We start from the raw sequence: 94,545 nt of genomic DNA, 5'->3' as shown, positions 1-94,545 counted from the left end.
CGCAAAACGCTCGACTGGGATACCCCAGCCGAGCGTCTGCGTGATCTACTCACCGTCTAACACCAGCGGTGTTGCGACGACCCCTAGAAATCGCCAAACGGTACGGGCGGTTCAGTGTTGAAAGGGGCGATCAGCCCAGGCGCTCCTTGAGGGCCTCGAACTCGTCGCGCACGCCCGAGGGGAGCTTGTCGCCGACGAACTCGAACCATTCCTCGATCGACGGGATCTCCTTGCGCCACTCGTCGGCGTTCACCGACAGCGCCTCGTCGACGTCGGCGGCGTTCACGTCGAGGCCGTCCAGGTCGAGGTCGGCGGCCGACGGCACGTGGCCGACGGCGGTGGCGGAGGCGTTCGAGGTGCCTTCGATGCGGCCGACGATCCACTCCAGCACGCGGGAGTTCTCACCGAATCCGGGCCACAGGAAGCGGCCGTCGTCGCCACGACGGAACCAGTTGACGTAGAAGATCTTCGGCAGCTTGTTCGCGTCGGCGTTCTTGCCGAGGTCGATCCAGTGGTTGAGGTAGTCGCCCACGTGGTAGCCGAGGAACGGCAGCATGGCCATCGGGTCGCGGCGGATGGTGCCGACGGTGCCCTCGGCGGCGGCGGTCTGCTCCGAGCCCATGGTGGCGCCCATGAACACGCCGTGCTCCCAGCCGAACGACTCGGTCACCAGCGGGACGGTGGTCTTGCGGCGACCGCCGAACAGGATGGCCGAGATCGGCACGCCCTGCGGGTCGTCCCACTCGGGAGCCAGGGTCGGGCACTGCGACATCGGGGTGCAGTAGCGCGAGTTCGGGTGCGCGGCGGGCGTGCCGGACTCGGGGGTCCAGTCGTTGCCCTTCCAGTCGATGAGGTGCTGGGGGTCGCCTTCGAGACCCTCCCACCACACATCGTTGTCGTCGGTGTTGGCCACGTTGGTGTAGACGGTGTTGCCCGCGTCGATGGTGGCCATCGCGTTGGGGTTGGAGCTGTGGTTGGTGCCCGGTGCGACGCCGAAGAAGCCGAACTCCGGGTTCACGGCGTAGAGCTGACCGTCCTTGCCGAAACGCATCCAGGCGATGTCGTCGCCCAGGGTCTCCGCGCGCCAGCCCGGGATGGTCGGCTGGATCATCGCGAGGTTGGTCTTGCCGCAGGCCGACGGGAACGCGGCGGCAATGTAGTAGTTCTTGTTCTCCGGCGAGATCAGCTTGAGGATGAGCATGTGCTCGGCCAGCCAGCCCTCGTCGTGGGCCATCGCCGAGGCGATCCGCAGCGAGTAGCACTTCTTGCCAAGCAGCGCGTTGCCGCCGTAACCCGAACCGAAGGACCAGATCTCGCGGTCCTCGGGGAAGTGGGTGATGTACTTGGTGTCGCTGCACGGCCACGGCACGTCGGCCTGGCCCTCGGCCAGCGGCGCGCCCACGGAGTGCAGCGCCTTCACGAACGGGCGGTCGGTGCCCAGCTTCTCCAGTGCGGCGGCGCCCATGCGGGTCATCACGCGCATCGAGACGACGACGTACTCGGAGTCGGTGATCTCCACGCCCAGCTTGGGGTCCTCGGCGCCGAGCGGGCCCATGCAGAACGGCACCACATACATGGTGCGGCCCTTCATCGAGCCGCGGTACAGCTCGGTCATGGTGGCGCGCATCTCGGTGGGGTCGACCCAGTTGTTGGTCGGACCGGCGTCGGCCTCGGTCTTGGAACAGATGTAGGTGCGCGATTCGACGCGCGCCACATCGGAGGGATCGGACAGCGCTAGGAAGGAGTTCGGCTTCTTCTCCTCGTTCAGCTGCTTGAACGTGCCCGCCTCGACCAGTTGAGTGGTCAGGCGATCCCATTCCGCGTCGGAGCCGTCGGCCCAGACAACGCGATCGGGCTGAGTGAGCTCTGCGACTTCCTGTACCCAGGCGAGCAGTTCACTGTGCTCGGTCGGCGCCTTGCCGTCGGATCCACGAAGACCAGGAATGGTCGCTGAGGTCATGAAAACTCTCCTGAGATGGGCGGTTGTTCGATCCATCGATCGCCACCATGGGCGGGTTTAGGCGTCCGCAGTGACCAGCCGGCGCACAACCCCGATTTCACGGCTGAGGAAGGCCGCACACGGACATCAGGCCGCGCATCGACTGGCAAGAGCGGACGCCCAGGTTCCTACCCCAAGGTTAACGCGATATGACCACCGATACGGCATCGGGCTCCCTAATGGGTACCCACGAGTCAGTTGGCCAATCCCGCGCTCATCTCTGATCCAGCGTGGCGAGGTCGCGCTCGCACGCGGACAGCTGCGCCGGACGCTGGGCCACCAGGTTGCGAGTGAGCATGTCGAGCTCGGTGACGCGCTGGTCCACAGCCACCGCGCGGGCCGTCGATTCGCGCACCACGTGCTCGGCCAACTCGGCCTCCGCGTCCACCAATACCCCCGCGACACGCTGTTCCAGCTGGGCTTTGATGTTGACCAGCGCCTCGGACACCCACTGGGCCATGTGGTTGCGCTCGGCGAGTTGGCCGCGAGCGCGCACGACCCACGCGGCCGCGCCGGCGCCGAGCAGCAGGGTGACGGGGACGCTGGCCACGTCGAGCGTGGGCACCAGCGACAGCGGCGCCACGATCAGTCGACCGAGACCGACACCGGCCGAAGCACCGAGCGCGATCATGAGGTGATCTTCAACACCGCGGTGCCTTTTGTCCGGATCGGGACCGACTCGCGGGGCCGGATCGCGGCGCACGGTGGTCGGCGCGGCGGTGCCGATGCGGCGGGCGGCTTCGATCACCCGCTGGTCGATTACCGCATCGACCGAAACCGACAATTCGCCCGCTGCTTGCTGGAGACGCTGCGGGTAGGCGCGCAGCTCGGCCCGGTCGCAGCGGTCGAGTTCGGCGCGCGAACGGGTGTGCAGCGCGCGGACCATCGAGCCGACCTCGGTGGTCAGGTCAACGCGCGCGAGCTGGACCTGACTGCGCACCGCGGCCAGACCGGTCTGACGGCCGCCGTCGCGTTCGGCGAGCAGGCCGATGCGTTCCTCGCGCAGGCGGGCGGTGTCGGTGCCCGATCGCAGGGCGGTGATCTGTTCGTCGATCCTGGCCCTGGTGTCAGCGAGCACCCGCGCGCGCACGGCCGCTCGACGTTGCGAGCCGTCGACGGGTCCGTGCGCGGTGGCTGCGGCGAGGGTGGCGTGCAGGCCTGCCACGCCGGAGCGGTCGAGTAGGGCGGAGTCGTCGGCGGCGCGGGCGGCGGCGGCCATACGGGCGGAGACGGCGACGATGTCGAGGTCGGTGATGCCGCGTGCGGCGAGGAGTTCGAGGTTGCGTTCGCGAGTTGTGCGCCAGTCTTGGTAGGCGTGAAAACCGTTCATGGCGAGCAGGATTGGTCGATTTGCGGTGCGGAGACGGTCGATCAGGACGAACATGTCGGCGCCGAGGACACTGCCCGCGTCGAACACGATCAGGGCTGCGGCGGGATCGGTGCCACGCATCGGATCGACCCCTCGGATGGGATCGATGCCTAGGGCGGGGTCAGCGCCACGCATGGGATCAGCGCCACGCGTGGGATCAGCACCTCGCGTGGGATCAGACAGATCGATGTGAGGTTCGAAGCGGGCGAGCTCCGTGCGAAGCAGGGTCGTGTTGGCATCGTCGGGTGCATAGAAGTCGACGCTGGTCCCCGAACCCGCCGATGCCATCGCCCGAAGCAACGCCGCACCCTGCGGATTCCACCGATCGATCACGGCAGCTACGGCCGACGGAAGCGCCCCTGCGTCGTCGACTCGATCCGCCGGCGGGGCGCCCGCGATCCCATCACCGGCACGCCCCCGACCTGCCGGACCCTCAGAGTCCCGCACTGCTCATCCGCTCCCAGGCCCGCACATAACCGTTGTGAACCCGCAGCGCCGCCCGCCGAGCAGCAGGCGGCATATCGCTGGACACCACAGCCCGCCACCGCGTCGCCCGCGACAACGCCTCATCGGCGTCAGCAGGCGCGGGCGACGGATACCCCGCGGCCAGATGCGAAACCTGCGGGCACGCCAACCCCGCGCACAACCCGGCCCACAACGCCTCGTCACCGGCCAGATACTGCTGGATCAGTTCGCGAGCGCGCCCACCGTCACCGGGCATCGCGCGAGCCGCCAATCGAACCAACTCGTCGAGCAGTTCACCCCCGCGCACAGCCTCCACCTGCTCATATCGCCGATGAACCAGCTTGTGCAGCGGATCGATCCCACTGGCGGAATGCAGGATCTGGATGATCGCCGAAGCGGGCAGATCCGGATCAGCGCGCAACGCCGACAACGCGCAATCCACGCCGTACAGATCCCAGTGGGCGATCAACCGCCGCCGCGCGTCCTGGTCGGACCCACTGCCGATGAACAGATCAGCCGCCAGCACCGACGGCACATCGGGCCCGACGGCGAGCCTGCGCAGATCGCTGAGATCGGCGGCGTCCACCGCGCCCGCCCTGGTCCGCGCGGCCACCGAGGCCACGATCGGCACGACGGGCATCCGCAATTCCTGCGCGAGCCGCTGCGCCGCGCCCACCGCTTCACTCCACCGCGCACCGACCGCGTCGGCCTTGTTCAACACCACGATCCCGCGCCCGGCGGGCACCGCGGCCAGCAGTCGATGGTCCGCGGCCTGCGGCGAACCGGCCAGCACGTAGATCACCAGGTCACCGTCGAGAACCGGATCAGGCTGCTCGGGCTGGTCGACCGGCTCGGTCTCCTGCGCCGACAGCAGCGCCAGCGCGTCCAACACGGTGGTTCGCCCGCTCAGCGCACGCCCGGTGATCTGGATGTGCAGCTGACGACGGCGTCGCGCGGCCGCCGCGGCCACCTGTGCGGCGATCGCGCGATCACCGCCGCGACCGGTACCGAGGCGCGAGATCAGCTCGTCGAGCTGGTCCGCGGGACGTGTGTGCGCGAATTCGGTGGCTGTCGACATTGTGCCCACCCCCTTGTCGTGAGGGCATTCTGTCAGACGGAAAGGGTCGCCGAACCTTCTGCCGACCTGCCCGATCAGCGGTGCGACCAACTCGCCTGTGGCGTAACTCCACGCATGCTGGACAATGGACGACGTGAACGACGCCCCCGACCACGCCGAGCCGACCAGCCACAAGCTGTCGGAGATGCCGCACGACGCGGGCCGACGCTCGCTCACCGGCTCCCGGCTGTATCCCCGCGTCACGAGCTTCCGCACGCGGCGGGGCGCGCTGACGCCGAATCAGCAGACTTCGTGGGACCGCACCTGGCCGGTGATCGGCCGCAACGTGTCCAACGAGCCCGTCGACGCCGACGCCTGGTTCGGGCGCGAAGCCCCACTGGTGATCGAGATCGGTACCGGAACCGGCACGGCCACCGCCGCGATGGCCAAGGCCGAACCGCACCTGAACCTGATCGGCATCGAGGTCTACGAGCCGGGTCTGGCCCAGCTGGTGCAGCAGATCGAACGTGAAGACATCGACAACATCCGGTTGCTGCGCGGCGACGCCGTGGACGTACTGGAGAATATGGTTGCTCCCGAGTCGCTGATCGGGGTTCGCGTGTTCTTCCCTGATCCGTGGCCCAAGGCACGTCACCACAAGCGCAGGCTGCTGCAAGCGCCGACATTCGCGCTGATCGCCAGCAGACTCAAGCCCGGCGGTGTGTTGCACGTGGCCACCGACCACGCGGATTACGCGGAGCACATTCTCGAAGTAGGCTCCAAGGAACCGCTGTTGACCGGCCTGAACGACACCACCGGTGGCGACAGCGCCGCCAACCGCACCACCGCGCCGATCGGTTTCGAACGGCCCGTCACCAAGTTCGAGGACAAAGGCCTGCGTGCCGGTAGTGCCATCAACGAGTTCATATGGGGGAAGATCGACAGATGAGCGTGAGTGAGATCGCCCCCGAGATGCCGGTGCCCGCCCAGGCAGGCTCCGGATCCGAGGCGCCCGGCGGTGCCGATGTGCGACGTGTCCTGCTGGTCTGGGACGCGCCGAACCTCGACATGGGCCTCGGCGCCATCCTCGGCGGACGTCCCACCGCCGCTTATCGCCCCCGTTTCGACGCGCTCGGCCGCTGGCTGCTGGCCCGCACGGCCGAGATCTCGGTCGGAACCAAGGGCCGCATCGAAGCCGAAGCCACGGTGTTCACCAACATCGCGCCCGGCACCGCCGACGTGGTCCGCCCGTGGGTGGAAGCGCTGCGCAATGTCGGTTTCGCGGTGTTCGCCAAGCCCAAGATCGACGAAGACTCCGATGTCGACGCCGACATGCTCGCCCACATCGCCGCGCGTCAACGCGACGGTGGACTGGCCGGAATCATGGTCGCCTCGGCCGACGGTCAAGCCTTCCGCGAACCGCTAGAGGCCATCGCGGCCAAAGGAATCCCAGCTCAGGTGCTGGGTTTCCGTGAGCACGCGAGTTGGGCGGTCACTTCCGATACCCTCGGGTTCGTCGATCTCGAAGACATCCCGGGCGTATTCCGGGAACCGCTGCCGCGGGTGAGTCTCGAATCGCTGCCCGACGAGGGCGCATGGCTGCAGCCGTTCCGGCCGCTGTCCGCGCTACTCACTTCTCGCCCCGGTCAAGGAGTCGCTTAAGTGTTCACCCGCTGGGGCGATCTGGTCTATCGGTTCCGTTTCGCCGTCATCGTTGTTGTCGGCGCGGCGATGTTGGCGCTGGGTGCGTACGGCATGGGGCTGGGTCCTCGGCTGTCCCAGAGCGGTTGGTTCGATCCGGGCTCGGAGTCCGTGGTGGGCGCACAGCTCGCCGACTCCTCGTACGGACGCGACCATCTGTCCGACGTGATCGTCATGTACAACGCCCCCGAGGGCAAAACAATTGACGACCCCGAGTTCCAACGGAAGGTTGTCGACAGCCTGACCACTGTCATGGCCGAGCATCCTGAGCAGCTCGCCAAGATCAACGGCACGTACTGGAAGGTGGGCGACGCGGCCGCCGCGCCATCGATCTTCGGGTCGAAGGACAAAAAGCACGCGTTCGCGTCGATTGCCATCGCCGGTGACAACGACACCGTCATGATGGCCAACTACCGCGCCATCGCGGACGTCTTTTACATTCCCGGCATCGACGTCGAGGTCTCGGGCTTGCAGGCCATCGCGGTCACCCTGACCGACACCATGGACCACGACGTCAAGCGGATGGAAGTCCTGGCCCTCCCTGCGGTAGCGGTCCTGCTGTTCTTCATCTTCGGTGGCATCGTCGCCGCCTCGTTGCCGCTGATCATCGGCGGTCTGACGGTCCTCGGTGCCACCGGCATCGTCATGGCGTTGACCAACTTCGTCGAAGTCAATTTCTTCGTCACCGCTGTCGTCTCGATGATCGGTCTCGGCCTCGCGATCGACTACGGCCTGTTCATCGTCAGCCGCTTCCGCGAGGAATTAGCCGAGGGCTACTCCACGCGCGCCGCCGTCCGTCGATCGGTCATGACCGCTGGACGAACAGTGGTGTTCTCCGCGACGATGATCATCGCCAGCATCGGCGGCATTCTGATCTTCCCGCAGGGCTTCCTGCGCTCGGTCGCCTACGGCACCATCGCGGCGGTCTCGCTGGCCGCGCTGACCGCAGTCACGATTCTGCCCGCGATGCTGTCCATCCTCGGTCCGCGCGTGGATATGCTCGGCCTCAAGCGATTCCGCAAGAACAAGACCGCCGAGCAGGTCGAGAACGGTTTCTGGGGCAACCTGACCCGCTGGGTCATGCGGCATCCGCTCAAGATCGCCATCCCGATCACCATCGGTCTGCTGCTGCTCATCATCCCGGTCAAGGATCTGACGTTCGGCGGCATCAACGAGAAGTACCTCCCGCCGGACAACCCGACCCGGTCCGCGCTCGAACACTTCTACGAGGTCTTCCCGCAGAAGAAGACCGACCCGATCCAGCTGGTCTTCGTCTCGGGCGACACCAACGCCATCGGCAAGGTCTGGAAGGAAGCCAACCAGGCTCCCGGACTGGTCAGTCCGTTCGAAGTGCCGGGCCGTTCGCCGACCAACCCCGAGGTGTTCCGCACCTCGGCGACCCTGGTCGACCCCACCAACAACGCCCAGCCCACGATCGACTACCTGCGTTCGATCGAAATACCCGACGGCGTCCAGATGTACGTCACCGGTCAGCCCGCGCTCATGGCCGACAGCATCAACACGCTGCTGGATTTGATGCCATGGATGATCCTGATCGTGTTGCTCACCACCACGGTGTTGATGTTCTTGACGTTCGGTTCGCTGGTGCTACCGATCAAGGCCGCGTTGATGAGTGCGCTGGGCCTCGGCTCGACGCTGGGCATCCTGACGTTGATTTTCGTCGACGGCCACGGAGCCACACTCCTGAACTTCACACCACAGCCGATCAGTGCGCCGGTGTTGATGCTGATCATCGCGATCATCTACGGCTTGTCGACCGACTACGAGGTCTTCCTGCTGTCCCGCATGGTGGAAGCGCGCGCCCAAGGTGCGTCGACCACCGAGGCCGTGCGAATCGGTACTGCCCAAACCGGCCGGATCATCACCGCCGCCGCCCTGATCCTGCTCGTGGTGACCGGTGCGTTCGCGTTCTCCGACATGGTGATGATGCAGTACATCGCCTACGGCATGATCGCGGCGCTGTTCATCGACGCCACGATCCTGCGCATGTTGCTGGTCCCCGCGATCATGAAGCTGCTCGGCGACGACTGCTGGTGGGCGCCGAAGTGGATGAAGCGCATCCAGGAGAAGATCGGCCTCGGCGAACCCATCCTCGATGACGAACGCCCCGGCAACAGCAGCGCGGTCGACCTGGTGAAGACCACGCCGATCACCGACCCGCCGACCATGCAGATGACTGCGGTCCCCGACTCCAAACTGGCCCGCACCCCCCGCAGGCCGCGCACAGTCGCCGAGATCGAGGCCGACGCCCCGACCCAGCGCATGGACAAGGTCGTCGACGCCGACAGCGCCGAACCGACCCGCCCCCGCCTGCCGAAATCCCCCGACCCGACGCGCCCCCGCGCCTCGATGCTGTCCTCGGGTGAACCCACCCGCGAACTCCCGGTGGTGAAGCCGGGCACAAAGCCCGACGACGCCCCCGCGAAGGACGCCGGCCTCGACCTGCCGAAGTACGACTCCGGCGAGGCAACCCAGATCCTCCCGATCGTCAAGCCCGATGCGGTGAATCCCGCTGCGGGACAATCCGATTCCCACGGTGGACATCGCGGCGATTCGCCCGCAGATACCTTCGGTGGATCCCATGGCGATTCGTCCGCTGACACATTCGGCGGGCCCGGCCGCGATTCATCCGCAGACACCTTCGGCGGGCCGCGCCGTGATCCTTCCGCTGAGACACTCGGCGGGTCCGGTAGCGATTCGACCTCTGACTCGTCGACGGACAACGACCGCGGCTACTCGGGCCCCAGCTTCGGCACACCCCCCGACCTGGGCGACCCCGAAACCGGCCCCGGCGGAGCCACCCGCCCCACCAACGGCGTCGGCCACTCGAGCGCGGGATTCAGCAACGGATCCCCTCTCGACGACACCCGCTTCGGCTCGTCGCGTGACAGCTCCGACGGTGCGGCCCCGAACTCCCACGGGTACACCGACTTCGGAACCGCGGGCAACGCATCCGGCGTCACCGGACCGAGCTTCGGCACCGACCTCGGGAACTCGGACAACACACCCCGCGTATCCGGTCCGAGCTTCGGCACCGACCTCGGGAACTCGGACAACACACCCCGCGTATCCGGTCCGAGCTTCGGGACCGACGCCGGTTTCGGGAACTCCTCTGCCGTAACCGGGCCGAGCTTCGGAACGTCGGGCGATGCGCCTCGCACCTCGGGGCCGAGCCTCGGGACTCCCGCCGACACCGCGCCGAGTGCAGGCTTCGAAGCCCCTTCGATCTCCCGGCCCGCTCCGGCGGCAGACGGCGGATCCGGGCTCGACCTGTCCACCGGCATCCCCGGTGTCACGCCGCGCGGTTCCGAGCGGGTACAGCCCCCTGCGGGGTACACCCCCGGCGTGATCGGTGAGACGCCGCAGGTCTCGACGCCGCACGAGTCCGGTGATGACGCCGGATTCCGCGCGCCCGCAACGGATTTGCCGCAGCGACCCAGCATCGTGCCGCCCGCGCGACCGAGTACGGCAACTCCGCCGCACGGCACCGTCACCCCGCCCGCGCCGAGCATCGTCAACCAGCAACCGAGCAGGCTGACACCACCGCAGCCGGTTGATCCCCCCGCCGAGGACGACACTCCGCCCAGCGGAACGTTCACCGGATTCAACCCCGTGACCGCGTCGAACTTCCGGCCGATCGCACCTGCCTCCACCCCCGAGCCGACCACCCCCGCCGACTCGCACACCACGTCGCGGGACGTTTTCGGCACCTCGGTCCCCGTGGAACCGCAGCAACCGCCTGCCCCGTGGAACAACGGCATGACGGGCCCCGGCACCCCCCGCGGCTACACCACCCCCGAGCCCGACAGCGGTGCACGGTTCACCTCGGCCACCGACAACGGCCACGCCCGCCCCTCGGACGATCACCCGGTCGACATCGCCAGCGCACCGAATCCGGCTGTTCCCCAGTCGAACTCGCCCCGCGCGGCGGAGGTGGCCCGCCCACAGGTCGCGCCGACAGGATTCACCGCCGTCACCCCGAACGACAGCACGGATTCGGACGACACCGCAGCACAGGCATCCACCCGGATCCCGGCTTCGCGTCACTCGTCCGACCGTGACGAGCCGTTCACCGCGGATCAGGATGCGACCGAAACCCCCGGCCAGTGGCAGGCCCCCTCCGGCTTCACCGCCGTCCCCTCCCGGACCACGTCGCCATCGGAGCCCACCGCTGCACCGTCGCAAGCACCGGAAACTCCTGCGGAATCCGCCGCGTCGACCGAATCCAGTTCCCCCGCACCCGAATCGGGCGAACCCGCAGCGGACACCCGCAACGAGATCGAGAACTGGATGGCCCAACTACGCTCCTCCCGGCGCGGCACCCCCGCCGACGAGGGTCGTCACCACGGTGGCGAGGGCCGCACGGTCAGCGTGAACGAACTCCTCCGCCGCCGCGAGGACAACACCGAATAACCCCAAAGCACCACGAACACAACGAAACCCACGGCCATCGAGTGCCGTGGGTTTCGTCGTTCGAGTGATCCGTCGCGATCAGGCGCCGGGGCGCGGTGGAGCAGCGTCCGCGAAGGCGCGGGCGTAGCGAGTCCCGGTGAGCAGCAACAGGATTCCGACCACCAGGAACGCCGCCACGCGAACCAGCCCCGACAGTGTGGCGAGGTCGAACAGGAACAATTTCGCCAGGGCCGCCGCGGCGACGAGCAACCCGGACACCAGGCACACCTTCGCCACCGCAGGCGATGCGGACAGTCGCCGCAACCCGTAGAACAGCGACGCGGTAGCCACCACCATCCACACAATGGTCGCGATGCTGTGCCCGGCCACGAATCCGTCTGCCCCACCGAGAGTTACACCCAGCGAAACGGCAGCGACCAGCACGTAATAGAGCCCCGCAACACTGACCGCGAACCACACTCCCGTGACCAGCACGGCATCGTCGAACCGCGGCAACCGAGGCACCGTCCACGCCACCATCGCCGCCACACCCAACCCGACCACGGCAGCCACCGCCGTCGAAACATCGAGCTCCCGATCCGCAAGCCTTTGCACCGCGAGCGTTTCCGGCGTAGCGATCGCCAACATCACCAACCCACCGAGCAAAGCGAACGCCACCCCGATCCCAGCCGCCACCCGCGTACGACTGACCGCCCCCACCGCAAGAAACGCGAGCCCGACCGCAAACAAGGCAGTCGGCAACAACCGAGGATTCCCACCGGTAGCAACAGTGCACGTCTGCAACAACGCCACAGCCCCGGTCAACCCCGCGACCAACGCCGTATGCCCCGCAATCCGCAACCGCCCCACGGGGCCTGCGGTCTCGGCAGTCCCCGAACCGGTGACTGCCATGCCTGCCCGACCGGGACCCGCCATGTTCACCGGACCGGGGACTGCCGTGTCTGCCCGACCGGGACCCTCCATGTTCACCGGACCGGGACCCGCGGTACTCGCCGGACCGGAGGCTGCCGTACTCGCAAAGCCGTGAGCTGTGGCGTTCGCACCGACATCCGTAATCGACGACGATGCCCCGCCATTCGTCGGTGAGTCCACGGGCGCCGCAGCACCAGGCCCCGCGGCTGCACCGAAGACCACTGCGACGTCTGTTGAACCGCGCACGCCCATGCCCGCGCGCCGAGATATCAAGGCGGTGGCCGCGAGGCCGAGCAAGATCGCGGCGAGTACGCCGGTAATCGACGCACTCACCGCACGGTCGAACAGCATCGCGGCAGCGAGCACGGGAAGCGCCGTGAGCGCGATCGTGATGCTCGCGGTGATGTCACCGGGCCTGCAGCGCACCGACAGCAGTGCCCCGACCAACCCGACCACCGCGCACGCGATCGCCGCGACCAACAGCCCTCGCTGGTGCTGCGCCTGTTCCCCGGAGATCGCCCCCTCGATGCCGCTCAACGCCACGAACACCAGAATCGCGAGCACCACAGGCAGGGTCCGCGCGATGTGCAGCACCGGCCAGTTCCTGCGCATCTGCACCGGAACCCCCGCGGCCTGCAACACCACCAGGAACGCGACCAACATCAACTCGGTGGTCAACGCCGGCGACAACACCGCCGCCCCCACGACAACCCCCACGGCCAGCGGCTGCGACTGCCACCGCAGAGCGATCCCCACCCCCACCAAGGCAACCACCAGGGCCACCGCAAGCCCCACCCCACCCGGAACCCACCGGTAATACCCCGTCACCGCAACAACATCCAGATACAGCCCAGCGATACCGGTGGCCACCAAGGCAATCCCACCGACCCGACCACCAGGCCGCCCGAACACCCGCCACCCAGCAGCACCAAGCCCCACCGAAAGCGCACCCCCGGCAACAACTCTCGCCACCGGCCCGAAGAATCCAGCCTGAGCGGCCAACACCAAAAGCATCAACACCCCCACCAAGGTCACCCCCACCCCAGCCACCGCCAAAACCCGAGAAATCACGCCTTCCCGCTGCCACCACGGAGTCCGAACCCCCCGCCCCGGCCCGCGCCCAACCCCCACCGGCGGCACCGGCCTCATCGGCGGCACCGCCCCCATCTGCCCCATCGGCGTCACCGGCCGACCACCGGGGCCATACCCCCACCCCGACCCAACCGGCCGCCCTGCCGACCTCCCCGCAGGCACAGGCGCCCCACCCGGCCCGTAACCCGGGGCCTGCCCACCTGGCACAGGCACCCCACCCGGCCCCCAACCCGGGCCTTGCCCACCAGGCGCAGGCACCCCACCCGGCCCGTAGCCCGGGCCCTGCCCACCAGGCGCAGCCCAACCTCCCGGCCCATACCCGGGAGCGAACCCAGGAACAGGCTGCCCCACCTCACCGGCTGCACCAACCGCCCAGCCGCCACGAGCCCCGCTAGGCGCTGGTTGGCCAACCCCGACCTGCCCACCGTGCCCGGGCGCAGGCGGTTCCGCAGGACCAGACACCGGCTGACCCATCGCAGAATCACCCTCTGCAGGCCGGCGCCAACCGGATTCCGAGCCCGGATCAGCACCCTCCCCACTCGCAGACCCCTCCCCCGACGATTCAGCGCGGCCCCGCCCAGCCACCTCCCCCGACGACTCCACATCCCCAGCCCGCGACCCCACCTCCGCCCGCAACTGCGCGGCCAGCAGATCCAAATCGCCGCCCACCTGACTCATGTGCGCGCCGAGCGCGGTGAACTCTCCGGAGAGCCGCGCAACCAGCGCGGGATCGATGGCAGTACTCATAACTCCATAGTCGACCCCCACCCGGCACCGAACATGAGTAGAAACCCCCGGCCCCGCCCAGTTCCTACCCGAATCCCCGGCCTATCCCCCGAGAAACCGCCGCCATTGCACCATCAACGGATACTTCGCCGTCACCGACCCGAACCGAACCCGCCCGTGCACCACCAGATGCAACGGCCCGATCGGCGGCCCCGTTCGCACCTTGTTGTTGACCGAGGACCCCACCAGATCGAGCCCGTTCAGATCAACAGTCGCCGCGGCAGGCACCAGCAGAGTCAGTCCGGTGCAGTAGTCGTCGACCTGGATCTCCACGATCTGCGTCTGCATCACCGCTTCGGTGAAATCCAGCGTCACCCCGGACATCAGGTTGTTCAGGTGCAGCACCGGCGGCACCTGCCACGGCCCACGGCGATGCACCCCCGATAACCGACTCCGAATCGCACCGGGATTACTGCCCCCGGACGGCACCGGAACGGGCCGAGGTCGAGGCATCGCGGCAGGCTGCGGCGCCCCCGCTACCCGCATTCCGGGCAGATCGACCAGCACCGCGTTGAGCTCACCACGGGTTTTAGCGGCGAGCGCGGTATCCATCCGCTCGGTGAACTCCCCGAGCGACAACATCCCGAGCCCGACGGCACGCTGCAGCAACTGCCCCACATGCTCACGCTCGGCGTCGGACACGCGTAACTCCCGGTCGCTGACGGGACCTGCCGCCGCGACACCGGGTTTGAAGAGGGATTCTGAACCGCCCATGCCATCGAGGGTAGCCACGAACGGGCACCCTGCACATCAGGGCAAACCCCTATTCCAGCCCCTGCTCGATCGCATACCGCGTCAACTCCACCCGATTGGCCAGCTGCAACTTCCGCAACGTCGCCTGCACATGGTTCTCCACGGTCCGATGCGACAAACTCAACCGCGTAGCGATCTGCTTGGCCGACAACCCCTTGGCCACCATCCGCAACACCTCCGTCTCCCGCTCGGTCAACGAGGGCCGATGCGGCTGATCAGCGGCAACAGGCGCGGTCGCCATCCGCCGATACTCCCCGAGCACCAACCCGGCCAAACCGGGCGTGAACACCGGCTGACCTGCGGCAGTAGCGGTAACAGCATCGATCAACTCAGCCGCCGAAGCACTCTTGACCAGATACCCGCTGGCCCCGGCCTTGATCGCGTCGAGCACATCGTCCCGCTCGGCCGAAGCCGACAGCACCAGCACCCGACTCCCCGGCGAAACCCGCAACACCTCGGCGGTAGCCGCAGCCCCGTTCCCATCGGTGAGCTGCATATCCATCAACACCACATCCGGCTGCACGGCCGCAGCCCGCCGACCGGCCGTACCGACCCCGTCGGCGGTAGCGAGCACCTCGAACCCCGCCTCGGCGAGATCGCGAGACACCCCCTCACGCCACATCGGATGGTCGTCGACCACCATCACGGTAATCACCGGCATCGCCCAACTCCTCTGCTCAGCGCGCCGGTTGGCGCGGAATCCGGAATTCCCACTCGGTACCGTCCCCGTCGGTCAACAACTCGGCATTCCCCCCGAGCGCCGCGATCCGACCGACGATGGACCGCGAAACCCCCATCCGCCCTTCAGATTCCGCCGCCGCCAACCTTCCGGCCGCAATCCCCACCCCGTCATCGCGCACACTCACCACCAGCATGTCACCGGTATCCTCCAGCAGCACATAGGCTTTCGCGCCAACCCCCGCGTGCAACGCAACATTCGACAGCGCAGTAGTCACCGCCGCGGCGATCTCCTGCGCCACCACCCGCCCGACCAACACCGGATCACCCGGCGTAGCCACCGACACCGTAGGCGTAGCGCGAGCGGTCAACAACGGCCGCAAATCCACTTCCCCCGACGAGGAATCGGAAACCTCCGCCTGCTCGGACAACAACACCCGCAACGCCACCTCCTGCTCCCCCGCCCGATGCACGAGTTCCATTGCGGGCCCGCCTATCTCATCCCCACGCCGCTTGATGAACGCCAACACCTGCAACACCCCGTCGTGCACCTCGCGAGCCAACCGCTCCCGCTCCTGCGCCGCGGCGGTGATCCGCAAGGCATGTTCCAACTGCCCCTGCGCCCGCCGAGCCGTATTGGCGGCAAGCCCCAGCGCCAACCCCACCGAAACCAACACGGGCGCAGTCGCATCGCCCCACACGTCCTGCCCCCACTGACCCCGCACGGTCACCACCACGGCCGCCATCGCCAGTCCCGCAACAACTCCCGCGATAGGCCCGCGCAGAATCGCCATCGAGATCACCGAGTTCGCGATCCACAGGGTCGTGGGCAGTGTCTGATGCCCGTGATACCAATCGTAGTCGGCGACAAGGCGTGTCGAGGCGATCAATGCCACGGTCACCACCTGGTCCCCGAACACCACCCAGCCGCGAATCTTCCCGGTCGCCTCGGGGAAGTACCACTGCGACAACAGCAATGCCGAAGTCCCGGACCAGATCGCCATCACCGCGATCAGCACCCAGCTCAGTCGCGGATGCTCGTAGTACGGCACCGACGCGATCTGCTGCCCGATCGCATACAGCAGCGTGACCAGCCGAAACGCCTGCGCGGCCCGCCACAGCGGCGCGGTCGCGGCGTCGGTGGTGCTCAACTCAGCTGTGTGGGTCCGCATCGCCGGGCTCGGTTTCCTCCTCGCGCAACCGCTTTCGCACGTCGAAGCGGTCCGCGGGTTCGGGTTTGTCGGGCTGCGCGGCGAACAGTTTTCGATCCTCACCCGCGGCTATCTCGCCGTAGACCTCCTCGGGACTGCCCGACAGCAGATAGCGAATCGCGGTGTTGCCCACCGCAATCAACGGAACAGCAAGCAGCGCGCCCGCGATCCCGCCGACAACCAACCCGGCGGTGATGGCCAACACCACGGCCAGCGGATGGATGCTCACCGCCCGACCGAGCAGAAGTGGTTGCAGCACATGCCCTTCCAGCTGCATGACCGCGATGATGATGCCCAACACGATCAGCGCGGTCACCAAACCCTTGGTGACCAAGGCGATGAACACCGCGACGAACCCGGCCACCACCGCACCGATGATCGGAATGAACGCACTGATGAACACCAGCGAGGCCAACGGCAACGCAAGCGGCACATGCAGAATCGCCAGCCCGGCACCTATGCCGATCGCATCCACGGCAGCGACCACCACGGTGGCCCGCACGAACCCGACCAGCGTCCCGAACCCCAATTCACCAGCAGTGCGCACCTTTTCGCGATGCGCGGTAGGAATCACCCGAGTGACGAAGCGCCAGATCTGATCCCCGCCGTAGAGGAAGAAGATCAGGATGAACAGGATCAAGAACGCACCGGTCAGAATGTGGCCGATGACCGTAGCGGTGGTCAGCGCACCGCTGGTCAGACTCTCGCGGTTGTCCTGAATGGTGCGCACGATGGTGTCGCCGGCGTTGCGGATCTGCTGGTCACTCATGTGCGGCGGCCCGTTGATCAACCAGTCCTGCACCTTGTGCACGCTGTTGGTGACCTCGTTGGACAGCCCCGGCACCCCGTCGACGAACTGTTCCACGACAAAGGTCATCACCCCCGCAAGCAGCCCGATCGACCCGACCAGCGCCACGAACACCCCGAGCCACCGCGGGATCCCCACCCGCTGCAACCAATCCACCAGCGGCGCGAGCAGCGCGGCGGCCAACAGTGCGATGGCCAACGGGATCACCACCGTGGCGAATTTCTGCACCAGCATGCCCACCGCGATCAGCGCGGCGAAGATGATCAGCAGCCGCCAACTCCAGGCCGCGGTCTTGCGAACCAGGGGATGTACAGACTCGGCATCCGAACGCCACGGCGAAGACGCGGGCCCCGAAACTACCTTCTGGTCGGTCACCCGAGAGAGCCTATCGGTCGCAACGCTAGATTGGTTGTCGTGTCGGCGCCTCTGGAAGCGGTCAAACAGACCATGCGAACGCGGTGGCCGCTGTATCTGACGTCGGTGCTGCTGGCCAACGTGTTCGGCTTCGTGCTGGTGTGGGCGTTCATCCAATACGGCCTGCCGGTTCCCGAAGGCGAAGCCGATGCGGTGCGCCAGACGGGTCTGCTCGCGCCGCTGTTGGTGTTCGGTGTCGCCGCGGTGCTGAGTATCTTCGCCGCCGCGCTGATGTTGCGGCCGGTGATGCGCTGGCAGATGCGGGGCGGGCCGCCCAGCAGACGTGAGCAGATGGCGGCGTTGCATGTGCCGCTGCGGCAGTCGATCGTGCACCTGATCCTGTGGATCATCGGCGGCGCGATCCTGGCCGTGTTGATCATCGCCGAGTCGCCGGAGCTGGCGGGCGCGGTGATCGTCACCGAATGTATGGCCGCGACCATCGTGTTCGGCTTCACCTACATGCTGGGCGAACGCATCCTGCGCCCGGTCGCCGCCGAGGCACTGACCGAGGGCACCTTCGACCACACGCTGACCCCCGGCGTGGGCACTCGCATGGCGATGACCTGGGGAATGGGCACGTTCGCGCCGACGATCGCGATCGTGCTGCTGTGCGTCACGCAGATCTCCTCGGACGTGAAGTTCTCGGCGAAGTCGCTGGCCATCTCGATCCTGCTGCTGTGTGGCGTGGTGATCCTGCAGGCGCTGGCGTTGTCGATGCTGACCGGATCGTCGATCTCCGACCCGGTGCGGCAGCTGTCGCAAGCCATCAACCGGGTGCAGGCGGGCGCGCGTGACGTGCAGGTGGAGGTCTACGACGGCAGCGAGATCGGGCTGCTGCAGGTGGGCTTCAACCGGATGATGGACGAGGCGGCCAAGCGCCGCAGGCTGCAGGAACTGTTCGGCCAGCACGTGGGCGAGGACGTGGCCCAGCGCGCGCTGGACTACGGCACCGAGCTGGGCGGTGAGACGCGGTTCGTGGCGGTGCTGTTCGTGGACATGGTCGGTTCCACCGCGGCCGCCGCCGAGCGCCCGCCCACCGAGGTGGTCAGCCTGCTCAACGAGTTCTTCCGGGTGGTGGTCGACGTGATCGACAGCCATCACGGCTTCGTCAACAAGTTCGTCGGCGATGCGGCGCTGGCGATCTTCGGTGCACCGCTGGACCGCCCCGACGCGCCCAGTGCCGCGCTGGCCGCCGCCCGTGATCTGCGCGAACGGCTGCGCGAGGTGACCAGTCTCGATATCGGCATCGGCGTGTCGGCGGGCCTGGCGGTCGCCGGAAACATCGGTGCGGCAAACCGTTTCGAATACACCGTGATCGGCGACCCCGTCAACGAGGCGTCGCGACTCACCGAATTGGCCAAAGATCATCCCGGCCGCGTTCTCGCTTCGGGCAGCGCGCTGTACTTCGCCGACGAAAGCGAGCAAGAACATTGGGTAACCGGAGACGAGGTCCAGTTGCGCGGCAGACGCCGAAAAACCCGGCTGGCCTGGCCGAAACCCTCCGCCGACGGGCCGAACGCGGACGAGGAAGAGCAACAACCTTCGTTAAGCTGAGACCGTGACGGCCGACGGCGACCTAGCAGGCGAAGTGGAGCACCCGCGCCGCCGATTCTGGTGGGTCAAGTGGCTGCTCGGCGTGGTGGTACTCGCGCTGCTCATCGGCGAAGGCATCTATCTCTGGCCCCGCCTGCACGAATCGTGGCGCACGCTCACCGAGATCCACTGGGGTTGGCTGGTGCTGTGCATCGTTCTCCAGGCCATTTCGATGAGCGGTTTCGGCCGCGTACAGAAACAACTGCTACACGCCGGTGGCGTCGACGTGAGCCAGGGCAAATCGGTCTCGGTGGTCTACGGCGCGACCGCGATGTCGCTGACGTTGCCCGCGGGCCAGGTGTTCTCCACCGCGTTCACCTACCGGCAGACCCGCCGCTGGGGCGCCAGCCCGATCGTGGCCTCCTGGCAACTGGTCTTCTCCGGCGTGGTCGCCGCCGCGGGCCTTGCGCTGATCGGCATCGGCGGCGCGGCGCTGGTCGGGCAGGGCATCGGGTTCAAATTCATCGGCTCGCTGGTGGTGCTGGGCCTGATCCTGTTCACCGGCAACTACCTCGCCCGACACCCCGGCACCCTCGAGGCGATCCTGCGACGGGTGCTCGCGCTGGTCAACCGGCTGCGGAAGAAGCCGGCCGATCACGGCATCGCCAAGCTGGCCGAATTCCGGGCGCAGCTCGAGTCGGTGGATCTGGGCAAGAAGGACGGGGCCCTGGTCGGGGTGTGGGCGCTGGTGCACCGGTTCGCCGATGTGGCGTGTCTTGGTGCGGCGTGTTTCGCGGTCGGCGCCGATCCGAAGTTGTCCGGGCTGCTCATCGCGTTCGCGGCGGGCAAGGCGGTGGGGTCGATTCCGTTCGCGCCCGGCGGCATCGTCTACGTGGACGCCACGCTGATCTACGGTCTCACCGCGGCTGCGGGCCTGCCGGCCTCGCACGCGGTCGCGGCCGCCTTCGTGTACCGGTTCGTCAGCTTCATCCTGGTGGCGATCGTGGGCTGGATCGTGTTCGCGTTCCTGTTCCGCAACCCCCATGCCGACGACGAGGAGTACGAGGAAGAGTTCAAGCAGCAGCGCCGAATCTGATCACCGCAGGGCGCGAATCGCGGCCCGCCAGCCGAGCAGGAACAGCGCGAGCACCGACGCCGCGACGATCACGAAACTCACCGCCACCCCCTGCCCGCTGACCGCGCGAAAGACCATCCCGCCCACCAGTGTGCAGGCCCAGATCAGAATTCCGCTGGGCCACAACGCCGTTGCGTCGAACCGCGTGCTGCGCGCGACCAACACCGCCAGCGCCCACCCGAGAATCAGCCCTAATCCGAAGGGCCACACCGTTTTCAGCAGTCCGGCCAGCACGGCCTCATCGTGACTACGCCGACCGATCGCGCAGAAAACGACCACCAGCAGGGCATCGATACCGAACGGTGCGAACCTTTTCACGCACGTAGCGTAACCGGTCAAGATCGACTTCGAGACCGGTCAGCAACCACTGACCAGTGATAACTCAGGCCTCGGGCGTGGCCAACGACTTCAGCAGTACCGCGGCCAGACGCGAAGTGGCGTCACCACTGTCGGCATCGGCGATATGCACCGCGAACACCAGATCGCCCATCGTGGCCAGCAACCACCCGTCGGGTCCGCCCTTGGCGGCGAACGCGGTGATGTCGCGGAATCCGCGCAGCGCGGTGGTTTCCGGCTTGTCGATGCCCTCGTGCATCATCGCGCGCAACCGGTCGACCGCGGCCGGTGGCAGCGCGGGTGGCGGCGTATCGGTGGTGCTGGGACTGCCCGCCACGATCATCGGCGGCACCACCGAACCACGCGAGATCGCGGCCGCGGCAATGGCCATGCCGAACGGACTGACCTGCACCGCATCCGCCCCGGCACCTTGACGCACCTGCTCGGTGCTGCGGCCCGGCGCGCTGATCCGCCCGGTCACCTCGTCCAGTCCCGGCACCTTGAAGTCGACGCCGACGCCCAGCGCGGTGGCCGCCTCGGCCGCCTCCTGCACCGTGACATCCTGCGCCGGCTTGTTCTTGGTCGCCGCGGCGACAGCACGGAACAGCTCCATCGTGCCGCCGGCGGGGAACAGTCCGGTGAAGGCGATCGGACCCTTGTCGGTGGCGTAGGAGTTCTGCGCGACCGCGACCACCGCGCCGGTGGAGGGCTGCATGGCCACCACGGTCGCCGCGGTGCCCACACTCACCACCGCGTCCTCGGCGGCGCGTTGCAGGCGCTGGTCCATCGTGGCGGCGATGTCGGGCCCGGCCGGTCCCTGATAGCCGGCCACCTGGTTGACGAACTTGCCGTCGGCCTCGAAGATCTGCACACCCCAGCCCGCGGTGGCTTCCAGGCTGTCCTGCCACACCTTGCGCAACGCGTCCAGCATCGGCGACCGCGTGCGCCGGTCCGCGGAGATCAGCTTGGGCTGCTTCTCCATCACCACGCCGGGGATCTTGGCCATGCGCGGTTCCAGGATCGCGAAATCGCCGTCGCGCAGGTTCACCGCGACGATCGGCTGACCCTGCGACCCGGCCAGCTGCTGCATCAGCGACGGCCCGGTGATCAACGGCGCGACGGGTTCGATGGCGTCGGCCAGCGCGTTGGTGGTGCCCACGAGGTCGCCGGTGCGCGTGGGATCGATCTTGATGACGTTGAGTGTCTGCTCGGTCATGAGCACTTCGCCCGGCAGGTCGACGACCTTGGGCGGCGGCTTGGCCGTGGTGCGCACGAGCTTGACGGTGCGATTGTTGGCCAGCTGCGGCATCACCACCGCGGGCTCCCAGGAGATCCGCCAGCCGATCGCGAGCTTGCGGACGGTGCCCTGCAGTGTGTAGGTCCAGTCCTTCTTCTCGCCGAAGTTCCAGGCGACTTCCATCGCGAAGATCGCCGACTCGGAGTCGAGGTCGATCACCTGCGACGCCTCGTAATCGACGGTGCCCGACTGCAGGCCCTCGAACATTTGCTTCATGGTTGCCGAAGCGGCGGCGGGGTAGGAGGTCAGGTCGGCTGCCTTGCCGTAGTCATGCTCGTCGAGGAGATCGGCGAACTGCGTGACCACCGTCTCCGACTCGCTCGACTTCCCACCCACTCCGCACGAGCACAACGCCATGGCGAGGGTCGCAACCCCTGCGATAGCCATTGCGCCCCGTACGCGAAAGCGGCGGGATCCCCACACATCCATATCGCCCACTCTTCACTCTTGCCACTCCGGTAACAAATCCACCGTACCGGAAGTTGACCCGTCTCCAATGCCCCGGCAAATCGGGCATTGGCCCGACCTCGACACCTCGATTGTGCCGGAAGTCTCGCCCCGATGGGGGTCCGATTTCCAACCTCGCCCAGTAAGCGACAACAACTGCTGTGTCAACCGTACCGACCGCCACGCCGGGTAGTGCGGATCTCGCATTTGTCCGGCGATTCAAGGCGAGGGTACCCAAAGGCACCGACACCCAACCCCGCGGTATCCCCTTCTCACCTGCGGTGTGGGCCCGTTCACGCACAGCGGAATCCCGTGCGCGCATATCGGCGTAATCTTGTAATCACTGCAACATGCACTACACAGATAGCAGGTGATTTCCATGCGGAACGCTCATCGCGAACGCGGATTCGGCCGTCCCGGCGGCTGGCAGCAAGCCGACCTCCCCGACCCCGCCGACGCCGCCGACTGGTTCGCCGGACGATTGCCCACCGACTGGTTCACCGGCGAAGTCGAGATCGAGATCGACCGCGACGAGATCGTCGTGGTCGGCGTACTGCCCGTCCCCGACGACGCGAGCGCCGCCACAAAGGAGGGCGCGCTGGCCCGCTTCCGCGAGTCCACCCGCCCCGCGCGCATGCAGATCGCCGACGAGGCCCAACGCCGTTACGGCCGCAGCGTCGCCTGGGGTGTGCGATCCAACGGCGAACGAATCCTGTTCACCCACCTGGCCGTCCCGGTCATGACCCGCCTGCGCCAACCCGAACGCCAGGTCCTGGACACCCTCATCGACGCAGGCGTTGCCCGCTCCCGCGCCGACGCCCTCGCCTGGACCGTCAAACTCGCGGGCAAACACGCCGAAACCTGGCTGGCCGAACTCCGCGAAGCCATGCGCAAGGTCGACGACCTGCGCTCGGAGGGTCCTACGGGGCTGTGATTCTCGGCCGCCTCGATCTGGACTGACCAGAGGGTGCGACGAAGGAGTGCCCGGCGGGAGGGAAGATCGAGGGAACAGGCCGAGAATCTGCGGCACCAGCCGCTATATATACAGTGGCCTGCATGGAAAGTGTGCAGGCCACTGGTCCGATCCTGGTCATCAATGGACCGAACCTGAACATGCTCGGTACCCGGCAGCCCGAGATCTACGGCGCCGACACCCTCGATGACGTCATCGCCCTGTGCGAAAAAACTGCCGCCCGCTTCGATCGCACGGTCGTCGCCTTCCAGTCCAATCACGAAGGCGCGCTGATCGACCGGATCCAGCAGGCGCGCGGTGAGGTGTCGGCGATCGTGATCAATCCCGGCGGCCTCACCCACACCTCGGTGGCGCTGCGCGACGCACTGGCCATCCCGGAGGTGCCGATCGTGGAAGTGCACATCAGCAATATCCATGCGCGCGAAGAGTTTCGGCACCATTCCTTCGTCTCGCCGATCGCGACCGCGGTGATCGCGGGCTTGGGTATCCAGGGTTACGCGGCCGCGATCGAGTTCTTGGCCCAGTCCTAGCCGAGCCGGAAAACGGGGAATCCCGGTGCGATAGCGGTCAATTCGGCATCGGTGGCGTCTTTGGTGACTCCTTCGAAGAACTTGCCGACCTCCCAGCCGAACTTCTCCAGGTACAACCGCAGCAGCGGCACCTTGTCGACGTCGGGAACCTCTGTGGCACTGAAGGTTTCACTCTTGCGCCCCAGCCGCAGCTCACCCTCGCCCGCCACGCGCAGGTTGCGCACCCACTGCGTGTGCCCGCGCGGCGCGACCAGATAACGCTGCCCGTCGGCGCCGGTCATCACGTTCACCATCGTGGTCCGCCATTCCCCGCTCTTGCGCCCGCGCACCGCGAGCAGTCGCGAACCCATGATGCTGATCCCGAGCTTGGGCAGCAGGTTGGCGATCTTGTTGAAGACCGCGTCGGCGCCGGCGGGGCTGAGGTAGCGGGTGGCGTTGTCCATGTCGTTCACTCCTTGAAACCGTGAGCACTGCTCTCTGTTGAGAACAAGCATGCGCGCGCGACAACCGATAGTCAAGAGCAGTGCTCACACTTCCTGAATTGTCCAATTCAAGCGAAGTATTGCCGCAATGGAATGTAGTACGTATGCTACATTTCATCGAAGGTCGATGACTGGGAGGCACTCATGACTTCGAACGATGGCGTCGTACTAGACGTCAAGCAATTGCGGATGCGGTACGACGACACAGACGTGCTGCACGACGTGACATTCCAGGCCAGGCGCGGGGAAGTGCTCGTGATGCTCGGCCCCAACGGCGCGGGCAAAACCACCACGATCGAGATCCTCGAGGGGTTCCGCAGGAGGTCGGCCGGTCAGGTCGACGTGCTGGGGGCCGATCCCGAACGCGGTGACGAACTCTGGCGCGCCCGCATCGGCGTGGTCCTGCAGTCCTGGCGCGACCACGCCAAATGGCGTGTGGCAGAACTGCTTCGCCACCTGGGCACCTACTACGCCCCGTATTCCACGGCCCGCATCCAACGGCCCTGGGACACCGCCGAACTCATCGACCTGGTCGGGTTGACCGAACAGGCCGATGCCAAGATCTCGTCGCTGTCGGGCGGTCAGCGGCGCAGGTTGGATGTGGCGATCGGCATCGTCGGCAAGCCCGAACTGCTGTTCATGGACGAACCGACCGCCGGTTTCGATCCGGCCGCGCGCCGCGACTTCCACGACCTGGTGCACCGCCTGGCCGACCTGGAAGACACCACCGTGCTGCTGACCACGCACGACCTCGACGAGGCCGAGAAGCTGGCCGACCGGATCCTGATCCTGGCAGGCGGGCGCGTGATCGCCGACGGTTCCCCCGACGAACTGTCCCGTTCGATCGCCGGTGAAGCGCAGGTCAGCTGGACCGTCGACGGTCAGCGCTTCGTGCACACCACCACCGAGTCGACCAAGTACGTGCACGAACTGTTCAAACAGCACGGCGACGCCATCGGCGACCTGGAGGTGCGCCGGGCCTCGCTCGAGGACACCTACATGACCCTGGTTCGCCGCGCGGAATCCGGCGAGGAAGTCGCCGCCGTGCACACCCTCACGGAGGTCACCCGATGATCCGCACCGGCATCAACCGCGGCCTGATCGAGTTGCGTCAGGCCTACAGCTCGCCCGTCGACCTGATCGGGCAGTTCCTCACCCCCGCCATCACGCTGCTGGTGTTGTTCCTGCTGCGGAACACCATGTACGACAACTCCGGCCTGTCGGTCGCCGAGTTGGCCGTGCCCGGCCTGCTGTCCACGATCATCTCGTTCAACGGCATGTACGCCCTGCTCAACGTGCTGGTCCAGGATCGCGAAGACGGCACGCTGTTGCGCGCCAAGGCCGTACCCAAGGGCATGGTCGGCTACTTCGTGGGCAAGATCGTGACCACCACGGGCGCGGTGTTGGCGCAGCTGGCTATCGTGCTCGGCGTGAGCATGGCAATCATCGGCGGCTTCTCGATCAGCAGCCTCGGCGCGCTGGCGACCTTCACGTGGGTGGTCGTGCTCGGGCTGCTCGCGGTGTTGCCACTGGGCGCGATCCTGGGCAGCGTCCTCGACGCCCGCACCGGCTTCCTGCTGACCATGCCGCTGATGGCCGTGATCGCGATCTCGGGCATCTTCTACCCGATCACCGCGATGCCCGGCTGGCTCCAGGGCCTGGCACAGGTGTTTCCGATCTACTGGCTCGGCCTGGGTATGCGCTCGGCCCTGCTACCGGCCGACGCGGTCGCGATCGAACTCGACCAGTCGTGGCGTCACCTGGAAACCGTTGCGGTGCTGGGGATCTGGGCGGTGGTCGGTTTGCTGCTGGCCCCGATGGTGTTGCGCCGCATGGCCGGTCACGAATCCGGTTCCACGATGGCCGCGCGAAGGGACAAGGCGATGCAGCGTGCCTTCTGAAGTCATCTACAACCGCATCGCGATGCTGCGCGCCGAACGCGGCATCTCGCGACGCGAACTGGCCGAGGCGCTGGGTGTGCACTACCAAACCGTCGGCTACCTCGAACGCGGCGAATACAGCCCCAGCCTGCACCTGGCTTTACGGCTGGCCGCCTACTTCGAAGTGGCTGTGGAAGTGGTGTTCTCGACCGAGCCGTTCCCGAGGCTGGGCGCCGAGACCGCCTGAGCACGACCGAACCGTCCGGCAGCACCTGTGCCGGACGGTTTCGGTGTCATCGGCGAAGCAGCTGAAATGTCGAGGCCGACGTGCCGACGGCTCGGTCCCAGAAGGACGAAACCGATTCCGCCAGCACGGTATCCACGCCGACCGCGGTACCGGTCTCCACGACGTGCCGCGCACCGGCCGCCATCATCCGCAGGTAGGCCGCATCAGCGAGGCCGCCTTCCTCCGCCATGCCCGCCCACGCGGCGTACAGGTCGCCGAGACTGCCCAGTGAGCGCTGGGCGTAGGGCAGGAACCGAGCGATCTCGGAGCCGGACCGCTCGATGATCGCCAGCGCCTGTTCGTAGCCGAGCAGCAGCGGCAGGAACAGGGCCAGCATCGCCTGGTAGTAGACCTGGGCCGCGCCGTCGTCGGCACCCAGATATTCCGCTGTCGCCAAGGGCCGCAACAACTCTCGCTGCGCCTCGAAGACTTCCGGGAGTCCGCTGTAGAAGATGTAAGCCGACGAGCCTGCGAGCTCTTCGGGCTGAGCCATCACCCCACCGGCGAGAAACTCACCACCTCGGGCCCGGACGAACGCCGCGCCCTCCCTGGTGCGCTGTGGAGAATCCGAGGACAGGTTGACCACGACCTTGCCGGTCAGATCGACGGAATCGAGGACCGCGTCCATCGCGTCGTAGTGGGTCAGGCTGAGCACGATGAGCTCGGCCGCCGCCACCGCTTCGGCGATCGAGTCGGCGCGCTCGGCGCCGAGCCCGTCGGCCTTCTCGGGGGTGCGGTTCCAGACCGTCACCGTGACTCCGGCCGCGAGATAGGCGCGCACGATCTGCTGCCCCATCGGGCCGAGCCCGACCACGGTGACGGATCGGCCCGGCATCAGGAGGCCTTGCCCAGCATCAGCGCGTAGGTCGAAACCGGTTCGCCCGCAGCCTCACTCGCGGCGAGGGCCTTGCGCCAGTACGACTGGGCGAGGTGGGACAAGCCCGCGTCGACGCCGACTTCCTCGCTGGCGTCGATGATGTGCTGGGCGCCCGCGTCCATCATCTTCAGGCTCGCCAGGTCGGCCCAGCCGCCGTTCTGGTTCGCCTTCGAGAACTCGTCCATGAAGTACGGGAACGCCTCGCTCGCGCGGACCGCGAACGGTACGAACTGGGCGATGTCGTGCCCGGACTTCGCGATCACGGCGGTCGCCTGGTCGAAGGCGAGCAGCCAGGGGTGGAAAATCGTGAGTAGTGCCTGGTAGAAGACCTGGGCGAGGCCGTCGTCGGCGCCGAGGTATTCCTGGGGGCTCAGCGGGCGCAGGAGTTCGGCGTGCGCGTCGAACACCGCCTCGGGGCCGCTGTAGAAGATGTAGGACGCGGGATGGGCGATATTGTCGCCTGCCGACATCACACCGCCGGAGAAGAATTCGGCGCCGTGTTCGCGGACCCATTTCGCGCCTGCCCGCGCTTTCTCCGGTGAATCCGACGACAGGTTGGCGATCACCTTGCCGGGCAGGTGGTCGATCGCCTGGCCGAGCACGTCGTACATGGCGTCGTAGTGGGTCAGGCTGAGCACGGAGACCTTGTTGGCGTCGAGTGCTTCGGCGACGGTGTCGGCGCGCTTGGCACCCAGCGCCACCATCGCGTCGACCTTGGCGGTGCTGCGATTCCACACCGTCACCTCGACGCCGGCCTCGAGGAAGGCCTTGACCATGGACTGGCCCATCGGGCCGAGGCCGAGCACGGAAACGGAAGCGGATTTCTCAGACATGGTGTGGCCCTTCAGTTCTCGGATACTGGGTGGTTCGGCGCCGCTTTCCATGGTGGTCGGCGCGAGTATCGTCGGGAAGACCGCACGTTGTGATGGGGTTGCTTACCTAGAGGTTCGAAATACGGTCAGAAGGGTGTGGCGGCGATGAGCAGTGACGCGGATCACGATGTGTGCGGTATGAGCCTGGCGATCGACGTCGTCGGCGGTAAATGGAAGCTGCACCTGATGTGGGTGCTGGGCGATGGGCCGCAGCGGTTCGGGCAGATCCGGCGGCTGCTCGACGGGGTGAGCGAGAAGGTGCTCGCCGAGAATCTGCGTCATCTGGAGAGCAGCGGAGTGGTGCATCGCGAGATCTTCCCCGAGATCCCACCGCGCGTGGAGTACTCGCTCACCCCGCTCGGTGAAACCCTGCGCGAGGCACTGGCACCGCTCGAGGTCTGGGGCGCCACGCATCGCACGGAGTTGACCACCCCGGCCGGCCTTCGCGTGCCGGAAGTACCCGCCGCCGAAGTCGCGCTGTAACTGTCAGCAGCTCAGAATGTTTCGCGCCCACCAGGCTGCGTCGCCCTCACAGTCGCGGTAACGGCAAGTGGTTCATAGCGATTCGCTCGCCGATGCGTTCCAACAGTTCCGCCGCGGCGATGATCGACCGCGCGGGATCAGGCTCGAGATCGCTGAGCGGATAGCAAGCAGCGAACCCCGCGGCCCGAATCTCCCCCAGCGACAACATCATTCGTCCCACCGCCGCAACCACCGGCACCCCCGCCGCCTTGGCCGCCGCCGCCACCCCCACGGGCGCCTTCCCGTGCATACTCTGATGATCCAGCGACCCCTCCCCGGTCACCACCAGCGTCGCCGCACCCACCAGCGTGGTGAATTCCAGCAGCTCGAGCACCACATCGATCCCGCTGCGCACCTGCGCCCCCAACACCGCAAGCACCCCGAACCCGGTACCGCCCGCGGCCCCCGCCCCACCGATCTCCGCATACCCCGTGCCCAGCACAGCAGCCCAATTGGTCAGCCCCGCTTCGAGTTTCACCATCTGCCGAACACTGGCCCCCTTCTGCGGCGCGTACACCGCCACCGCACCGGCGGGCCCGAGCAGCGGATTGTCCACATCGCAGGCCAACGTGAACCGCGCCGTGGAAACAGCAGGATGCAACCCACTGCGGTCCACCGCGATCACCTGTCCGAGCATCGCGGCCACGTCCCCCGCGACCTCCAACTCCACCCCGTCGCGGTCCAGCAACCGCAACCCCAACGCCCGCAACAATCCGGCCCCACCATCGCTGGAAGCGCTGCCGCCGAGCCCCAACACGATGTCGCGCGCCCCCGCGTCCAGCGCGTGCGCGATCACCACCCCCAACCCGAAAGTGCTGGCCTGCAACGGTGCCAACCGTCCACCCGGCAGTTTCACCAACCCCACCGCAGCCGCCAACTCCACCACCGCGGTCTCTCCCCGCACCGCGTAGACAGCGGTCGAAGGTTCCCCGGTGGGCCCCGGTGCGTCGACCTCGACCCGCGTCCACCCCGCCGCCGCGAACGCGTCGACCATCCCGTCGCCGCCATCGGCCACCGGCACACACCGCACGTCGGCCCCCGGCATCCGCCGAGAAATTCCCCTGGCCAACGCGCGAGCTACCTCAGGCGCACTCAGCGACCCCTTGAACTTGTCGGGAGCAAGCACAACCAGCGGTCGGTGAGTCATCGGTTCCGCCTCTCCCCGCGAATTCGGCCTGTAATCCACGGTAGCGTCAGCATATGTCGACGCAGGTCCGCAAGAACACCGCCATGGAGCGGTTCGAACTCACCAGCGACGGTCGCCCCGTCGGCTACATCGAATACCAGGACACCGGCGACGAACGAGCCATGGTCCACACCGAGATCTTCCCCGAGTTCGAAGGCCGCGGCTTCGCGAGCACGCTGATCGAATCCGCCCTGGACACCAGCCGTGAAGAAGGTTTCGCCATCCTGCCGATGTGTCCGGTGGTTCTGCATTTCATCACCACCCATCCCGAGTACATCGCGTTCGTCCCGCAACGATCCAGGGCGATCTTCGGCCTGCCTCAGTAGCGCGCGACGGCCCCGTCGACGGCCAGTTGCAGTTCGTCTTTGACCAGCTTGGCGATATCGCCGGGCCGTTGCGGCAGCTCGAGAATCGGCGCCCGGAAGTACGCGACGCCGGAAACCACCTCAGCGGCACTGGGCCCGACAGCAGACGGCACATGTTGCCCGTAATTCATCCCGATAGCGACCAACGCGGGCGCGGCATCCAACTTGGCCGCCCGGAACGCGATGTGCCCGATCCCGCTGCCCACCGCCTGCACCTTCGTGTGGTCGACCTCGTTGCACGTGCCCTCGGGAAAGATCGCCAGGTGATCACCGGCGACCAACCGCTGCGCGCACACATCCATCATCCGCTGACCCGCGGCATTGACCGCGCGGATCCCGTGGTCCTTGCCCCGGAACACCGGAATCCCGCCCATCATGTCGACCTTGCGCCGCTGCTCGGGCTCGACGAACAGCTCGTCTTTGGCCAGCACCCGCACCCGCCCGATCTTCGACCGCAACGGTGACCGCCAGGCCGTGGCCGCGACCGTGTACGGGTCGCTGGTGGACAGGTGGTTGATCGCGTAGATCACCGGCCGCCCGCTGCGGATCAACGCTGTCAGCTGCTGTTTCGCACCGTCGGCGAACATCACGCGCGGCCGGAAACGCCGGGCCAGCACCGCGTACGAGGCCAGCGCCTTCCACCTGTTCTGCTGATGACGCAGGTAGTAGTCGTACACGGCGTCGTTGTCATCGAGCAGGACTTCGGGCACAGGCATAGGGCGACCTTACCGGCGCGCTCGAAGGCCCGCGCGCGGAGAAATTCCGGTTTCGATCCGTTGCGTGGGAAGCGCGCGGGGCCGTGGCAATGCGATGATGGCAGCGTGGCAGGCGGAGACGACCCGGACGAGCGCCGGACTCGCGACGGGCACGGCGACGATCGGCGGCGCGGGCAGCCCGCGGTGGGAGTCCGCGCGGGCAACCTGCTGGTGTCGGCGATCGACCTGGTGGAACCGACGTTCCGGCGCACCGTGGTGTACGTGATCGAGCACAACGACGCGGGCAGTCTGGGCGTGGTGTTGAACCGGCCGAGCGAGACCCCGGTGGTCGATGTGCTGCCGGCCTGGGCGGATCTGGCCGCCAGCCCCGACGATCTGTATATCGGCGGCCCGGTCAAACGCGATGCGGCGCTGTGTCTGGCCGTGCTGCGCGAGGGTGTCGACATCAGTGAGGTGCGCGGGCTGCGCCGGGTGGACGGCCGGGTGGTGCTGGTGGATCTGGACGCCGATCCGGCCGAGATCCGCCCGCTCATCGAGCAGATCCGGGTGTTCGCCGGGTACGCGGGATGGTCGATGGGCCAGCTCGACGGTGAGCTCGACAACGAGGACTGGATCGTGGTGTCGGCGCTGCCGTCGGACCCGGTCGCCACCGATCGCCACGACCTGTGGGCCGCGGTGTTGCGCCGTCAACCGTTGCCGCTGGCTCTGCTGGCGACCCACCCGATCGAACTCGAACGCAACTGATCCGGTCTCCGCGTGGGAGACCGGATCGTGTGCGCCGCAGCCTATTTCGCTTGCTTGCGGAAGATCGACTTCGACCAGAGGAAGCCGCCGCCCGCGATCACCACGCACCAGGCCAGCGAGACCCAGCCGTTGATGCCGATCTCGGTACCCATCAGTAGCCCGCGCAGGGTTTCGGTGATGGGCGTGAAGGGCTGGTACTCGGCGAACTGACGCAAGCCCACCGGCATGGTGTCGGTAGCCACCAGGCCGCTGCCGAGGAACGGCATCATCACGATGGGAAACGGTGCGTTGCTGGCACTTTCGACGTTGGGCGAGATCAGGCCCAACGCGATGGCAAGCCAGGAGAAGGCGAAGGTCACCAGCACTAGCAGACCCAGCGCGGCGATCCACTCGACGACGCCGGCCGAGGGCCGGAACCCGATCAGCAGGGCCACGCCGAGCATCATGGCGATGCCGCCGATCGCCTGCAGCAGCGAGCCGAGCACCTGTCCGGTGAGCATCGAGGACTGCGAAATCGACATCACTCGAAAGCGATTCACGATGCCCTTGCTCGCGTCACTGGCGATCGACACCGCCACCGACACCGTCATATACGCGGGCAGCAGCAACAACATGCCCGGTGCCAGATAGTCGATGTAGTTGCCGCCCGACGATTTCTCCAGCGCGCCGCCGAACACGAAGTTGAAGATCAGCATCAACACGGTCGGCATGATGATGATGCTGAAGACCATGCTGGGGTAGCGCTTGGCGTGAATCATGTTGCGCCGCAACATCGTCATCGTGTCGGCGAACGCGTAGGACTTGGTCTGGGTGGTCATCGCACTGACTCCTGCTCGGTGATGGTGGTGCGGCCGGTGAGGGTGAGGAAGACGTCGTCGAGATTGGGGGTGTGCACGGAAATGCCGCCCGCTTCGATGTTTTCGGCATCGAGCAGATCGAGCACCGCGCGCAGCGAGCGCACGCCACCGTCGCCGGGCACCGCGAGGGTGAGCCCGTCGCTGCCTTCCAACACCTGGGCGGTGGAGCCGAAGGCGTAGCGGGCCGCGTCCAGGGCGGTCTGGTCGCCGAAATCGATGCGGATGTGGCCGCCGGGGATCAGCCGTTTCAGTTCTGCCGCAGTGCCTTCGGCGACGATGCGGCCGTTGTCCAGTACCGCGATGCGGTCGGCCAGGTGGTCGGCCTCCTCCAGGTACTGGGTGGTCAGGAACACGGTGACGCCGAGGTCGTCGACCAGCGCGCGGATGATGTCCCAGATGGCGCGGCGGCTGCGCGGGTCCAGACCGGTGGTCGGCTCGTCGAGGAAGATCACCTGCGGGTTGCCCACCAGCGTCATCGCGAGGTCGAGCCTGCGGGTCATGCCGCCGGAGTAGGTGCTCGCCGGTTTGTCGGCGGCCTCGACCAGGTCGAAGCGTTCCAGTAGTTCCGTTGCCAGACTGCGGGTTTCGCGCTTGGGCAGATGGTTCAGGTCGCCCATCATCTGCAGGTTCTCGCGACCGGTCAGCAGTTCGTCGACGGCGGCGAACTGGCCGGTGACACCGATCATGGCGCGCACTCCGGCGGCATCGGTGGTCACGTCGTGGCCGCCGACCGTGATGTCGCCCGCGTCGGCGCCGATCAGTGTGGTGAGGATTTGCACGGTGGTGGTCTTGCCCGCGCCGTTGGGGCCCAGTAGCGAGAAGACGGTGCCCTGCGCGACGGTGAGGTCGATGCCGTCGAGCACTGTCTTGTCGCCGTAGGCCTTGCGCAGGCCGCGTGCGGTGATGGCCGAGTTGACCATGGTCGTCCCTTTCCAGAAAATTGCATTCATTGGTGCGAATAAGTGCATGTTTGATCCACACAGCCCCCAGGGGCTGCGGTGCTCAGGTTGGGTATGTGGTTGTCGCGGAAGGACTTAGATGTCGAGTTCCTCGATCTTGGGATGCGCGGTCATGTCCTCGACCTTGCGGTAGAGCTTGGCGGGAACGCGCCCCTTCAGCTCGCTCAGGTCGTCGAGGATCTCGTACTCGTAGTCGCCCCAATCCCACGGCGCGGCGCCGATGCCGAACATGCGGCGCCAATACTTCCATTCCTTCATGTCACCGGCGGCCTCACCGATCGGGTAGTCCTCCCACTTGGCCGAGTGCGTGTAGAGCACGAGCTTGCCCTTGCGACTGCGGTACACCGCCTGGTGCAGCGCCTGCTTGTCGCCGGCATCGCGCACCTCGCCCAGCAGCGTGCCCTGAAAGCGCACCTGCCGGACTCCGTCGCGACCCACCTGCAGCGTGATCTCCTCGAAGCCGGCCTCGCGGCCTTCCTCCAGCTCGATGAGCCTGCGCAGCGCGGCGACCACCGTGCTGGAGAGGTTGCCGCCCACGAGCTCCTGCGCCCGCTGGAATACGGGGAGGTCGTCGTCGGAAACGTAGATCGTCTTGTTGGGCATGAACTCACTATACGTATAAGTGTACGTACACACAAGAGTGAGTTTTCAGCCCTCGATCCCCGACCGTTTCAGCAGCTCCCGCCGCCCCCACCGCAACCGCCCCCGCCACCGCAACTCCCGCCGCCGTCACCACACCCACCATCCGCGGTACCAGCGAACCCCGCACTGGCACTACCCGCCGCGACCCTCCCCGCCTTGCCGCCCCCGCGCGGTTTCGGCGACAGCATGATCCGACTGATACCGAGGACGAACAACACCAGCGCCGCGAACAGAATCGCCGCGGCATACATCGACCCGAACGCCGCGAACCCCACCCCGACCACGACCAACCCCACGGCCCCCACCAGAGACAACCTGCTCCCCCGCAGGTCGAAGCGCGTTGTTGCCATCGGAAACCTCCTGCGACTGTCGAGCAGACGGGACGTCATTCCATGATCCCCCATAGAACGCGTCCCGTCTCGTGCCCGTCAGTCCCCGCCCCCTCCACCGCAGCTACTGCAGCCGCTGGAACTCCCGCTGTCACTCCACGACCAATCGCTGCCGCTGGACCAATCGCCGCCGCCGGACTCGCCCCCGTCCGACCGGCGCCGGCTCCGTGCCCGCTGGGCCTGAGCCGTCCTGGTCGTGCGCGGGCGCTGGCGAACAGCGGGTGCGCGCGGGACCGGCGTGTTGTTCGTGGACCTGTTACTGCGCGTGATGAGCGCGATCGGTACGCCGATGACCACGGTGACCACGACCAGCATGAAGAAAATCGCCGCCACTGTCATGAGAATTTCAGCGAGCACGGAACTCTCCTGTCTGGATCGATACGGCGAGGTCAGCAGCCCCCGCCGCCACCGCCACCACCACAGCCACCCCCGCCACAGCTACTGCTGCTTCCACCGCTGTCACCGCCGCCACTCCAGCCGGCTGTGCCCGCCGATCCACCGCTGCCCGCGGCCCAACCGGCACCGCGGCCACCCGCGCGTCCGGAAACGCGCGACAGGCGGACGCTGCCTGCGGCGATGAAGATGAACGCGGCCAAGATGACCGGCACGCCGAGCAATGGTACGAATGCCCCGACGGCCAATCCGAGAACGAACAGTCCCAGCCCGAAACCGAGTACCTTCATGACTCCCCCTATCGGTTCTTACGCGGCGATCCGCGTGTGTTTCGCGTCCACCCCGCCGGATCGGACGTCGAATCCCACGGTAACCGCGCCCCCTTGCAATTCCCTTGTGGCGCAACCGGCCTCGAGTACGGGCGTCAGGAATGCCGCAACCAGGGGTGTCGCCACGAAAACATGGTGAATCCCCGTTCAGACCATGCTTGCGTCGTACCGGAAGGCAGTCGCCGCTACGGCAGTCAGTTGGCGGGTTCGCAGGTCTCGCGCAGCGAGCAGCCGCCGCACGAGGAGCCGCAGCCGCCGACGGGAGCGGGGGGCATGAGGGGTTCGACCGTGCGGGCTGCGGCGTTGGCGCCCGCGCCGAGGGTGAACACGGCGATTACAGCGACGATCGCGGCAACGGCCAGCCCCGCGAAACCACCGGCGACCAGCACGACCAGCCCACCGGCGAACAGCAGCGCGCCCGCGCCGACCGAGGTAGGGGCGGCGATGCGGTTGGCGATGCGGAAATTGTCGTCGCTGTGCAGCGCCGCTTCGGTGGTGACACCGAGGAAGCGGTTGCGGGGCAGTTTGCCCAGCAGTCCGAGCGCGCCGGTCACGATCGCGACCGCGGCCAGCGCGAACAACAGGGAAGCGACGACGACCATTCCTGCAGGCTAGCGCACCCGCGCCGGGGCCGATCGCGAGCTCCCCACCGAAGGTGACCGCCCACACACCGGCGCGGTTGGCTCAGCCCATACGTAAACCGGTGGCCGTCACGTTCTACGCTGTTAGACGATGTTTACCGGGGATCGGCGAGAACAAGAAGGCGGGACCGTGCAGGACACTCGTGCAACCGAGACTGACGTACCTCAGCACCGGTACAACGCCGAGCTGGCTGGGCGGATCGAGCGCCGCTGGCAGCGGAACTGGACCGAGCGCGGCACCTTCCAGGCGCCCAACCCGGTCGGCCCGCTGGCCGGTGAGACGCCGCCGGACAAGCTGTTCATCCAGGACATGTTCCCGTTCCCCTCGGGCGCGGGCCTGCACGTGGGTCACCCGCTGGGCTACATCGCCACCGACGTGTTCGGCCGCTACCACCGCATGCGTGGCCGCAACGTGTTGCACGCGCTGGGCTACGACGCGTTCGGCCTGCCCGCCGAGCAGTACGCCGTGCAGACCGGCGCGCACCCGCGCGTGACCACCGAGGCCAATATCGCCACGATGCAGCGTCAGCTGGACCGCCTCGGCTTGGGCCACGACCCGCGGCGTTCGTTCGCCACCACCGATCCCGAGTACTACCGGTGGACGCAGTGGATCTTCCTGCGCATCTACAACGCCTGGTATGACCAGGAGGCCGGTAAGGCCCGTCCGATCGCCGATCTGGAAGAGCAGTTCGCCACCGGCGCGCGTCCGGTTCCCGAGGGCGACTGGAACACCCTGTCGGCCACCGAACGTGGTGCGCTGATCGACTCGTATCGCCTTGTGTACCAGTCGGATTCGATCGTCAACTGGTGCCCCGGTCTCGGCACAGTGCTGTCGAACGAAGAGGTCACCGGCGACGGGCGCAGCGAGCGCGGCAACTTCCCCGTGTTCCGTAAGCGCATGTGGCAGTGGATGATGCGCATCACCTCCTACTCCGACCGCCTGGTCGACGACCTGGACACGCTGGACTGGCCCGACAACGTGAAGTCCATGCAGCGCAACTGGATCGGGCGCTCGCGCGGCGCCCAGGTCCGATTCGACGCGGCCGACGACACCATCGAGGTGTTCACCACCCGCCCCGACACCCTGTTCGGCGCAACGTATGTCGTACTGGCGCCCGAACACGAGCTGGTCGACAAGCTGACCGCCGCCACCTGGCCCGCCGCCACCGACGCCCGCTGGACCAACGACAGCGCCACTCCCGCCGAAGCCGTTGCCGCATACCGCAAGTCGATCGCGGCCAAGTCGGATCTCGAACGGCAGGAGAACAAGGAGAAGACCGGCGTCTTCCTCGGCTCCTACGCCACCAACCCCGCCAACGGCGCGCAGGTGCCGATCTTCATCGCCGACTACGTGCTCAGCGGCTACGGCACCGGCGCCATCATGGCGGTGCCCGGCCACGACAGCCGCGACTGGGACTTCGCGACCACGCTGGGCCTGCCGATCATCGAGGTGATCGCGGGCGGCGACGTGTCCGAAGCCGCCTACTCCGGCGACGGCGAACTGGTGAATTCCGGCTTCCTGAACGGACTTCCGGTCGACGAGGCCAAGGCGACCATGATCGGCCACCTCGAAGCCGAAGGCCACGGCACCGGCACCGTCCAGTACAAACTGCGCGACTGGCTGTTCGCACGCCAGCGCTACTGGGGCGAACCGTTCCCGATCGTCTACGACGCCGACGGTGTCGCACACGCCCTGCCCGAATCCATGCTGCCCGTGGAACTTCCGGAGATGGAGGACTTCGCGCCGGTCACCTTCGACGCCGACGACGCCGACTCCGAACCGTCCCCACCGCTGGCCAAGGCCACCGACTGGGTCAACGTCGAACTGGATCTGGGCGACGGGCCCAAGCAGTACCGGCGCGACACCAACGTGATGCCCAACTGGGCCGGATCCTCCTGGTACCAGCTGCGTTACGCGGACCCGACCAACACCGAGACGTTCTGCGCGCCCGAGAACGAGAAGTACTGGCTGGGCCCGCAGCACGGCCCGAACGACCCCGGCGGTGTCGACCTGTACGTGGGCGGCGTCGAGCACGCCGTGCTGCACCTGTTGTACGCGCGATTCTGGCAGAAAGTGCTGTTCGACCTGGGCGATGTGTCGGGTAGCGAGCCCTACCGCCGCCTGTACAACCAGGGTTACGTGCAGGCCTACGCCTACACCGACGAGCGTGGCGCGTACGTGCCTGCCGCGGAGATCGTCGAACGCGACGCGAAGTTCTACTGGACCGGTCCCGACGGCGTCGAGATCGAGGTCTTCCAGGAGTACGGCAAGATCGGCAAGTCGCTGAAGAACGCCATCTCGCCCGACGAGATGTGCGACGCGTACGGCGCGGACACCTTCCGCTTCTACGAGATGTCGATGGGCCCGCTGGACACCTCGCGCCCGTGGGCGACCAAGGACGTCGTGGGCGCGCACCGCTTCCTGCAGCGCGTGTGGCGCCTGGTCGTCGACGAGGAAACCGGCACGCTCAAGGCCACCGACACCCTGCCGTCCGACGAAACCCTGCGCCTGGTGCACCGCACCATCGCCGGCGTCGACGAGGACCTGGCCGCCCTGCGCGACAACACCGCCGGTGCCAAGCTGATCGAGCTCACCAACCATCTGACCAAGAACTACCCCACCGGCGCCCCCCGCGCCGCGGTGGAACCGCTGGTCCTGATGCTGGCCCCGCTGGCCCCGCACATCGCCGAAGAACTCTGGGAACGCCTGGGCCACACCACTTCCCTGGCTCACGGCCCCTTCCCGATCGCGGATCCGGCGCTGCTGGTGGCGGATTCGGTGGAGTACCCGATTCAGGTGAAGGGCAAGGTGCGCAGCCGAATTCAGGTTCCGGCCGACGCTGATGTCGCCACGATCGAAGCGGCGGCGCTGGCCGATGAAAAGGTCGTCGCCCTGCTCGAGGGTCAGGCACCGCGCAAGATCATCGTCGTGCCCGGGAAAATGGTGAACATCGTTCCCTGAGTTCTACGACGGAATACCTTTTACGGCAGAGGCCCCGGCATTGATTGCCGGGGCTTTCTCCGTCAGACCTGAACCTGCAGAACGTCATTCAGGGTGACCAACGACAGGTTGCGCTCCCTGATGATGTCGACCAGTTGGCCGTAGCAATGGGTGACCGGGGGGAAGTTGGCGTGGCCGATGATGATCGATTGGGCGGCGAAGTATTTGTGCGCGCACTCGATCAGGTATTCCTCGGTGATCAGGCCCGAGTCGGACAGGGAGCCGTACCACATGGTGGGGACGGTGTAGCCGAGGTCGGCGGCTACCTTGTCGACGGTGGCGTTGTGATTGCCGAAGGGTGGGCGGAAGAAGGGGACACCGTCTACACCGAAGTTATTGTGCAGGAACGTTTTCGTGCGTTCCAATTGTGAGGCGACCGCACTGGCGCTGATCTTGGTGAGGTCGGGGTGATCCCAGCTGTGGTTGGCGAGCTGGATCTGGCCGGACTCCACCAGGGGACGCATGGCGTCGCGGTGGATGGTCCACGATTCGTAGTAGCCGGTGACGAAGAAGGTGAAGCGGGCGCCGGTGTCCTTGGCCCATTTCACGTACGCGCCGACGACCTCGGGGCTCGCGCCGTCATCGACCGTCAACGCCATCGACATGCCCTGACCGGGCAGCGCGGTGATGGTCTTCGGCGGAATGATCGACTTGGGGCCGCCCGGCGGGAGCGGGAGCAGAGGCGGACGAGGAGCGGGCGGCGGAACGGGGATCTCTCCCCCACCGGAACCGGCCGCGACGGGCTCACCCTCGGCCGTCGCGCAGCCGGTCAACGCCACGGCCGTACCCGCGGCCAACAAAGCCAGCATTCGACGTCTATCCACTATTCCGAACCCCTACTCGAGTCAATTGCGTGCCGCGGAAAAGTACCCGGGGAATCCGTCGAGTAGGCGAACCCTCGGGCACATCGACGCGAACAGCATCGACCCCTTGGAAGGCTGTTCGCGCCTCGCGACAATACCCTTTGCGCCGGTGAGGATAGGTGCGACCGGCAAGGAGCGAAGGAACCCGACCGGCGAAATCGTACAATCGGCGGCCTCGAAGGCCCGTTTTCGGCCTGAAGTCGATCGAATTGGTCGATTACGCCGGGCGCAGGACGATCTCGGTCGGGTGGCAGTCGCGCGGAGTATCGACGGCGTTGCGCACCGCCAGTGCCACGGACTCGGCGGTGAGGAATTCCTCTGGCCGATACTCGCGACCCTCGTCGGCGACGATCGCCCGCTGCATATCGGTGTCGATGCGGCCGGGGAAGATCGAGGTGACCCGCAGCGTGGGCTCCTCCTGACGCAGTGCGTCGGCGAAGGCGCGCAGGCCGAATTTGCTCGCCGCGTAGGAACCCCAGCCGGGGTGCGCACGCATCCCCGCACCCGAATTGATCAGCACCACATGGCCGTTCGCGGCGCGCAGGGCGGGAAGTAGTACTCGCGTCAGCTCGGCGACGGCGATCAGGTTCACCTCGAGGGTTTCGCGCCACTGCTGCACCGAGGAGTCGGCGACGGTGCCCAGGTCGGCGATGCCCGCGTTGTGAACGAGGACGTCCAGGCGGGAGATCCGCTCGGCGGCCTCCGCGACGGCGGTGTAATCGGTGAGCGCCACCGGCCAACCCGTCGCGTCGGGCAGTTCGGTGAGAATCGGCTTCAACGCGTCGGCGGAACGAGCACCGAGCAGCAGGTCGTGGGTGGGCGCGAGTTCGCGGGCGATCGCGGCGCCGAGGCCACGGCTGGCGCCGGTGATGAGGGCGGTCGGGGCGGGCGTGCTTGTCACCGTCATGCGTTCACGGTAGGGCGTGACGCCACGATCTCGACACCGTGGCCGTTTCCGCGCGCGGATGTCCGCACCGACTAGTACCGTCGGACTATGACCGATCCCCGGTACAACTACGGCCAAGACAACCCGCAGTATCCCCAGCACCAGGGCCAGCCGCATGGTCAGCCACAGTATTCCCAGGGCGAGCCGGAGCCCAAGGTGAATGTGGGCAAGCTGTGGGCGGGCGGGATCGGCACGGCCGTGGTGGCCGCGTTGCTGGTGGTCGTCGCGATCATGTTGATCCGCGGGGTGCTGGGCATCGCGATCCTGTCGCCCGAGGGGGCAGGCACCTACGGCACGGTCTCCACCACGTCGTATGCCATCGCCGCCGCGGGTGCCGCGCTGCTGGCTACGGCGCTGCTGATGGTGTTGCTGCTGGCCATGCCGAGCCCGCTCACCTTCTTCACCTGGATCTGTCTGCTGCTCACGGCGGTGGCGGTGATTCTGCCGTTCACGCTGGTCGCCGACCTGGATGCCAAGATCGCGACCGCGGCGATCAACCTGCTGGTCGGCCTGTGCATCACCACGATGTTGAGTTCGGTCGGGTCGGCCGCCCAGAACACGCCGCGTCAAGCCGGGTACTGACCGTCACACCGCTGCCGAGATGCCATAGCGGCCACTACGCCGCAAAATAGGGAGATGACCGACCCGGGTTTCACCCCCACGCAGCTCGCGGCCCGCGCCGCCTACCTCCTGCGCGGCAACGACCTGGGCACGATGACCAGCGCCGCGCCCCGCCTCTACCCGCACATGTGGAGCTGGGACGCGGCGTTCGTCGCGGTGGGGTTGGCGCCGTTGAGCGTGGAGCGGGCGGTGGTCGAGCTCGACACGTTGCTGTCGGCGCAGTGGAAGAACGGGATGATCCCGCACATCGTGTTCGCCAACGGTGTGGACGGGTATTTTCCGGGGCCCGCGCGCTGGGAGTGTCGCAAGCTGGCCGCGAACGCACCCGACGGCCCCGACACCTCCGGCATCACCCAGCCGCCGGTGCACGCCATCGCCGTGCAGCGCATCCTCGACCATTCCCGCAGGCACGGCCGCTCCACCCGCGCGGTGGCCGAGGAGTTCCTGAACCGCCGCTGGCCGGATCTGGTGCGCTGGCACCGGTGGCTCGCGCACGCCCGCGACCCCAAGGAAACCGGGCGGATCACGCTGTACCACGGGTGGGAATCCGGGATGGACAACTCGCCGCGCTGGGATCGCGCCTACGCCAATGTTGTTCCCGGCCTGGACCTTCCGCCTTATCGACGTGCGGATACCGCGATCATCTCCGACCTCTCGCAGCGGCCCAGCGACCGCGAGTACGACCGCTACCTGTGGTTGGTCGAGCAGATGCGGCGCGCGAATTACGATGACTACCAACTGACTTCGGTGATGAGTTTCGCCGTGGAGGACGTGTTCGTCTCGGCGATCTTCGCGCTGGCCTGCGAGGTGCTGGCCGACATCGGCGAGGAGTACAAACAACCGCTTGCCGACGTGCGCGAACTGCACGGTTGGGCCGACCGTTTCCGCAAGGGCGTGGTCGCTACCGCCGACGAACGCAGCGGCGCTGCAAGGGATTACGACGTCCGCCTGCAACGCTGGATCAGCACCGACACCCTCGCGATGTTCGCGCCTTTGCTGTCGGGCGGCCTCCCCCGCCACGCGGAACGCGCCCTACTCAACACCTTCGAAGGCCCCCGCTTCTGCGGCCACCCTGACCTGCGCTACGCCCTACCGCCGTCGACTTCCCCTGTCGCGAAAGAGTTCCGCCCCCGCGAATACTGGCGCGGCCCGGTCTGGCCGGTCATGAGCTGGCTGTTCTCCTGGGCCTTCGCCCGTCGAGGGTGGGCCGAACGTTCCTACATGCTGCGCGCGGAAGGTTTGCGCCAGGCGTCGGACGGAAGTTTCGCCGAGTACTACGAACCGTTCACCGGTAAACCGCTCGGCAGTATGCAGCAATCCTGGACTGCGGCTTCGGTTCTCGATTGGCTCGGCTAGTGCTCACCGGCGTAGATCTGCCACTCGACAGTGATGCCGAGTTCACGCGCGAGCGTTGACGCCAATCCCTGTAAGTCACCACCTTGAATAGTGGCACCACGCAGTGCGGTGATGCCGTAGATGCCGGTCAGGTCGCAGTCTTCGAAGCGCAGGTTCTGCTGGATGCGGGCGCCCGCGAATCGGGCACCGACCAGGTTGCAGCGTTCGAAGCGAACATTGCGGAACTCAGTGCCCTGGAAGTCGGCTTGTCGCAGGTCGCAATCGCGGAATACCACTGTGCGCAACCGTGATTGGGCGAACGAGGACAGGTCGGCGCGGGTCGACTCGATCAACACATCACGGAGAACACCTGCGGTCCAAGACAATCCGGTGAGTCGTCCGTGTTCGATCAGGGATTCGATCATCGTGGAATCATCGGCCTGCACATTGGCCAGATCGCACACCCGCAGCGTGGACTCGGCAATCGTGGTGTGCCGCAGCGTACTCGGGAACCGCACACCGTCGAACAGACACGCCTCGACACTCATGCCGGACACGTGACTCTCCGCGAAATCCACATCCCGATACTCGACATCGGTCACGGTCAACTCGTCGACCGGATCGTCACCAGGCGAAACGCCCGGACGCAACGCCCCCACCTTCGCCACCCCAGGCTCGAACCGCACCTCACCCTTACGCGCCATGCCCACTACTCCCGTCAGCCGATGTCCGCACCAACATACGGGCCCCGCCGGACACGCTCACCGCCCTGGACGTCCGTCTCGGTTCTCGACTGGCTGGGTTCGACATCGATCGGCGGCGGGAGTCAACCCTGGTCGAAGGGACATCTATCGGACGTGATCCGCTGAAAATGACGAAACCGCTACTCGCCCAGCCGAGTAGCGGTTTCGTCAGCGGATCGGGGGTCGGCTAGACGCCGATTCGTCCGCCGTTCTTCTTCCAGACGACCGCGATGGACGGACGGGGCTGGGAGTCGCCGCCGTCGGGCCAGTGGGACTGCGGGTTGTCGGGGGTGGCGTCGTCGGACTCGCCCGGGTGCTGGACGGCGACGATGACGTGGGTTTCGGTGACGATCGGACCGCAGGTTTCCGCGCCCTTGGGCACGGTCAGGAACTGCTTGGTCTCACCGCGGTTGGGGCCGTCCAGGATCACCGAGAACAGGCCGTCGTTGGTCTTGAGGGCGTTGCCGTCGGTGGAGATCCACAGGTTGCCGTGCGGGTCGAAGGCCAGGTTGTCCGGGCAGGAGATCGGGCTGACCTTGGTCTTGTCGAAGCCGGCGAAGTAGGTGTCGGCGGCGGCGGGGTCACCGCAGACCAGCAGCAGCGACCAGGTGAAGTCGGTGCCGGTGTGGTTGTCGGTGAGCTCGAGAACCTGGCCGTTCTTGTTCAGCTTGCGCGGGTTGGCCTCGTCGACGCCGGGCTTGTCGTCCTTGGCGCGGTTGTCGTTGTTGGTCAGTGCCACGTAGACCTTGCCGGTGTACGGGTTGGCCTCGAAGTCCTCGGGGCGGTCCATCTTGGTGGCGCCGACCTTGTCGCCTGCCAGGCGGGTGAACACCGCGACCTCGGCGGCGGTCATGCCGTCGACCAGGGACTTGCCCTTGCCGTCGTCGCCGGTCTCCAGGATCGGGATCCACTGGCCCTTGCCGGTGAAACCGCCGGTGGGGACCTTGCCGGAGCCGTCGATCTCGGCGGCGTGGTCGCCGGTGAGCTTGGCCACGTACAGGGTGCCCGCGTCCAGGATGGTCATGTTGTGCCGCATCGCGGAAGCGCCGGTGCCCGACTGGATCTTGCGCGAGGACACGAACTTGTACATGTAGTCGAACTTCTCGTCATCGCCGGTGTAGGAGATGACGTCACCCTTTTCGGTGACGTAGATCGACGCGCCCTCGTGCTTGAGACGACCCATGGCAGAGTGCTTGATCGGCGTGGAGGAGGCGTCCCACGGGTTGACCTCGACGACGTAACCGAAACGGTTGGCCTCGTTGGGTTCCTGACTCAGATCGAAACGCTTGTCGGTGCGCTCCCACTGGTTCGGCGTGCCGCCCTTGGGGAAGCCGTAGCGCTTGACGCGGCCCTTCGGATCGGACGCCTTGTCGCCGTTGGCGAAGTAGCCGTTGAAGTTCTCTTCACCGGAAAGCACTGTGCCCCAAGGGGTCACGCCACCGGCGCAGTTGGCGAAGGTGCCCAGCACCTTGGTGCCCGACGGGTCCGCGCTGGTCACGGTGAACGCGCTGCCCGCGGCCGGACCGGTGAGCAGGAACTCGGTGTCGGCGGTGATGCGACGGTTGTTCTTACCGAACACCGTGGTCAGCTTGCCCGAACCGGCTTCACCCTTGAGCTCCACCACGGACATGCCGTGCGCGGCCTTGGTGATGGCGATCTGCTCGTCGGTGGGCTTGTCCTTGTCGTACCCGCGGAACATCATCGGGCCGGTGGTGTACTCGTGGTTGACCACGAGCAGGTAGCTGTTGGGCTGCCCTTCGATCGGCATCAACGCGGCGAAGTCGTTGTTGGCACCGAACTGCTTCAGCTGCGCGGCGACGGTCTGCTTGTCGAAGTCGAAAGCGGGCGCGTCGGCGAAAATCGGGTCGCCCCAGCGGATTACGACCTGCGACTCGTAGCCCTCCGGAATCGTCAGCGCGTCTTCCTTGTTCGGCGCGACGGCGGTGAAAGCTGTTCCGGTGCCGGGGGTTCCGACCGGCGTCGGCTTCGGGGTGCTGACCTCGGAGCTGTCGTCGCCGCAGGCAGCCAGCGCACTCACCGCACCGACGGCCAGCACGGCGGCCGCGCCACCCTTGATCAGACCACGGCGGTTGAGGCCGCTGACGATGTCACCGAAGTAAGCACCCCCGGAGGTGTTCGGGGGCTCGTGGAAGCAGGCATTGCCACACTTGTATTCACAGGTCAAGGCGGCGCGTGCCGACTGACCGTCATGCTTGACGAACAGGGCGAGCGGTTTCGGACTCACGGTGACTCCTGAGTAGAACGGACTTCGGGCACCGTATGCAGTCCAAGCGAGCCGTCGGGAACGTGAAGATGAACGACTGACCAAAACTCGGCGCGCCATGCCTAGATCACGGGGATCGGGGCATGGCGCGCCGAGCGAATTGTCATCAGGCGTTGACCGGGAGGGCGATCACCACCTCCTGCTCGTCGCCGGGCAGGTAGTGCACCTGGACGATCCGGCCGACCTGCACCGACGCGATTGCCGTTGGGGGAAGGAACTTTTCGGCACGAGTCTCGAACGTGGAGCCGTCGGGGCGGGTGACCACCAGGCCGAGTCCGATCTGGGTGTAACCGCCGCGGATGTGACCGGGGACGTCGAGACTGCGCACCACGGCCTGGGCGGCGATCCCGCGTTCGGCGATGTCGAGCTTGCCTCGGGTGGTGATGCCCTTGCGGATCAGCGACTCGTTCATGGCGCGCTGAGCTGCGCCGTTGTCGCCGGAACGGTCGATCTCGACCTTGTCCGTGCGGCCCGGCAGGTAGCGGACCGGCAGGACCACGCCCGGCTGCAGCAAGGCCAGTTCGGTGAGCGGCACGATCATCTTGGCGTGCGAGTCGAAGACCTTTCCATCGGACCCCTCGACCCGGAAAGCGATCTTGACCTGCGGTTGGTCGTTCACCGAAACGCCGGTCTGGCGGAAGGAGACGATGGTGCCGATGCCCACTTCAGCATCGCGGAATTCGCCGCTGTTGCGGCCGGTGAAGGCCTCGAGGATGCCGTCGCCGGTGAAGGCGAAGACCATCGGGACGAGGGTGAGGGCGATGATCGGCAGGGCCATGTGCGGGCCGACCCAGCCGAGCATCGCGCCGGTGTATTCGTCGGGGGTGTAGGTGAGGCCGTAGTAGAGGTAGTAGCCGACTGCGAGGATTCCGAAAGCGACCGCGGCCGCACGGAGCTTGGACTTCATAAGATTTCTCCTTGTGCGACCGGGTCGCGGATGGGTCAGGCGCCGACGATGGTGGAGCAGGCGAAGGTGATGTCGAACTTCGCGGTCGACGGGCCTGCCAGCGGGTTGGTCATGTCGGCGCTGATGCCCTCGCCGGTGACGCGGTAGGTGTTGCCGTCCTTGGTCAGGGTGGCGGAACCGCCGGGCTGGCCGTTGCCGTAGCCGACCGCGTACGGCATTCCGTTGGCGCCGCCCTGGCTGCCGCCGATGGCGACGGCCTGGACCTTGTCGCCCTCGATCGAGGCGCTGACCGAGAGGCTGCCGTAAGTGGGGTTGGCGGTGTCGGTCAGGGCGAGGGCCAGGGTGCCTGCCTGCTTGGCGCAGGTGGTGTCGAACTTGGCGGTGAATTCCTTGCCGTCGACGCTGGCGGTGGAGTTGCCGGCCGGCGCGGAGGCCGACGAGCTCGGGGAGGTGGTGGTGGCGGGGGTGTCGCTGCAGCCGGTGACGACCAGTGCGGTGGCGGTGGCGGCGAGGGCGGCGATCAGCTTGGTGTTCATGGTGTTTCCGTTTCTCTGGAGTGGGTCTGGTTGGTAACCCGTTGAGAGAAAGGTAGAAACTTCGCGCCGCCTACCGATCCCAACTTTGGGGCGGTGCGAGGGTTTCGAACCGGGGCGCCGGTGGCCGGAAATACCTATAACCTGGTCGAATGCTCAGACCGCGCGCCATGGTTCTCGATGAGGTGTGGCGGGAGTTGGACGGGGTCGACGCGCTGAGCGGGGCCGCCGGTGGGCCGTTGCGGCGGACGGTGAAGTTGATCCTCGATCCGCTGGTGTTGCGGCCGATGCAGCATCCGGCGCTGGCGGCGAGCGTGCTCGATGCCGACGGGATCGCGCTGTTGACCAAGCTGGTGCACGGGCAGTCCGACACCCTGCGGGCGTGTGCGGGGTGGTTCACGGTGCTCAAGCAGGTGCGGCGGGCCTTGCGGATCACCGAGGGGAACGCGCAGGATCTGTACTTTCAGCGGTGCTTCGAGCTTGCGATCATGTGCGGTGCGCCCGGCGATGATGGACGGGCGCGGGCCGAGCAGACGTTGCGCGAGGTCCACGAGAGTACGGGTGGGCGGACTACTGCCGCACTGAAAAGCTATGTGACAGAGGTTGATCGAGTAGCCGAGTTGAATGCGCTGCTCGACATCGCCTGGTCTCGACGGCCCCTCGCGCCCTATGGCGCTCGCGATCTGGCGGCCGAGCTGACCGAACTACTCGAAGCGTGCACGCTGGCGCGCGAAGGTGATCCCGCCGATGCCGGGCCACTGTTCGACGACATCGTCGACGACCGGGCCGGCACTCATCGCGGAATCGCCCTGTGGTTGGAGCATCCGGCTCACGGTGCCGATGACCTGGGGCTCACCGCGCATACGAGTCCGCGGCGACCCGAGTTGGGCTCGTCGGCGTCGACCTCGAATCTGGGGCTGCCCTTCGACCGGACCGTGTACGAGCGGGTGTTCACGGTGCTGCAGGGCAGTCTCGATCGGACCGACCTGCCGGAGATTCCGGAGCTGGTGACGCGGGAGATTTCGCGCAGTTGTTCGCCGTGGGGGTTGCTCGATGAGTCGCTGCGGGTTGCCGCCGCGGCGGGTTGTGAACTGGCGCTAGGTCTCTCGCCCGTACCTGGACTTACGGATCTCGTGTCGGGACGGCCCGTATCCGGACCGAGCGCCGCTGATTTGCGGAACGTGGGCGCATCCGGCATGACTTCCCGTGCGCACGAGGTGGTCAACAGTCGGTGGCGGCGTGAGGGGTATGTGCTGCAGGCGCGACGGTATGCGGTGCACATGGTCGACGGGGTGGGGCCGCTGGCGGCGGTGGCGGCCGAGTTACGGACTCCGTGGCGGCCGTATCTGCGCAGGTTGTGGGTGCGATTGCATGGGCGGGACGTGCGGGAGATGCCGGTGTACGAGCCGGGTGAGCTGTGGGATCTGCTCGACGGGGTCGCGCGGTCGGTGATGCTGGATCACCGTGCGCGGGTCAAACAGGTGCTCACCGCTGAGGCGGCTGTGGTGGAAGTGAGGGCCAGTTGATGACTGTTGTCGAACTTCGCCGAGTCGAACCTGGGTTGCTTGTGATCGGTGTCGACGGTGCGCCGTTGGTCACCGATGGTTCGCTTGGGATCGACGTGCTGGTGCTCGAAGTTGTTGGTGGCCATTTGAGTTGGGTTCTCGATGGTGGAGACCTGCCTGCTGCGGTGCTCGATGATGTCGAGGCTGCGCAGGATTGGGTGTGGGCAGTTTTTGGCGAAGAGGTCGCATTGGCCGTTGCCGAGAACTATCCACAGTCACTCACAGCCGTTCCAGCTCGGCCGGAACTGGTGACCGCGCTGCGTCGGCTTGCGTACGCGCACTGGGCAAGTCGGTGGTGGCCCGCGTCGACTGTCGATGGGATTCCGTCGCTGGATGCTCGGCTGCTGCTGGACGAGATCGAATCACTCACCGGGACTTGCGAAATGGTGCTCGATGAGGGAGCCGACGATGCGCTCCGTCGAATGGTGATCGAGCACGGTGACTATGCGGGTATCGACGACGGGATCGCGCCGGGTGGTCGGGACGCCGGCGGGGCCACGTCGGGTAGTCAGGACGTCAGCGGCGCCGCGTCGGACGGAGGGGAGCACGGTGGGGTCACCGGGCGCGATGCAGGTGCGCGCGGTGAATCAGGCGGGCGGGCTGATGATTACGCGTTGGCGGCAGGTGGTCAGGATCAGGGTGGCGGCCTGATTGTCGTGCGTGGGAGTGGTGGATGGGATTGGCGGCGTTGCCCGCCTGGGATCCTCGATGCGAGTGAGCGCGCGGTGTCGTGGCAGGTGACGCGGGCGGCCGGGGTATCGAGGGTGCAGGTCAATGTGGTCGCCGCACCCGATTGCCGAGGCGCTGTCCCCGAACATCTTCGACCCTTCGCACGCGTGCGGTTGCTAGCTGCCACCGAGCAGAACGAGGCGTCGCCCGCTGACGATGGCGCGGAACCGCATTCGTCGGCCACCGAGCGGGGTCATTCGTCCGCCCGAGATGATCACGCAGGGTCGCTCCCGTCTGCCGGCGTGGAGATCGCGTTGCTTCTGCGCGGGGACGTCTGGACGGGAACGGCCGAGATCCCCGGGACACCGGACACCTCGCTCGAGGTCACCGTTTTCGTTCCTGCGGTCGGGCCTGCCGATCCAGTGGACGATGTGGCGGCTCGCGATCGGGTTCGTGGGTTCGCCCGCCGCCGTCTCGGCGGTGCTGCGGGTGCGGGGCTGGATGCCGAGGTCGCGGCAGCCGAGTCGGATGAGGACTTTTGATGCGCCACGCTGAGCGTCCATTTCTTGCCACGATGGTGCGAAATCCGACCATCGGCGCGAAGAATGTCCGTCCAGCGTGGGCGCGACCAGACGGGAGCACGTAGATGGCAGCCACCGGCCGAACATCCGACCGGGACGACGCGCAGCTCACCGCGGGATACGCCGCCTACCAGCGGGGCGAGGTGGCTACCGCGCTGGATATCTTCGAGAAGGCGGCCGACGGTGCGGCGCCTCGATTGCGCAGTGCGGCGCTGGTCAACGCGGCGAGCATGGCCGACGAGCTCGGGGATCATCGGCGGGCGGTGGCCCTGTTCCGGACTGCTCTCGCCGAGATGCCGGAGGATGCCGCACATCAGCGACCTGCGGCGTTGGTGAACCTGTCGCAAGCTTTTCAGCATCTGGGCGAGTTCGATGCGGCGCAAGACGTGCTCGAGGAGGCGCGGGCACTGCTCGCGGACAGCACCGACCAAGGATTCCTGCGGGTGGCGTGCCTTTTGTCGCTGACGGCCGTGGCGTTGTATCGGCAGCAGTGGGCGCGCGCGGGCGAATTGGCCACCGAATCACTCGGCGTGACAGAGCGTTTCGCACCGGAGCTGGCCGGTCATCCGCTGATGAACCTGGCTGCCTGCTCGTTCGAAACCGGGCGCTGGGAACTCGCCGTCGACTTCGCTCGACAGGCGGTGGCCGCCTTCGCCGCAGCGGGCGCGGAGGCCTCCGTCGCCGAGTCACGACAGAACCTGGCGACAATGCTGGTGCGGGCGGGGCACTTCGACGAGGCCGAGGAGCCGTTGCGGGCCAGTCAGGCGTTCTTCGAGGCGGCGGAGCTGGGGCATCGGTCCGGGATCGGGGCCAAGACGATGGGCTTTCTCGCCGAGCGTCGAGGTGAACCAGGCGCGGCCCGTGCGCATTACGAGACCGCGCTGAAGCAGTTCGACGCCACCGGTGCCGTGGTGGACGCGGCCGATGTGCGACTGCGACTCGCCACCGTCGCCGGCGCCGAGGGTGATCTCGGCGCCGCCGAAGAACTACTCGACGTGTCGTTCGCCGTCTACGCCGCACACGGACTCGGAATGCACTGCGCCCAACTCGACTACTGGCATGCGGAACTGCTGCACGACGCGATCGAGGAAGCGGCACAACCAGATCCGGCCCTGCTCAGCCGCATGGTAGCCCTGGCCGTGCCCGCCGCCCTCGCCATCGACGCCGTTCGCCACACACTCCCCAACGGCAACCAGCGCGAACACTGGCACCGCGCCGTCGCCGAACCCGCCATGCGCCTGGCCTTCCACTGCGCCGCCGCCTCCGGCAACGGCCAGCTGGTCAGCGATCTGATCGACACACAGTGCGCGGGAACAGCTCTCGATCTCGCCGCCTTCACCGAGCCGGTCGCCCCTACGCTCGGCTTCGAACTACTCGACCCCACCCAGCCTGAGCAAATGGCCACGCCCGCACTACAACTCGGCGCCGCGCTCGCCGAGGTCGCCGCAGCGGCGGGCATCCCCGTCGCACCCCCGCCACGCCTCGTCGACGGTGATCGAATTGTGCTGTCAGACTTCATTTCCTACGCCGAACAACGCTACGGCCGCCCCGTCCGCGACCAGCGAATGATCGCACTGTGAACCCACAGCCGCCGAACCGCAGACCGAACGAGACCGGCGCGGAATCGGCACCGCCTGACCACACGGCCATGCCCCTGACCTCAGAGGATGCCTCCTCAGCAGTGGCTTCGTCGCCAACGAGCACCCTGCCGTCCGGAGCGGTAACCTCGCCGACTGCCTTCCTGCGGATGGCGGACGCGGGCGACGTCTACGTGTCGTGGCGGTGGGCCGATGATGCCTTGGCGCGCGGCGTCGCGGTGCTGCCTCGCGACGAGGTGCGCGAGGTGCTGCGAATGCTGGCCGGCGCGGTACCGAATCCCGCACGACCCGAGGATCTGCGGCGGGTCATGACCGAGGGCGCTCTCGTCGATCCCGCAGCGGAAAGTGCGCTGGCACAGGCATTGTCACGCACCCTGCTGCCCTACGGGTTGGCCGTACAACTGTACGAACTGTCGCAACGCGGCATCCGGCCGCATCTTCGAATTCAACCGTCGCCGCGACTCGCACAGGTCCCCTGGGAGATCATTGCGCCCGACCCCGCGATACGTCTGCTCGATATCGCCGATGTGAGTCTGCTGGCGCCGGTATCGGTGGTTCATTCGCCGGAGCGAATAGTGCACCGCTGGAACGACACTCGTGATCTACCCGTGGTCGCGATACTCGATCCCCGCGTGCCCGGTTTCCGCGCGGACTCCGAGCTCGGCTCGGTACTAGGCCGCCCACACGCGGAAAGCACAGTGGCCCAACACTTCAGCCTCTACGGCACTCGCCTTCTCCCCCACGCATCAGATCCGGTCGACCTCTTCCGCCGCATCGACACCGACCGCGACTGGCTGTCCGACGTCCTCCGTCAAGGCGCGAGCCGACTCGTCTACGTCGGCCATGTCACCTCTGCCACACCGGAATCCGGCTACAGCGAACACGCCGAACTGCACCTGAGCTGCACCGCCGACACCCGCGGCTTCGCCACCCCGAACCGCACCCACCGCCCCCTCTCGGCGAAGGATTTCCTCCTTGGCACCCATTCCCTCGACCCGACGCCGACCGCTGGCCGCGACCTCTGGCCGATGCCGAGCCGAGTCGCCCTCATCGCCTGCGAAAGCGGCGGCGACCTCCGCTTCACCGAGGCCCTGGGCCTGACCACCGCCGCCCTGTCCGCAGGCGCGGAACTTGTCACCGCCACCCGCTGGCCACTCCCCACCGACCACGCCTTCCACACCCTCACCCCCACCAACACCTACCCCCTCCAAGCCGCCATCTGCGCCGTAGACACCGCCCACGATTCCCCCACACCCATCCCCACCCTCCTGACCTGGCAAAGATCCCGCCTCGCCACCTGGCAAACCACCCCCACCCCCGAAAACTCCCCCCTCCTGTGGGCAGCCTTCGCCACCGTCACCGGCTGAGTTATTCGGGCAGGCCGAGGCCTGACGCGAGGGTTGGCCAGGAGCGGTAGAAGGCGTCTTGCCAGTAGCCCCAGGAGTGGGTGCCGGTGGGTTGGTGGTCGAAGGTGGCGGGGATGTTCAGGGCGGTCAGGCGGGATTCGAGGTTGCGGGTGCACCAGCTGACTGCTGCTTCGATGATGCCGCCGAGGACCAGTTGGTTGGCCAGCCCGACGGGCGTGGGGTTCATCATGTTCGGGTCGCCGATGTGGTCGTGCGGGCCGGGCAGGCCTGAGGCGTCGGAGATGTACAGCCTTGTGCCGCGCAGCTTTTCGGCGTGCACGACCGGGTCGTTGGCTACCCACGCCGGGTCGTCGTCGGGGCCGTACATGTTGCGGACGTCGCCGCCGCCGTAGGTTTCCACGACCAGTTTGGTGAACTGCTTGCCGATCGGGTCGGAGATCTGCGCGCAGCCGCTGTAGCCGGCCACCGACTGGTAGAAGCCCGGCTTCGCCTGTGCCAGTTGAAGAACCGCGGTCGCGGTCATCGAGTTGGCGGCGATGGCGTTGACGCCGTTGGTGCCCAGCGCGGCGTCGACCAGGGGCGGGAGTTCGTCGAGCAGGAAGGTGCGCCATTTGTTGCGGCCCAGCGCCGGGTCGTCGTGCTGCCAGTCGGTGTAGTACGCCCAGGCGCCACCGACCGGCATCACCACATTGACGTCCTTGGTGGCCAGGAAATTGCCGACGTCGGTGTTGCGCCACCACGTCGCACGGTCCTCGCCGCCGCCCGCACCGTTCAGCAGGTACAGGACCGGGCGGGGCACGGACGCGTCCTCGGGACGCTGGACCCGGACCGTGATGCCCTTGTTCATCGACGCGGAGAACACCAGCATCGTCAGCTCTCGACCATCGATGCGGCTGGACAGGATGTTCGAACCGTTGGCGGTGGCCGTGGACGCGAACAGTTTCTTGGATTCCACGATCGGATCGCGGCCGTCGGCCAGGCTGATGCCCGCGCCGAACGTCGCGACACACGCGGCCAGCACACTGCCGACGACACCGAAAGCCAGTGCGCGCCTGATTGTTTTGCCCATCGGCGGAAATCGTCCCCATCTATCACGTGGCGGACATCACGCAGACCGCCAGAAGACAGACAGTATCGGGCGCACCGACAGTTGGTCGAGCCTGGTTACAGGACCTGATCGAGGAAGCGGCGCAGGCGGGGAGTTTGGGCGTCGTCGAACAGGGCGTCGGGGGTGCCGGTCTCCACGACCACGCCCTGATCCATGAACACGACACTGTCGGAGACCTCGCGCGCGAAACCCATTTCGTGGGTGACCACGATCATCGACATGCCGCCGGAAGCCAGGTCCGCCATCAGCGCGAGAACGCCCTTGACCAGCTCCGGGTCCAGCGCGGAGGTGGCCTCGTCGAAGAACATCAGTTCCGGTTTCATCGCCAGTGCGCGCGCGATCGCCACCCGCTGTTGCTGGCCACCCGACAGCGAACCAGGGCGGGCGTCGGCCTTGTCGGCCAGGCCGACGATCTCGAGCTGCTCCATCGCCACCGCCCTTGCCTCGTCGGCAGACAGGCCGCGCAACTTGCGGGGGCCGAGCACGATGTTGTCGGCGACGGTCTTGTGCGGGAACAGGTTGAACTGCTGGAAGACCATGCCGATGCGTTGGCGCAGCTTGTCGGGGTTGTCCTTCAGCACCGATTTGCCGTCGAGCAGCACGTCGCCGGAGTCGGGTTCGTGCAGGCGGTTGAGCACGCGCAGCAGGGTCGATTTGCCCGAACCGGACGGGCCGATCACGGTGGTGGCGTGGCCCGCCTCGACGTGGATGTCGACGCCGCGCAGGATGTGGTTGTTCCCGAGCGTGAGGTTGAGATCGGTGCCGGTCAACGATGCACTCACGCGCCTCGCCCTTCTGTGATGACGGCCTGCTCGAGCGGGTCGGCCGGGGTCGGTTTGCCGGTGCGCATGCGCTGGTCGATGTAATTGACCAGGTGGGTGAGCGGGATCGTGAGCACCAGGTACATCAGGCCCGCGGCGACCAACGGGGACAGGTTGCCGGTCTGCGCGTTGAGATCGCGGCCCACCGCGAACAGTTCGCGCTGGGAGGCGAGCAGGCCGAGGAAGTAGATCAGCGACGAGTCCTTGATCAGCGCGATGAACTGGTTCATCAGCGCGGGCAGCACCCGGCGCACACCCTGCGGGATCACCACCAGCGTCATGGCCTGGCGATACCCGAAACCGATCGCGCGCGCGGCCTCGAGCTGGCCGGGCTCCACCGACTGGATGCCGGAGCGGAAGATCTCGCCGATATAGGCCGACGACAGCAGGGCAAGCGCGACCGCGCCGAGCCAGTACGGGTTGCCGCCGGTGATATTGCGGACCACCGGGCCGATGCCGAGGCCGATCAGCAGGATGATCACCACGGCGGGCAGGCCGCGGAAGATGTCGGTGTAGACGCGGGCGGGCCAGCGCAACCAGCGGGTTCTGGAAATGCCCATCACCGCCAGCAACATGCCGATCACGGTGCCGAGAATGCCCGAAACCAGGGCCAGGATAAGGGTATTCGGCAAGCCGGTCTTGATCAGGTCGGGGAAGGCCTGGCGGTACAGCGACCAGTCGAAGAAGGTGTCCTTCAACTGCTGCAGGGTCGACTTCTGCGCGACTTGTTCTGTCTCCGGGGTCTTTTCGGCTGCCAGCGCTTTGAAATCCGGAAGTTGTGGTGCGGGTGCGGCTTTCGAACCGGGCTTCCAGCCGGGCGGGAGTTCGCGCGGGACCCAGTCGGCGTAGAGGCGGGCATAGGTGCCGTCGGCGATCACCGCGTCCAGGCCGGAGTTCAGTGCATCGATCAGCGGTTGATTGTTCTTGGCCACCGCGTAGCCGACGAAGTTGTCGAGGCTGAACGTGTTCTGCGAGACCACGATTCCGTCGCCGGGCTTGATCGCACCCTCGGCCTGCGCGGACGGCGCGACCCAGGCGTCGACCTGGCCGGACTTCAAGTTCGCGTACGCGGTGTTGTAATCGGGGAACTTCACCGGGTCCAGCTTCAGCTGGTTCACCACGAACTCGTCCTGCACCGTGCCCTGCACCACCGCGATGCGCGAGCTGCCGGTCAAGTCGCCGAAGCCCTTCACCGCGCTGTTCTGCGGGACGACCAGGGAGAAGTAGCCGAAGTCGTAGCCGTTGGTGAAGCCGACCATTTCGCGGCGGGCGTCGGTGGTGGTGATGTTGGACGAGCCGACATCGAAACGCTTACCCGACACCTGAGCCAGCAGGCCGGCGAACTCGGTGCCCGAGAACTCCACGCGCAGACCGAGTTTCGCGGCCATCGCGGCGAGTAGTTCGTTGTCGAAGCCGGTGAACGAGCCCTTGCTGTTGACGCAGATGCTCGGCGGGGCGTCGGACAGGGTGCCGACGCTGAGCACGCCCGGGTTGAGCAGGCCGAGTTTCGAGGTGTCGATCGTGTCGACGGGGGCCGTGGTGGCGGTGGTGTAGCGGTCGGGGCCCGCGGTTTCCCCGGCGGCGAGATTGGCCGGGGCGGCGGACGCAGCGGACGCGCCCGGCGGGGAACAGAGGTCGCGTGCGGTGCTGCTGTCGGAGCCACCGCAGCCGGTCGCCGCGACGCCGACGAGGAGCAAGAGGGCGGCGATCCGCGCCTTGGTTCGTACACCTGCCATGGCGATAAACCCTAGCCGCAACCTTACGAATCGAAGGTTACGCAGCGCGGCGGTATGACGCAGGTCCTACCGGAATCGTCGGCGGCATTGCCGATCCGTGCAGATCCGGGAGTTGCCACCAGCACAGCGCGGGCGAGAGTTCCGGACCGGCTCAGGCCAGACCCTCGAGCAGTTCGGGGTTCACCTCGTCGCGCCATTCGATCGCACGGCGAACCTCCGTGAGGTCGTACTCGGGACCCGAGACACCGACGGTGAACAGCGTGACGCCGATATCGTGCAGCGCCTTCGCACTGTCGCGCCCCTGCCACTGCACCGACCGCTCGATCCGCGCCGCGTCGGTCCCGACCTGCGCCGCGTGCTGCGCCAAGACCTCGTTCTTATGCGTCAACGTCGCCACATCGGCGAACGAATGCCAGATATCGGCGTACTCGGCGACCAAGCGCAAAGTCTTCCGTTCGCCACCACCACCGATGAGAATCGGCAGTTTCCGCACCGGCGGCGGATTCAGCTTCGCCAAGCGAGCATCGATGCGGGCCAGACTCTCCTTCAACAACGCCAATCGGCTTCCCGCAGTGCCGAATTCGTACCCGTACTCGTCATAATCCCGCTCGAACCAGCCCGCCCCGATCCCCAGAATCAGCCGACCCCCACTGATGTTGTCCACCGTGCGCGCCATATCGGCCAACAGATCAGGGTTGCGATACCCACCCCCGGTAACCAACGCCCCCAACTCCACCCGCTCGGTCTGCTCCGCCCACGCCCCGAGCATCGTCCAACACTCGAAGTGCGCCCCCTCGGGATCACCGGTCAACGGAAAGAAGTGATCCCAGTTGAACACGACATCAACCCCCACCTCCTCCGCCCGCAACACCGCATCCCGAATAAGCCCGTAATCAGGCGCATGCTGAGGCTGAAGCTGAACTCCGATACGCACCGGACGACTCATACCGTTAGCTCCTCGAGGGCTCGGATCGACTCCGTCACCGAGGCTACCGGGCACTGTTCCAGGCCGCCACGGTCCAGCCGATCACGCGCCTACGGATCGACGAACGCTATCCGGCAGCGATCGGCGCGGGCATTTCGCAACGATGCCGCGCGGCCGCGATCACTCGATAGGCGACATAGATACTGCCGACAATGACCAAGGCGTAAGGCACCGCGAAAGCAACCGCCTCCGCGATCGACAACCGGGCAACCATCCGCGGTTGGCCGTCGACGGCGTCGAGGGTGTCGCCGAACACCCCGACCGTCAGCAACGCGGCCGCGGCAACCTGCAGCAGCAGCCCGATGACGGTGGTAACCGTTCCAGCACGGCGCGGTAGCAGTGCAGCGCCGACCAGCGTCACACCTATCCCAGGTATGACGAACCCGCTGCCCGCCACGAGCACGAACAGCAAGTACCAAGCGACGTCGGCACCTGCCCCGGTGATCGCGTCGACTACGTACGCCACACCGATCGCCACCAGCGGGAATACGATCGGACCTGCAGCCATCGCAATCGCCCAGGTTTTGGCTCTTCGCACGGCCGAGTCCCTTCTCTTCATAATGGGCGGATGTCGCAATCCTGCCCGGTCGCGGTCGACCACCATCAGTTCGTAGTCGGCGCACAAGCCGCCGAGACCTACGAACCGACTGAGTCGGGCAGCGTGATGGAGGTCGGGCCGAACTTCGTCACCGTCAAAACCGGCGTTGCGTACGGGCCCGTGACACTCACGGTAGCGATCGTCGACAGTGCACCGTCCGAGAGCACCGAAGGGTCGGGCTGGGAAGTGATCGAGGAAGCGGACGTGCAGATCACCAAGGCGATCCACGTGCTCGGTCTCGACGGTGAGCGGACAGCGGGGTTCGATCGGGTCGCCGTCGGTCGAGGCCGCTACCGCTGCCGGGTGTCAGGCGAGGGCCGCGACGAGCATTGGGATCTGGAAGTGTCGGAACCTTCGGAGTCCTATCTGGTGCAGCTCTGGAAGGTCGCGCGACCGACCCCCATGACTCGACTTCACAAGTCCGACAAGGCATTCGGCGAAGACATCGTGGTTCATCCCGGCCGCAACTGGTGGGACCCGGACCCGGCGGCCGATGCGACGATCGCCCTGCGGTACGGCTACGAACAGGTCGCGCAATGGGCTAAGGACAAAGCGCGCCGATGGGGTGGGCGGCCGCCGACCGACAAGATCCGTGGACTGAACCGCGCCGAGGAGTTCGCCTACCTCGACCGGGCGCTGGTCGACGCCATCGCCCGAACCCGCGAACCGAAACTGCGCAACATCGCTGTCTGGGCGGCACACCGCGCCTGCGCTACAAGTCGAGCCGATCAAATCGACTGGGTACGGACCGCCCTGGTGGCGTTGACAGAGCGCAACCCCCTTCCCGAGCCGTTCGGTTCCACGGATCGGTACGCGCTCGCCGACCACATCACCGAATCGGCGGGCGACAACCAGCACGCCGTGCGGGCCATGTATTCGATCCAGGAAGCACTCCACCGCGAGCCTCTGCAAGCAGTGTTCACAACGCTGGGAACTGCCGTCGACTCCCCAGACGATGATCATGCTCACCTGATCGCCGATCTTCGAGCGCGGTTCTTCCCGAAACTCATGCCCGCCGATCAGTACGAACGGTGGATCTGAGCAGGCCGTCGCCCCGGCGGCTAATGTGATGGCGCTCGTAAGAGTGGAGACCCTGTACTCGGATCGTCCGGCACGTTCCTGCCGGGATGGGATGTTGATCTACGCATGGCTACTGTTACTTTCGACCGCGCTACTCGGCTTTATGCCGGTGCTACCAAACCCGCGGTCGACGCGCTCGATCTCGAGATCGCTGATGGCGAGTTCCTGGTGCTCGTCGGGCCGTCGGGGTGTGGGAAGTCCACTTCGTTGCGGATGTTGGCCGGGCTCGAAGAGGTCAATGGTGGGTGTATTCGGATCGGCGATAAAGATGTGACGAACGCCGAGCCCAAGGATCGCGATATCGCGATGGTTTTCCAGAACTATGCGCTGTACCCGCATATGTCGGTGGCGGAGAACATGGGGTTCGCGCTGAAACTGGCCAAGGTGTCCAAGGCCGAGCGCGATGAGCGGGTGTTGGAGGCGGCCAAGCTGCTCGACCTCGAGCAGTACCTGGACCGCAAGCCGAAGGCGCTGTCCGGTGGGCAGCGGCAGCGAGTCGCGATGGGGCGGGCGATCGTGCGGCAGCCTCGGGTGTTCCTGATGGACGAACCGCTGTCGAACCTCGACGCCAAGCTGCGCGTGCAGACCCGTACGCAGATCGCGCAGTTGCAGCGGCGGCTGGGGACCACCACGGTGTACGTGACGCACGACCAGGTCGAGGCGATGACCATGGGCGACCGGGTGGCGGTGCTCAAAGATGGTCTGCTGCAACAGTGTGCGTCGCCGCGCGACCTCTACCGGGATCCGGCGAACATGTTCGTGGCCGGGTTCATGGGGTCGCCCGCGATGAACCTGTTCACGCTGCCCGTGCACAACGGGGCCGTCACCATCGGCGGGTATCCGGTGCGGGTGCCGCGCGGGGTGGCCGACGCGGGCCAGGGTTCGGTGGTGCTCGGCATCCGGCCCGAGCATCTCGAGGTGGGCGACGGTGGGCTCGAAATGGAGGTCGACGTGGTGGAGGAGCTGGGCTCCGACGCGTACGTCTACGGGCGCGCGCTGTCCTACGGCGCCAGCGGCCAGACCGGCGAAACCATTGTGGCGCGGGTGGATTGGCGCAACCCGCCGCGCAAGGGCGAACGCCTGTCCCTGACCGTGAACCCCGAGCACGTGTACTTCTTCAGCGCGGACGGCCGACGTCTGCGCTGACTCACCTTGTTGAACAGTTGATCACCACGCTGTGGTGGCGGCATCGGTCGAGTGCGGTCCGCCACCACAGCGTGGTCAGCTATCCGCCTTTCGGCGCTCGGCGCGGTGGTCGAGGTAGGGCTGGTTGACTCGGATCGCCAGGCGGTCCAGTGGGACGGCGGTTCCGTCTTCGGTGCGTAGGTCGACGGTGACCGGGGCGCCGGTTTCGGCGTCCACGCGAAGCAGGGGGGCGGGGCCCGGCTGCAGGTAGGTGTCGCCCCATTGCCATAGGGCCACTACCGCCGGGAGTAGGTCCGTGCCCATTTGCGTGAGGGTGTATTCGTGGCGGGTGCGCTGGCCTTCTTCCTGGTAGGGGCGTTTTTCCAGCAGGCCGGCGGCGGTGAGTTTGCGCAGCTGGGCGGAGGCGGCGGCGTCGGTGATGCCGACGCGGCGGGCGAAACCGTCGAAGCGGCGGGTGCCGTAGTAGGCCTCGCGCAGGATCAGCATCGCGGAGCGCGTGCCGATGAGGTCCATGGCTTTGGCGATGGAACAGCCCTCGGTGTTCCATTTGTTGAGATCGGCCAGGGGTCCTTCCATCACGGCTGCCATGCCGAACATCATAGCTCTTCTGACTTGAGTTGATCATAGTTAGCGCTTACGCTGACTATTGTCAGATAGAGTCAGCGTTGTCGAAAGAGGACTTCCCATGCGAGACGCGGTCATCGTCGAAGCGGTACGCACCCCGATCGGGCGGGGTAAGCCGAACGGCGCACTGCACGACGTTCATCCTGTGGATCTACTGGCGCACAGCCTGCGGGCGGTGGTCGAGCGCAGCGGGATCGATCCGGTGCTGATCGACGATGTGATCGGCGGGATCGTCACCCAGGTCGGCGAACAGGGGTCGAATATGACGCGGCGGGCCGCCCTCGCCGCCGGATATCCGGAATCGGTGCCCGCCACGACGGTGGATCGGCAGTGCGGTAGTAGTCAGCAGGCGATTCACTTTGCGGCACAAGGGGTTATCGCGGGCGCCTATGACATCGTGGTGGCCGCGGGTGTGGAATCGATGGGGCGAGTTCCCATGGGGGCCAATCTTGTTGGAGCCACCGATCTGTCGGGCGTTGCTTTCGCGGAGCGCTATCCCGAGGATCTTGTCCCGCAGGGGATCAGTGCCGAGCTGATCGCTGCCAAGTGGGGGTTGACTCGTACCCAGCTCGACGAGTTCGCGCTCGGGAGTCACGAAAAGGCCGCTCGGGCAACCAAAGACGGCCTGTTCGCGGATGAGCTCGCGCCGATCAACGGGCTGAGCACGGATGAGGGGATCCGGGTCGGCAGCACCCTCGATACCCTCGTGAAACTGAAGCCGGCCTATTACGACCCCGCGATGGCGGCGCGATTCCCGCAGATCGGCTGGGAGATCACCGCCGCCTCGGCCAGTCAGGTCAGCGACGGGAGTTCGGCGGTGCTGATCATGTCCGGCGAACGTGCCGAGCAGCTCGGACTGCGGCCGTTGGCGCGGCTGCACAGCTTCTCCGTCGCGGGCGACGATCCGTTGCTGATGCTCACGGCGGTTATCCCGGCGACCGAGAAGGTTTTGCGGCGAGCGGGTCTCGATATCTCCGACATCGACCTGTTCGAGATCAATGAGGCGTTTTCGCCGGTTGTGCTGGCGTGGGCGAAGGAGACCGGGGTCGATATGAGCCGGGTGAACGTCAACGGTGGGGCGATCGCGCTCGGGCATCCGCTCGGTGCGTCCGGGGCGCGGTTGATGACGACGCTGGTCCACGCCATGCAACAGCGTGGGGCGCGTTTCGGATTGCAGACGATGTGCGAAGCGGGCGGCCTCGCCAACGCCACCATCATCGAACGGTTGTGAACGACGACGGCGCGAGCACCTCGAAGCCGGCCCCGCCTCCGTAGCATCCGGGCGGCGCTCACCTGTGAGCGCCGCCTTCCGGCTCAGGTTGCGATGGCGCTGCCGGGGAGAGGAACCGCTGCCGGCATCTACGATCGGTCGGGTGGACGCCGACCTGTTTGTGTATGCGATTCCGTTGCGGACGCGGTTTCGGGGGATCACCGTGCGCGAGGGGATGTTGATTCGCGGTGAGTTGGGGTGGGGGGAGTTCTGCGCGTTTCCCGAGTATGGGGATCGGGAGGCGGCGGGATGGTTGGCTACTGCTGTTGAGCAGGTGACGGTGGGGTGGCCTGCGCCGGTGCGTGATCGGATTCCGGTGAATTGCACTGTGCCCGCGGTGGATGCGGAGCGCGCGGGGCGGATTGTGCGGGAATCCGGTTGTGCGACTGCGAAAGTGAAAGTGGCTGATCATCCGGATTCTCTGGCTGAGGATTTGGCGCGGGTGGCGGCGGTGCGGGAGGCGATCGGGGAATCGGGAGCTGTTCGGGTTGATGCGAATGCGGTGTGGGATGTGGAGACGGCGGTTCGGCATATCGGGGAGATTGATAGGGCTGCTGGGGGTTTGGAGTATGTAGAGCAACCGTGTCGGACCATCGAGGAATTGGCGGAGGTTCGGGCTCGGGTTTCGGTACCGATCGCCGCAGATGAGTCGATTCGGCGGGCCGAGGATCCGATGCGGGTCGCGGTGGCGGGGGCGGCTGATGTGGCGGTGCTCAAGTGCACGCCGCTGGGTGGGGTGCGGCGGGCGCTGGCAGTCGCCGGGGCGGCGGGGTTGCCTACCGTTGTGTCGTCGGCGCTGGAGACCAGTGTCGGATTGTCCGCGCAGTTGGCGCTGGCCGGGGCGTTGCCCGAGCTCGAATTCGCTTGCGGGTTAGGCACTCTCGCACTGTTCGAAGGTGATCTGGTCGCGGAGTCGCTGCTGCCGGTGGACGGGTGGTTGCCAGTGCCGACCGCACCGCCGGAGCCCGACCCCGCATTGCTCGACAAGTACCGACACCCCGACCCCGAACGGGTCGACTGGTGGTTGCGCCGGTACGACCGGGTCAGCGCCCTACTCGATCGGTAATCACCAGGCAGTCTCTACCGAAGGGGCCCGCCCCGATCTGGACTGACCGGAGGGTGCGACGAAGGAGTACCCGGAGGGAGGGAAGATCGGGGCCCTCCGGGGCCCCGCTCGAGCGCGCCAGCGCTCCAAAAACACAGCCTCAAACCACCCGGGACGGCAAACCTAGAGGGTCAGCCTAACCGAACCGAACACCACAGCCGGCAAATGTCGTTCGGATCAACAACCCGGCCTCCACACCGATAACGCCGTCGACCAATTCGACGTACCGGGTACAGAATTCAGGACCGTGCGCAGCTTCCGCAGGATCGGCCAAATGGTGGGCGAGTTCGTGCAGGACCACCAGTTCACGAAGCGCCCAAGCAGTCGAACCGGTGTGGAGCGGCACGGCAAGAACAGCATTCGCGGGCTCATAGTGAGCCGCCGCGGATCCGCTACGCGCGCGGACACGAACCGGCACCGCAGCCCGCTCCCCTTGCGCGCGAACCCAATTCAGTGCCAGCACCTTGTCGACATAACTCTGCACCGACTCCACGGACGCGAAACGCCGCTCCACCGGCAACGTCAGCTGCGAGCCATAGACGTCGACTGTGCGATGCCCGAACTCGTCGGCGCGGTCGAACACCCCGCGCACCAATTGCTCACCGTCGTACACCTTGGCTCGCTGACTGTCACGCCGCGGACCGTCCGAATCACTGTGCGGCACAGCGTGTCCGATCGGCCGTCGCCGGACTCGCTCGGACGCTCCGCCGAGTGGTCGACCCGCGATCCGTCGACCCGCTCGCGCGGGCAGCCGTCCGTGCGCGCCCGCGAGGCCTCGCGGGCGTCATCAACGCATTCCACGAACTCATCGGTCCGTGAGTTTTCGGCGCGCGGCAGGCAGTTCCGGGGAGGTGCCCAAGCGGGCCGTGCGGCCTGCGCGGTCCCCCGCGCGTCGGGCAGCGGCGGAGTGGCCGGTGGAAGTCTGTGGTCCGCGCCAGGTTCCGCGGGCTTCGGAGGTGGACGTGTAGAAGTCGGTGAGGGCTACTTCTTTGTCGCGCAGGGCCAAGGCCGTTCCGGTCGACTCGGTGGCGGATTCCTCGGCGACGACTTCGGCTTTCACCTCGGCCAGGCGGGCGCCGATGCGAGCGGCGAAGGCCATCTGGAAGTTCAGCCGTGCGGTCACCCCGGCGACCGGGACCTCCACCTTGCGGCGAACAGCGCGGCCGAGTCGCTTCTCGGTGACGACCTTGACGACCGTGGCCTCGCGATAGGCACCGGATTTGATGTAGTGATCCGACGCTCGGACCATCTGGATGAGCAGGCTGGCGTACAGCGCTTCGCAGGTGTCGATGTCGGCGGCGAAGCCGTAGGCGTAGACCTGGGCGGAGGTGCGGGCGACATCGCAGCGAACGTCATTGGCCGTGGCGATCGCGACGAACAGTTGGACGTAGGTGCGCAGGCCTTTTCGGCCGGGTTCGCCGATCGGGATGATCCGCTGCACCGGCGCCGACCTGCGCTCGCGCGAGGCGACATGGGAGCGGGCCACCGCGAGATCGATCGAGGATTTCGTCGCCAGGCGCTGGGCGGCGGCGAGAAAGGCCTCGGCCTCGTGGGCGTTGTCGGTGGACTCGGCCTTGCGCAGCAAACCACCGATGCGGGTGAGCATCCGATCAGGGGTCGCGGGACTTGTCACAAGCAAAGACCCTAAGCCACCCCACCGACACCAAAACTGTGCAAGTCTTTGCCCGTTCTCGGCCGCCTTGATCTGGACTGACCGAAGGGTGCGACGAAGGAGTGCCCGTAGGGAGGGAAGATCGAGGCCTCAGGGCCGAGAACACGCGGCACCCGCGCCGCCGAAAATACTGTATGTTGCCTGTTGCACCGCACAAGGTGTGCTGCTGCTCACGTCTTGACCCTGGAGTGTCCGCGATGGCCTTGAAGTTTGTCCCCCGCGCGACGATGGCTGCTGCCTCGATCGCGTTGCTCACCGCCACGTTCGCCAGTGGTTGCACCGAAGATAACGGCGGCAACCCACTGGATCAGAACCTGTCGGGCCGCGGCCCCATCACCTACGTCGAGGGTAAGGACACCACCGAAACCGGTGTGGTCAAGCAGCTCATCGACCGGTGGAACGCCGCGCACCCCAACGAGCAGGTGACGTTCAAGGAGCAGTCCGCGGACGGTACCCAGCAGCACGACGACCTGGCCGAGCACTTCCGTGCCAAGCAGGACGGCTACGACGTGGTCGCGCTCGATGTGCCGTGGACCGCCGAGTTCGCCGCGAAGGGCTGGGTGCAGCCGCTCGAGGGCAACTTCGCGATCGACACCGCGCCGCTGCTCGCGCCGACCGTGGCCAGCGCCACCTACAACGGCAAGCTGTACGCGGCACCGAAGAACACCAACGGTGGCCTGCTGTACTACCGCAAGGACCTGCTGCCCAACCCGCCGAAGACCTGGACCGAGATGCTCGGTCAGTGCCAGGTGGCGCGTGAGAACAACATCGGCTGCTACGCCGGTCAGCTCGCCCCGTACGAGGGCCTGACCGTGAACACCTCGGAGGTCATCAACGCGTTCGGCGGCAGCTTCGTGGGCGCCGACGGCAAAACCCCGACCGTGAACAGCCCGGAGTCCAAGGCCGGCCTGAAGGTTCTGGTCGACGCGTACAAGAACGGCGATATCCCCAAGGAAGCCATCACCTTCAAGGAGGGTGAGAGCGCCAGCGCGTTCGAGTCGGGCAAGCTGCTGTTCCTGCGCAACTGGCCGTACCTGTACGCCCAGGCCAATGCCGACGGTTCCTCGGTGAAGGACAAGTTCGGTGTCGCCCCGCTGCCGGGCAACACCGGCGTGGGCGCCTCGACGCTGGGTGGCTACAACGCCGCGATCAGCGCGTTCTCCAAGAACAAGGCCACCGCCGCGGACTTCACCCGCTACCTGGTCAGCGAAGAGGCACAGCAGATCATCGCCTCGGGTGCGCTGCCCCCGGTGCGTGCCTCGCTGTACGACGACCCGGCCCTGATCGCGAAGATGCCGTACCTGCCCGCGCTGAAGGAATCCATCGCAGGCGCCGTGCCGCGTCCGGTCACCCCGTTCTATCCGGCAGTGTCCAAGGCCATTCAGGACAACGCCTATGCTGCACTGACCGGCGCCAAGTCTGTCGACGACGCGGTCGCCGGCATGCAAAAGGGCATCGAGACCGCCGGTTCGTAGCAGCACGCGCAGCGGACCCGACCAGACCGTAGGAGAGTAGAAACGGTGTCGGATCCTTCGGGACCCAAGCAGCGCGGGCTAGCGCTGCAACTGCGACAATCGGGCAAGGCGTGGCTGTTCGTCGCGCCTGTGCTCGTCGCACTGGCCGTGGTCATCGGATATCCGGTGGTCGAGGCGGTCTGGATGTCCACGCAGAAGGACTCCGGGATCGACGCGGCCACCGGGATGTTCGTCGAGGGCGGCGGCGCCGGATTCAGCAACTACACGCACTGGCTGTTGCAGCGGTGCGCGACGCTGAGCGGTGAGGTGTCGTGCCCGACCGGCACGCTGGGTTCGCAGTTCTGGTCCGCGGTCGGGGTCACCCTGTTCTTCACCGTGGTGACCGTGACGATCGAGGCGACCCTCGGTCTCGGCATGGCCATGGTGATGGGCAAGACCTTCCGCGGTCGGGCGCTGTTGCGCGCGGCGGTGCTGATTCCGTGGGCGATCCCGACCGCTGTCACAGCGCGGTTGTGGGAGTTCATGTTCCAGTACGACGGTGTCGTGAACCGGCTGCTGGGCACGCACATTCTGTGGACCTCGGATGTGTGGGCGTCGCGGTTCGCGGTGGTCGTGGCCGACGTGTGGAAGACCACCCCGTTCATGGCGCTGCTGATTCTTGCCGGCCTGCAAGTGATTCCGAACGATGTGTACGAGGCGGCCAGGGTCGACGGTGCGTCGGCGTGGCAGCGGTTCGTGCACATCACGCTGCCGCTGCTCAAGCCCGCACTGCTGGTGGCGGTGCTGTTCCGCACCATGGACGCGCTGCGCATGTACGACCTGCCCGCGATCATGACGCTGGGCAACCCGTCGACCAACACGCTGTCGATCCTGGTGGTCGAGCAGGTGCGTCAAGGTCCCAATAGTGCTGCGGCACTGTCGGTGATCACCTTCTTGCTCATCTTCGGTATCGCGTTCGTGTTGGTGAAAGTGCTCGGCGCCAATGCTGTTCGCACGCAGGAAGAACAGCGGAAGGCGAACTGATGAGCATGTCGATGACCAAAGAACCAGAGTCGAATCCGCTTCCGGTGCAGCCGGTTTCGTGGCGGAAGCGGATCGGCACGGTGCGGCTGTACCTCGGTGTCGCGATCGTGCTGATCTGGGGCCTCGGCCCGTTCTACTGGATGGCCGTTGTCGCCTTCCGCGACCCGGCGCACACCTTCGACAGCACCCCGTGGCCCACCCACGTGACGCTGGAGAACTTCCGCAACGCCTTCGACACCAGCCGCGGCAACAACTTCGGCAGGGCGCTGCTCAACAGTGTGATCATCGGTTCGGCGACCACCGCGGTCGCGCTGCTGCTGGGCGTGCTCGCGGCCTACGCGCTGGCGCGCATGACCTTCGCGGGCAAGTACCTGGTGTCGGGGCTGATCCTGTCGGCGTCGATGTTCCCGGCCGTGGTGCTGGTGACGCCGCTGTTCCAGCTGTTCACCGATCTGGGCTGGATCGGCCAGTACCAGGCGATGATCATCCCGAACATCTCGTTCGTGCTGCCGATGACGGTGTACATCCTGGCGTCGTTCTTCGCCGAATTGCCGTGGGAGCTGGAAGAAGCCGCGCGTATCGACGGTGCGAGCAAGTTCCAGGCGTTCCGGTTGATCATGCTGCCGCTGGCCGCGCCCGCGGTGTTCACCACCGCGATCCTGGCCTTCATCGCCTCGATCAACGAGTACCTGCTGGCCCGGCTGCTGTCGGGCAACGACACCAAGCCGGTGACCGTGGCGATCGCCAGCTTCTCGGGCAACGATCCGCTGGTGCAGCCGTACGCGGCGATCATGGCGGCGGGTGTGATCGTCACCGTGCCGCTGGTGATCATGGTGCTGATCTTCCAGCGTCGCATCATCTCCGGTCTCACCGCTGGTGGCGTCAAGAGCTGACCTACCGGGTTCTGTCACCGCCCACGGGTAGAGTCACCTGCACCGATATCGACGTCGGTGCAGGTGAGTTCTTCTGCTCGCTCCGAAAGGAGATCGTGTGGCCTCCCAGCGCGGACGCGGGCGTTCCGAACCGGACGCGCCGTATTCGTCGATAGCCGGGTTCCGCGATCCGCTGGCCAACGCGCAACAGCCGGTCAAAGGTGCGGCGCGCAGGGCGCAGGCCGCGAAACTTGCCGCCACCGACGATCCCCCGCCACCGCGCGACAAGGGTGCGGCACGTCGAGCGCAGGCCGAGAAAATGGGCTTCGCCGAAGATCCCCCACAACGCGAACCCAGCACCAGAGGTCGTCGCATCCGGCGATTGCTGCTGGCGTTGTTCGTGCTGTTCGTGTGTGTGCCCGCGCTGCTGTTCGTGGCGGTGTACTGGAGTTCTGAGATCCCCGAACCGGCGGAGGTCGCGGTCGAACAGCCCGCCACCGTGCTGGCTTCCGACGGCACCACCGTGTTGACGAAATTCATTCCACCACAAGGAAATCGGATCCCGATCCCGCTCACCGATGTGCCGTACCCGGTGCGCGACGCGGTGTTGGCCGCCGAGGACCGCACCTTCTATACCAATGCCGGCTACTCCACCAGCGGCTTCCTGCGCGCCGCCCGCGACAACCTGACCGGCCAGGACAACGCCGGCGGCGGGTCCACGATCACCCAGCAGTACGTGAAGAACGCCTTCCTCAGCTCCGAACGCACCGTCACCAGGAAGATGCGGGAGTTGATCATCGCGGCGAAGATGGCGCGGCAGTGGAGCAAGGACGAGATCCTGTCCGCGTACCTGAACACCATCTACTTCGGGCGCGGAGCCTACGGGATCGCGTCCGCGGCCAAGGCCTATTTCGACAAGCCGGTACCGGAATTGACCCTGGCCGAAGGCGCGGTGTTGGCGGCGGTGATCCGCTCGCCCTCGGTGCTGGATCCGGAGAACCATTTCGATCAGCTGCGGGCGCGCTGGCAGTACGTGATCGACGGGATGGTCGAGATGAACGTGCTCGCGCCGGGCGATCGGGACGCGACATTGTTTCCGCCGATCATCCCGCTCGACGAGGTGGTCGAGGAAGCGGTCGCGCTCGGGCCGGAGGGGCACATTCGGACCCAGGTGCTGCGCGAGTTGCGGGCGGCGGGTCTGGACGATGCCGACATCAACACTGGCGCACTGCAAATCGTCACGACCATCGATGCCGCTGCGCAGGATGGTGCGGTTAATTCTGTGCGCGAACGGCTTTCGTGGCAGCCGCCCGAGCTGCGGTCGGCGGTGGTGTCTATCGATCCGCGCAATGGGGCGGTGCGTGCGTATTACGGCGGCGAGGACGGGACCGGGTTCGATTTCGCGCAGGCGCCTCTCCAAACCGGTTCCGCCTTCAAGGTTTTCGCGTTGGTCGCCGCGCAACGGCAGGGCATTCCGGTCACGCGGGCGATGGACAGTTCGCCGATCACCGACCGCGGCACCACCATCACCAACGTCGAAGGCGAATCCTGTGGGCGCTGTTCACTGGCCGAAGCGCTCAAACGCTCACTGAACACCAGCTTCTACCGGCTGACCATGACCATGGCCGACGGGCCGCGGTCGATCGCCGAGGCCGCGCACCTGGCCGGCATCCCCGAATACATTCCGGGCGTGGAGGGCATGAGCCTGACCGAGCCCGACGGGTACCCGCTCAACGGGATCGTGCTCGGGCAGTACCTGGTCCGGCCCATCGACATGGCCTCGGCCTATGCGACGCTCGCGGCCTCGGGGATCTACCACCAGCCGTACTTCGTGCAGAAGGTGATGACCGGCGACGGGCGGGTGCTGATCGATCGCGGCACGGAAACCAGTGTGGGCAGGCCGCTTTCGGAGCCCGAGCGGCGCATCACCGCCGCGATCGCCGATGCCACCACGTCGGCGATGCTGCCGATCGCCGACTACTCCAACGGGCACGGGTTGGCCGACGGCAGGCCGTCGGCGGCCAAGTCGGGCACCACGCAGCTCGGGGAGAGCAAGGACAACAAGGACGCGTGGATGGTCGGGTTCACGCCGTCGCTGTCGACCGCGGTGTGGGTGGGCACCGAACACCCGCAGCCGTTGCGCACCGGGCGCGGTGGGCCCATCTGGGGGTCGGGGCTGCCCGCCGACATCTGGAAGCAGACGATGGACAGCGCGCTGATGGGCAGTCCGGTCGAACAGTTCGACGTGCCGCCGCTGCCCACTCCCCCGCCGCTGATCCCGTCGCCGGGCACCAGGCGGCCACCGGGCGGCTTCGACATTCTCAATCCGCCGACCAACTCGCCGCGCAACCCGCCGCCGCTGATCATCATCCCGCCCGCGCCGACCCCGGCCGTACCCGGCGAATTGTTTCCGGGCCTCGGGGGTGAAGGACCGCGATAGATCACGAGTTGGCGCAGCGTGGCCCGACTACCCTGCGGACATGGCAACATCGTTGCCCAGAGCACGGACCCGGCAGGGGATCCACCGATCCCGGCGCCGAACCGGTCGCACCGATGCGGGAAGATGTGCGGTCGGACCGAGCGACGAGACTAGACATAGGGGCTACGCAGGTGGATTTCAATGTCGTTGACCGTCCCGAGACGCTGATCGCGGGCACGGTGCTCCGCAGTCCCGCGCTCGCGGTGGAGGGGCCGCGCCGGGCCAAGGTGGTCGAGGCGTGGCAACACCTGCGGGCGCGGACGTTACCGGGGCCGGTCGCGACGGGTTATGTCGATTTCGCGCCGGAGATCAACTCCTACCTCACCCACATCGTCGGCTACGAGTGCAAAACGCTGGCCGACCTGCAGCCCGGCGACGTGCTGGGTCGGATACCGGCGGGACGGTACGCGCGGTTCGTGGCCAGCGGCGATGACCGCGGCGACACCATCGTGGGGCTGTGGCGCCGGATCTGGGACGCCGAAGCCTCCGGTGAATTCGTGCGCGCCTATACCGGCGACTGCGAGCAGTATCCCGACGAGCGCACCGTCGAGATCTTCGTGTCGCTGACCGAGGAGAAGGACGCCTGATGGCCGTGGATTTCGATATCGTCACCCTCGAAGACGGCCTGATCGCGGGCCTGACCGTGCCCCTGACCGGCCGCGAAGTGACCGCACGCGACCTGGACCTGGTGAACTTCACCTGGGACCGCTACCTGTCCCGCGAGAAATCGGTACCGCGCTCGGCCGCCTACATCGGCCAGAACGACCACGCCGTGGCGGTGCTGGGCTACGAGGTCACCGGCCTGGAAGATGTGGACGAAGGCGACGTCCTCACTCGCATTCCGGCGGGCCGCTACGCCAAATTCGTAGTCTCCGACAAGCCGTACGACCTGCTGCGCACCGCATGGGCCCAGGTGATCAAAGCCGAGAACGCGGGCACCATCACCCGCTCCCACACCGCCGAACTGGAGCGCTACACCGGCCCCACCTCGGTCGAGGTCTACGTCTCGCTGGATTGAGACAAAAAGAGCCGGTGGGCACGAAAGTTCGTGCGCACCGGCTCTTTTCGTTCAGTGATTAATCGGCACCGATGATGAACGCCTCGAGCTGAGTACGCGCGACATCGTCGGCGATCTGCTCGGGCGGGGACTTCATCAGGTAGGCCGAGGCCGGGATGACCGGTCCGCCGATGCCACGGTCCTTGGCGATCTTCGCCGCGCGCACCGCGTCGATGATGATGCCGGCCGAGTTCGGCGAATCCCACACCTCGAGCTTGTACTCCAGGCTGATCGGGGCGTCACCGAAGGCGCGACCCTCGAGGCGCACGTAGGCCCACTTGCGGTCGTCGAGCCACTCCACGTAGTCCGAGGGACCGATGTGGACGTTGCGGTCGTGGACCTTGCCCGCCAGCGAACCGGTGAGGTTCGAGGTGACGGCCTGGGTCTTGGAGACCTTCTTGGACTCGAGGCGATCGCGCTCGAGCATGTTCTTGAAGTCCATGTTGCCGCCGACATTGAGCTGGTAGGTGCGATCCAGCACCACGCCGCGGTCTTCGAACAGCTTGGCCATCACGCGGTGGGTGATGGTCGCGCCGACCTGGGACTTGATGTCGTCGCCGACGATCGGCACACCGGCGTCGGTGAACTTCTTCGCCCAGACCGGGTCCGAGGCGATGAACACCGGCAGCGCGTTGACGAACGCGACATCGGCGTCGATCGCGCACTGCGCGTAGAACTTGTCGGCCTCTTCCGAACCCACGGGCAGGTAGGAGACCAGCACGTCGACCTTGGCATCCTTGAGCGCCTTGACCACGTCGACCGCGGGGGCTTCGGACTGCTCGATGGTCATCGCGTAGTACTTGCCGATGCCGTCCAGGGTCGGGCCACGCAGGACCGTCACGCCGGTGGGCGGCACATCGGAGATCTTGATGGTGTTGTTCTCGCTGGCGAAGATGGCCTCGGCCAGGTCGAAGCCGACCTTCTTCGCGTCGACATCGAACGCGGCCACGAACTTCACGTCACGCACGTGGTAGCTACCGAACTTCACGTGCATGAGGCCGGGGACGACCGCGTTCTCGTCGGCGTCCTGGTAGTACTGCACGCCCTGCACGAGCGACGATGCGCAGTTGCCCACACCGACGATCGCTACGCGGACTTCGCCGGATCCAACCTTGTTGTCATCACTCATGGCCGCTGCTTCCCTCTTTCTGTGGTGCCGCCTTCGTTGATTGCTCCGCCGCAATCAACTCGTTGAGCCAGCGCACTTCGCGCTCGCTTGATTCCAATCCGAGCTGGTGGAGCTGCTTGGTGTAGCGATCCAGAGACCCGCTGGCCTTCTTGATCGCTTCCCGCAGGCCCTCTCGGCGCTCCTCGACCTGACGCCGCCTGCCTTCCAGAATCCGCATTCTCGCCTCGGCGGGAGTGCGACTGAAGAAGGCCAGGTGAACGCCGAAGCCGTCATCGGTGTAGTTCTGCGGACCGGTGTCGGCAAGGAGTTCGGAGAACCGTTCCCGGCCGACCGGTGTGAGCCGGTAGACGCGGCGCGCACGACGCGCGAGCGCGCCGTCCGGAAGCTCCTCGGCGATCAACCCGTCGGACTGCATCCTGCGCAGCGTCGGGTAGAGCGAACCGTAGGAGAAGGCCCGGAACGCTCCGAGCAGGCCCGTCAACCGCTTGCGCAGCTCGTAACCGTGCATGGGCGCGTCGAGGAGCAGGCCGAGAATCGCCAATTCGAGCATGCCGACCTCACTCCCTGACTATGACGACCTGACAGGCCGAACGGACCTAACCGTGGATGCGAGTTCCCACTATATCGGAGCGATACATCTGTGGATAGGCAGATCACACAACAAGCGGCGCGAGGATGGCGCAGATCACTGACGGCGACCAAGGCACCGGCAACGGAAATCAATCCCCGCTACTCTGGTGATCGTGCGAATTCAGCGGCAGGTGGTGGACTATGCGCTCCGGCGCAGGTCACTGCTGGCCGATGTCTCCGCGGGGCGGGTCGGTGTCGCGGAAGTGTGCGACGCCAATCCCTATCTGCTCAAGGCCGCGAAATTTCACGGCCGGGGCAGTGAGGTGACCTGCCCGATCTGTCGAAAAGAGCAGCTGACGTTGGTTTCCTGGGTGTTCGGCGACGGGCTGGGCCAAGCGGCCGGGTCGGCGCGCACACCCGAGGAATTGACGCGGATGGCAGAGTCGAACGAAGAGTTCTCGGTGCACGTGGTCGAGGTCTGTCGTTCGTGCAGCTGGAACCATCTGGTGCAGTCCTACGTACTCGGCACAGCGCCGGCACCGGCTTCGCGACGAACCAGTTCACGAGTCCGGCGCTCTGCTGCCGAGTGAAGAAGTGCTCGCACAAGTGATGGTGGCCACCGCGTGCTGCGCCACTGTTCGGGGTGCACCTCATCCGCGCCGGTTCTCCGGCGCGGATGTCATGTGCGGCGTTGAACCTTACAAGTTATGGAGATCTGGTCAGTGAGTTCGCCCTACGAATCCTCCCCCCACGGCGATGATCCGCGCGGCGGCCGTCCGGCACGCGGCGCACAGCCGGGTCTCCCCCCACAGTCGGGTGATCGACGCGGTGGTCCGCCGCCGCGGCTTCCAGGCAATGGCGGTCCACAGGGTGGACCCGTGCAGGGTGGTCGGCCGCAGGGTGGTCCGGTGCCCGGTGGGCGTGGTCCGCAGGGGCCGCCGCCCGGGCGTGGACAGGCTCCGCCGCCGGGTGGGGTACCGCCGCGTCGACCGGGTCCGCCGCCGCAGCGTCCGGGTGTGCCGCAGGGTGGGCCCGTGCAGGGCAGGCCGCCGCAGGGTAGGCCCGGTCAGCCGGGTCGTCCGGTGCCGCCGCCCGCTGCCAATGCCACTCAGAAACTTCCGCGTCCCGGCAGTCCCGACGAGCCGACCGTGCGCTCGGGTGATCGGACCGTGCGCGCTGGTGGTGCGGCTGCTGCCGCGCGTGCCGGTGCGGCTCGTCGTCCCGGCGGTCCCGTCTCCGGTGAACGTCGCGCGACCGCGGGTGGTCCGACCACCGGCGAACGTCGCGCGTCCGCTGCGGGTGGTCCGCTCGCGGGCGAACGTCGTGGCACCGGTCCGGGTCGCCCCGGCGGCCCCCCGCCGAGTGGCCCACGTAACCGTCGCGACGGTGGCGGGGGCGACGATGGCTCCGGTAGTGATGGTGCGGTGAAGAAATCGCCGTGGCGACTTGTTCGCCGGACCGTCTACGTCCTGATGGCACTGGCCATCGTGGTGCCCAGCGCCGTGTTCCTGGTCGCCTACACCGCGGTGTCGGTGCCCAAGCCCGGTGATCTGCAGACCAACCAGGTCGCGACGATCTTCGCCGCCGACGGCACCACCGAGATCAGCAAAGTCGTTCCGCCGCAAGGCAACCGCACCGAGGTGTCGATCGATCAGATCCCGCCGCACGTGCGCAACGCGGTGATCGCCGCCGAGGACCGCGACTTCTACACCAACCCCGGCTTCTCGGTGTCGGGCTTCGCCCGGGCCGCGCGCGACAACATCCTCGGCAAGGAAAGCGCCGGTGGTGGTTCCACGATCACCCAGCAGTACGTGAAGAACGCGCTGGTCGGCGACGAACGGTCGATGACCCGCAAGATGCACGAGCTGGTGATCTCGGCGAAGATGGCGCGGCAGTGGAGCAAGGAAGACATCCTCGCCGCCTACCTCAACACCATCTACTTCGGTCGTGGCGCGTACGGCATCGACGCCGCCGCCAAGGCGTACTTCGGCAAGCCGGTGCAGGAACTGACCGTGTCCGAGGGCGCGGTGCTGGCCGCCACGATTCAGCTGCCGTCGCTGCTGGACCCGGAGAAGAACCCCGACGGCGCGCGGTCGCGCTGGAACTACGTGCTCGACGGCATGGTCGCGGAGAACAACCTGCCCGCCACCGAACGCGCGTCGATGCAGTACCCGCAGGTGGTCACGCTGGAATCGCTGGGCGAGAAGGCCGGTGACAGCGGGCCGGAGGGTCTGGTGAAGAACCAGGTGCTCAAGGAGCTGTCCGAAGCGGGCATCAGCGAGCAGCAGCTCAACACCGAGGGCCTGCAGATCACCACCACCATCGACAAGAAGGCGCAGGACGCCGCGATCAAGGCCGCGCAGGGCAAGCTGGAGGGTGAGCCCGAGAACCTGCGCACCGCGGTGGTGTCCATCGACCCGCGCAGCGGTGCGGTGCGTGCCTACTACGGCGGCGCCGACGGGCAGGGCTACGACTTCGCCAATGCCGGTCTGCCGACCGGTTCTTCGTTCAAGGCGATCGGTCTGGCCGCCAATCTCGAACAGGGCGTTCCGCTTTCGCAGCTGTACGACAGCTCGCCGATCACCGTCAACGGCATTCAGATCGGCAATGTCGAGGGCGAGGGTTGCGGCATGTGCACCATCGCCGAGGCGATGAAGCGCTCGCTGAACACCAGCTTCTACCGGATGCAGCTGGACATGCAGAACGGTCCGCAGAAGATCGCCGACATGGGCCACAAGCTCGGCATCGCCAAGGAACTGCCCGGCATCGGCCCCACGCTGACCGAGCCCGGCGGCGTGGGCCCCAACAACGGCATCGTGCTCGGCCAGTACCAGTCGCGCCCGCTGGATATGGCCTCGGCCTACGCCACGTTCGCGGCGTCGGGTGTCTATCACGCACCGCATTTCGTGCAGCGCGTGGTCACGGCCAAGGGTGAGGTGCTGCTCGACCGCGGCGAGCCCGCCGGTGAACAGCGCATCAGCGCGGCCGTGGCCGACAACGTCACCGCGGCGATGAAGCCGATCGCGGCCTACTCGCGCAACCACAACCTCGCGGGCGGCCGGGAGTCCGCGGCCAAGACCGGCACTCACCAGCTCGGCGACACCGGCAACAACCGCGACGCCTGGATGGTCGGGTACACCCCGTCGCTGTCGACCGCGGTGTGGATCGGTACCGAGCAGGGCGAGGCGATCAAGAACTACGGCGGCAGCATCATCTACGGTTCCGGACTGCCGTCCGATATCTGGAAGTCGGCGATGGACGGCGCGCTGTCGGGCACGCCGAACGAGTCGTTCCCCAAGCCCGCCCCGATCAAGGGCCAGGCCGGTGTGCCGGAGTGGTCGGCGCCGTACACCGCGCCCGAGACCACCGCGCCGGTGCTCGTGCCGCCGGTGATCGTGCCCTCGGAAGTGGAGATCCTGCCCGGCGTGCGGATTCCGGTGCCCGGCATCCAGCAGCCCGCCGTGCCGCAGTCGCAGCAGGCTCCCGAGACCGGTGCGGGGCCGCTGCCGGGCCAGCCGACGGCGGGACCGGGTACACCGGGCAACGGCAACGGCGGCACTCCCAGACCGGGCGGTGGCGCCACCGGCAACGACGACGAGAGCAGCGGCGCGGGAACCACGCCGACCCGATCCCGGTAGCCACCGGTAGCCTCGGATGTCGTGACCGATCAGCAACTCACGGAATCCCCGGCGACCAGCAGTACCAGGCCGGGCCGTGGGGTGGGGTATGTGGCGCCTGCCCCACTGGCACCGGACCTGCGGTCGATCGACGCCCGCGACCTGCCCAGCCGCAACGACTCGCTGACCGCGCAGCTGTCCACCGTGATCGGCGGCCCGGTCGGCGAGCACGCGCTGATCGGGCGGGTGCGGTTCTGGACGCCGCTGCGGGTGCTGTTCGCGTTCACCGTGATCTTCCTGGCGCTGGGCTGGACCGCCAAGGCCGGCTGCATCCAGCAGACCGACGACGGCAACGGCGGGCTGACACTGGACTGGAACAACGGCCGCCAATACGTGGCCATGTGCTACTCCGACACGGTGCCGCTGTACGGCGCCGAACGGCTCAACGAGGGCGCGTTCCCGTACAAGAAGTCCTGGACCGAATCCACGCCCGACGGCGGCACCGAGACCAGATACATGGAGTATCCGGTGCTTTCGGGGCTGTACCAGTACGTGGCGATGCAGATCGGCAATGTGTGGGACCACCTGCCGTTGCCGGGTGCGATGTCGGTGGTGGTCTATTTCAATGTGGTGGCGCTGGGTCTGTGCGTCGGGTGGTTGATCACGGTGTGGGCGACCTCGCGATTAGCCGGGCGGCGGGTGTGGGATGCGGCGTTGGTCGCGGTGTCGCCGTTGGTGATCGTGCACATGTTCACCAACTTCGACGCTCTCGCAACGGCTTTCGCGGCTACCGGGTTGTTGGCGTGGGCTCGGCGTAAGCCGGTGCTGGCGGGGGTTCTGCTGGGCTTGGGTGGGGCGGCGAAGTTGTATCCACTGTTGCTGCTGGGTCCGATTGTGGTGCTGTGCTTGCGGATTTCGCCTGCGGGGCTGCGGTTGCGCGATATCGACAGTGTCGAGGCTGCGCGGAGCTGGTTGCGAGAGACGCCGTTAGGTGCGGCTACGTTGGCCGTGGTCGCCGCGTTGGGGACGTGGGCGGCGGTGAACCTGCCGATCGCCGCGCTGTACCCGGAAGGGTGGCGAGAGTTCTTCCGGCTCAACACCACTCGGCACGCGGACCCCGATTCGATCTACAACGTGATCACCTCGTTCACCGGGTGGGCCGGGTTCGACGGGTCGATCGGGCACGGTGAACCGCCGACCATTCTGAACGCGGTGTCACTGCTGGCCTTCCTCGCCGCCTGCCTCGGCATCGCCTACCTGGCGCTCACCGCGCCGCGTCGCCCTCGACTGACCCAGCTGTGTTTCCTGGTGGTGGCGGCGTTCCTGCTCACCAACAAGGTATGGAGTCCGCAGTACTCGCTGTGGTTGGTGCCGCTGGCGGTGCTCGCGTTGCCGCATCGGCGAATTCTGTTGGCGTGGATGACTATTGACGCTCTGGTGTGGGTGCCTCGGATGTACTACTACCTCGGCGAGGACAACAAGGGTCTGCCCGAGCAGTGGTTCACCGGAACTGTGGTGTTGCGTGACTTGGCGGTGCTCGGGCTGTGCGCGCTGATCATCTACGAGATCCTGCGCCCGCAAGACGATCTGGTGCGACGCGACTTCGTCGACGATCCCGCCGGCGGCATTCTGGATCGCGCTCCCGATCCGCTGCTGCCGTGGCTGCCGCAGTTCCTGCGGCCGAAGGAGGCCAGGGTCAGTTCACGGCCCGCGTGCGTGCCGGACTGATACCGCCTTACATGCGCAGGTAGCGGGCCTGTAGTTCGGGTTCGGCGGGGAGCATGTCCAGGTCGAGTTCCCAGGCGTTGCCGGTCCAGGGGTCGAACAGGGGGGTGCCTGGCATGGTGGGTAGGTGGCGGCAGGATTGGGCTAGTAGGTCCACCGGGCCGTCGCCGGAATCGCCGCTGCCGCTGCCGACGATGAGCAGGGACAGGCCGATCAGGTCGCCGCGGACCATCAGTTGGCCGAGGCGGATCACGTCGCTGGCCTGGTAGCCGTGGGGGAAGTCGGCGGCGACCAGGATGCGGTGTTCGGTGGGTGGGACGGCTTGTCCACTGTTGTAAGCGATTTCGGCCAGTTCGGCGGCATGGGACAGTGCGCCCAGGCGGGCGGAGATGTCACCGTGGTCGGTGATCACCGGGCCCGCCAGCAGCGGGGTCAAGGGGGTCGCGATGGCGCGTAGGCCGCCGGTGAGGTCGATCAGGTCGACTCTGGTCGGCTTGTCGGGGATGGCGGCGACCAGGCGGGCGACCAGTGCGCCGACCACGCGTGAAGCCGCGGCGGAGGATTCGGTGTCGACCCACAGTGGCCGATTCAGCGGTACCGGAACGCAATACGGCACGCGCAGGCCGCCGCGGTCCATGGCGTGCAGCTCGCCGAGGCGGATGCCGTCGCTGCGGGCGGCGCGGGCGGTCCAGGCGGGGGCCAGCCAGGAAGCCAACGCGGCGGGCATGACAGCGTCGGCTTCGGCGATCTCGTGGCCGAGGTGGTCACTGTCGCGGCGGTGGTCGGCGTCGGCCACGGCTACCAGTTCGTCGTGGCGGCGCTGGGCGGCGGCGCGGGCCGCGTCGGCCGCGGGGGTGTTGCGGGTGGCCGGGTTCGACACCGCTTCGGACAGTTCCTGATCCAGGCGTTTGGTCGCGTAGTCGCGCGCGGAAACCAGCGCGGCGGCGGAGCGGGCGGCGTCTTCGAAGATCATCCACATGCGCTGCAGGCCGTGGTCGACCTCCAAGGGTGCGCCCGATACGGGAACGGGTCGCGCGACCGTCTCCGTGGGTGCGCTCGCCGGCGCCAGTGGTGCGGGCTGCCATGCCTGTGCCGGAACAGGTTCGGGGGCGGTGACGCCGTGCGTTGTCAGCAGCTGTGTCGCCCCGCCCGCGTAGCCCTGGCCCAGTGCGCGCAGCTTCCAGCCGCCGTTGCGGCGGTACACCTCGAGGCAGATCAGCGCGCTCTCGCCCGCGGTCGGCGCGATCACGAATTCTGCTGTGGGGCTGCCGTTTTCGAACAGTGACGCGGTGACGGCGGGAAGGGTTCTGCCCGCCGTCACGAACAACAGCACCGCGTGCGCGTCCGAACGCACCTGCGACAGCGTCAGATCCACCGCCGCGCCGGCGAAACTCACCCCCGGCGCCGCAGGCCGCGACGCGCACACGTGATCGTGCACGTCGCGAACCCGCAGATCCTCACCGACCACCAGCGCCGCCAGTTCGACGGTGCCGGTGGTCTGCGCGGTGAAGCGCACGGAATCAGCGGTCAGAGCAGTGTTCTGCCCGGCCTTCAGGTGAATCACGGTGTCTGCCCTGCTCTGTCGCGCGTTCGGAGTGTGTTGCCTTCTTCAGTTGCCGCCGAGGAACCGGCCCAGCTGCGGCACCGCTTCGCCGGGATGCTTGGCGTTGAAACCCTCGCCCAGCGCCTGCATCTTCCAGTCGCCGCCCACCCGGTAGACCTTCGCCATCGCCATCGCGGTGAACGGCATACCACCCGCGAGGGTGTAGCGGGCCAGTTCGGCGTTGGTCGTGCCGTCGATCAGGCGGCTGAACGCGTTCTGCACCTGTTCGAAGGAATGGCCCTTGTACGAGGTGACGATGAACAGCAGCGTGGTGATGTGGGCGGGGATCCGGGTGAGGTCGACCAGGATCATCTCGTCGTCGCCGTCGCCTTCGCCGGTGAGGTTGTCACCCTGGTGGCGCACGGAACCGTCCTTCGACGACAGCTGGCCGTAGTAGGCCACGTCGACGAGGTTCTGGTCGGCGAACAGGCAGACCGAGGCGTCCAGGTCGATGTCGACGGTGCGGTTGCCGAACATGCCGCGCGTGCGCACCGGGTCCCAACCCAGGCCCATCTTCACGAAGGTCAGCGCGGCGCCGCCCTCCTTGCGCAACGTGACCCGCTGGCCCTTCTGCAGGCTGACCGGGCGATCCTTGCTCAGGCTGATCTCACCGGCGGGCTGCGGCGGCGCGGGCGGCGCGTAGCCGGGTGCGCCCTGGGCGGCCGGATAGGCCGGTCCGGGCGGCGGCGGCGGGTACCCACCGGCGGGCTGTGGCGGCGGCGGGTAGCCACCGAAGGCGGGCGCGGGCGGCGGGTAGTTCGGCGCGGGCGGCGGCGGGGGCGGCGGAGCCTGCTGCGGGGCGGCGGCCTGCGCGGGCGAATCATCCACCTGCACACCGTGATCGGTGACCAGCGCGGCGAAACCACCCGCGTAACCCTGACCGACCGCACGCACCTTCCAGCTGCCCTGGCGGCGGTACAGCTCGAGCGCGATCACGATCGACTCGGTGGTCAGGCCCTCGATCGTGTAGCTGAACAGCTGATTGCCCGACGCGTCGGACACGATCGCCGTCGGCGGGGCGAAGCGGCCGAAATTGCTGGTCGCGTCGTCGAGGGTGATCACCGCGCGGATCTGATCGATATCGGCGGGCACCGCCGACAACGACACCGCAAGCGACGCAGGCTGACCCGCGGGCCCGGGGCGCAAATCGACACCCGGACCGCTCGGCTGGTTGTAGAAGACGAAATCAGCGTCGGTGCGGACCTTGCCCTGCTCGGTCACGAGCAGCGCGGAAAGGTCGGCCGGGGCGGTGACCTGGAGCGAGATCACCACGTCACTGACGGCCAACGGGCCGTTCTGGCCCTTGGCGAGTGTTGCAGACAAGTTCGACCCTTCGCTTGTCGTTGTTGGTGTCGATGAGACTCGCCTGTCACTCTACGAGAAAGCGGGCCGGTGCGTCCGGGCTCTGTGACGGGAGCACAGATCGGACTACGTCGCGCGCACATTGTTTCGGTGCCCCGGGCGCGGTTTCGCCTGATCGGTTACAGCGCATCCGGAATCTCAGATGGTTTCGGATGCCGCCCTTCTCGGACGTCCCTCAGCTCACGCCACAGCAGTGACGCAAACCTCGGTTCCTGCGTCTACCAGGACGGTTTCACCAACATTGGAATGTCGGTCAGCGCCTTCCTGTCGGCGGGCATTGGTAACCCGGCCTCCTGCTGGGAGGTCCGGGGATCGTGACAAGTCTTTGTTCAAGGTGGGCCAGTGGGCGAGGTTGACCGCCGCGTTCAGGTCCCGGTCGGCCCGGTGCCCGCATCTGCACACGAACACTCGATCCGCCAACGACAACCCTGGTGTGATCGCTCCGCACGCCGAGCAGCGTTTACTCGACGGGAACCAGCGGTCAGCGACCGCGACTTCGCCGCCTCGCCACGCCTGCTTGTAAGTGAGCAAGCGGGCGAAATCCGACCACCCCACATCGGCGATCGCGCGCGCGAGACGGGGATTGCCCAGCATGCCCGCTACATTCAGGTCCTCGATCACGAGCCGGTCGTGGGTTTTGACCAACTGGTTTGCGGCCTGATGCAGACAGTGGCGACGAATATTCCGGACCCGGTGATGGTGTCGGGTCAACCGTGCCGCTGCCTGTTGATGATGGGCCGAGCCTCGCCGTTTGCGAGAAACCGCCTTCGCAAGGCGTCGTTGCCGAACCAGTCCAGCAGCTAAGGGTTTCGGGGCCTGGACGCGAGCGACTTCGGTGCCGTCGGTGGTGGCCGCGACTAGGAACGCGATCAACCCGCGATCCACACCTACCCAACCACCATCACCGCGTTCACTGGGACGGTGATGGTGGGCGGGGTGCAGGTCGGCGGCTTGCACTGTCAGCCCGATCCACCACCGGCCCGCCCGTAGGGTGACCGTGGCCTGGACGATTTTCGCGCGGCCTCCTGCGATCATTCGCCGTAACCTGCGGGTGTCGTCGCGGACTGCGATGGTGCCTAGCCCGGGCAGGGTCACTGACCGTACGTGGACACTGTCCCCGACTCGGATTGCCGACCGCCCGTTCTTGGCATGCGTGTTGCGCAGTCGGAACGCCGGGACAGCCTTGTTCTTCTTCTTGAACCGGGGAAACCCGACCCGTTTACCAGCGCGTTTGCCGGTGCGGAAGTCAGTAAACGCGGCCAGCCCGCGTGCGCAGTCCACGGCGGCTTCTTCGAAGACCTGCTGATGAATCTGGCCACGCCAAGCCAACCCGGTCACTACGATTTCGGCGGTACCGGCGGAATCGACCGTGAACAGCCTGCCAGCGGCCTCGGTCTTCTTCCACGCGTTGAACGCGTTGATCAGGTCGAACCTGGTCCACGGAACCCGCACGTCGGGATGATTGTTGCGTTGCGTTAGTGCGATTTTCACCATGCCGAGACATTGGTTGAACGCGAAACGAGCCGCCCCGGCATGTCGGGTGAGCACGCCGGACTGGTCGACTGTGGGGTCGAGGCAGTAGCGGAATGTGGTGTGGCGGCTCATCATTGGCCATACTAGTCATAGCCGAGCAGCATTGATAATGACTTAGGTCACATCCACTAGGTTGAGCCTGGTGCTCGGATGCGCTGTTAGGGTGGCGTCGCAGTCGCAACCGGCGGACATCCGCCCACGCAGAGGAGCCACACACCTGATGGCGCAATTGTTCGAGAAGTCCAAGAAGGTGATCGAGGCGCACCTCGCGGGGACCAGTATCCGCGCGATCTCCGGCTCGATGGTGGCCTACGAAGGCAACGTGCAGTTCAAATCGGCCGGGTTCGGCGGCGGCGAGGGCGTGCTCAACGGGCTCAAACGCCGCGCCACCGGCGAGAAGCTGTCGCTGATGGAATGCAACGGCAACGGCAAGGTGTTCTTCGCGGTCAACGGCCAGAACGTGACCGTGGTGGACCTGAACAACGACACCCTGCAGGTCGAGTCGCAGCAGTTGCTGGCCTTCGCGGGCAATCTGCGCACCGATGTGCGGTTCGCCGGTGTGGGCGGAATGTCTGCCGGCAGTGGACTTTTCACCACCACGGTCAGCGGGCAGGGCCAGGTGGCGCTGCTGTCGGCCGGTGGGCCACTGATCCACCTCGAGGTGTCCCCGCAGTTTCCGCTGATCGTGGATCCCGACGCGTTCGTCGCCTCGCGCGGCAACCTCAATCAGTCGTTCATCACCGATGTCTCGTGGCGCACGGCGGTCGGACAGGATGCGGGCGAAGCCTTTTCGCTGCGCTTCGACGGCCAGGGCGTGGTGTTGATCCAGCCGGCGGAACGGTAAGGGCGGGCGATGTTCGAAACTGTCAACAGCAAGGTCGTCAAGGTCGATGTCGGGCAGGCGGGCGGGGTCGTCGCGCGCTCGGGCGCGATGCTGTTCTACACCGGCCAGGTGGCGTTCGCGCCGCACCAGATCCCCGGCGGCGGTGGGGGAATGGGCGGCGGTGGGCTGATGCGGATGGCCGGATCGATGATGGCCGGTGAGCACCAGCGGACGATGCTCGCGCGCGGAAACGGTGTTGTCCATTACGGATTCGCCGGACTGGAAGTGCACGTGGTGCACATGCAGCCGGGTGCGGTGATGCGCGTGGAGGCTTCGCGGTTGCTCGCGCAGACGGCCGGATTGCAGGCTTCCGTTGTGTCCGTTGCCAGTTCAGGTGGCGGGGGCGGTGGCGGCGGCGGGCTGATGGGTGCGCTGCGCGGTGCCGCGGCGGGAGTCGCGACCGGCACCGGCATGTTCACCACGCAGCTCAGCGGACAGGGTTCGGCGGTGCTGCTCGCGCACGGTGGATTCCTGGAACTGCCTGTGGGCGGGCCGAATCCGATCGTGGTCGACCCGCAGGCGTTCGTCGCCGCGTACGGCAATGTGCAGACCGAACTGAAGTCGGCGATGGGGTGGCGCGACGCGGTGGGTCGCGGTGCGGGCGAGGCGATGCAATTGCATTGCCACGGCCAGGGTGTGGTGTACGTGCAGGCCTCCGAAGAGAAGTTGTGAACCGATGAGCGACATCCTCTCCCCGAACAATCTCGGACCGAGCGACAACATTCCGGGCAACAGCTACGCCTACTGCATCGACCTGACCGGGCCGTGGTTCATGCGCAAGGGCGCGATGATCGCCTACTACGGGCAGATCGAGTTCCAGATGCTCACGCACGGGCTGCAGGGCAACCTCATGCACATGGTGAGCAGCCAGTTCTCCGCGCCGCTGTTCGCCGGCGAGTACGTGGTGGCGCAGGGGCACGGGAAGCTGATCATCGGCGACCGCGGATACGACATCAACTCCTTCGACCTCGAAGACGGCAACCTCACCATTCGTGGGGCGAACCTGCTGGCCTTCGAACCGGGGCTGGCGTTGAAGCAGTCGATCGTGCCGGGGTTCCTCACGCTGATCGGGACCGGGAAGTTCCTCGCGTCGTCGAACGGGCCGGTGATGTTCGCCGAACCGCCGTTGCGTGTCGACCCGGAATCGCTTGTCGGATGGGCTGATTGCCCGTCTCCGTCCCACCACTACGACCAGGGGTGGATCGGTAGTTTCCTCGCGGCGGGGGCGGCCCGGATGGGTGCCAATTCCGGTGAGGAGCGGCAGTTCGACTTCACCGGTGCGGGGACTGTGCTGATCCAGTCGACCGAGAAGATCATGAGTGACAATGCGCTGGTGCGCACCATCGAGGGGCAGTTGCAAAGTGGTGTCACTGTTGGTGGGCTGCAGCGGATTCAGGGTGTGATCGCGCAGCAGTTGGCTGGTCAGCAGCAGCACTACTGATCGCGCCGGAACCCGGGTGCCGTTGGTGCACCCGGGTTTTCGCGTGTCAGGCCGGTTCTGTGACCGGCACCGCGGCGTGGAACCAGTCGAGGATTTCCTCGCCTGCCAGGATGCCGGTGGCGGTGGTGATCGTGAGGTTGGGCGCGGTGAAGTTCAGGTCGTGCAGTTCACCGTGGGCCGGGCGGATCGCGGCGTCGGCTGCTTTCAGCATTTCGGCGTCGAGAGCGCCGTCGCCTGCGGTGAACAGTGTTGCGGTGCTGGCTAATTCGCCTGCGTCTGTCAGCCTTGTGCGGACTTCGCCTACGGCGAGACTCTTACAGACCGCGTCGGGCATCGTGTAGATCTTGCGGCCCTGTTGGGACGCGGACCAGCCGTTGGCGCGGCACCAGGTGTCCCATTCGGCGAGGAAGCCCGAGGGGACCTCGTCGGGGCGGACCACCAGGTAGCAGAACAGTTCGTCGGCCTCGCGGTACTTGGTGACCCAGGAATCGTCGATGCGCGAACGCAATTCGGCGCCGACATCGGCCAGGGTGGCACCGCTGGCGCGGACCTGGTCGTCGATGGCGAGGCGCCAGGCCGGATCGGGGATGCCGTCGACGAGGATGTTGCCGCCGTTGCTGGTGATGGCGTACTTCCACGGGGCGCCGGGCAGGGCGATGCGCTGGAACTGCTCGATGGTGCGGGTGGTCGTCGGGATCACCGGGGCGAGCGCGGCCAGCTCGCGCAGGCGGGCGATCGCGGTGGTGGTCATGTACGACAGGGGTTCGCCCTCGTAGTACTCCACGCATTCCTTCTCCACATCTTCGGCGCCACCGAAGCCGTTGCGGGAGAAGATCATTGTTCTGTCGAGATCGGTAGCGAATAGCGCCTCGGCGGTCACCGGGATAGCTCCTTGATCAGGCCCATGCAGGAGTAGGCCAGGTCGGGAACCACTTCCACCGGGACATTGCGCGCCGCGGCGAGCAGGCGGATGTGGGCGTGCTCGGGGGCATCCGCCTCGCGAACCAGCACCCGCCACGGTACCCGGCGCAACAGCACGCGAGTGGTCTCGCCGACGCCCGGTTTCACGAAATTGACTGTGCTGATGTCGTATTCGGCGCGCACCTTCTCCACCGACGCCCAACCGGACCAGTCCGGGGTGCGGTCGGAGTTCTGGATCTGCGCTACCTCGACGGGGACCTTGTCGCCGATCTTCTCGAAAGATGCTGCGACGGTGTCGATCAGCTTGTTCGACACGTCGACGTCGATCAGGTCGCGGTAGAACTTGGCGCCGTGGAATTCGCCGGGGCCGATCAGGGTGTCGTTGAGGACTGTTCGCGAAACCAGGCCGGAGACAGTGGAATTCAGGCAGGCGGAGGCGATCAGGAAGTCGTCGCGGGTGCCGTAGGTGCGCACACAGTTGGCCGGGTCGGCCAGGACTACGAGCTCGTCGTTGAACCTGGCGCCGCCTGCCGCGTGGTAGGCGTCCAGGGCGGCGGTGAGTTCGTGGGTGATCGCGCCCTTGCCGGTCCAGCCGTCGACGAACACGATCGAGGACGGATCGTGGTGGTGGGCAAGGTAATCCAGGGCTACGGCGTCGATGCCGCGGTCGCGGACGATCGAGACGGCGTAGTGCGGGATGTTCAGCTTTTCGCGGCCGATCCCGCTGGCGAGCCAACGGCGCATGAGCACGCCGATGGGGGTGCCCGCCCTGGCCAGGGAGACCAGCACGATGTTCTCGCCGCGTTCGGCGACCACTAGTTCTGCCACGGTCGCCACTGCCAGTGCCAGGCGTTCGGCGCTGTCGGCGAGGACGCGGTCGAACAGCTCGCGGTATTCGGCGTCGGGCTGGAACTCCACCGGGAGTGATTCGGCGTAGTGGGCCTCGCCGGCCTGGATGCGCTGCTCGCGTTCGGTCACGTCGGCTTCGAGATCGGCGTCGGAGAGATCCTTGAGCAGCCACGAAACATCTTCGGGCGCATAGGAACCGAACTCGGGGCCGTGCAGGGCTGCCGGGAGTCGGATGTCGCCTGAATCGCCGCGACCGGGGGCGTCGGTTTCCGTTACCCCTGCGGAGTCGCCGTGCGCCACCGTCGGTGCGACCGACTCGGCGGTGCGGGCAGCGTGTAGTGCACGGGGGTCCGCGCCGGGCACTACAGCGATCAGCACGTCGGCGCCCGAGGCGGTGAGCACGTCGACCAGTCCGCCGGAGGCGACGAGTTCGGGGGTGTCGGCGGGGGGATCGATGACGACCAGCAGGACCGGGTCGGCGTCGGGCCACTGCGCGTTGTAGAGGTAGCGCGCGGCGGTGGGGTCGGGTTCCGGGGCGGTGAAGCGGAAGCCTCGGCGCAGGGGGTAGCCGGGTTCGTCGAGGACGTATGCCGGTGAGCGGGTGGTGGTTTGGAAGCGGGCGGGGGTGCCCGCGTCGGCGAGGTCGGCGGCCAGGCGCACGGGCAGGTACATGAGCTCTTCGTGGCCGATGACGATGACGGGGCGGCCCGCGAACTCGGCGTCCAGGCGTGCGCTCACCTCGTTGGCGATCGACTTCACCGCGATATCGAAGGCCGCGTTGTCCGAACGCAGGGTGCCGTGGCGACCGCCTTCGGGAACGTCTGCGGGCCAAGACAATTCGATGCGACCGTACGAACCCGTCTGGGGTACTACCGGATTCAACTGCGGGTCGGGCAGGGAGGTGACGGTGTCGATCAGACCGGCGGGCAGGTCGGTGCGGCCCGAGGCCAGGCAGACCGTGTCGATGCGTGCGCCGAGTTCGGCTGCGGCAGCTTCGAATTTGATTCGATCGGCGGGGGTTCGCATGTCCACCAGGGAGGCCAGGACGTAGTGCGAGCGCGGCGCGAAGGCGTGCAGGGCGCGTACGGCGTCGATGGCGGTGTCGCCGGTGGAGATCTCGTCGTCGACCAGCACCAGCGGGAGGTCGTTGGCGAAGATCGCGGCGGGCGCGGGCTGCAGCAGGTGGGAAGTGGCGTGTGAGTGGCCCTCTTCGAAACCGGTCAGCGTGGTGGCGCGCGGCTCGTTGCGGCGGGTGGAGTGCAGGTAGCAGCCGGCGTCGATGCGCGCGGCCACACAATGGCCCAAACCTGTTGCGGTCTCGGCGAATCCGAGCACGACGGCTTCCTGATCGCCGAGCACCTCGCGCACGAGATCGGCGAGACGGTTACCCGCACCGATCACCACGCGCGGGTCGGTCGGCAGGTGCTTGCCCAACACCGTGGACACCAGCAGATGGGCCCGGCGCGGATTGCGACGCAGACCCGGCTGCACCAGCTCACCGATCGAAAGTTGGCCCGTCAGAACACTTTCAGCGGACAGCACCGAGAACCCGCCGTCGACGAAGGCGCCCTCAGTCGCCGTCACGTCCGCATTGGACGTCGGGGCGACCACCGCAGCCGGCAAGTCACCCTCGGCCGAGCGTGCACCGAAGGATTCACCGTGATGCAGCTCGATGCCCAGATTCACCGTCGCCCAAGGCTTTACGAACGCATTCATTCGGCGATCATCGCTGTCAGCAAATCCACGAAGGACACTCCCTTGTTCGCGACCCCGAACGCACGAGCCCGGACCAGCGTCTGGCGGGCCCAACTGCGGTGCGGGCGCATCTCGTTCATCTTGTTGCGGTATTCCGAGGCGGCCACGCCACCGACGTCGGCGGACAGGATGTCCAGCGCGTCGGCGTACTCCTCGTGCGTGACCACCTGCAGCGCGTGCACCACCGGCACGTGCGAGGGGTGGATCACCGTTTTGCCCTGGATGCCGTTGGCGCGGTCGAGGGTGATCTCGCGCAGCAGGCCGTCCAGGTCGCGGCTGACCAGGTACTGGCGGAACTTCACCGCGTCGGATTCCTCGAACGGCGCGCTGCGCAGCTGTGGGCGGAACATCCGCTCGTGGTCGGCGAAGTACTCCCAGACGGGGCCGGTGATGATGAAGCCGGTGCCGTCGACGCGGCCGAGGTAGTTGACGATGTCGGCGATCACGTCGGCGATCACTCGCACGTCGTAGATCGTGAGGTCGCGGTCGCGGCGGATGCCGAACGTGGAGCACATGTCGGTGGCGCCGATGCGCACGGCCAGCACGTGTTCGCGGCGGGCGGCGAGCATGTCGGCGATGCGCGACAACTGCTCGTCGCGGGTCTGCCGGTGCACCAGGTTCGCCGATTCCAGCACCGGCATCGCGTAGACGGGACGGCCGAGCACGCGGTTCGCGTCGTCGAGCGCGTCGAGGTAGGCGGGGCCGGTGTCGGCGTCGAACTTGGGGAACACGAAGCCGGTGAGCACGTCGGCGCCGGGGCCCAGCGCTGCGACCAGCTCGGCGACCGAGGCGGCGTCGCGCACCCGGATGAACAGCAGCGGGTTGGCGTCGTCGCTGCGCGCGAGCAGGTCCAGCGCGTCCACCGCGTGCTGCTTGGCGGCTTCGACCTGGTGATCGGCGACAGCGTCCTCGAGGTCGATCACCATCGAGCAGACCCCGCGCGCGGCGCGTCGGCGGATGGTCTCGGTGAGATCGGGGCGGGTCGCGGGCACGTACAGCGTGGCGCCCAGCGCGGTGGCCAGCAGCTCACGGTCGAGGTGGCCCTGGATGGGTTCGGGCTCGACCAGGAACAGCTCCCGGCTGCGCGGACCCTGTAGCTGCTGAAAATGACGCAACGGTGTCTGCTTGCGCATGCACACTTGCGTCGCGACGGCGTAGCCCGCGGTCATTGCCCCCACCTCATCTGTCGACCCATGTCATATCTACTTCTCTGCGACGTTTTTTCTGATCCGCTCGACCACCCCGGCGATGAACTGCGCGACAGTGTCCAACTCCGTCACGTATGCCCAATAATCCGGATGTCTACCTGTCAGTCCCGCGGTGATGCGGTCGAGGCGTTCTGCTTGTGCATCGAGAACCGAGCCCCACTCGGCGACCAGTCCTCGGTCGACCGCGAGCATCTGCGCGTCCCGCAGCCGGAATCGTACGGTGCGCGCTCGCGCGTCGGGATCGGTGCGTACCTCTCGCAACAATTCCAGGCGCGCGGTGACGGCGTCGACCAGCTGCTCGGCCTGCGCGAGGTGCTCGCGTGCGGTGGCGGTCAAGTCAAGGGCGCTCTCCGGATTCCGATCGGCTGCCGCGACGCGCGCGCCGACCAGCGCCTCGTCGGCGGCGTCTATGCCGCGACGGCTTTCCCGCTCATTGTTGGTCAAGTCCGCTGAACTCGCAGCGCTGAACTCCCGCAGCAGACTCGAGTAGGCGGGTCCGAGGGCATCGGCGCGGTTACGCACCGCGGCCAGCCGGGTGGTCACCGAGGCGATCGCGTTCTTCGCCGCCGACACGCGAGAAGGAGCCTGCGCCAACGCATTCGACAGTTCCGCGGTGGTCTCCTGCACTAGGTTCGCCGCCTCGCGCGCGCGGGCGACAGCAGTACCCGGATCCACCGAAGATGCTGTGATCAGAGCCTCATTCAGGGCCCTTACACCGCCCTCGATCGAGGGGTAATGCGCGAAACCCGACGACGCCGCCGCGGCCAGCACCTGTTCGGCCTCGGCACGCACGTGAGTGAGCAACTGCGGCACGGTATTTCGCACCGTCGCGGCTTCGGCCAGGCCTTCGCGATGCGCGTGATAGAACTCGTCCACCCCGCGAGCGGCGTCGTTGAGCTGCCTGACCAGCGCGTCCGCCCGCGCCGGACCATCCGCGATCGGCGTGCCCGCGGCTTCAGCGGCATCGAGCTGCTCGGTGAAACTCAGGTACGCGCCCGCCGCGGCGTAGCACCGCGCACGCACCGGCTCCCAGAGCGCGCCGACGCGGCGGTCGGGGAACACCGCCGTACTGGCCACCACACCCGCCTCCGCTGCCGATTGCCGTCGATCCATGTCGAGAAAGGCCGCCGACGTCGCGGCCCTTGCCCCGCTGATCCACTCATGATCCGCCCCCGATCTGAACCATCCGCGTCTGCGAGGTGTCACCGGCACGTCCCCTTTCCGAACCGCGCTACCCGCCGCCCGTGCATGTGGTCGATGGTAGGAGATTCCCCCGGTTAACCTGGGCTGCAGACCGTTCCTACGCAAGATCCACGAAACCTATTACTGTCGTAGCGGTACCCGGCGATTCGGACATGCTTTCGGATATGCCGGGAAACGACACACCGGACTAACCGAAGGGATTCCCGCATGGGTGTCAGTCTGTCCAAGGGCGGCAACGTCTCGCTGACCAAAGAGGCCCCGAACCTGACCGCGGTCGCGGTCGGCCTGGGCTGGGACGTGCGTTCCACCACCGGCACCGACTTCGACCTCGACGCGAGCGCGATCGCGACCGGCGCCGACAAGAAGGTCGTGTCGGACAAGCACTTCGTGTTCTTCAACAACCTCAAGTCCCCCGAAGGTGCCATCGAGCACACCGGCGACAACACCACCGGTGAGGGCGACGGCGACGACGAGGTCATCAAGGTCGACCTCGCCAACACCCCGCCGACCATCGACAGCATCTTCTTCCCGGTCTCGATCTACGACGCCGAGACCAGGGCGCAGTCGTTCGGCCAGGTGCGCAACGCGTACATCCGCGTGGTCGACCAGGCCAACGGCACCGAGCTCGCCCGCTACGACCTGTCCGAGGACGCCTCGACCGAGACCGCGATGGTGTTCGGCGAGCTGTACCGCAACGGTGCAGAATGGAAGTTCCGCGCTGTCGGTCAGGGCTACGCCTCCGGACTGAGCGGCATCGCCCGCGACTACGGCGTCAACGTCTAGTCATCATCGCGAACAGGGGGCTGCGCACATCGAGCCCCCTGTTTGTGCGAAACAGAAAGGTCCCTCCGCGTGATAACGCGCATCTTCGGCCTGTCCATCGCCATCACGGTGGTCTCGCTGGTCGTGGCCTACCTCTACGGCGGCCTGACCGCACTCGCGCTGTGCGCGATCCTCGGCATCCTCGAGGTGTCGCTGTCGTTCGACAACGCCGTCATCAACGCCACCGTCCTGGAACGGATGAGCGAGTTCTGGCAGCGGATCTTCCTGACCGTCGGCGTGCTGATCGCCGTGTTCGGTATGCGTCTGGTGTTCCCGCTCGCGATCGTGTGGGTCACCGCCGGACTGAACCCGGTGCAGGCGTTCGACCTGGCGCTCAACCCGCCGGCCAACGACGCGGCGACCTTCCCCGACGGCAGCCCCAGCTACGAGACCCTGCTCACCGACGCGCACCCGCAGATCGCGGCCTTCGGTGGCATGTTCCTGGCGCTGCTGTTCCTGAACTTCATCTTCGAAGAGCGTGACATCACCTGGCTGAGCTGGCTCGAGAAGCCACTGGCCAAGGCCGGCAAGCTCGACATGCTGTCGGTGGTCGTGTCCGGTACCGGTCTGGTGCTGGTCGCGGAGTTCCTGGCGAAGGACGCGGATCGTTCGACCGTGCTGGTCGCGGGTCTGCTCGGCATGATCGTCTACATCCTGGTCGACGGCCTCGGCTCGATGTTCCACACCGAGGAATTCGAGGAAGGCCCGCAGGGTGGCCCGTCCACGCTGGTCAAGGCCACCGGTAAGGCCGCGTTCTTCCTGTTCCTGTACCTGGAAGTCCTCGACGCCTCGTTCTCCTTCGACGGTGTCATCGGCGCGTTCGCGATCACCTCGGACCCGATCATCATCGCGTTGGGCCTTGGCCTGATCGGTGCGATGTTCGTTCGATCCATCACGGTGTACCTGGTTCGCCAGGGCACGCTGTCGGATTACGTCTACCTCGAGCACGGCGCCCACTGGGCGATCGGTGCGCTGGCGGCGATCCTGCTGGTGTCGATCGGCGTGCACGTCAACGAGCTCATCACGGGCCTGGTCGGCGTGGCGTTCATCGGCGCGGCGCTGATTTCCAGCATCCTGCGCAACCGCAAGGCTGAGCCGGACGCGGTGGCCGACGCCAAGGAGACCACTCCGGTCGGCTGATCCACTACCGCTACATCGGCGGCGAGTCCTCTTTCGAGGGTTCGCCGCCGTTGTTGTTTACGCGGGTTGCAGCTGGCGCACCGGTGCGGTGATCGGTTCGGTCCGGCGTGCTCTGGCCCGCAGGAAAACGAAGAACAGGGCCACGAGCAGCGCCGTTCGAAGCCACACGCCGAACTGGACGATGCCCTCCATCAGATCCACGCCCTCCCCCTCGCCCAACGCCGCGAAGTACCGGAACACCCCGACACCCACCGCCGCGTCGGCCACCAGATACGCCGCCACCATCGACCACGGCACCTCCAGCAGCACCAGGAACGGGATGATCCACAGGGTGTACTGGGGTGAATGGACCTTGTGGAACAGCATGAACACCGCCAACATCGCCGCGCTCACCCCCACCCACGGGTACGCCGACGTCGGGGTCCAGCGTCGCCAACCCAGCCACAGCGCCAGCGCGAAACCGCCGAAGATCAACGCGGGCGACACGATCGCGACCGCGTCGTGCCAGGTCTGGGTCGTTTCCGCGGCGCGACCGAAGATCGCCTGGTGACCCCAGTACCAGATCGAGTTGGTGGTGATGTCGGCCTGACGCAACTGCTGGAAGGTGATCGAAGCCCGCCAGCCCTCCACTCCGGCCAGCACGAACGGCG

At 66.8% G+C, this 94,545-nt stretch carries 83 protein-coding genes (1 of these 83 running past the window's edge); 38 read left to right on the top strand and 45 right to left on the bottom strand.

Features of this window, described 5'->3' with window-relative positions; translation table 11 throughout:
* Positions 1-130 precede the first annotated feature (130 nt).
* The 3 genes from ACFWU5_RS14130 to ACFWU5_RS14120 form a co-directional block, all read right to left on the bottom strand.
* Positions 131-1,960 (bottom strand): phosphoenolpyruvate carboxykinase (GTP), encoded by a 1,830-nt coding sequence (locus tag ACFWU5_RS14130; protein ID WP_379267438.1) that lies wholly within the window; start codon positions 1,958-1,960, stop codon positions 131-133.
* Between the two features lie 253 nt (positions 1,961-2,213).
* A complete protein-coding gene (locus tag ACFWU5_RS14125) occupies positions 2,214-3,815 on the bottom strand; it encodes a hypothetical protein (RefSeq protein WP_379267437.1) in 1,602 nt (533 codons plus the stop codon).
* A complete protein-coding gene (locus ACFWU5_RS14120; protein WP_379267436.1) occupies positions 3,802-4,911 on the bottom strand; it encodes a hypothetical protein in 1,110 nt (369 codons plus the stop codon). The genes ACFWU5_RS14125 and ACFWU5_RS14120 overlap by 14 nt, the downstream gene beginning before the upstream one ends.
* A gap of 184 nt (positions 4,912-5,095) precedes the next feature.
* Here ACFWU5_RS14120 and trmB point away from each other — a divergent pair, with 184 nt between their 5' ends.
* From trmB to ACFWU5_RS14105, 3 genes are read left to right on the top strand one after another with little or no spacing between them, the layout of a single operon-like run.
* Positions 5,096-5,839, top strand: coding sequence for a tRNA (guanosine(46)-N7)-methyltransferase TrmB (gene trmB, locus ACFWU5_RS14115; protein ID WP_379246750.1), 744 nt, complete (start codon positions 5,096-5,098; stop codon positions 5,837-5,839).
* On the top strand, positions 5,836-6,552 hold the full coding sequence (locus ACFWU5_RS14110) for an NYN domain-containing protein (protein ID WP_379246586.1): 717 nt from the start codon (positions 5,836-5,838) through the stop codon (positions 6,550-6,552). Before trmB ends, ACFWU5_RS14110 begins: the two co-directional genes overlap by 4 nt.
* On the top strand, positions 6,553-11,025 hold the full coding sequence (locus ACFWU5_RS14105) for an MMPL family transporter (protein WP_379267435.1): 4,473 nt from the start codon (positions 6,553-6,555) through the stop codon (positions 11,023-11,025).
* 78 nt (positions 11,026-11,103) lie between these two features.
* Here ACFWU5_RS14105 and ACFWU5_RS14100 read toward each other — a convergent pair whose 3' ends face one another.
* The 5 genes from ACFWU5_RS14100 to ACFWU5_RS14080 form a co-directional block, all read right to left on the bottom strand.
* A complete protein-coding gene (locus ACFWU5_RS14100; RefSeq protein ID WP_379267448.1) occupies positions 11,104-13,086 on the bottom strand; it encodes a DUF2339 domain-containing protein in 1,983 nt (660 codons plus the stop codon).
* A 771-nt stretch (positions 13,087-13,857) separates the two neighbouring features.
* Positions 13,858-14,529: a DUF1707 domain-containing protein gene (locus ACFWU5_RS14095; protein ID WP_379267447.1), complete on the bottom strand. Its 672-nt coding sequence runs from the start codon at positions 14,527-14,529 to the stop codon at positions 13,858-13,860.
* A gap of 49 nt (positions 14,530-14,578) precedes the next feature.
* Complete coding sequence (locus ACFWU5_RS14090) at positions 14,579-15,229, bottom strand: response regulator (RefSeq protein ID WP_379246594.1); 651 nt, start codon at positions 15,227-15,229, stop codon at positions 14,579-14,581.
* A 16-nt stretch (positions 15,230-15,245) separates the two neighbouring features.
* The gene (gene macS / locus ACFWU5_RS14085) at positions 15,246-16,418 is read right to left on the bottom strand and encodes a MacS family sensor histidine kinase (protein WP_379267434.1); all 1,173 of its coding nucleotides are present in this window, start codon (positions 16,416-16,418) and stop codon (positions 15,246-15,248) included.
* On the bottom strand, positions 16,399-17,640 hold the full coding sequence (locus tag ACFWU5_RS14080; RefSeq protein ID WP_379267433.1) for an AI-2E family transporter: 1,242 nt from the start codon (positions 17,638-17,640) through the stop codon (positions 16,399-16,401). The genes macS and ACFWU5_RS14080 overlap by 20 nt, the downstream gene beginning before the upstream one ends.
* A gap of 72 nt (positions 17,641-17,712) precedes the next feature.
* Here ACFWU5_RS14080 and ACFWU5_RS14075 point away from each other — a divergent pair, with 72 nt between their 5' ends.
* Together ACFWU5_RS14075 and ACFWU5_RS14070 are read left to right on the top strand one after the other, a co-directional pair.
* Positions 17,713-19,233 (top strand): adenylate/guanylate cyclase domain-containing protein, encoded by a 1,521-nt coding sequence (locus ACFWU5_RS14075; protein WP_379246752.1) that lies wholly within the window; start codon positions 17,713-17,715, stop codon positions 19,231-19,233.
* 4 nt (positions 19,234-19,237) lie between these two features.
* Positions 19,238-20,308, top strand: coding sequence for a YbhN family protein (locus ACFWU5_RS14070; RefSeq protein WP_379246600.1), 1,071 nt, complete (start codon positions 19,238-19,240; stop codon positions 20,306-20,308).
* Here ACFWU5_RS14070 and ACFWU5_RS14065 read toward each other — a convergent pair whose 3' ends face one another.
* Both ACFWU5_RS14065 and ACFWU5_RS14060 read right to left on the bottom strand, forming a co-directional pair.
* Positions 20,309-20,665 (bottom strand): DUF3054 domain-containing protein, encoded by a 357-nt coding sequence (locus tag ACFWU5_RS14065; protein ID WP_379267432.1) that lies wholly within the window; start codon positions 20,663-20,665, stop codon positions 20,309-20,311.
* A 64-nt stretch (positions 20,666-20,729) separates the two neighbouring features.
* Positions 20,730-22,367, bottom strand: coding sequence for an NTF2-like N-terminal transpeptidase domain-containing protein (locus tag ACFWU5_RS14060; protein WP_379246604.1), 1,638 nt, complete (start codon positions 22,365-22,367; stop codon positions 20,730-20,732).
* 439 nt (positions 22,368-22,806) lie between these two features.
* On the opposite strand from ACFWU5_RS14060, the gene ACFWU5_RS14055 reads away from it, so the two are divergent.
* Positions 22,807-23,361: a hypothetical protein gene (locus tag ACFWU5_RS14055; protein WP_379267431.1), complete on the top strand. Its 555-nt coding sequence runs from the start codon at positions 22,807-22,809 to the stop codon at positions 23,359-23,361.
* Positions 23,362-23,483: 122 nt separating this feature from the next.
* A complete protein-coding gene (aroQ, locus tag ACFWU5_RS14050; RefSeq protein WP_379267430.1) occupies positions 23,484-23,930 on the top strand; it encodes a type II 3-dehydroquinate dehydratase in 447 nt (148 codons plus the stop codon).
* Here the strand turns inward: aroQ and ACFWU5_RS14045 are convergent.
* Positions 23,927-24,373 carry a nitroreductase/quinone reductase family protein gene (locus ACFWU5_RS14045; protein ID WP_379267429.1) on the bottom strand — a complete coding sequence of 149 codons (447 nt, stop codon included), beginning with the start codon at positions 24,371-24,373 and terminating at the stop codon, positions 23,927-23,929. The genes aroQ and ACFWU5_RS14045 overlap by 4 nt on opposite strands.
* Positions 24,374-24,556: 183 nt before the next feature.
* On the opposite strand from ACFWU5_RS14045, the gene ACFWU5_RS14040 reads away from it, so the two are divergent.
* Genes ACFWU5_RS14040 through ACFWU5_RS14030 form a run of 3 tightly spaced genes read left to right on the top strand, consistent with a single transcriptional unit; the run spans position 24,557 to position 26,539 of the window.
* On the top strand, positions 24,557-25,486 hold the full coding sequence (locus ACFWU5_RS14040) for an ABC transporter ATP-binding protein (RefSeq protein ID WP_379267428.1): 930 nt from the start codon (positions 24,557-24,559) through the stop codon (positions 25,484-25,486).
* Positions 25,483-26,313 (top strand): ABC transporter permease, encoded by an 831-nt coding sequence (locus ACFWU5_RS14035; RefSeq protein ID WP_379267427.1) that lies wholly within the window; start codon positions 25,483-25,485, stop codon positions 26,311-26,313. Before ACFWU5_RS14040 ends, ACFWU5_RS14035 begins: the two co-directional genes overlap by 4 nt.
* The gene (locus ACFWU5_RS14030) at positions 26,303-26,539 is read left to right on the top strand and encodes a helix-turn-helix transcriptional regulator (protein ID WP_379246616.1); all 237 of its coding nucleotides are present in this window, start codon (positions 26,303-26,305) and stop codon (positions 26,537-26,539) included. The genes ACFWU5_RS14035 and ACFWU5_RS14030 overlap by 11 nt, the downstream gene beginning before the upstream one ends.
* Before the next feature lie 46 nt (positions 26,540-26,585).
* Here the strand turns inward: ACFWU5_RS14030 and ACFWU5_RS14025 are convergent, their stop codons facing one another.
* Positions 26,586-27,413, bottom strand: coding sequence for an NAD(P)-dependent oxidoreductase (locus tag ACFWU5_RS14025; RefSeq protein ID WP_379267426.1), 828 nt, complete (start codon positions 27,411-27,413; stop codon positions 26,586-26,588).
* The gene (locus tag ACFWU5_RS14020) at positions 27,413-28,288 is read right to left on the bottom strand and encodes an NAD(P)-dependent oxidoreductase (RefSeq protein ID WP_379267425.1); all 876 of its coding nucleotides are present in this window, start codon (positions 28,286-28,288) and stop codon (positions 27,413-27,415) included. Before ACFWU5_RS14020 ends, ACFWU5_RS14025 begins: the two co-directional genes overlap by 1 nt.
* A 144-nt stretch (positions 28,289-28,432) precedes the next feature.
* On the opposite strand from ACFWU5_RS14020, the gene ACFWU5_RS14015 reads away from it, so the two are divergent.
* Positions 28,433-28,810 (top strand): winged helix-turn-helix transcriptional regulator, encoded by a 378-nt coding sequence (locus ACFWU5_RS14015; RefSeq protein ID WP_379267424.1) that lies wholly within the window; start codon positions 28,433-28,435, stop codon positions 28,808-28,810.
* 46 nt (positions 28,811-28,856) lie between these two features.
* On the opposite strand, the gene ACFWU5_RS14010 is transcribed toward ACFWU5_RS14015, so the two are convergent.
* Positions 28,857-29,996 carry a glycerate kinase gene (locus ACFWU5_RS14010; protein WP_379267423.1) on the bottom strand — a complete coding sequence of 380 codons (1,140 nt, stop codon included), beginning with the start codon at positions 29,994-29,996 and terminating at the stop codon, positions 28,857-28,859.
* Positions 29,997-30,049: 53 nt separating this feature from the next.
* Between ACFWU5_RS14010 and ACFWU5_RS14005 the strand changes: the two genes are divergently transcribed.
* Positions 30,050-30,361 (top strand): GNAT family N-acetyltransferase, encoded by a 312-nt coding sequence (locus ACFWU5_RS14005; RefSeq protein WP_379246626.1) that lies wholly within the window; start codon positions 30,050-30,052, stop codon positions 30,359-30,361.
* Here the strand turns inward: ACFWU5_RS14005 and ACFWU5_RS14000 are convergent.
* Positions 30,355-31,116, bottom strand: a complete 762-nt coding sequence (locus ACFWU5_RS14000) for a lysophospholipid acyltransferase family protein (RefSeq protein WP_379267422.1) — start codon at positions 31,114-31,116, stop codon at positions 30,355-30,357. The two genes, ACFWU5_RS14005 and ACFWU5_RS14000, sit on opposite strands and share 7 nt — an antisense overlap.
* 105 nt (positions 31,117-31,221) lie before the next feature.
* Between ACFWU5_RS14000 and ACFWU5_RS13995 the strand changes: the two genes are divergently transcribed.
* Entirely contained in the window at positions 31,222-31,860 is a 639-nt protein-coding gene (locus tag ACFWU5_RS13995) for a YqgE/AlgH family protein (protein ID WP_379246630.1), read from the top strand.
* A gap of 41 nt (positions 31,861-31,901) precedes the next feature.
* Here ACFWU5_RS13995 and ACFWU5_RS13990 read toward each other — a convergent pair whose 3' ends face one another.
* The 6 genes from ACFWU5_RS13990 to ACFWU5_RS13965 form a co-directional block, all read right to left on the bottom strand.
* Positions 31,902-32,678: an ABC transporter permease gene (locus ACFWU5_RS13990; RefSeq protein ID WP_379267421.1), complete on the bottom strand. Its 777-nt coding sequence runs from the start codon at positions 32,676-32,678 to the stop codon at positions 31,902-31,904.
* Complete coding sequence (locus tag ACFWU5_RS13985) at positions 32,675-33,637, bottom strand: ATP-binding cassette domain-containing protein (protein WP_379267420.1); 963 nt, start codon at positions 33,635-33,637, stop codon at positions 32,675-32,677. Before ACFWU5_RS13985 ends, ACFWU5_RS13990 begins: the two co-directional genes overlap by 4 nt.
* A gap of 114 nt (positions 33,638-33,751) precedes the next feature.
* Positions 33,752-34,279: an EXLDI protein gene (locus tag ACFWU5_RS13980; RefSeq protein WP_379267419.1), complete on the bottom strand. Its 528-nt coding sequence runs from the start codon at positions 34,277-34,279 to the stop codon at positions 33,752-33,754.
* 68 nt (positions 34,280-34,347) lie between these two features.
* Positions 34,348-34,668, bottom strand: coding sequence for a hypothetical protein (locus ACFWU5_RS13975; protein ID WP_379267418.1), 321 nt, complete (start codon positions 34,666-34,668; stop codon positions 34,348-34,350).
* A gap of 428 nt (positions 34,669-35,096) precedes the next feature.
* Positions 35,097-35,390, bottom strand: coding sequence for a hypothetical protein (locus ACFWU5_RS13970; protein WP_379267417.1), 294 nt, complete (start codon positions 35,388-35,390; stop codon positions 35,097-35,099).
* 233 nt (positions 35,391-35,623) lie between these two features.
* Positions 35,624-36,031, bottom strand: a complete 408-nt coding sequence (locus tag ACFWU5_RS13965; RefSeq protein ID WP_379246642.1) for an SdpI family protein — start codon at positions 36,029-36,031, stop codon at positions 35,624-35,626.
* Positions 36,032-36,161: 130 nt separating this feature from the next.
* On the opposite strand from ACFWU5_RS13965, the gene leuS reads away from it, so the two are divergent.
* Positions 36,162-39,032, top strand: a complete 2,871-nt coding sequence (leuS, locus tag ACFWU5_RS13960; RefSeq protein ID WP_379267416.1) for a leucine--tRNA ligase — start codon at positions 36,162-36,164, stop codon at positions 39,030-39,032.
* A gap of 62 nt (positions 39,033-39,094) precedes the next feature.
* Here leuS and ACFWU5_RS13955 read toward each other — a convergent pair whose 3' ends face one another.
* Complete coding sequence (locus tag ACFWU5_RS13955) at positions 39,095-39,880, bottom strand: polysaccharide deacetylase family protein (RefSeq protein WP_379267415.1); 786 nt, start codon at positions 39,878-39,880, stop codon at positions 39,095-39,097.
* A 271-nt stretch (positions 39,881-40,151) separates the two neighbouring features.
* On the bottom strand, positions 40,152-40,841 hold the full coding sequence (locus ACFWU5_RS13950) for an SDR family oxidoreductase (RefSeq protein WP_379246646.1): 690 nt from the start codon (positions 40,839-40,841) through the stop codon (positions 40,152-40,154).
* Between the two features lie 87 nt (positions 40,842-40,928).
* Between ACFWU5_RS13950 and ACFWU5_RS13945 the strand changes: the two genes are divergently transcribed.
* Entirely contained in the window at positions 40,929-41,462 is a 534-nt protein-coding gene (locus tag ACFWU5_RS13945) for a DUF6069 family protein (RefSeq protein WP_379246648.1), read from the top strand.
* A gap of 54 nt (positions 41,463-41,516) precedes the next feature.
* Complete coding sequence (locus tag ACFWU5_RS13940) at positions 41,517-42,857, top strand: amylo-alpha-1,6-glucosidase (protein ID WP_379246650.1); 1,341 nt, start codon at positions 41,517-41,519, stop codon at positions 42,855-42,857.
* Here the strand turns inward: ACFWU5_RS13940 and ACFWU5_RS13935 are convergent.
* From ACFWU5_RS13935 to ACFWU5_RS13920, 4 genes are all read right to left on the bottom strand, one after another.
* Complete coding sequence (locus tag ACFWU5_RS13935) at positions 42,854-43,540, bottom strand: pentapeptide repeat-containing protein (RefSeq protein ID WP_379246652.1); 687 nt, start codon at positions 43,538-43,540, stop codon at positions 42,854-42,856. The genes ACFWU5_RS13940 and ACFWU5_RS13935 overlap by 4 nt on opposite strands.
* A 226-nt stretch (positions 43,541-43,766) precedes the next feature.
* Entirely contained in the window at positions 43,767-45,824 is a 2,058-nt protein-coding gene (locus ACFWU5_RS13930; RefSeq protein ID WP_379267414.1) for a PhoX family protein, read from the bottom strand.
* A 145-nt stretch (positions 45,825-45,969) separates the two neighbouring features.
* Positions 45,970-46,770: a hypothetical protein gene (locus ACFWU5_RS13925; protein WP_379267413.1), complete on the bottom strand. Its 801-nt coding sequence runs from the start codon at positions 46,768-46,770 to the stop codon at positions 45,970-45,972.
* Between the two features lie 35 nt (positions 46,771-46,805).
* Entirely contained in the window at positions 46,806-47,306 is a 501-nt protein-coding gene (locus ACFWU5_RS13920; RefSeq protein WP_379267412.1) for a lipoprotein LpqH, read from the bottom strand.
* A 167-nt stretch (positions 47,307-47,473) separates the two neighbouring features.
* Here ACFWU5_RS13920 and ACFWU5_RS13915 point away from each other — a divergent pair, with 167 nt between their 5' ends.
* The 4 genes from ACFWU5_RS13915 to ACFWU5_RS13900 all read left to right on the top strand — a co-directional run bounded on the left by ACFWU5_RS13915 (position 47,474) and on the right by ACFWU5_RS13900 (position 53,083).
* Positions 47,474-48,829, top strand: coding sequence for a hypothetical protein (locus ACFWU5_RS13915; protein WP_379267446.1), 1,356 nt, complete (start codon positions 47,474-47,476; stop codon positions 48,827-48,829).
* On the top strand, positions 48,829-50,079 hold the full coding sequence (locus ACFWU5_RS13910; RefSeq protein WP_379267411.1) for a hypothetical protein: 1,251 nt from the start codon (positions 48,829-48,831) through the stop codon (positions 50,077-50,079). The genes ACFWU5_RS13915 and ACFWU5_RS13910 overlap by 1 nt, the downstream gene beginning before the upstream one ends.
* 104 nt (positions 50,080-50,183) lie before the next feature.
* Entirely contained in the window at positions 50,184-51,698 is a 1,515-nt protein-coding gene (locus tag ACFWU5_RS13905) for a tetratricopeptide repeat protein (RefSeq protein ID WP_379267410.1), read from the top strand.
* A 101-nt stretch (positions 51,699-51,799) separates the two neighbouring features.
* A complete protein-coding gene (locus tag ACFWU5_RS13900; protein ID WP_379267409.1) occupies positions 51,800-53,083 on the top strand; it encodes a CHAT domain-containing protein in 1,284 nt (427 codons plus the stop codon).
* Between the two features lies 1 nt (position 53,084).
* Here ACFWU5_RS13900 and ACFWU5_RS13895 read toward each other — a convergent pair whose 3' ends face one another.
* The 5 genes from ACFWU5_RS13895 to ACFWU5_RS13875 all read right to left on the bottom strand — a co-directional run bounded on the left by ACFWU5_RS13895 (position 53,085) and on the right by ACFWU5_RS13875 (position 58,241).
* Positions 53,085-54,152, bottom strand: coding sequence for an alpha/beta hydrolase (locus ACFWU5_RS13895; protein WP_379267408.1), 1,068 nt, complete (start codon positions 54,150-54,152; stop codon positions 53,085-53,087).
* Positions 54,153-54,247: 95 nt separating this feature from the next.
* On the bottom strand, positions 54,248-54,973 hold the full coding sequence (locus tag ACFWU5_RS13890) for an amino acid ABC transporter ATP-binding protein (protein ID WP_379267407.1): 726 nt from the start codon (positions 54,971-54,973) through the stop codon (positions 54,248-54,250).
* Positions 54,970-56,748, bottom strand: a complete 1,779-nt coding sequence (locus tag ACFWU5_RS13885) for an ABC transporter substrate-binding protein/permease (RefSeq protein WP_379267406.1) — start codon at positions 56,746-56,748, stop codon at positions 54,970-54,972. Before ACFWU5_RS13885 ends, ACFWU5_RS13890 begins: the two co-directional genes overlap by 4 nt.
* A gap of 151 nt (positions 56,749-56,899) precedes the next feature.
* Complete coding sequence (locus tag ACFWU5_RS13880; RefSeq protein ID WP_379246672.1) at positions 56,900-57,694, bottom strand: LLM class F420-dependent oxidoreductase; 795 nt, start codon at positions 57,692-57,694, stop codon at positions 56,900-56,902.
* A 106-nt stretch (positions 57,695-57,800) separates the two neighbouring features.
* Entirely contained in the window at positions 57,801-58,241 is a 441-nt protein-coding gene (locus ACFWU5_RS13875) for a hypothetical protein (RefSeq protein ID WP_379267405.1), read from the bottom strand.
* A gap of 60 nt (positions 58,242-58,301) precedes the next feature.
* Between ACFWU5_RS13875 and ACFWU5_RS13870 the strand changes: the two genes are divergently transcribed.
* Together ACFWU5_RS13870 and ACFWU5_RS13865 are read left to right on the top strand one after the other, a co-directional pair.
* On the top strand, positions 58,302-59,372 hold the full coding sequence (locus ACFWU5_RS13870; protein WP_379267404.1) for a transposase: 1,071 nt from the start codon (positions 58,302-58,304) through the stop codon (positions 59,370-59,372).
* A gap of 105 nt (positions 59,373-59,477) precedes the next feature.
* Positions 59,478-60,557, top strand: a complete 1,080-nt coding sequence (locus tag ACFWU5_RS13865; protein ID WP_379246674.1) for an ABC transporter ATP-binding protein — start codon at positions 59,478-59,480, stop codon at positions 60,555-60,557.
* Positions 60,558-60,632: 75 nt separating this feature from the next.
* On the opposite strand, the gene ACFWU5_RS13860 is transcribed toward ACFWU5_RS13865, so the two are convergent.
* Positions 60,633-61,145: a winged helix-turn-helix transcriptional regulator gene (locus ACFWU5_RS13860; RefSeq protein ID WP_379267403.1), complete on the bottom strand. Its 513-nt coding sequence runs from the start codon at positions 61,143-61,145 to the stop codon at positions 60,633-60,635.
* A 97-nt stretch (positions 61,146-61,242) separates the two neighbouring features.
* On the opposite strand from ACFWU5_RS13860, the gene ACFWU5_RS13855 reads away from it, so the two are divergent.
* Together ACFWU5_RS13855 and ACFWU5_RS13850 are read left to right on the top strand one after the other, a co-directional pair.
* The gene (locus ACFWU5_RS13855) at positions 61,243-62,412 is read left to right on the top strand and encodes a thiolase family protein (RefSeq protein ID WP_379267402.1); all 1,170 of its coding nucleotides are present in this window, start codon (positions 61,243-61,245) and stop codon (positions 62,410-62,412) included.
* A 133-nt stretch (positions 62,413-62,545) separates the two neighbouring features.
* A complete protein-coding gene (locus ACFWU5_RS13850; RefSeq protein ID WP_379267445.1) occupies positions 62,546-63,517 on the top strand; it encodes an o-succinylbenzoate synthase in 972 nt (323 codons plus the stop codon).
* Between the two features lie 175 nt (positions 63,518-63,692).
* On the opposite strand, the gene ACFWU5_RS13845 is transcribed toward ACFWU5_RS13850, so the two are convergent.
* The gene (locus ACFWU5_RS13845) at positions 63,693-64,220 is read right to left on the bottom strand and encodes a TIGR04338 family metallohydrolase (RefSeq protein ID WP_379267401.1); all 528 of its coding nucleotides are present in this window, start codon (positions 64,218-64,220) and stop codon (positions 63,693-63,695) included.
* A 141-nt stretch (positions 64,221-64,361) separates the two neighbouring features.
* Positions 64,362-65,162, bottom strand: a complete 801-nt coding sequence (locus ACFWU5_RS13840) for a DUF2786 domain-containing protein (RefSeq protein ID WP_379267444.1) — start codon at positions 65,160-65,162, stop codon at positions 64,362-64,364.
* A gap of 263 nt (positions 65,163-65,425) precedes the next feature.
* On the opposite strand from ACFWU5_RS13840, the gene ACFWU5_RS13835 reads away from it, so the two are divergent.
* The 6 genes from ACFWU5_RS13835 (at position 65,426) to ACFWU5_RS13810 (ending at position 72,095) form a co-directional block, all read left to right on the top strand.
* Complete coding sequence (locus ACFWU5_RS13835) at positions 65,426-66,703, top strand: ABC transporter substrate-binding protein (protein ID WP_379267400.1); 1,278 nt, start codon at positions 65,426-65,428, stop codon at positions 66,701-66,703.
* A gap of 90 nt (positions 66,704-66,793) precedes the next feature.
* On the top strand, positions 66,794-67,726 hold the full coding sequence (locus tag ACFWU5_RS13830) for a carbohydrate ABC transporter permease (protein WP_379246760.1): 933 nt from the start codon (positions 66,794-66,796) through the stop codon (positions 67,724-67,726).
* Between the two features lie 11 nt (positions 67,727-67,737).
* Entirely contained in the window at positions 67,738-68,619 is an 882-nt protein-coding gene (locus ACFWU5_RS13825) for a carbohydrate ABC transporter permease (RefSeq protein ID WP_379267399.1), read from the top strand.
* A 298-nt stretch (positions 68,620-68,917) separates the two neighbouring features.
* Positions 68,918-71,038, top strand: coding sequence for a transglycosylase domain-containing protein (locus tag ACFWU5_RS13820; protein WP_379267443.1), 2,121 nt, complete (start codon positions 68,918-68,920; stop codon positions 71,036-71,038).
* Between the two features lie 170 nt (positions 71,039-71,208).
* A complete protein-coding gene (locus ACFWU5_RS13815) occupies positions 71,209-71,664 on the top strand; it encodes a GyrI-like domain-containing protein (protein ID WP_379246688.1) in 456 nt (151 codons plus the stop codon).
* Entirely contained in the window at positions 71,664-72,095 is a 432-nt protein-coding gene (locus ACFWU5_RS13810; RefSeq protein WP_379246690.1) for a GyrI-like domain-containing protein, read from the top strand. The genes ACFWU5_RS13815 and ACFWU5_RS13810 overlap by 1 nt, the downstream gene beginning before the upstream one ends.
* A gap of 58 nt (positions 72,096-72,153) precedes the next feature.
* Here the strand turns inward: ACFWU5_RS13810 and ACFWU5_RS13805 are convergent, their stop codons facing one another.
* Together ACFWU5_RS13805 and ACFWU5_RS13800 are read right to left on the bottom strand one after the other, a co-directional pair.
* A complete protein-coding gene (locus tag ACFWU5_RS13805; protein ID WP_379267398.1) occupies positions 72,154-73,263 on the bottom strand; it encodes an inositol-3-phosphate synthase in 1,110 nt (369 codons plus the stop codon).
* On the bottom strand, positions 73,256-73,813 hold the full coding sequence (locus ACFWU5_RS13800) for a PadR family transcriptional regulator (RefSeq protein ID WP_379246694.1): 558 nt from the start codon (positions 73,811-73,813) through the stop codon (positions 73,256-73,258). Before ACFWU5_RS13800 ends, ACFWU5_RS13805 begins: the two co-directional genes overlap by 8 nt.
* 187 nt (positions 73,814-74,000) lie before the next feature.
* Between ACFWU5_RS13800 and ACFWU5_RS13795 the strand changes: the two genes are divergently transcribed.
* From ACFWU5_RS13795 to ACFWU5_RS13785, 3 genes are all read left to right on the top strand, one after another.
* Complete coding sequence (locus ACFWU5_RS13795; RefSeq protein ID WP_379246696.1) at positions 74,001-74,423, top strand: DUF5318 domain-containing protein; 423 nt, start codon at positions 74,001-74,003, stop codon at positions 74,421-74,423.
* 882 nt (positions 74,424-75,305) lie between these two features.
* A complete protein-coding gene (locus tag ACFWU5_RS13790) occupies positions 75,306-77,471 on the top strand; it encodes a transglycosylase domain-containing protein (RefSeq protein WP_379246764.1) in 2,166 nt (721 codons plus the stop codon).
* An 81-nt stretch (positions 77,472-77,552) separates the two neighbouring features.
* Complete coding sequence (locus ACFWU5_RS13785; RefSeq protein WP_379267442.1) at positions 77,553-79,178, top strand: glycosyltransferase family 87 protein; 1,626 nt, start codon at positions 77,553-77,555, stop codon at positions 79,176-79,178.
* Positions 79,179-79,185: 7 nt separating this feature from the next.
* Here the strand turns inward: ACFWU5_RS13785 and ACFWU5_RS13780 are convergent, their stop codons facing one another.
* The 3 genes from ACFWU5_RS13780 to ACFWU5_RS13770 form a co-directional block, all read right to left on the bottom strand.
* The gene (locus tag ACFWU5_RS13780) at positions 79,186-80,739 is read right to left on the bottom strand and encodes a TerD family protein (RefSeq protein ID WP_379267397.1); all 1,554 of its coding nucleotides are present in this window, start codon (positions 80,737-80,739) and stop codon (positions 79,186-79,188) included.
* 45 nt (positions 80,740-80,784) lie between these two features.
* Positions 80,785-82,101 carry a TerD family protein gene (locus ACFWU5_RS13775; RefSeq protein ID WP_379246700.1) on the bottom strand — a complete coding sequence of 439 codons (1,317 nt, stop codon included), beginning with the start codon at positions 82,099-82,101 and terminating at the stop codon, positions 80,785-80,787.
* Between the two features lie 219 nt (positions 82,102-82,320).
* On the bottom strand, positions 82,321-83,745 hold the full coding sequence (locus ACFWU5_RS13770) for an RNA-guided endonuclease TnpB family protein (RefSeq protein WP_379267396.1): 1,425 nt from the start codon (positions 83,743-83,745) through the stop codon (positions 82,321-82,323).
* A gap of 148 nt (positions 83,746-83,893) precedes the next feature.
* Here ACFWU5_RS13770 and ACFWU5_RS13765 point away from each other — a divergent pair, with 148 nt between their 5' ends.
* The 3 genes from ACFWU5_RS13765 to ACFWU5_RS13755 are packed head-to-tail and all read left to right on the top strand — an operon-like array spanning position 83,894 to position 85,997.
* A complete protein-coding gene (locus tag ACFWU5_RS13765; RefSeq protein ID WP_379246704.1) occupies positions 83,894-84,517 on the top strand; it encodes an AIM24 family protein in 624 nt (207 codons plus the stop codon).
* Between the two features lie 9 nt (positions 84,518-84,526).
* Entirely contained in the window at positions 84,527-85,228 is a 702-nt protein-coding gene (locus ACFWU5_RS13760; protein ID WP_379267395.1) for an AIM24 family protein, read from the top strand.
* Positions 85,229-85,232: 4 nt separating this feature from the next.
* Entirely contained in the window at positions 85,233-85,997 is a 765-nt protein-coding gene (locus ACFWU5_RS13755) for an AIM24 family protein (RefSeq protein ID WP_379246708.1), read from the top strand.
* A 46-nt stretch (positions 85,998-86,043) separates the two neighbouring features.
* Here ACFWU5_RS13755 and ACFWU5_RS13750 read toward each other — a convergent pair whose 3' ends face one another.
* From ACFWU5_RS13750 to ACFWU5_RS13735, 4 genes are read right to left on the bottom strand one after another with little or no spacing between them, the layout of a single operon-like run.
* The gene (locus ACFWU5_RS13750; protein WP_379267441.1) at positions 86,044-86,835 is read right to left on the bottom strand and encodes an HAD family hydrolase; all 792 of its coding nucleotides are present in this window, start codon (positions 86,833-86,835) and stop codon (positions 86,044-86,046) included.
* Positions 86,836-86,873: 38 nt separating this feature from the next.
* Entirely contained in the window at positions 86,874-89,483 is a 2,610-nt protein-coding gene (locus ACFWU5_RS13745; RefSeq protein ID WP_379267394.1) for a phosphoribosyltransferase, read from the bottom strand.
* Positions 89,480-90,691, bottom strand: coding sequence for an HpcH/HpaI aldolase/citrate lyase family protein (locus ACFWU5_RS13740; RefSeq protein WP_379267393.1), 1,212 nt, complete (start codon positions 90,689-90,691; stop codon positions 89,480-89,482). The genes ACFWU5_RS13745 and ACFWU5_RS13740 overlap by 4 nt, the downstream gene beginning before the upstream one ends.
* Before the next feature lie 33 nt (positions 90,692-90,724).
* Positions 90,725-91,810, bottom strand: coding sequence for a hypothetical protein (locus ACFWU5_RS13735; protein WP_379267392.1), 1,086 nt, complete (start codon positions 91,808-91,810; stop codon positions 90,725-90,727).
* 330 nt (positions 91,811-92,140) lie between these two features.
* Between ACFWU5_RS13735 and ACFWU5_RS13730 the strand changes: the two genes are divergently transcribed.
* Both ACFWU5_RS13730 and ACFWU5_RS13725 read left to right on the top strand, forming a co-directional pair.
* On the top strand, positions 92,141-92,716 hold the full coding sequence (locus ACFWU5_RS13730) for a TerD family protein (RefSeq protein ID WP_379267391.1): 576 nt from the start codon (positions 92,141-92,143) through the stop codon (positions 92,714-92,716).
* Between the two features lie 69 nt (positions 92,717-92,785).
* On the top strand, positions 92,786-93,895 hold the full coding sequence (locus ACFWU5_RS13725) for a DUF475 domain-containing protein (protein ID WP_379267390.1): 1,110 nt from the start codon (positions 92,786-92,788) through the stop codon (positions 93,893-93,895).
* Positions 93,896-93,952: 57 nt separating this feature from the next.
* On the opposite strand, the gene ACFWU5_RS13720 is transcribed toward ACFWU5_RS13725, so the two are convergent.
* Positions 93,953-94,545, bottom strand: partial view of a glycosyltransferase family 87 protein gene (locus ACFWU5_RS13720; protein WP_379267440.1) — the final stretch only. Its footprint extends 766 nt past the window's final position; only the last 593 of its 1,359 coding nucleotides appear in the window; its start codon lies off the right edge, out of view; its stop codon occupies positions 93,953-93,955.

It is taken from the genome of Nocardia sp. NPDC058640 (genome assembly GCF_042716995.1).
Classification (GTDB): Bacteria; Actinomycetota; Actinomycetes; order Mycobacteriales; family Mycobacteriaceae; genus Nocardia.
Note: the sequence above shows the minus strand (reverse complement) of the source record. Positions and strands in the feature narration are given on the sequence as shown.

Excerpts from the sequence above, each read along its gene's own strand:
- ACFWU5_RS14110 (WP_379246586.1), top strand. The coding sequence starts at position 5,836 with ATGAGCGTGAGTGAGATCGCCCCCGAGATGCCGGTGCCCGCCCAGGCA.
- ACFWU5_RS14015 (WP_379267424.1), top strand. The coding sequence starts at position 28,433 with ATGAGCAGTGACGCGGATCACGATGTGTGCGGTATGAGCCTGGCGATC.
- ACFWU5_RS13800 (WP_379246694.1), bottom strand. The coding sequence starts at position 73,813 with ATGCTCGAATTGGCGATTCTCGGCCTGCTCCTCGACGCGCCCATGCAC.
- ACFWU5_RS14025 (WP_379267426.1), bottom strand. The coding sequence starts at position 27,413 with ATGCCGGGCCGATCCGTCACCGTGGTCGGGCTCGGCCCGATGGGGCAG.
- ACFWU5_RS13965 (WP_379246642.1), bottom strand. The coding sequence starts at position 36,031 with ATGGTCGTCGTCGCTTCCCTGTTGTTCGCGCTGGCCGCGGTCGCGATC.
- ACFWU5_RS14020 (WP_379267425.1), bottom strand. The coding sequence starts at position 28,288 with ATGTCTGAGAAATCCGCTTCCGTTTCCGTGCTCGGCCTCGGCCCGATG.
- ACFWU5_RS14010 (WP_379267423.1), bottom strand. The coding sequence starts at position 29,996 with ATGACTCACCGACCGCTGGTTGTGCTTGCTCCCGACAAGTTCAAGGGG.
- ACFWU5_RS13860 (WP_379267403.1), bottom strand. The coding sequence starts at position 61,145 with ATGGCAGCCGTGATGGAAGGACCCCTGGCCGATCTCAACAAATGGAAC.
- ACFWU5_RS13760 (WP_379267395.1), top strand. The coding sequence starts at position 84,527 with ATGTTCGAAACTGTCAACAGCAAGGTCGTCAAGGTCGATGTCGGGCAG.
- ACFWU5_RS13885 (WP_379267406.1), bottom strand. The coding sequence starts at position 56,748 with ATGGCAGGTGTACGAACCAAGGCGCGGATCGCCGCCCTCTTGCTCCTC.
- ACFWU5_RS14100 (WP_379267448.1), bottom strand. The coding sequence starts at position 13,086 with ATGAGGCCGGTGCCGCCGGTGGGGGTTGGGCGCGGGCCGGGGCGGGGG.
- ACFWU5_RS13855 (WP_379267402.1), top strand. The coding sequence starts at position 61,243 with ATGCGAGACGCGGTCATCGTCGAAGCGGTACGCACCCCGATCGGGCGG.
- ACFWU5_RS13925 (WP_379267413.1), bottom strand. The coding sequence starts at position 46,770 with ATGAAGTCCAAGCTCCGTGCGGCCGCGGTCGCTTTCGGAATCCTCGCA.
- ACFWU5_RS14045 (WP_379267429.1), bottom strand. The coding sequence starts at position 24,373 with ATGGACAACGCCACCCGCTACCTCAGCCCCGCCGGCGCCGACGCGGTC.
- ACFWU5_RS13805 (WP_379267398.1), bottom strand. The coding sequence starts at position 73,263 with ATGAGTGATGACAACAAGGTTGGATCCGGCGAAGTCCGCGTAGCGATC.
- ACFWU5_RS13870 (WP_379267404.1), top strand. The coding sequence starts at position 58,302 with ATGTCGCAATCCTGCCCGGTCGCGGTCGACCACCATCAGTTCGTAGTC.
- ACFWU5_RS13730 (WP_379267391.1), top strand. The coding sequence starts at position 92,141 with ATGGGTGTCAGTCTGTCCAAGGGCGGCAACGTCTCGCTGACCAAAGAG.
- ACFWU5_RS13820 (WP_379267443.1), top strand. The coding sequence starts at position 68,918 with ATGGGCTTCGCCGAAGATCCCCCACAACGCGAACCCAGCACCAGAGGT.
- ACFWU5_RS13945 (WP_379246648.1), top strand. The coding sequence starts at position 40,929 with ATGACCGATCCCCGGTACAACTACGGCCAAGACAACCCGCAGTATCCC.
- ACFWU5_RS14095 (WP_379267447.1), bottom strand. The coding sequence starts at position 14,529 with ATGGGCGGTTCAGAATCCCTCTTCAAACCCGGTGTCGCGGCGGCAGGT.
- ACFWU5_RS13990 (WP_379267421.1), bottom strand. The coding sequence starts at position 32,678 with ATGACCACCCAGACCAAGTCCTACGCGTTCGCCGACACGATGACGATG.
- ACFWU5_RS13975 (WP_379267418.1), bottom strand. The coding sequence starts at position 34,668 with ATGGCAACAACGCGCTTCGACCTGCGGGGGAGCAGGTTGTCTCTGGTG.
- ACFWU5_RS13910 (WP_379267411.1), top strand. The coding sequence starts at position 48,829 with ATGACTGTTGTCGAACTTCGCCGAGTCGAACCTGGGTTGCTTGTGATC.
- ACFWU5_RS13810 (WP_379246690.1), top strand. The coding sequence starts at position 71,664 with ATGGCCGTGGATTTCGATATCGTCACCCTCGAAGACGGCCTGATCGCG.
- ACFWU5_RS14035 (WP_379267427.1), top strand. The coding sequence starts at position 25,483 with ATGATCCGCACCGGCATCAACCGCGGCCTGATCGAGTTGCGTCAGGCC.
- ACFWU5_RS13935 (WP_379246652.1), bottom strand. The coding sequence starts at position 43,540 with ATGGCGCGTAAGGGTGAGGTGCGGTTCGAGCCTGGGGTGGCGAAGGTG.
- ACFWU5_RS14075 (WP_379246752.1), top strand. The coding sequence starts at position 17,713 with ATGCGAACGCGGTGGCCGCTGTATCTGACGTCGGTGCTGCTGGCCAAC.
- ACFWU5_RS14120 (WP_379267436.1), bottom strand. The coding sequence starts at position 4,911 with ATGTCGACAGCCACCGAATTCGCGCACACACGTCCCGCGGACCAGCTC.
- ACFWU5_RS13940 (WP_379246650.1), top strand. The coding sequence starts at position 41,517 with ATGACCGACCCGGGTTTCACCCCCACGCAGCTCGCGGCCCGCGCCGCC.
- ACFWU5_RS14055 (WP_379267431.1), top strand. The coding sequence starts at position 22,807 with ATGCGGAACGCTCATCGCGAACGCGGATTCGGCCGTCCCGGCGGCTGG.
- ACFWU5_RS13790 (WP_379246764.1), top strand. The coding sequence starts at position 75,306 with ATGGCACTGGCCATCGTGGTGCCCAGCGCCGTGTTCCTGGTCGCCTAC.
- ACFWU5_RS14130 (WP_379267438.1), bottom strand. The coding sequence starts at position 1,960 with ATGACCTCAGCGACCATTCCTGGTCTTCGTGGATCCGACGGCAAGGCG.
- trmB (WP_379246750.1), top strand. The coding sequence starts at position 5,096 with ATGCCGCACGACGCGGGCCGACGCTCGCTCACCGGCTCCCGGCTGTAT.
- ACFWU5_RS14005 (WP_379246626.1), top strand. The coding sequence starts at position 30,050 with ATGTCGACGCAGGTCCGCAAGAACACCGCCATGGAGCGGTTCGAACTC.
- ACFWU5_RS13755 (WP_379246708.1), top strand. The coding sequence starts at position 85,233 with ATGAGCGACATCCTCTCCCCGAACAATCTCGGACCGAGCGACAACATT.
- ACFWU5_RS14090 (WP_379246594.1), bottom strand. The coding sequence starts at position 15,229 with ATGCCGGTGATTACCGTGATGGTGGTCGACGACCATCCGATGTGGCGT.
- ACFWU5_RS13920 (WP_379267412.1), bottom strand. The coding sequence starts at position 47,306 with ATGAACACCAAGCTGATCGCCGCCCTCGCCGCCACCGCCACCGCACTG.
- ACFWU5_RS14040 (WP_379267428.1), top strand. The coding sequence starts at position 24,557 with ATGACTTCGAACGATGGCGTCGTACTAGACGTCAAGCAATTGCGGATG.
- ACFWU5_RS13970 (WP_379267417.1), bottom strand. The coding sequence starts at position 35,390 with ATGAAGGTACTCGGTTTCGGGCTGGGACTGTTCGTTCTCGGATTGGCC.
- ACFWU5_RS13770 (WP_379267396.1), bottom strand. The coding sequence starts at position 83,745 with ATGAGCCGCCACACCACATTCCGCTACTGCCTCGACCCCACAGTCGAC.
- ACFWU5_RS13955 (WP_379267415.1), bottom strand. The coding sequence starts at position 39,880 with ATGCTGGCTTTGTTGGCCGCGGGTACGGCCGTGGCGTTGACCGGCTGC.
- ACFWU5_RS13740 (WP_379267393.1), bottom strand. The coding sequence starts at position 90,691 with ATGACCGCGGGCTACGCCGTCGCGACGCAAGTGTGCATGCGCAAGCAG.
- ACFWU5_RS14000 (WP_379267422.1), bottom strand. The coding sequence starts at position 31,116 with ATGCCTGTGCCCGAAGTCCTGCTCGATGACAACGACGCCGTGTACGAC.
- ACFWU5_RS13865 (WP_379246674.1), top strand. The coding sequence starts at position 59,478 with ATGGCTACTGTTACTTTCGACCGCGCTACTCGGCTTTATGCCGGTGCT.
- ACFWU5_RS13980 (WP_379267419.1), bottom strand. The coding sequence starts at position 34,279 with ATGCCCAACAAGACGATCTACGTTTCCGACGACGACCTCCCCGTATTC.
- ACFWU5_RS14060 (WP_379246604.1), bottom strand. The coding sequence starts at position 22,367 with ATGGCTATCGCAGGGGTTGCGACCCTCGCCATGGCGTTGTGCTCGTGC.
- ACFWU5_RS13875 (WP_379267405.1), bottom strand. The coding sequence starts at position 58,241 with ATGGCTGCAGGTCCGATCGTATTCCCGCTGGTGGCGATCGGTGTGGCG.
- leuS (WP_379267416.1), top strand. The coding sequence starts at position 36,162 with ATGTTTACCGGGGATCGGCGAGAACAAGAAGGCGGGACCGTGCAGGAC.
- ACFWU5_RS13745 (WP_379267394.1), bottom strand. The coding sequence starts at position 89,483 with ATGAATGCGTTCGTAAAGCCTTGGGCGACGGTGAATCTGGGCATCGAG.
- macS (WP_379267434.1), bottom strand. The coding sequence starts at position 16,418 with ATGCGGACCCACACAGCTGAGTTGAGCACCACCGACGCCGCGACCGCG.
- ACFWU5_RS13835 (WP_379267400.1), top strand. The coding sequence starts at position 65,426 with ATGGCCTTGAAGTTTGTCCCCCGCGCGACGATGGCTGCTGCCTCGATC.
- ACFWU5_RS13765 (WP_379246704.1), top strand. The coding sequence starts at position 83,894 with ATGGCGCAATTGTTCGAGAAGTCCAAGAAGGTGATCGAGGCGCACCTC.
- ACFWU5_RS13840 (WP_379267444.1), bottom strand. The coding sequence starts at position 65,162 with ATGCTCACCCGCATCGGTGGTTTGCTGCGCAAGGCCGAGTCCACCGAC.
- ACFWU5_RS13895 (WP_379267408.1), bottom strand. The coding sequence starts at position 54,152 with ATGGGCAAAACAATCAGGCGCGCACTGGCTTTCGGTGTCGTCGGCAGT.
- ACFWU5_RS13950 (WP_379246646.1), bottom strand. The coding sequence starts at position 40,841 with ATGACGGTGACAAGCACGCCCGCCCCGACCGCCCTCATCACCGGCGCC.
- ACFWU5_RS13880 (WP_379246672.1), bottom strand. The coding sequence starts at position 57,694 with ATGAGTCGTCCGGTGCGTATCGGAGTTCAGCTTCAGCCTCAGCATGCG.
- ACFWU5_RS13825 (WP_379267399.1), top strand. The coding sequence starts at position 67,738 with ATGACCAAAGAACCAGAGTCGAATCCGCTTCCGGTGCAGCCGGTTTCG.
- ACFWU5_RS13985 (WP_379267420.1), bottom strand. The coding sequence starts at position 33,637 with ATGGTCAACTCGGCCATCACCGCACGCGGCCTGCGCAAGGCCTACGGC.
- ACFWU5_RS13905 (WP_379267410.1), top strand. The coding sequence starts at position 50,184 with ATGGCAGCCACCGGCCGAACATCCGACCGGGACGACGCGCAGCTCACC.
- ACFWU5_RS13750 (WP_379267441.1), bottom strand. The coding sequence starts at position 86,835 with ATGATCTTCTCCCGCAACGGCTTCGGTGGCGCCGAAGATGTGGAGAAG.
- ACFWU5_RS13915 (WP_379267446.1), top strand. The coding sequence starts at position 47,474 with ATGGTTCTCGATGAGGTGTGGCGGGAGTTGGACGGGGTCGACGCGCTG.
- aroQ (WP_379267430.1), top strand. The coding sequence starts at position 23,484 with ATGGAAAGTGTGCAGGCCACTGGTCCGATCCTGGTCATCAATGGACCG.